Origin of the sequence: Methanococcoides burtonii DSM 6242 (assembly GCF_000013725.1) — an archaeon.
In the GTDB taxonomy this organism is placed as follows: domain Archaea; phylum Halobacteriota; class Methanosarcinia; order Methanosarcinales; family Methanosarcinaceae; genus Methanococcoides; species Methanococcoides burtonii.
Genome location: NC_007955.1, coordinates 1,667,427 through 1,782,769, shown reverse-complemented (window position 1 = coordinate 1,782,769; position 115,343 = coordinate 1,667,427). Strand labels below are relative to the sequence as shown.

Sequence of the window (115,343 nt, the reverse complement as noted above, 5' to 3'; positions counted from 1 at the left end):
TGACCACACCGATGGTGGAACTATTCTCAGTTCTTAAAGCTACAAAATTGCCGGATTCTTTTATTGAAATATCCATGATGATGTACCGTTACATCTTTGTCTTCCTTGAAGTTGCATGGGGTATCAAGTATGCACAGACTGTCAGGCTGGGTTACAAGGACTGGCGAACAGCCCTTAATTCACTTGCAATGCTCTCTACAACACTTTTCATAAGGTCGTGGGAACAGGGAGAAAAGATATTTATTTCCATGAGTGCCCGATGTTATGATGGCAAACTTATTTTCTTTGAGGAAAAAAGACCGATCAGAGCTAATGAGCTCGTCTTGACCTGCACCTATTTTGCTGTGGTATTGGTATTGTGGTATTTAACAAGAATTAATTCTATATTTTAAGGTCTGTTGAGGTTAATAATATGATATTGGAAACTAAAGGCTTGAAGTATTCCTACCACGATGGAACACAGGCTTTAAAAGGTATTGATGTAAAGATCAAAAAAGGTAAGAAAATAGCCTTTGTCGGGAAGAACGGTTCTGGCAAATCAACCCTTTTCATGCTGCTCAATGGAACCCTTAAGCCAAAAGAGGGAACTGTTCACTTTCATGGGAAACCCATGGAATATGATTCCAAATCCCTGCGTGAGATACGCAAAAGTGTTGGCATCGTTTTCCAGAACTCAGATGACCAGATATTTGCTCCCACAGTCTACCAGGATGTAGGTTTTGGACCTACCAATCTGGGTCATTCAAAAGAAGAAGTTGATGAACTTGTGGAAAAAACCCTTGAATACATAGGAATAACCGAATTCAGGAACAAGCCTCCTCATCATTTAAGTGGTGGACAGAAAAAGAGAGTGGCAATTGCAGGTGTTTGTTCAATGGAACCTGAGGTAATGATCCTTGATGAACCTCTTGCAAACCTCGATCCTGTGGGTGCGGATGAGATCCTTGATCTGTTGAATGAGTTGAATCAAAACAACACCACTATGATAATTTCCACTCATGATGTGGAACTTGCATACAGTTGGGCAGATTATGTTTATTTCATGAACGAGGGTAATATTATCGGTGAAGGTGCTCCTGAAGATGTTTTCAAAGACATGGAGCTTTTAAAGAAATCTAATTTAAGACAACCTCGTACGCTTGAAATATACAATGAACTTGAGAGACGGAACCTTGCAACGCGTAACAAGTTTCCTAAGAGTGTTCCTGAACTTGTCCATTCCCTTAAACCACCTGAACTTATGTGGATAGAAGTCTCTCCTGATGTCAAGGAAGGCGATGTTGTGAACCTTGGCATATTACATGGTGAATATGCTATCAACAGCCCCTATGAAGCAGTCAATGCAAAGGTGCTTCACATCCATCCGGAAGGGCATGCAATTGCGGAAATGACACGGCATGGTATCAAGTCCGGTGGAATATTCATCTATGATATGGACAAATATGATGCGGGTCCTTTCAAGAGGATACTGGCGGAAGAGGATATCGATACTATTGGAGCCATGGGCAAGAAGAGCAAGAGCCTTGCGGATAAACAGCTTATCGATCTTCAAATAACATCAGGTGTTATCGATAAGTCCATCCTTATGGCACTTTGTGGTAAGAGATCTATGATATTGACCTCGGGCGGGATGATCGATCATGCTGTCAAACGTATCGACGAATATGCAGAAAACAGTGGGATAGCTATACAGTTATCTCTTGTAAATTTTGAAAGGGAAGAGCTGGGGGTCTAATCCTCCTTTATTTTTAACTTTTCTCTCTTTTTTCAATAATTTGTGTTCTTCTTCCTTTTTTAATGTGTTCCATATTTGTAAGATGAGATACCTTCTTTTTATTGTAATATTCTTTTTACAAAAATAGCTTTGAAGGGGGCTTTAAGCTGTGGTTGACCATGATGGGGATGAAGATCATATTCGGAGTGAGCGGTCATTTGCAGAAATGTGTAGTGAGATGTTAATAAAAGATTTTATGACAAAGGACCTTGTAACAATTTCAGAAAATGATAGCATTGACCAGGTCCTTGATACTTTTGACAAATATCATTTTCACACATATCCGGTCGTAAATGAAGATAATGTTCTTGTGGGAACAATTGATCAGAATATTATATTGAAGATCCTTCTTGTACACAGGGCTCCCCAAATAGAGCACACTCATTTGAATGCAGTTGTTTTTCAGGGTGATACTGCAAAAACCATTATGATCCCCCACCCGGTCTCAATATCTCCGAATGAAACTCTTTGTGATACAGCGGATATGATACTCAAGCATAAGATCGATCGTTTTTGTATCGTTGAAGATGGAATACTTGTTGGGATGATCTGTAAACCCGATATTATAAAGGAAGTGTATAAATTAAGGGGCTCATATTGAATGGAGATCCTTCTTCATATTTTGCTCATACTTCTACTGGCTAAGCTTTTCGGCGAAATCTTTGAAAGGGCAGGTTTTCCTTCAATTCTTGGGGAACTGCTTTCCGGTATGGTTCTCGGGATACTTTTGATACATCAGGAATCAGAAATACTGAAGTTCCTGGCTGAAATGGGTGCTATCTTCCTTTTGTTCACAGCAGGTTACAAGGAAGTCCATATTCGTGATCTGAAAGAGTCCTCTGCGAAAGCTTCTGTTGTTACATTAGTTCAGATTCTTGTCGCTTTCTCTTTTGGAGTGGCAATTGGTGTGTATTTTCATTTAAGTGTCCTTGAAAGCATCTTTATAGGAGTTGCTTTTAGTCCGACAAGTATTGGTGTTGTCGTCAGGATTCTCATTGATATGGATTACCTTTCGAGCAAACCAGGTTCCATGATGCTGACATCAGCTATATTTGATGATATCATAGGGATCTTTCTTCTTTCCATTGTAGTGACCATGGCAACCTATGAACAATTCCCTTCCGGGGTTCAGGTTCTAATAATATTGTTGAAGATGGTTGCCTTTGTGGCGATCATGTTCTTCTTAAGAAAATGGGTCTTTTCCAGGCTCTTCGATCAGATCCATAAGATGCATGTCAAAGAATCGATTTTTGCTTTTGTGATAGTGATCGCACTTTTCTCTGCGTATCTTGCAGAAGTTTTCGGTCTTCATGCTGTGATAGGTGCATTCATTGGAGGTGTAATGCTCTCAGATGTTTCCCATGCGAAGATCGAGCACGTGCAAAGTAAGGTTACAGGGCTTGCTTATGGTTTTTTTGTTCCCATTTTCTTTGCATTTATTGGAATATCCCTTAATATTGGTACCTTACAAACAATAGGTCTCTTCTCAGTACTTGTTGTTGTACTTGCTCTTTTAGGAAAACTGCTAGGTGGCTTCCTGGGATGTCGCTTGATAGGTTTTGATAATTATGACAGTCTTATATTCGGGGTTGGGGTTATGCCGAGGGCAGGGGTGGAACTTGTATTGATCTCTATTGGAAAAGAGATGGGGATAATAGGGGATGAAGTGTTCTCAGCAATTGTCTTGATGGTGGCAGTCTCAATTTTCGTTTCGCCGTTACTCCTTAAGAAGGCTATACAGTTCAAAAACAGGGCAAATTCGAACAATACTTAAACTCATCCGTCTAATACGTTATTAAAGAAGTTGAACATTAAAATGGGGTCTATGTATGGGATCAAACATATCAAAAGAAACTGGCAACAGATCGGAAAAAAGTCCGTTGGAAAAAGTTCTTGACAGGAAAGAAATACTTGAAAGAATAATCGATCATAGTCCTGTTATTGCTTTTTTATGGACTGCAGATAACACTCCTGAGGAGAAATGGCCAGTAGAATATGTTTCTGCAAACGTGACACAGTTAGGTTACACTGTGGAGGATTTCATTTCAGGAAGGCTTCTTTATGCTGATATTGTCTATGGGGAAGATCTGGAACAGGTTGAAAGGTCTCTCGAAAAAAGTCGTGTGGAAGGTAAGAGCTTCTTTGATCAGGAATATCGTATCGTTCTGGAATCAGGTGATATCCGCTGGGTCGATGAAAGGACATATCTTCAGCGGGATGAGAATGGTATTGTGACCCATTATCAGGGTACTATTTTTGATATCACTGACCAGAAGAACAATGAAATGCTGTGTGAGAAAGCATTGAAGAAACAGAAGGACCTTGAGGATATCATCAACAATAGTTCTACGATGGTCTTCCTTTGGAGGGCGGACGAGTTCTGGCCTGCTGATTATGCTTCTCCCAATGTTTCAAGACTTGGTTATAGCGCAGAGGATTTTGTGCTTGGAAGAATTATCTATGGTGATCTGATCCACCAGGATGATTATAATACTGTTAAAGACGAGCTTGATCAGAGGTCCGAGGAGGGTTATGATGATTACACCCAGGAGTATCGTTTATTGACAAAGGCAGGAGAGCTGCTGTGGGTCAATGAGAAGACCTTTATCAAAAGAGATGTGAACGGCAATGTAACACATTTCCAGGGAATTGTGCAGGATATCACAAAACAAAAGGTGAGTGAGATCGCATTGGATGAGGCTTTGGTAAAGCAAAATGATCTCCTTTCAAGGAAACAGGCACTTGAGACTATCGTGAATCATAGTCCTGTGGTTGCTTTTCTTTGGAAGGCAGGTGAGGATGATGAAAAGGAGCTATGGCCGGTGGAGTTCGTGTCGGATAATATCACCCATTTTGGATATGATGTGGATGATTTCCTTTCGGGCGATATTCTTTATGGGAACATTATCCATGCTGATGACCTGCCGGAGGTTCAGCTTGAACTTTCGGATATATGTAATGAAGGTGGGAAGATGTTCGTAAAGGAATATCGTATATTGACCCGTTCAGGAGACATAAGGTGGGTGGAAGAGCAAACTTTCATACAGCGGAATGATGAGGGGAAAGTGACCGATTATCAGGGAGTTATCCAGGATATAACAGAACGCAAGGGAAGTGGTTGCTGATCAGACATTTCCGATATGTCTATGATCTGGTCAAAAAAAGATTGAGTGCGAAGTCAGTAATCGACTTCGTACCTGAATCCAAACTCAACGGCATAGTCAAGGAAGAAAGCTTTTGTTGGCTCTACTTTGATCATGACATTATCTGGATTATTGGGAAGTTCGGCCATAAATGGGAATTTTTCTACCATTAACTGGAATATCTGACCTAATTCTGCTTCATCTGTTACAAATGATGCTTTGCCTTCCATTTGAATACCTGTGATGTTCATTACATCAGGTCCGTCTTCATCGACTGTGAATGCGACGTTTGGGTTCTGTTCGATATTACGGAATTTCCTTGTGGTATTTCCTGTTCCGAAATAAACGATTGGGCCGGATGATGCAAAACCCATGCTGTGGACCATTGGATTTCCTTCCGGGCTGATGGTTGCAAGGTTCAGGAATGGGTGTTTTTTTAGGTATTCGCTGATTCTTTCTTTTATCTCTGGGTCACATGCCATAGTGCTTCCTCCTCAACTGTACGATGTTCCCTTAATAGTTAATGAAAATTGTCTTTACAGTTATTTAGCTTTAGCGAAATGGATATTGATGTTATGCAGTGAATTCACTTTGAAACTGATGGCAAATCAAGAAATACTATTGTAACATATTTAATTTGGAGTGTGTGTTTCATTGGGATCTGAAAATACTGATATAGAGTCTGTTTTTGCTGAAGTGGGTAGTTCCAGATCAGGTCTTTCTGAGACCGATGTGAAAAAAAGACTACAGTTATCAGGTTTTAATGAGCTTCAGGAAAAAGCGAGGATCACACCAGCAAAAGTACTGTTAAGGCAGTTCACTAATTTTATCGTCTGGGTACTTTTGGCAGCGGCTGCGATCTCTCTTATGATAGATGAGGTTGTGAACTTTGGTGTGATCATCTTTTTAGTTGCTTTTGTTATTGTTCTTGGTTTCGTTCAGGAATATAAGGCTGAAAAGGCCATGGAAGCGCTTAAGAGGATGGTGCAATCCACAACGCATGTTGTCAGGGATGGTACTGTGGCAGAGGTTCCTTCCCGTGATATCGTTGTGGGGGATGTTCTTGTTATGGAGACCGGCGATAAGGTCGCAGCGGATGCTTTTGTTTTTGAGATAATGGGGTTAAAAGTTGATGAATCCGCAATAACCGGTGAGAGTTTTTCGATTGAAAAAGGTATCGGGGGTCTTATTTTTTCGGGTACTCAGATAGTACACGGCAAGTGCAAAGCAGTTGTAACAGCCACTGGTATGCAGACCCAGCTGGGTGGCATTGCTTCCATGATACAGGAAGATGAGGTTATGACCCCTCTCCAGCAAAAGATCAACGAGCTTTCAAAGCATTTAGCCATCATTGCCCTTGTTGCTTCTGGTCTCACTTTTGTTCTGGGTTATGCTACAGGTGCACCGCTTGAGGAGATGCTTATCATTGCTCTTGCACTGGCAGTGGCTGCTGTTCCTGAAGGGCTGCCTCTTACTATGACCATAACGCTTGCCTATGGCATGCATCATATGGCAAAACATAATGCCATTGTCAGGAGGATGCTGGGGGTTGAGACTCTGGGTTCAACTACTGTTATATGTACTGACAAGACCGGAACACTGACGAAGAACGAGATGACGGTGGAAAAATTATTTGTCAACGGGCAGTTCTTTGATGTGACTGGTATCGGGTACGAGCCCGAAGGGGTTCTTTTAAAAGATGATGTGGAAGCAGATGTTAGTGAGAACAAGGCGCTTGGGACTTTGCTCAAAGGTATATCCTTATGTAACAATGCTTCATTGGTCCAAAGGCATGGGGTATGGGAAGTTTCAGGCGATCCTACCGAAGTATCACTTATTGTCGCTGCAGCGAAAGCAGGATTGTGGAAAGATGATCTTGAGGTGGAATATGAGAAGGTACATGAGATCATGTTCACTTCTGAAAGAAAGCTCATGACAACGGTCCATGAAACCCCCGGGGGCAGGTTGGCATTTTGCAAAGGGGCTCCTGAATTTGTTCTTGACAGATGTGTTTCGATAGAGAGGGATGATGGTGTTCACGATCTGAGTGCCGCGGATATCAAAGGGATACTTGATGAGAATAATGGGCTTGCCGGGTCTGCTTATCGTGTGCTTGGTGTTTCTTATCGCAAATTATCGGATGGTATGGCAGTTGAGGATTCTGAGAAGGACCTTATTTTCCTGGGTCTTGTGGCAATGATCGATCCTGTGAGGAAAGAGGCTAAGGACTCGATAGATCTGTGTAAGCGGGCAGGTATCAGGGTCGTGATGATCACAGGCGATAATGAGGAGACGGCTAAAGCCATAGGGAAAAAGATCGGGCTGGTGGCTGATTATCATGGTTCTCTGGATGGGATGGATGAAAAGCTTCGTGGTATTATCAAAGATGGTTCAATTACCGGAAGTGAACTTCTGTCCCTTGATGATGGAGAGTTTGACCGACTTGTCGAGGGCATCAGCGTTTATGCAAGGGTCATGCCTGAACAGAAGTTGAGGATAGTGAAGGCATTGCAGAATAGGGGGCATGTTGTTGCTATGACGGGAGATGGCGTTAATGATGCTCCTGCGCTTAAGAGGGCAGATATCGGTATTTCCATGGGTATAAAAGGTACGGATGTTGCTAAAGAGTCCAGTCTTATGATTTTGCAGGATGATAATTTTGGGACCATTGTGGAGGCTGTGAAACGCGGTCGTACTATCTATGAGAATATTGAAAAATTTACGACATATCTTGTTTCGAGAAATTTTACTGAGATAATTCTCATTATGCTGGGGATTACACTGCTGGGATTCGACCTTGTTCCACTTCTCGCATTGCAGATCCTGTTCATTAATATGTTTGATGAGGTTATGCCGGCAATAGCACTTGGCCTCGATCCGGTTCGAAATGAGGTGATGTATGAGGCTCCTAGAAAGCCCGGGGAGAATATTCTCAATAGGAGGAACCTGACGCTAGTGGTCAGTATAGCTGCTCTTATGGGGGTTGTTTGTTTCCTTGTGTTCTTACTTTCTGATCCGGTCAATGATCTTGAAAAAGCTCGTACGCTGACGTTTGCAACGATAGTCAGTATGATCCTTTTTATCCCGTTCGTTTTCAGGTCACTGACATCTTCTTTTTTGAGTGTGGGTGTCTTTACTAACAAACTCATGCTTCTGGGAGTGGCAAGTACGTTTTTGTTGACCATGGTTGTAATGTATGTAAGACCCCTTGGGCAGTTGTTCGACCTTGTGCCTTTGAGCTTGATGGATTGGTTCATTCCAATATCTGCTGCTTTTTTGACCATGGTTTTAGCAGAATTGGTCAAGAAGATTTTACCAGTTGATCGGCAATTCCAATGAAATTATTTCAAAATAGATACTTGAATAACATTATAATGAATTTGTTGTCTACAGGTGTCCGATATGCGGGGGTGGGCTGAACCATTGGAGATGTCCCGACCATAAAATGCAGGATATTTATTAGCTTGAACTTGTCGGTATAAATGTGTTGAATGTGGCAACGAAGATTTGTACTGACTATTCTTTTAAAAAGAGCAGCGACATCCCAGGATAGGGATGCCATCATTGTTATTTTTCGGAGTGTTCAGAATGATGTGTATACTTCTTCGTGTGGGTGTATTACAAAACCTTCTGAAGTGATGTCGTATGGGTGGAGTTTCTTACTGTGATCTGAACCACGCATCTTGAATATTTCCATAGTGCGTGTGCGAACATTATTATGCATTGCGTAATGAAGTACAAAGGTACCGTCTGTTACGAATGTTTCTATACCGAACCTTGCTGGGCTCCTTTCATCGACTATCTCACATGTCATTAGTGAGGTAAGTCCTATTACTTCCAACGTTGTGCTAAGTTTTAGTAATTCCACTCGTATCTTTGCGGGATCCTGAAGGTAGAAGCTGATGGAGGTCGTGGAATCGATGAGTGCTCTTTTAGCATTGATCTCTTCCTGCGTTGCGATGATCTGGTCCATCATTGAACGGGTGTCGAATGGTCTGACATCGACATATTTTTCTTGGGATGGAATTCCGATCTTAGTAGAACATGCATCGATGATGACAAGTTTCCCCTCGTCTTCGAGAGCTTGAAGGTCCCAGTCGAATTTCATTACGTTCTCGCGTATTTGTTCAGGTCTTTCTTCAGTTGCAACGATTATACCATTCTCTCCGTATTTTGTTATGCCGTTATATATATATTGTACTGAAAAGTTAGTTTTTCCAGCTCCGGAGGTGCCTGATACAAGGTATGAGCGGTCACGAATTATCCCGCCTCCACATAGTTCATCAAATCCGGGAATTCCGGTTTTGACCCTATTTATTTCGTCTTCCATTGAGATCTTTTCAGAATCTGAACCTTCGAACATTTATCTTTTCACTCCTCGCTTTATATAATGTACATGTCGTTTTAAAGTTGGTATACCAAATGCATATTTTATATTATTATGGGTAAATAACACATATATGATGCTAAATAGGGTTTTCTGCTTATTTATAGTATACATGATGTGCATATAAATTTATTGAAGATCGTTTTATAATGATATCCCAATTTATGGAATTATATGGGCCATGTGTAATAAATCGACAATTTACGAACCCAAATGGGCCATATTATGCCCTTTTATATCAATTTGGCATGTTTTTCTTCGACATTTACCGTATTTTGCTTCGATATTTACTAATGCCTCGCTATAAATCTCTTAAATGAGACCACAAAAGATTTAATAGGCAATTCTCTTATTAGACAAATGTAATCCAATATGACGGGATTCAGAGGGTGATGATGACCCTTTCGGCAATGAACGTATTTATGTGAATTGCTTGAAAGAATGATAATCGATAATTCGTTTATCTTGATCTAGCTCACTAACTTATATATATTAAATAATGGAGGAAAATAATGAAAGGCTTTATAGCAATCGCAATAGCTGCTTTAATGGTACTGAGCTTTGTTTCAGTAGCAAGTGCAGCAGACACAATTGAGATTCGTAGTCCAGTAATGGCAGGCAATCTCGCTGGTGAGAGAGATCTCTCCAATGTAACATTGAATTCTACAACATTTACAGATTTTGCAGCATTTTTCTACGACATTGATGACGGTATCGGTTCCGAAAAGATCGATATTATCACAGCTTCAACCACTGACAAAATTCCAGAAGGAGATTTGATCTACACTTCAAATCTTCAGACTGTAAGTTTCTCCTATGAAGGATGGGCAGACTCCCCAGTTGATAACACATTCGACAAGATCGGTTTCCTCGCAGAGGAATACGTTCCAATCGACGAGGACCCAAGTATCCTTTCCAAGCTTATTCTTGATGATGATGAGAAGTACACCATGCGTGTCGGTCAGACACTCGACCTTGGTGACGGCTTTGCAATCACACCAAAACAGATCGATGTTGACGGTAACAAGGTCTGGCTCGAGCTTACAAAGGACGGTAAGTTCCTTGACGATGATGTGTTCAACGCAGAGAACAGCCTGGACAACAGCTCCTGGGACTACGACACCACTGTTGGTGGCGAAGATGACATTGTTATCATGAGAGTACATGTTAACGAAGTATTCCAGGGTCAGGTCGACAGCCTCGCAATCATTGAGGGTATGTGGCTCATCTCCGACGAAGCAATGGAACTCGAAACTGACGATGAGTTTGGCAAGTTCGAAATAACAAGTCTTACCGCAGGCCCAGTAGGCACCGGTCAGATCGTTATGAAGACAACTGAAGACATCACATTGAGCAAGGACTCATCTATTGAGATCACTGAAGATATCATGATCAAGACTGCAGACTCCAATGATCTTCGCTTCTACTTCGCAAAAGAGATCAGCGAGCCTGGTACCTATGAGATCAGAGGTACAGTCGCAACACCTGATGCTAGTATAACTGGTATTTCAACCGAATCCTGGACAGCAGCAAGCTTTGCAGGTTTCTACTATGACATCGATGAGGACATCTCCTCAGAGACTCTTACCGCAATCGTAGAGGGTGCAACTAACAGAACAATCGCTGAAGGCAACCTTACATACGTTTCACAGCTTCAGAGTGTAAGCTACACCTATGAAGGATGGGCAGACTCCCCAGTTGATAATTCCTTCGACAAGATCGGTTTCTTCGCAGAAGAATACGTTCCAATCGACCAGGATCCAAGCATCCTTTCCAAGCTTATTCTTGATGATGATGAGAAGTACACCATGCGTGTCGGTCAGACACTCGACCTTGGTGACGGCTTTGCAATCACACCAAAACAGATCGATGTTGACGGTAACAAGGTCTGGCTCGAGCTTACAAAGGACGGTAAGTTCCTTGACGATGATGTGTTCGATACAACGGGCAATATGGTCAACAGCTCCTGGGACTACGGCACCACTGTTGGTGGCGAAGATGACATTGTTATCATGAGAGTACATGTTAACGAAGTATTCCAGGGTCAGGTCGACAGCCTCGCAATCCTTGAGGGTATGTGGCTTATCTCTGACGAAGCAATGGAGATCGAGGATGATGACGAGTTCGGTAAGCTTGAAGTGACAGGTATCACAACAGGTCCAACCGGTGCTATCACCATGGATTCAACCGAATCTATCACCCTTACTGCAGACTCAACTAAGGAAATTGCAGAAGGAATGAGCTTCAAGGTTGCAGACAGTGCAAACTCCGAAGTAAGGTTCTACCCATTCATTGAGAAGACAATCGCAGGCGCAGTAGTCGATGATGACGTAGTAGTCGATGACGACGTAGTAGTCGATGATGACGTAGTAGTCGATGACGACGTAGTAGTCGATGACGACGAAGTAGTCGATGACGACGTAGTAGTCGATGACGACGAAGTAGTCGATGACGGCGATGAAGAAGATCCTGGAGTTCCAGGCTTTGAAGCAGTCTTCGCAATTGCAGGTCTCCTTGCAGTAGCATACTTCGTAAGAAGGAACTAATTTTCTAAAATCTAAGAAGGACGAAAATCCTTCTTATCTTTTCTTTTTTTTGACATGCTTGTCGATAATTTAAAATACCAATAGTCTTATTGTAATCTCATTGTTAAACAGTGAGGTCTTTAAGATGAATATGAAACTATTAATGATCCCTTTTATTGCATTGCTTCTTGTGGCAGTGTCTGGTTGTACGGATCCGGCAGAACCAACTGGTCCTATAGTTGAAACACCTGATCTGAGCGTTGACGGAGTTATTCTGGAAACAGTCCCGGAAGGGTTCGAGTATCTTGGTGTACACGCAGTTGATCTTGATACTGTAAAAACAAGTTATGCTGATGTAGAGGGTATTGTAAATGCATCTGAAGGGATCTACAATCTCGATTCAATAGATTATTTTATTATTGCAATTGAGATGGATTCCAGTGCATCTGCAGAAGAACTTATTACCCAATTCAAGGCAACTTTCACTCCTCTTGCAGTTGGCGAAAGATTTACAGATGTGTCCTTTAACGAACATGATGCTACGCTTGTAACAAAATATATTACTGCAGGTGGAGAAGAGGTACCACGTTATCAATATATCTGGAACAACGAGAATTTTGTTTTCCTTGTAAAGGGCAATACTGATGATGCTACAGTTGTATTGGATCTTGCAGAAGCGACCGGATTTTAATCCGGTTACTTTTTTAATACCTAACAAATAAGTCACTCAATCGATATGCTTTAATATTACTATATCCATGTAGGTGCTGCAATGCCCGGGTAGCCTAGTTGGTTGGGGCGCCAGACTCATAGGGAATATTAACCGTGCGTCCAAATCTCCTGAGAAATCTGGAGGTCGCGTGTTCGAGTCACGCTCCGGGCACTTTGCATTTCTTCTTTTTTTAGATATGTGTCCATCTCTTTACCTTGATGATAAAGCATATATTATCCCTCCACATTAAGTAGTTCCATGAATTTTCAAATTCTGGATGCAGACTATTTTCGTGAGGATAATCAACCGATAATCCGAATCTTTGGGAGATCTGAAGATGGGGAAAGCGTTTGCTGTCTTGTTCCGGGGTTTGAGCCTTATTTTTATTTGAGTGCTTCAGGGGACCTACAAAAACTTGGTGAAGAGATCAAGGAGCAGTTCGAGGGTGTAAAGACCTTTGAGATCGTTGAAAGGTTTGAGCCAATAGGTTATCAGGAAACCAAAAAGCACATGCTCAAGGTAACAACCTATGATCCTGGCAATGTGCCTGAGATCAGGGATGATGTGGCATCTATGCTCGGTGTCAATGCTATATATGAAACAGACATTCTTTTCAGGAATCGATTCCTTATTGATAAGGGCTTCAAGGGGATGGACTGGGTATCCACACAAATGGAAGAATCTGTTCCGAATGGGAAAATAATATGTGACCGTACCATAAGGACCTCTCATATATCCGAGGTCCAGAAAATTGCAAACTCATCTTTGAAATATATGGCATTTGATATTGAATGCCTCCCACACGATGGTGGAATGCCAACACCCGATGTTTCACCTGTCATCATGGTAAGTTTCGCTTTTGAGCCGGCTTACAAAGGGCACAAAACCCTTGTTCTTGTAATGAAAGAAGTGGAAGGTGTTGATGAAGATGTCGAGATGTTACCGGATGAATCTGATCTCTTGAACCGCTTCTTTGAAATATTCAGGGACTACGATCCTGATGTAATTACAGGTTACAACATCAACGATTTTGATGTGCCTTACATCACAGATAGGGTAAAGCTCCTGAACGAATCCGGTTCTAATATCAATTCTGCTGTTGGAAGGGATTCAAGAGCACTTAGCTATCGCAAAGTTGTGACTCGTACGATGGTCCCCATTCCCGGAAGGGTTGTAGTTGATTCTCTTCCTCTTATCAGGCAACAGTTCAGCTTGAAAAGATATACATTACGCAATGTTTCAAAAGAATTGCTTGGCAGAGAAAAACTTGATGTCGATGCCGCTGACATGGAAGAGCACTGGAACGATTCCGGTGAAAAGATACGGAAATTCATTGATTATTCAAGGCGTGATTCAGAACTTGCTCTTGAATTGCTCCTGGACCTTAAACTTCTGGACAAGTATATCGCTCTTTCAAGGGTAAGTGGAATTCTTCTTCAGGACACGGTCAGTGGTGGGCAGACCAACATGGTCGAACATATCCTGTTGACCGAGTTTGGAAAACAGGGGCGTGTGATGTCCACAAAACCTGATGAAGAGACCTCATCTTTCAGGCGGAAGCAGAATGAAGATCTTAAAGGGGGTGCGGTTCTCGAACCGGAGAAGGGATTGCATAAGAACGTGATCGTACTTGATTATAAATCCCTTTATCCAACCATCATGATGGCGCATAACCTTTGTTATACTACTGTGGTTCCCCCTGGTAAATATCCGGAAGATAAAGTGATAAGGTCCCCTTCAAAAGGCGAGTTTGTAAAACCTGAGGTGTTCAAAGGTATCGTTCCTTCGGTTCTGGAATCGTTGCTTGATAAAAGGATCGAGACAAAGAAGCTCATGAAGCAGGCAAGTGACGAAGGTGAATATCAGGTACTTGATGCGACACAGCTTGCTTTGAAGATCCTTCTTAACAGTTTTTATGGTTATTCCGGATATGCGCGCGCCAGACTCTACAGTTTGCAGATGGCAAATTCTGTGACCAGCATTGGAAGGGGGAACATCGCCAGGACACAGGATATTGTATGTAATCGCATTGGGACGGTCATCCTCAGGGACAATAAAGCTTATCTTCGGGATGAGGTGGATGAGCTTAAGGACGACGATAAGGCTGTAAAGCTCTCGGTCGCTTATGGGGATACTGACAGTGTGTTCGTACATTGTAAGAACGATCAGGATTTGGAGTTCGAGGAAGGTGTTTTTTCACTTGAAGATTCAGCACTTGTTGGTAAAAAAGTTGCAAGTATAGTAACTGCATCTTTACCCGACCCCATGGAGCTGGAATTTGAGGCTACTGCAAAACGTGTTTTGCTAATTGCCAAGAAAAGATATGCACAATGGATCTTTGAGCCTGCGAACGGTGGCTGGACCGATTCGATCAAGGTAAAAGGGTTGGAGACCGTACGGCGAGATTGGTGTGAACTGACCTCCAAGATGCTTAACAGGGTGTTGGAACTCGTACTTAAGGAAGGGGACATTGAAGGCTCTGTGGAGCATGTGAGGACCCTTGTGGACAGGGTGAGGAATCTTGATGTAGCAAAAGATTCTGATCTTTTTGAAGATCTGGTGCTTACAAAGAATTTTTCCAAAAGTCCTTCAAGTTATAAGAATAAACAGCCACATCTGACAGTGGTCGAAAATATCCAGAGGCGTACCGGTGTTCGACCTGCCATTGGTGAGCGAATTCCTTTTGTGATAATTGCCGGAAGAGGGTTGTTCGTAGATCGCGCAGAAGACCCCGACTATGTCCGTGAGAACAATGTCCTATTGGATGTGGATTATTACATACAGAAACAGATGTTACCGCCTGTAGAACGCATCCTTAGTGTTTTCGGCGTTGATATGGCTACTCTTAATCACGATTCAAAGCAAAAAGGCCTCTTTGACTTTGACAGTTCTGTAGAGGAAAATGCTCTTACTTTAAAAAAGGTTATCAGGACAAAAGAAGCATCAACAAATGAAGATCAAAAAACGCAAAGCTCACTTTTTGATTTCTAAATTAAAAAATAAATTTTAAAAAAATGATCAGAGCTGCACATAACGTGCAGCATCTCCAAGATCTTCTTCAATTCTGAGTAACTGGTTGTATTTTGCAGTGCGTTCACTTCTTGCAGGCGCACCTGTTTTAATAAGATCTCCTCCGATAGCTACTGAGATATCAGCTATCATTGTATCTTCTGTCTCTGCAGAGCGATGGCTTACAACAACGCTGTAACCATTTCTCTGTGCCAGATTTGCAGCATCGAAAGATTCAGATATCGTACCTATCTGGTTGACTTTCAGTAAAAGTGCATTTGCCGCTTCCATCTCAATACCTTTTGCCAGACGGTTGACATTTGTAACGAACAGGTCATCTCCTACAATGATGGTGTCCCATGCCTCACTCGTAAGAGCTGCGAAGTCCTCAAACGATTCCTCATGGAATGGGTCTTCAATGGAAAGGATCGGGTATGTTTCAATAAGGTCAAGGTAGTAGTCCACAAGTTCAGCAGGAGCAAGCTTGTTTCCATCAATAAAATATTTATCCCCATCAAAGAACTCGGATGCAGCGGAATCAAGTCCGATACTGATCTCGGATTCGGTGTAACCGGCTTCTTCAATTGCACTCACGAGTGCATCCAGTGCGTCAGCAGTAGTTGAGATCGGAGGTGCATATCCGCCTTCGTATCCTACATTTGTTGCCGAAGCGCCGTATTTGTCCTCAAGGACCTTACCAAGAGCGTGGTATGTCTCAGCTCCCATTCTCAATGCATTTGAGAAAGTGTCAGCACCTTTTGGCTGTATCATAAATTCCTGGATGGAAAGGTCATTACCTGCATGCTTCCCGCCATTGATCACGTTCATTGTTGGAACAGGCAATGCAAAAGCGTTGGTACCACCAAGGTAACGATAAAGGGCAATTCCAAGGGAATCTGCTGCTGCTTTTGCAGTGGCCATGGAAATTCCCAGAATGGCGTTAGCCCCAAATGTTTTTTTGTTCTCAGTGCCGTCCAGTGCGATCATCAGCTCATCTATCTCACGCTGGTTACGTGCATCCATTCCCAAAAGCTCTTTTGAAAGGGTCTTATTAATGTTGTCTACAGCTTTCAATACTCCTTTCCCGTTGTACCGGTCAGCGTCCTTATCCCTTAGTTCAAGGGCTTCATTAGAACCTGTGGAAGCTCCGGAAGGAACACTTGCCCTTCCAAATCCGCATCCGGTGTAAATATCTACTTCTACCGTAGGGTTTCCTCTGGAGTCAAGTATCTCCCTTGCATGCACTTTTTGAATTGTGTATTTTGCTTCTTCGCTGATAGAGTTCATGTCTTCACCATTTGGTTATTCTATGCTCAAATCGTACATTACAGTATATATTGTTACCGCATTTTTGAATCTTTTTTGTTGCTTCTTTATATACTTTATTTAAGCAAAACAGATTATATACTGCATAAATATATAAACACCAAAGTAGTATTATTATTCATGGTGAGCGAAATGTCTACCTTTATAGATGAAAAGGGGTATGAGGTATCATCCCTATTGCAAAGCATTAACGTTTCGAGAATAGAAGCACTTTCGATCGCATGTCTGGTCAATGGACGTGAGTTAAGCTCACAGGAAATTGAAAATGCTACAGGCCTGAGGCAACCAGAGGTAAGTGTAGCTATGCGGCCTCTCTGTGAACGTGGATGGGTAGAGGAAAAAAATGAGAAGAGGACAAAATGCAGAGGGAGACCCGCAAAATATTACTCTCTCAATATGGATTTTACTGAGATCTTAAAAGAATATGAATCTGATATACTAAAAGAAAATGAGAAAAGGCTGGAAGTTGTAAAGAGCCTACGCAATTTAGTAGATTAACTTCCGGTTATTTTGATTAATTTTAGATCAGTTCTTTCCGAATGATATCGGAGCAAATCCCTTGGCAGCATCGAATGCACGCATAGCTTCCATGCCATTTATCTCCATGATGAAGACTTCAAGGACCATAAATGCTGCACTTTCCCCGCGCAAGCAGCCGACATTGACATTGTCGCCACGTCCGGCAGCGGTATGCAGATGTATCTTTGGTGTCCCTTCTTCCATAAATATATTTCCAACGCCTATTACTTCATATGGCTCAGTATGATTGACCCACATAGTTTCAGGTGGGATTGCATTCTCTTTGGGCCCGACAACAAGGTTCACTTTAGCGACAGCACCAAGCAAAGTAAATACTGCAGACTTGATCTCCTCTTTTGTTGCAATACCTTCAAGTTCCCGAAGCAAGTCTTCTCCGGTATCGATCCTTACAGTAAACACTCTGCCAATATTTCCTTTCGAATAATCCATATTTTCACCTGATAAATATCAATATAGACCTTAATCATCTACTATTTGTCCGTCAACAATGCGAACAATATGATGTTTTAGCGGCATGTTCTCATAACTGCCTTTTTTTTGCTATTATATGAATGGTATGCACAAACCATCATCGGTTCTATGAGCTTATAAAAAAAGAGTGAATATCCCGCTAAGGATATCATTTAAGGTCAATAGTTGGGTTCAAGCCCATCTATCTGTGAGAATGCTTTATCAATCTCCTTTTGTTCTTCAACCCTTGTTTTCTTCTCGCGTTCCTGATGGATCGCATCTACTGCAACTGAATATAGATTTTCCAGCTCTTCTGCTGCTTCAAGAGTAAGGACGACCAGCACCTGTGGAGTTTCACCTTTCCTCACAATAATACCCTTAAATACATGGCCAACTGATGACGAAAGTTTTTCGACTTCCGATGATATCTCATCGATGCTCAGGTACGATTTATCACCTTTTATGATAACCATTGCCCTGCTTCCTTCTTTGTAAACATCGGTCGAGAACAAAAGGCCGTTTGGTGATAATGCTTTCTGGATTGTGGTCTTGATGTTCATTCCTTTTTCAGCTTCATAGAAACCGATCGTAGCAAGGCCTGCTCCTCCGCTCATCACTGTTTTGAAGTCACCGAGGTCGGTCACCATCATCATTTCACTGTCAAGCGCATCAAGTAAGAAAAGTATGCGTCTTGCGATCATGTCATTGATGGTATTATATGCAGATTGTACATTTCCTCCGATCTGCTTAAGGAATTGGTTATCAGCAAGTATGATCCCATCGACACCACTGTCACGTATCTCTTTCAGGCAGAATGCGGCATTCTGGAGATAGAGTGTTCCCTCTTCTCGGAATGGAAGAACAACGACTGCATATACAGGAAAATCATGATTTTCTTTAATTTCCTTAATAAGGGGAGGGGTAAATGATGATCCTGTTCCACCTGATGCGGAAGTTATCACAAATCCGACATCGAAATTTCCTCTTTCCTCTATATTACGCATTATGTGGGATTTATTCTCTTCAAATACGCTCTTACCAAGAGTGCGGTTAGCACCAACGCCATGCAAGTGAGGGATATGCATCCTGTCCTTGGCCTTGGTGAAACTCAATTCCTTCAGATCGTTTATCGCAGTATTGATGGCGATAGTTTCGACCTTGCTTTTGTATTTTTGTTGTGAATAGAATTTCGCAAATTTGCTTTTACCACCAAAAGCCTCTTTGTTTATCGCATCAAGGATACGGTTACCACATTGACCATTTCCTACGATAAGTATATTGAGCAAATAATTCCTCCAAATTTGATGAATTTGAATATCTTCATGAAATCGTAAATGATTAGAACCTGTATTGTCTGGATCGATGGAACAGCCATCCTGCGATAGCAACAATGATCAACAACGGGATCGCAATAACATACCATGGTTGCTCGATAATTGAATCGAGGTCTCCTCTGGCTACATCGATCGTACTTGTAGTGAACTCTCCCCTCATTTCCTGAGGATCAGGGCTTACTCCATCTTCATACTGATATGAATAATCAGTTGTAATAGTATAAGTACCCAATTCTTTTGGTTTTATCAGGAACTTTATTTCCTTCTCCTGATTCAGTCCAAATGATTCCAGATAAACTTTTGGCATGCCATTGATTATCTCAATATTGGAGTTGCTGCCTTTGTATTCAATTCCTTCAGGAATGTGTATGATAAGTGCGACCCCATTTGCATAAGAATCTCCCTCGTTCTTGATGTTAATGGTCACTTCTACTTCATCGTTCCTTTTTACACTATTACTCTCGATAGATGTGGAAAACTCAAGCTCAGCAACTTTTTTTGCATTTTTACCCGTATCAGTTACAGTTATCACTGGTATGTTAGATACCGCTTCGGGAAAATCCATTTCTGCTTCATTGGAATATGACGCTCTGGTGGGCTGGAATTCAAATGTTCCAGCTTCATTTGCCTGAAGCTTGTAAAGAAAAATGGTCCTTGTCTCGTATTTGTCGATGGTCATCTGACCTGTCTCTTCAAGAAGGATCTCCTGAAGGATAAATCCTGTGGGTTTTGGATCAGAGAACCTCACCTCTGTAGCCTTCCCATCACCTTTGTTTCTGGCAGTCACTTTGATCGTGACGACCTCTCCCTGATCAACAGTGTAACTGCTAACCTCTTTTGTGATCTCCAGTGAAGGGGTTCCAGGGTATGTTGCCTTCTCATGACCTCCATCTACTTCCTGTTTCAGGTAGATGTTATCATCATCTGTAATGGTGATAGAAACAGTTGCCTGGGGTAATGTCCCTCCCCCTACGGATAACAAAGTGACCTCAATGGTCTCTCCTTCTGCATTAAAGGTGATGGTATCATCTATATTGATCAGTTTGTCGTGGTCAAGCTCTCCTTCATCATATACTTTGAAGACGCAAGACTCAGCGCTCACGAAAACTTCGGCCACATCGATAACGATGGTATTGATCTGATATCCATCTCCTTCCTGAATACTCCCATTGAAAACTATATCTTTAGCACAGGCATTGCCTGTGAAAACCAAAGATGCCAGTACCAAGGTAAGCATCAACAAACACATATTTTTGAACTGAACCATAATTCCCTCAACACAGAACTGAATCACGTTATAGCGTATAATCTTCCAGTATCAATACAATAAGAATCCAATAAATAGTTTATGACATCGATTTTAAACGATTTACACAAATTCAAGGCTGACATCTATCCATTGTGACTTATGCACCAGTGAACCTACAGAAATGACATCCACCCCGGTCTTGGCATATTCTGAGATATTTGATATGTCGATCCCGCCTGAAACTTCCAGAATAGCACTATTTCTAAGATCCTCATTTTTTAATGCTTCAACGACCTTAATGACCTGTCCTGGTGACATGTTGTCGAACATTATGATATCAACTCCCATTTTTGCAGCGAGAATGGCGTTCTCAACGGATTCAACTTCAACATCTATTTTTTGTGTAAAACCGGCAAGTTCCTTTGCTGAATTTATGGCATTTTCAAGTCCCATCATGTTAACGTGGTTATCTTTTATCATAATAGTATCAGAAAGATCAAATCTGTGGGGGTCACCGCCTCCGGCAATAATGGCAAGTTTTTCGAATTTTCGTATCCCAGGCGTTGTCTTCCTTGTACCAGCTACTTTCACATCTGAGTATTGTCTGACCGTTTCAACATATTCCCGGGTATTGGTTGCAATTCCACTCAAATGCCCCAGAAAATTGAGAACGATCCTTTCGGCACGAAGGACCGATACTGCATTACCGGATATCTCCAAAATAGTATCTCCTGATCCTAATTGATCTCCATCTTTATATTTTGCGGATGAGTCAAGTCCAAAGTAATCGAATATCCTTTTTGCAATAGGAATGCCTGCAATGATACAATCCTGTTTTACAAAAACGATTGCTTTGATCTCCTTTTCAGGAACAAGTGTGCAGGAAATGTCATTTGCTCCAAGGTCCTCTTCGATAAATCTTTCAATTTCGCTGGTCAGTATCATATTACCATATATGTCAATGCTTCAAGAGGTTTATATGCTTTTAGCGTATTTGGACCCTACGTTGTCGAGAAAATTTCTCGAACAATGTTCAGGATAATTAAGATATATTACTATTAACATTTCAATATTATAAAATAACGTTGCAGGAGTCTAGAATGCTAAAGATCGGAGTGTTCGGATGTGGGGCAATCGGTACTGAGCTTTGTAAAGCTATCGATTCAGGTCACATCGAGGTCGAATTGTATGCTGTTTATGACAGGCACGAACAGTCAATAATCAATTTGAAAGAGCAGCTCAAAAACACTGACCCAAAAGTGCTTGAGATAGTGGAAATGGTAAAGCACGTTGACCTGGTAGTGGAATGTGCGTCCCAACAGGCAGTGTATGATGTAGTTCCGACCACCCTTCACGCAAAATGTGATGTAATGGTCATTAGTGTTGGTGCTTTTGCAGACAAAAAACTTCTCGATACAACATTCGATATTGCAAAGGAATATGGCTGTAAGATATATTTCCCATCCGGTGCGATCGTTGGGTTGGATGGTCTAAAATCCGCATCCGCAGCTTCTATATACTCAGTTACCCTGACAACCCAGAAACACCCGAGAAGTTTTGAAGGTGCTCCGTACATCGTACAGAACAATATCGATCTTGACAGCATCAAAGGAAAGACCGTACTTTTCGAAGGTATGGCATCAGAAGCTGTAAAGGCTTTTCCTTCAAATGTCAATGTTGCAGCATCTTTGAGCATTGCAGGCATTGGTTTCGATAAGACAAAGGTCAAGATCATCGCAAACCCCGCACTCACAAGGAATATCCACGAGATAACCGTTGAAGGTGAATTTGGCATGTTCACAACAAGGGTGGAGAACGTACCGGCGCCGAGTAACCCCAAGACAAGTTATCTGGCAGCTCTATCTGCAATTTCCACACTGAAAAAGATAGCCGATCCTCTTCAGGTAGGGACATGATCACATACCAATAAATGTTTATCACATAACCGGATATTGTATGCCGGTCCGTTGGAGTCGTGTGTAATTATAAAAAACGGAAAAACAAGTGGTCGTATGCAGGACAGGCAATCTATTATCAACAAGATAAATTCATTGAAAAAAGAACGCAATGCTGTTATTTTGGCGCATTGCTATGCACGGGATGAAGTGCAGGATATCGCAGACTTTGTAGGCGATTCGCTGGGGCTGAGTCAGGAAGCGGTAGACCAGGATGCGGAAGTTATTGTTTTTTGTGGCGTGAGCTTCATGGCAGAGAGTGCATTCATCCTCTCCCCTGAAAAAACAGTTCTTATGCCGGATGCAGATGCCGATTGCCCTATGGCGGCAATGGTGGATGTCATATCACTTCGTAAATTAAAGGCGCAACATCCAGATGCCATGGTCGTCTGCTATGTCAATACACGAGCTGACATCAAAGCAGAATGTGATATCTGTTGTACCTCGGCAAATGCAGTGGAAGTTGTAAATTCTCTCGACTCGGACAAAGTTATTTTCGTTCCTGACAAGAACCTTGCAGCATACGTTGCAAAACATACTGACAAGACCATCATTCCATGGAATGGTTATTGCCCTACACACAATCAGATACTTGCAGAAGATGTTGATCTTGCAATGAACAAGCACCCAGGGGCGGAGCTGATGGCCCATCCTGAATGCCGTTCAGAAGTTCTGGAAAAAGCAGACCATGTGTTCAGTACTACTGGAATGCTTGATCATGTAAAAAGCTCTGACAATAACGAATTCATAGTTTCTACGGAGCAGGGTATATTGCACCAGCTTGAGACTGAAAATCCCAATAAGAAATTTTATCCTGTCTCAAAATTTACATTTTGTCCGGACATGAAAATGATAGATCTAAGTTCTGTCCTTCGCTGTCTTGAGAATATGGAGACCGTTGTGACCGTTCCAAAAGATATTCAGGTACGTGCAAAACGAGCTCTTGATCGTATGCTTGAAGTAAAACGCAACAGGTAACTATTGGGAGAATTAATGAAAACCTATCTTGAACTTATGCGCGCAGGAAATTGTGCAATGGCTGCTTTTGCTGGCTTAATTGGTGTTTTGATAGCATATAATATTCTCTCCTCTGCTTCCCCTTACGTATCGCTATCATTGTTCGATACTTCACTGATCTTTGCCATAGTTTTCCTCGTTACAGGAGCTGGCAACGGTTTGAACGATTATTTCGACATCGAAATCGATAAAGTGAACAAACCCTCAAGGCCGATACCTTCCGGCAAGATCTCCTTGAAAAGCGCCCTTTATTTTTCGCTGTTTCTATTCATAACAGGGATAACACTGGCATTTCTGGTGAATCCCCTTTGTGGCATCATAGCTCTATTCAATTCTATGGTACTGATATTGTATGCACAAAGCCTGAAACGCACTCCTTTCTTTGGGAATGCCTCGGTGGGTTATCTCACCGGCTCTACCTTCCTTTTTGGTGGTGCGGTCTTCGGCATGGCAGGGCTTCAGGCACTGGTAGTTCTTTTTCTTCTGGCGACCCTTGCGACCATTGCCCGTGAGATCGTAAAGGATGTTGAAGACATCGTGGGGGATAAAAAAGATGGTGCACGGACACTGCCGATCCTTATCGGAGCTAAAAAAGCATCATATATTGCAGCAGCATTCGGCTTTACTGCCATGCTTGCAAGTCCTGTACCTTATTTGCAATCCATATTAAATGAACAATATCTTTTCGTCGTGGCAATTGCAGACATCTTCTTCCTGATCGCGGTTTACCAGATACTCGGGAAAAAGGATGCTGCGCGCTCATCAAAACTGTTTAAGTTCGCAATGCTCTTTGCACTCATTTCTTTCATCGTAGGTGCCTGAAAAACTTACTTCTGATGAGTTCCGTCAGAAGGCGTATGTCTCAGATATTCCTTCAACATCATTGGGAACGTATTGGCAGGCACGAACCTGACCCCGAGCTGCTCTGCCCATTTCTGAATGCCGTAGTCACTTGCGACAACCGCTGCGTCCAGTTCCTTTGCAAGAAGTAATACATCGATGTCAGGGGCACTGTCAAGGATGCCATAACGAAGTGCTGAACGGTACTTGTTCCTGAACTTTCCTACAATGGGGCCAATAACCTCGCGATCGGTATTGTCCTCTACCTTGCGCGTATCCTCTATTTCCGATTCGATCGACAGGCATTGTATCGAAGCTTCCCGGATAGCTTCCTCGGCCACGGTCATACCCTTGTTGATACGTTCTCGCATATAAGATACGTATTCATGAAAAATATGTGATGGTATCTTCACCTCATGCCTATCAGGTGTTTTTTTGACAAGCCATGTATCTATCATCGCAATGATCTCATCATCGCAGCCATTATTTTTTGCAAACTCATGGAGCTCTTTGTACACTGATGGAAAAGGAACATAACAACTGATCTGTAAATGAAGCCTTGATTCAGCAATAAGGTCGAGTATTGCCCTCATTCCCTGACAAAGGTCCTCTATCTCCAGCATCTCTCGTGTCTGAAGATCGGTCAAAGCGGTCGTATCTAAAACAAATCTTTGTTTCAACGTAACTTATCCCCCTATTAATTACTATTAGTCCAACGACTTATGCCTTTTCCCTTAAGTCCTTGTTCTCATCTGCATCCGGATTCGAGAACATTCGTGCCGTTTCGTCATATCTCTTCATTTCATCCAGGGATGTCGAAGCTCTCACTCTTTTTATCGCTGTGCTAAAGTGTGATCTTTGAATGACAACGTTCTTTACAGTTTCATAGACCTCATCCTTTGTCATTCCTGGCCTGATGATCTCTCGAAGTGTCATCATTGCAGCTTCTCTGCAGATGGCTTCAATATCCGCTCCTACATACCCTTCGGTAAGTTCAGCAAGTTCTTCCAGTTTTACATCTTCTGCAATAGGCTTACCTGAAAGATGAATATCAAGTATCTTGGCACGCTCCTCTTTATCAGGGGGCCTTACATAGATAAGTCTGTCAAAACGCCCCGGTCTTAATAGGGCGGGGTCGATTATGTCCGGCCTGTTAGTGGCAGCCACTATGACTATATCCTTCAGTTCCTCAATGCCGTCTATTTCGGTCAATATCTGGCTGACAACGCGTTCTGTTGCTTGCTGGTCGGATCCCATCCCGCGCTTTGGCACCATTGAATCAAGCTCATCAAAGAAAACAACGGTTGGAGCTGCTTGCTTGGCTTTTCTAAACGTTTCCCTTACCGCTTTTTCAGATTCCCCAACATATTTACTGAGAAGTTCCGGTCCTTTGATACTAATGAAATTTGCCTCACTTTCATTTGCAACTGCTTTTGCCAAAAGGGTCTTACCTGTGCCGGGGGGTCCGAATAGAAGGATTCCCCTTGGTGGTGTGGTGTTCAGGGCAGTGAACATCTCGGGATATTTAAGAGGCCATTCAACTGCTTCTATCAGTTCCTGTTTCACTTTATTGAGGCCGCCAATATCTTCCCACCTCACGTGGGGTATCTCCACAAAGACCTCCCTTAAAGCAGAAGGTTCAATATTGCGATGCGCCTCTATGAAATCGGTTTCAGTCACCTCAAGCGTTTCCATTATTTCAGGCGGGATCTCCTCTTCGATACTTATCAGGGGGAGCATCCTGCGCAGGGCATGCATTGCGGCTTCCTTGCAAAGGGAGGCAAGGTCGGCTCCGACAAATCCGTGGGTGATGTCCGCAATGTTTTCGAGGTTAAGTCCCTGTTCTATGGGCATCCCTCGGGTGTGGACGTACAATACCTGCAACCGTCCTCCTCTGTCGGGTATCCCTATCTCTATTTCCCTGTCAAAACGCCCCCCTCGGCGCAGTGCCTGGTCAATGGAATTTGGCCTATTGGTTGCAGCAATGACTATGACCTTTCCCCGGCTCGTTAATCCATCCATCAATGTAAGCAGTTGGGCCACAACCCTCCTTTCGACTTCACCTACAACATCATCTCTTTTTGGTGCAATGGAATCTAACTCATCGATGAATATTATTGTAGGTCCTTCCTTTTCAGCTTCCTCAAAGATCTCGCGAAGCTTTTGCTCACTTTCGCCGTAATATTTTGAAATTATTTCCGGCCCGCTTATGGGTATGAAATTCGCCTCACTTTCACTTGCCACAGCTTTGGCTATCATCGTCTTTCCTGTGCCTGGCGGTCCGTAAAGCAAAACTCCTTTTGGAGGATCAACTCCAAGCTTGTCGAAAAGTTCAGGATGTCTCAGTGGCAGTTCGATCATCTCGCGCATCAGCCCGAGTTCTCGCTTCAGCCCGCCAATATCTTCATAAGATACTTCCTCTCCCATATCTGTTTCAGCAATGGGTTCAACGATCTCAATTTTGGTAGTTCGTGTGACCACTACCGGGCCATGGGGTTTGGTAGCCTTTACTACAAAAATAAGCGGGTTATTTATGTTCTCCACACGAATGCGCTGTCCTTTATCGACAGGTCTTCCCTCTAAGCTAAGATGTACGGAACGTGATATCCTTTCGTTCAGAACAGGGTGTGTTGGGGCGAGAGTTATCTTTTCAGCATCTTTCTCAAGTATCCGTTTTACAGTCACCGGGTCATCGATACCGACTCTTGCATTGCCTCGAAGATTCCCGTCGATACGTATAATATTCTTCCCTTCATCATCCAGACCTGCCGGATATACCCTTGCGTAGGTATTTTTCTTGTTCCTGATCTCGATTATATCTCCGCTTCTTGCATCGATGGTCTGCATAAGGGCATTTGGAAGTCGGGCAATACCCCTTCCCGCATCACGGTGGTTTGCTTCTGCAACACGTACTGTGATATCTTCGGACATACTGATCACCTTGCTCAATTAAAAATAGTATTGATCTAAGTAGTGACTTTAAGATATATTAGAGTAAACTTCACAGTAATAGTATAAAAAAGAAATGTTTTAAAAAAGTGTTTTTGGAAATAAAATAAAGAGATCCTTTCAGATCTCACTTCTCAATTTCTCAACGAGTTCCTGCTTAATTGAAGTGCTGCGATCTCCGCCACAGACTATTCCGCGTACGCCAACGATGGTTGGCTGGATACGCTTCAATGCTGGAATATCATCGAATTTTATGGTTCCTGCAATAGCTGTCTCAAGTCCACGGGAGTGTGCATCGTTGACGAATTCGATAAGGTCTTCCTCGGTCATGAACTCAAATGTGGAGCGCCCATCCTTGAGGCCGGTATCGACCATAACAAGGCCAACACCTGCTTTCTCACCAATTGCCGGGAGAAGTTTCGGGTTGATGGAGTTAATGCGCTCGTGATCGGAATATCCGCAAGCTACGACAGTGACGTCCATGTCTTTTACGGATTCAACGATACCGGTAAGCATTTCGTATGCCTGCTCTTCGGTAGTGATGTCATAAAGTCCTATCTTCACATAATCTGCACCAGCAGCAGCAGCTCCGTATGCTGCAAGGGCTGCGGTACCTGGCTTGTAGCTGAAGTCCCCAAGTGCGGCACTGATCGGCCTTTTACCTTCAACAGCATCTCTTATTTCTCTGATGACCCATGGATAGTTAGCACCCAGTGAACCTTCCTTTGGATTCTTTACATCGATTATATCTGCTCCTCCGTTGAGTGCAGCTACTGCTTCTTCAGTGTTGATCGGACTTACGAGTAATTTCATGTATTAGCCTCTTTTTTATAAGATGAGATAAATTATCAATTTAATATGTTTCGAACCGTCTTTGTATTTGATGTATATAACCGTAATGCTGTCCATGCGCAGGGAGGGGACCGGCAAAAATATCGTCCGGTACACGAGATCAGTAATGTCTGCACAACATCGGACCCGGTTGGTATTGTTCGGGAACTGCGTCCTGCTGAGGTCTATATCGCAGACCTTAACAGACTTCAGGGTCGGGGTGATCCAAACATAAATTTTGGTGTGATACGGGGAGTTTCAGAGCTTTCTCAAACGATGCTGGATCCCGGGATAAGTTCCTTTGAAGATGTTTCCGGGGTTTTAGGGCTTGCAGAGCATCTTGTACTGGGTACAGAGACCGCATCTTTGGATTCCATTACTAAGATATCTGCTGCATACCCTTCACAGATCAATGTGAGCATTGATAAAAAGAACGGCAACATCCTCTCGTCTGACCCTTTGATGCCGAAAGATCCCCTTGAGATAGTAAAAGTACTGAACGGTCTGGAGATAAATGACATAATATTCCTTGACATGGATATGGTGGGAACCTCATCAGGATTCGATGCACAATTTTTAAGTCTTATAGCAGATATTTCTGACCACAATGTTCTCCTTGGCGGAGGCGTAAGGGACGTGGAAGATATTAGGCAACTGGAAGCTATTGGTATCAAAGGCGCATTGGTTGCAACCGGATTGCATAATGGTTCCATTCCTATTGAGATGGTCAGGTAAATGAATAGATTTTCAATTTATATTGAATATGGGTGATCAATATGGTAGAAGAAAATAAAGTTGTAAGTGAAACGGAAGAAAATAAAGTTGTAAATGAAACGGAAGAAAATAAAGAAGTCCGTGACAGCGAAGAGTATATGGAAATAAAAATGGGTGGCGGGTGGTACCTTACAATATCTCTTGCAACAAGTGAAAAGTATGAAAATGAGTATGTAGAGGTTGCAAAGGAAAGGAGCGGCCAGAAAAGGAGCCGCTTTAACCTGAATCCAAAACACGTCCGTGAGTTCGGTGAACTTCTTGTAAAGTTCGCAGACTCCAACGATCTTTAACTTTCAATGATCGATGTGATTGCTTGCAACACATCTTTCTCTATTTCTTTTAAGTCCCTGTCCGTATCTATAACAACAAATCTTTCTGGTTCTTTTTCTGCAAGTTTAAGGTAGTTCTCTCTGACCCCTTTGAGCAGGTCTGTCTTCTCGAACTTTGTCTGTTCCCCTCTTTTGCCGCATCGCTGTACCGCAACAGCGGGATCGATGTCGAAAAGCAATGTGAGGTCAGGGATAATTGTCCAACCTCTGTGGATCATCTGTATCCACTCCATGGGCTCTTCCATTCTCTCTTTTAGGGTAACGCCCTGATAGGCGTAACGACTGTCCGAATACCTGTCCGAAATAACTATCTTTCCTTCCTCAATTGCAGGTCTTATCAGGGTTGAAATGTGGTCTGCATGGTCTGCAGTGAAAAGCATAAGCTCGGCAAGTTCATCGGTGTCCGACTGGATGGCCTTGTAAACAGCATCCCCTATCCAGCTTGTAGTGGGCTCTTTTGTAAACACTGCATTGGCAAAGGCCGGGTGTGAGTTCAGAAAGCGTGTAATGGTAGATTTCCCGGACCCATCTATTCCTTCCAGTGTTATGAGCTTTCCTTTCATGGAGATCACATGTATCCTTTAAGTTTAAATTTATGTCCTTGAGGTGCTTTCACTTCCACACTGTGGGCATTTTATGGGAATAAAGTTAGGATCTGCCTGAAAGACGAAGTCACACGCATTGCATCTGAAATATACCTTTGACTGGTCAATATCATCCATTTGATCACCTGAATATTTAAACAGTTACTTGATTGTAAAGCAAACAATATTAATATACCGCTATTCAATAACATTGCTTAAGGTATTGAACATGACAAAACTGGGAGTTATAGTACGTGGAAAATACGGTCGAAGGCTTATTGAGACCGTTAGGTTTAGGTCTGATCTGGAGGTTATCGTCGCAGAGGTCCCTGAACATTTGCCGGAGCTGATAGATGAGCCTGATGAGTTTTTTTCTGAACTTGATTTTAACGGAAAGGTTTTCGATGCTGATATAATTATCACTTATTCGCTGCACCCTGACATCACACCACAGATAGCCAAAATGGCAGGTGAGGCTGGCGTGGGGGCTTTGATAGTTCCAGGGGGTGCAGCAAAGGCACCGATTCGGGAACTGGATGATATCTCTTTAAAGTATGGTATCTTCATTGAGGTCGATGATATTTGCTGCAACATTGGTTCTGATCCCAGTATAGATGCATTTACTTCCTTTTTTGGAAACCCTGTACTCGATGTAGGGGTAAAGGACGGCAAGATCTCTAAAGTGAATGTCATTAGGGGAGCTCCCTGTGGCAGTACCTGGCGTATGGCAGATGCTCTTGTGGGGAATGCAGTTGAAGGTGCCGGCGCAAAGGCAGGTTTATTGATATCACAATATCCTTGTCGTGCGGTTCGTGGGAATATGGGCGGAATTCATGAATCATCTGAGCTGCACAAAAAAGCAATAGATGACGCAATTAAAAAACTGGCCAATACTCTGTAAATGAATAAAATGGTTGCAAGCAAACATTTTCATGTCTGCCGTTTCTATTATTTGTTCTGAAGTTTGATCCTGTTTCCAAGAATACATCTTCCGCCGTGATGCCCTCCGAGTGGATTGAACGTTGTTCCAAGGGAGTTCATACATCTTGCCATGACCGCTGCACCCCTTGCAAGACCGTCATCAACGAAAACAACGTTCTCTTCGATTCTTTCATGAAGGCCGAGCTTGTCAAGATATTTCAGTGCAAGCTTTGCCTTGTCGCCACTGATACCGGCTCTTCCGGTGATTCCGATTGTGGTTTCCGGGAAGACCAGTCCTTCTTCCTTTGCGACATTGACAAGTCGGTAGATCACCTGTGCCATTACCTCATCAATGACAGCAAAAAGCACTTTCAGACCGAATTTGTCGTATATTTCTGCACCGATGTCTGATAATTTATCGAAATCAGAACCGTTCACTCCTACATCACATCCAATAAGTACGACGTTGATCTCTTTTGCAGCGGTAGGGTTTACCGGTACACTTCCGTAACGATTCCTATTCTCAGGAACCTTTTCGATTTTGATGTACTCAAGAGCTTTCTTTGCATATTCATGTATATTTTTGCCTTTCAGAAGTAATGTGAGCTTATCTATATGTATGTCCTTGAAAACATCAAGAGCGGTTCCAACTTTCTTATCTACTGAACCGGTTCCTTTTATCATGGCATCCGGGATGGCACCTGCAAATCCACAGAAATTACCAATGGTCTTTGCATAGGGTTCATCAGGGCTGATTATCCTGCCATCAAGGGTCGTACCAAAGTCCATTGACATACAGGGGTTACGGAAATCCACATCCACCCATTTGGCACCTTCCTTGATACCGGCGGTGGCAAGTTCGCCCTCCATTTCGTTTGCAACTATCTCCACACCGGTAGCTCCGGTTGGTGGGAGTACACTGGCAACAGCACCGTCAAAGAACACTTTGTCAAGTTTGCTGTGCTTTCTAAATTTCTCGGGTATGTTGTCGATTCCCATTGGTGGTGTCATGTTCTTAGGAGGTACTCCTGCTAGAAGACAGCCATCAGCAAGCGCTTTAATGAACTCTCCTACTTCTTCGGGAGTATCGAAGCCGGCAACAACTCCGGTTGAGCGGACAACAAAATTGATATCGGTCTTGATGTCAAGGTTTGCCTTTTTAACTGCCTCTATCAATGTGTTTTTGACAAGCTCTGATACCGACTCACGTGTAAGCTCTATTCCATTGAGAGTTCTGCCAAAAATGGTCTCTTTTTCCTTTGGAGGCCTGACATCCCTTGTCATCTTCACTGTCTTGGTGACAAGATATGTCTTACCTTCATCCATATTGGTGGCTGTAAGTATACACTTCGTAGTGGTGTTACCAACTTCCACAGAAGCAACTATGAAAAATGGTTTTGAGCTTGATTTGAGGTCAAGGAGTCGGACACCGGGATTTTCTGCAATTCTTGGTTTGTGGGACATTATTTCTCTTCCGCTCACTGTATGAATTTGTTAAGGTGTTCAACGAGTTGTTCTTTCTGGAGTGCTCCTACTATCTGGGTAGCAGCGTTTCCGTTTTTAAAGACCAATATTGTTGGAATGGCTGTTATATTAAAATTCCTTGCGACCATCTGGTTCTCATCAGTGTTCAATTTCCCGAAAACTATTTTTCCCTGATATTCTTTTGCAAGGGCATCAATAATAGGAATAAGTTTTCTGCAAGGTCCACACCATTCTGCCCAACAATCAATTACAGTGATGGGGTACTTTGCTATGAACTCATTGAAATCTGCATCCGTAACATGTATGGGTGCATCCGGGAACGCTTTAGCCTCAAGGCCCTTTTTGATCTGTTCCAATCGTTGTTGTCTGATCTTCTCTAAATCATCCATAATGCTCACCTGTATCTTTTCGTGAGGACATAATTTCAATTTTATGATCGTATTGTTACTAAAGTGATCACATTAAATAATGTGTACTCTTGTGTTGGTACAGATTAATGTTACTAAAACATTTAAAGTTTTGGATGGTTTTCCATAAAATATACACAACCGGCCATTGTCATGCATTTAGTTTCTTCCAAAGGTTCTGAACACGAATCCAGAAGGGTGAATTCATGAAAGCTCACTGTGGTAAAAAAACAAGTATAAAGGACACTTCTTCAAGATGATGTGTGCAGCAAAGGGGTCTCAAAATAAAAGAAAGCTGTGAACATCGAGCCAAAATGTGAAAATATTTTTGATAAGGCTTTTGTCCACTTGATCAAAATAAAATGGTCATTTCTTGTAAATATCGATCATTTTTTGTTGCTTCAATGTCCTTGTAATGAAGAATGCTACAATTCCTATGGAAACACTTGTCAATAGTACCATTACAAGGTTACCTTCATCCGCAAAATCCAATAATGTGCTGAAAAGGTACACTGTTACGATCAATCCGATTATGACGACGTATGTGGCAGGCTTCTTGTATATTTTTTCTATCATGTTATCCCTTACGTTTGTAACTGATCGGTATTATATTTTATCGTGTCTTCAGTAGTTCCGAATGACCTTAGTTCCGATTAACTGCTCTTTTTAAAAACTGCAAAGCTTATGCTATCCAATTACAATGATTTTACCAAAAACACTTTTTCCAAAAACATGGAATTGTTGTATGTGAACAACAACAATAGCTCCATGAATTTCGAAAACACTGCCAGCTTGCTGGCCGTATCATCAGAACTGTTTAGTAAAAACGATATAATAACCTTGCCATCAAATGTAAAATTTGATTACCAAGATGTTGTCACAGTCATGTTACATGCCGCAACATCCTCTACTAACTCTCTTGAATCGGCAAGTAATGATTTAATCTCTAAAAACTCTACTCAAAAAATACTATCTGCTGATACCATTTTCGAGTATATCAAGTACAATAATGTGGAAGATATTCTTCATAAATTCAGGAATATGAGTTTTGAGATCTACAAAATGATGAAACTTGAAAACACAGTTCAAGACATTGCTATTGATTTTCATGATATTCCATATTATGGCGACAAAAATAGTGCAGGAGTGAGAGGTATAAAACCAAAAAATGGAACTTCATGGGGTCGTTCGTTTTGTACTTTAGACATCATTGGGAAGAATAAACTTACTCTGGATGTAATTGACATAAATGGATTATGCAAAAATTATTCTATCCTTATAGAATCATTGATTGAAAGAGTTGGTAAAATTGGTGTTAAGATTGGCACCGTTTTTATGGATCGAGAATTTTTCAATTTAGATGTGATCTTAGAGTTGGATAATCAAAAAGTGGATTATGTCATCGCTGCAAAATCAAACAAAAGAATCAAACGGATACTTGAAGAACACGAAAAGAAGTATGGGAAATGCTCTAATGTTCTTGAATATCTCTTTCGGAAGAGAGGGCCTACTTTCAATATTGTGGCAATGTATGGCAAAGAGAAAGGGTATGTTTTATTTGCAACAAATAAAAAAGTGTTGTCAAGTGGGGAATTTATAAAGAATGTTCCTGAGGAATATAAAAAAAGGGCATTGTTAACTAAACATAGCTAGCTCTTTATTTCTGTACTTCATCAAAAGAAGAACAGAGTACTTCAGCATTTCAAGACTCTTAGTATAACACTTTGACTTTCTTCTCAATCTTGCCAGAAAGTGCCTGAATATGCTGTTATATCCTTCAACAGTATATGTTTCAGCTTTGGATTGAGTATGAATTTTCTCTGGAAGAAACTCTGCATATGCCCTCCAGTGATCAGTCATCACTTCTCCAATCTCCTTCCCCTTTAACTTTTTCCAGAGCTTTAGTCCTGTTTCCTTCCCCCTGCTACCAAAAGAGCAGTCGATGAACCTTTTTCCATCTCTATCAACAGCAATCCAGATCCAACAATATTTTTTTTGTTCCCGATGTAAGTGTGCATTTCATCTAATTCAACGATCGATATTTCATTTTCGCTCTTTATATCCTCTAATTCACGACCAAACTTCTTTATCCATTTTTGGACAGAAACGTGGCTAACTCCTAATAAACGTCCAATTGAGCGAAATCCTAATCCTTCGAGATAGAGCTGTAAAGCCTGCCGTTTAACAGACATGGGACTAGCAGTTGATTTAATCTCTACTGAATAGCTATACCCACAATCATGGCATTTGTAGCGTTGGCGTCCATCGATTTTACCGTTCTTTTTATGACTTGAGCTCTTGCACCTGGGACAGTTCATGCACAAACATAGGCCCTGATACTATATAAACTCTACTTAAATACCAATGCCAAATAAAGATATATGTCGTTCATCATTATACTTATATAAATTAGTTATTGATGATCCAATTAGTATCTCTTTATTTGCTCCAGTTTTGGATGAAAAAGAACAATCGGAATACACATATGATTGTGCACAATCCATAGTAAACATAAAAGAATGGGTTGAAGCTGGTATTGCAACAGTTTGTCCAATTTCTACTAAATTATGGTATGATGATATTAATATAAAAACAATGATGACTGAACACCTTTCCAACAATAGGGAAGAAGGATCGTACGAGTATAGCTCAGGCACTCGATCAGACATGTATGGCAGAGGAAATTTCGAGTATGGAATATATTTATTGACGGCTATGGTGTAACTCTACTGGAATATTATAACAACCTCTACCTCACATGTGACGAAGACGGGTCCTATTGCCTTGTTTGGCAGCAGACATGATTAAATATATGTTGGTATTATATAATTTAAAAATTACTTGCAGTCTTCTAAGGAATGTTGTCAATTATTTTTAAATACCAATAACTTATAATATCCATATATAGGTCGAAGTAAGATACTATTGGAAAGAATCTAAAAGGGACGTACATGGGAAATTTAACAAAAATCATCGTGGCTTTTATAGTTTCGTATTTAATTATACTTCTAGTTACTCATCCATAACAACTTTTTACTAAAATATAAATGACAGTTAAATAAATTAATAGTCATGGATGATTTAACTGATTTTGCTCTTAACGAAGATTATAAATTTATTTATTTTTAACCATAATTTGGTAATTTGTAAAATACTAAGATATCTCCTGTGTATAAGCTAGCTTGGTATTCCATTTCGTTGTTTTCAGTTAGGGAATATACTGGAATTTCATCTATTGCAGATATTTCTCTTGATGCTAAATGTTTTTTTGTTAAATGAATTCATATTGAACAAAAAGCGTGCTTGCTATCTAAAATTTCATCACCGCAGCTAACATTGTTTAACAAAAAGTAAATATATTTTTAGCACAAACTGTGCTCAAATCAGCTTATTGTATGCCTGATTCTTGTAGTATTCAAATAGCCTCTGCCCCCAGTCAATTGCCATTTGATCAAAACTTAACAATCCATTTGTGATATCATAAATACCTCTTTCTTTTTTGTGCAGACACAAGGATAAACATTTATTAGTCACGATTAGTCCGATATCGATATCGATATTTTTATTAATTACGTTCAATTGGAAATTATCGTAATTTTTCAGTGAATTAATTTTCTCCGCGTAAGGATATTGCTTTATTCTTTCAGCAACATGCGAAGTAACAATAAGATCAATATTCGTCCCCTTACATACTTTTTGTGATACATATTCTACGTAGTCTTCAGTCACAATCGACAATATACCAAACACGTAATCAGCTTCTTGTATTATTTGAAGATTAGTTTTGTATAGGCTAAAAATATCTGTTTTTGTATCATGGATAACCTTGGAATAGTAAAGACATCCGATCTCATTTAACAGCGAAGTTGGAAACGTTTCAAGACAATGGTCTGTCCAAAAAAATTTGTGTTTGTTGATGACTCCCATCATCAGAAAAGAAGCTTCAATGTTGGATGCTACAATCTTTCCTATCTGAGTAAAGCAGTAACCATTTTTCTTTGATTCTACAAACTTATAACATTCTAATTTCCTGATTTTTGGAATTAATGCCTGGGATGTACTACCAGTAATTTCACGCAATTGAGAAAGGTTTTTGATGCCTTCATTTAATGATAAAAGTATTTCTGTCATGACAGTAGTTCCGAATGACCTTAGTTCCGATTAACTGCTCTTTTTTAAAAACTGCAAAGCTTATGCTATCCAATTACAATGATTTTATCAAAAACACTTTTTCTAAAAACATGGAATTGTTCTATGCGATAACAAAAAACAACTCCATGAATTTTGGAAACACTGCCAACTTACTAGCCGTGTCATAAGAATTGTTTAGTAAAAATGATATAATGACCTTGCCATCAAATGTAATATTTGATTGCCAAGATGTTGCCACAGTCATGCTATATGTCGCAACATCCTCTACTAACTCTCTTGAATCGGTAAGTAATGATTTAATATTTAAAAGCTCTACTCAAAAAAATACCATCCGATTATACCATTTTCGAATATATCATGTACAATAATGTGGAAGATATTCTTCATAAATTCAGGAATATGAGTTTTGAGATTTTAAAAATGATGAAATTTGAAAATACAGTTCAAGACATTGCGATTGATTTTCATGATATTCCATATTATGGCGACAAAAATAGTGCAGGAGTGAGAGGTATAAAACCAAAAAATGGAACTTCATGGGGTCGTTCGTTTTGTACTTTAGACATCATTGGGAAGAATAAACTTACTCTGGATGTAATTGACATAAATGGATTATGCAAAAATCATTCTATCCTTATAGAATCATTGATTGAAAGAGTTGGTAAAATTGGGGTTAAGATTGGCACCGTTTTTATGGATCGAGAATTTTTCAATTTAGATGTGACTTCTGAGTTGGATAATCAAAAAGTGGATTATGTCATCGCTGCAAAATCAAACAAAAGGATCAAACGGATACTTGAAGAACACGAAAAGAAGTATGGGAAATGCTCTAATGTTCTTGAATATCAATTTCGGAAGAGAGGGCCTACTTTCAATATTGTGGCAATGTATGGCAAAGAGAAAGGGTATGTTTTATTTGCAACAAATAAAAAAGTGTTGTCAAGTGGGGAATTTATAAAGAATGTTCCTGAGGAATATAAAAAAAGATGGAACATAGAAACGGGATATAGGGTGAAAAACGACTTCAAAATACGTACATGTACAGTATCGCCTGTAGCAAGAGCACTGTTCTTTGTGATTCAATGTATAATGTACAACATTTTGAATATGCTAAAATCTGTTCTAAAAATTACAGCATACGAACTAAAATCATCAATTAATGAAGAAATAATCAAAATTTTGAGATATGGATTTAAATCATTGAGTAGAGTTTCAGTTCAATTATTTTTGGATTGTTTTAAGACATATAATAGAGAGCAAAAACGAGTGCTACGTAAACGATTAATGAAAATATAACCAGAATAGAACAGGTAAAATTGAGAAAATTGGTTAGCGTAAGCTATATAAAATTAAATGCACATGTGAAAAATAAGGGCAATGTTTATGCATAATTTTGAATGGATCAGGTACATGTGAGTGGTATGTGCATTATTTTTAAAAATAAATTTGGACAAAAGGAAGAAAGGTGGATACGTTCATTCGGAACTACACCTAATCGGAACTACTGGTCTTCAACCATCAGGATGTTCTTCTATGGGACTTCTTTTGAGCACTCCGTTGATATATTCTATTTTCCGTATTCTCTCAACGGTCATAAGGTTGAATATTTGCTCGATGTCTTCAGGATATGAGTCATCTGCATACATGGGATGATATGGCTGCAGGTCCTGTTGCGCAACATAGAACATGTTATTTGCAAAAATGACGATGTATCGAAGGTCATACTTCTTGAATGTGCTAACGATGCTCTCCATTGAAATTGGAGGGTTTGCAAATTCAAGGTCCTTCTCGGTCATTTCTATGGATGCTTCGAATGTGGCATCGTTTTGCTCAGTTGTCATGACATTCTTTAAGTTATTCTTCTACGAAATCACTGTGTGGATTCAGGTCACAGCCTGTACATGGCAGGCACATTGTTTTGAAAGTGTCAGCACGGAGTCCGTATTCGTCCAGTACCTCACGAAGCAGCTTTGTAAGCTTGAGCAACCTTTCCTTTGAAGGTCTTTCTATGAACACTTCTCCCTCACGCAATGGATGTTTGCTCGCAGGTCTCAATATGGGCACAACTCCAATTGCGGTCAGTTCACGTATTCCTCTTTCGACACTTTCATCGGTTTCCCCAAGACCAATTATGAAATTCGCACAGACCTTGTTCTTGCCGAACATTTCAACAGCTTCTCTTAGTGCATCCAGTATCGGTTCAAGGTCCTGGTCTCCGCAGACCTCCCTGTAGATCGGTCTGTCCATTGTTTCGACATTATATTTTATTTCGTCCACGCCGGCAGCTTTCAATCTTTTGTTAGAATCCGGGGTCGCATAAATGGCAACACCTATGGGCACATTGTAATGCTTCACGGCATCAATGACTTCCAGTGCTCTGTCAAGTTCCTTTTCCGTGGATTCATCCACGCCGGATGTTATCGAAATAGCTTTCATTTTACCGCTGGCATTTGCTTTCCCGATAAGCTCTGTAATCTCTTCTATTGTCTTCACTTTGCCGTTAAGCTTAGGGACCGGACAGAACTTACAATCGTAGATGCACTTCTCTGTCATATTGATATATGCCTGGTCAGGGCAGTGAATAAGCTCATCTTCTATCTGGCCTCTTGCAAGCTCCTTTCCATCTTTCAATATGACTATATCATTTCCTTCTTCAGTCGCTTTGAGTGGAGACTCCTTGTTCAAAGCCAGCCTGACCCTCTGGTTGCCTGAACGGAAGAAAAAAGCGGTCTTCCCTGCTCCGGGACCGGCAGTCGGTACTGTTATCTTACCCAGAAGGGATTGTTCTATGTCAAGGCTTCCAATAGCAAGGAGTTCAGCTTTTATTTCAGGTTTCATCGTTGATCGCCATGTTCTTTTGTTTTTATGCTTCGCTGGCTATTGCCACCGGGATATATCAGTTTTTCGAAAGCTATCATCAATTGAAGCATTTCACTTTTTGTAGATGTTATACATACCTATTATGAATACAGTAATTCCTACCGCCCAGAAAAGACCTTTGATGCTCAGGGCAACAAATGTAATGGTCAAGGCAACAACTGTGATCATAAAGCCTGCCATGATTTGGGTGTGGTTGTTGTCCGTAGCACTATCTAGATCAACTTTTCCTACTTTGATAATATACGCTGTTGTAAAGAAAGCCAGTGCTGTTGCCAGATATTGCAGGCCATTGTAGTAATTATAGTCTAACAGTACCATTGCAGTCCCGATCATCGTGAACAGTGTGGCTGTAATAAGAAGTAGTATCATCATATTTTTGTTGTAATTGGTCAAGTTGAACATTTTCTCACATTAATAATGTGGTCGATGTTGGTATAAAAGAATTAGTGAAACTTTTTGATATCATATAAAAATAAAAAAAGAAGTAATGGGTGGATATAATGAATGGGGGTTGAAAAGGAAGAAAAGGCTTAGAGTAGCCTCGTCAGATCCTCTTCAACGGTTGTGTTGGGTGCAATGTTAAAGTTCTCAACGAGTACATTGAGTACATTCGGGGACACAAATGCCGGCAGTGTCGGTCCAAGTGTTATGTTCTTGACACCGAGGTGGAGCAGTGCAAGCAGGACAAGTACTGCTTTTTGTTCATACCATGCGATGTTGTATGATACTGGCAGGTCATTTATGTCCTCAAGGCCGAAAGCTTCGGCAAGCTTCTGTGCAATGACCACAAGGGAATACGAGTCATTACACTGTCCTGCATCCAGGACCCTTGGGATCCCATCGATGTCACCAAGGTTCAGTTTATTGTAACGGTATTTTGCACAACCTGCTGTCAGGATGACCGCACTCTCAGGAAGGGCTTCTGCAAATTTGGTGTAGTAATCCCTTTCCTTATGCCTTCCGTCACAGCCTGCCATGACGATAAAGCGTGTGATCTTTCCGGCCTTTACAGCTTCGATGACCTTATCAGCTACGGAGAGAACAGCAGCATGTGCGAATCCGCCAACTATTGTGCCGTCTTCAAGTTGTTTTGGGGGCTGGCATGCAATTGCCTGTTCTACTATGGCGGAGAAGTCCTTTGTGCCATCCTCTTTAGCATCGATGTGTTTGACCCCATCGAAACCGACTACGCTTGTGGTGTAGACTCTGTTGATGTAACTGTTTTTTGGAGGGACAAGACAGTTTGTTGTCATGAGTATAGGACCATTGAACGTTTCGAATTCGTTCTTCTGGTTCCACCATGAACCGCCATAGTTTCCGACAAAGTGGTCATATTTCTTGAATGCTGGATAGTAGTTTGCAGGAAGCATTTCGCCGTGGGTATAAACATCGACACCAGTGCCTTCGGTCCGTTTGAGCAACTGTTCCATGTCCTTAAGGTCATGTCCACTAATGAGGATACCCGGATTGTCCCTTGTGCCCAGGAAAACTTCCGTTGGTTCAGGATTGCCATAGGTGGACGTATTTGCCTTGTCAAGAAGCGCCATTACATTGACACCATATTTTCCACATTCGAGGACAAGTCCTACTAGATCATCAACACTCAGGCTGTCATCAAGGGTTGAAGCAAGTGCCTTTTCGGCGAACTCGGATAGTGTCTCATCGGTGTATCCAAGAACTTCTGCATGGTGTGCATATGCAGCCAGACCTTTCAAACCGTAGACCAGCAGCTCTCTGAGGGATCTGATGTCTTCGTTCTGGGTATTAAGAACTCCTACGCTTGCTGTCTTCAATGCTTCAGTATTGATTATTGCAGCTTCCGGGATGGTGAACCTTGTCTCAGGATGGCTTACTCCAAGGGTTGTTTTTACCTTTTCACCGAAGGACATGTCCTTTGTTTTTCCAAGGTTGATTTTCCTTGTTGTGAGGTTCTTTTTGATGCTCTCTCTCAGTGAGATGCCTTCATTGATGAACTTATTAAAGTCACTTGAACTGAAATTAGTGTTAGTGACAGTTGAGAATAGTGCTTTCATGAGGAAGCTATCGACATTTTTGTCTTTTATCCCATTCTCCCTTGCTTTCTGATTATAATATGCGATCCCCTTGAGGATGTATGTAAGTTGGTCCTGAAGGTCTGCAACATTCGCTGTCTTTCCGCATGCTCCGGCTTTGGTACAGGATTGTCCGTTAATAGTTTCTTCACATTGATAGCAATACATTTTTTTTCTCTCCTTTTTAGTGCATCAGTTAAGTATCATTAGGATATTAGATACATTAATGATACTGATATATATAGAGCCAGTTTCTTTGTTGATACCTGCTGTCAATGAACAATGTCCTGGCATCGATTCTTAATATTTCTCTTGTGATAATCTATTTATAGAAATGAGGGAATCTAGCCGGAAACCCCCTATACTTTATCAGGAGTTACTAAAATGATCCCAGCTGAGTTCCTTGTCATTCTCTTAGGTCTTGCTTCAGCTGCAGTATGGGGTGCAGCTGATTTCGGAGGTGGCTTTGCTTCAAAGCGTACCAATGAGTATTATGTCGTCATTCTAATGCAGGCTGTAGGTCTGATCCTGCTTCCAATACTGGCTATCGTTTTCTCCGAACAGTTTCCACAGGGTGGTGGCATCTTCTGGGGCTTTGTTGCAGGTGTGGCGGGAAGCCTTGGTCTTGTCGTTTTGTACCGTGCTCTTTCGCAGGGGAAAATGGGTGTGGTCGCTCCTGTCTCTGCAATTGTTACGGTAGCTTTGCCGGTGATATATGGTGCTCTTAAGGAAGGGTTGCCGTCGGTCTATCAGATGACAGGGTTTGTCGTAGCACTTGTGGCAATGTGGTTGATAAGCAGCAGTGATGATAATGGCGATATAAGGAGACAGGATATTGTGCTGCCTCTGTTGGCAGGGGTAGGGTTTGGCATCTTCTTTATTTCTGTTGATATGTTCAGTGAAGATGCTGTGTTCTGGCCTCTTACGGTCGCTAAGGCGTCTTCTGTCATAACTATCCTGCTGATCGCAATCCTTACTGGATCAAAGAACATCCCTGTTCGTGGAGCTCTTCCGCTGATCATCCTTGCAGGAATATTCGATGCAGGAGGAAATCTTTTCTTTGCACTTGCTTCTCAGGTCGGAAGGGTTGATATTGCCACTGTCGTTGCATCTCTTTATCCTGCAAGTACTGTGTTGCTCGCATGGATATTTCTGAAAGAAAGACTTGCTTTGAATCAATGGATGGGTGTTGTTCTGGCTCTTGTGGCTGTAGTCTTTATCTCTTTGTAAGTGGCTGATTATATTGCACAGCATATTATCTTTTCAGATAACAAAAGTTATCCTTTTACAATACTATTTATATTGAGATAGCTAACTTAGTTTTAAGGTTAGTTTGGGACTATGTGGAAACTTACGAAGTGTAAATCCATACATTCCCTGCTTTTTAGGTTTTCCTGTACTGCTTTTAAAAGCAGTGGGGATGAAATTCAGTATTTGGAGGGTAATAATATGGTTGAGAAATGTGAAAATCTTTTGAACAATGTCTTGCTGTATAGTCCACAAAAGGGAATTGATCCTGCGGTTGTCTTCTCTTCTGTAGTGAAAGAGAATGGCAGCATCAAAAGAAATCGATTATATCGCATTTATTCCGGGCATGGCTACAACCGGCCCAATTAAGGAGTATTGCAAAATGAGGAGGTTTGAAAAGATGGTGATTACATGGAAGATATGACCTTGCTATATTTACAGCCGGTCGAGAATAGTGATTCTGCACTGGCGTTTTCTATAAATGTAAGTGCAGATGGAAAAATAGACCACAGTCGTCTTTTTAAAATAGATAAGGCGCAGGACATGCTGTGATCGATATCTTATTACAGTTCATCCTGTGAATCCATCCGTTCTGGAAATTTCCGGAATGGATTTTTTTTATTTGTCCTTATTTCACAATACTGTCATGCTTTTGCTATGCGCCTGCCTTGGAGCAGATCTGTATTAAGGAGGCTTTTCTGCAGTATCCTCAACTTCCACAAAAGAAAGTTTAATGGTTCCCCATATGGAATCCACAAGTTCTAGTTTGAAGTTCGATGTTCTCATAACAAATCCCACCTTTTCTTTTCCTTCCTAATTAACAATCAGTCATTCTCCTACTTATATATTATCTAATCAATGATTTGGTGCGTATGCTCATAATATTAATTGTACTTCATGTACTCGATTTTTAAAAGATACAACATTTGATTGATCTCAAAAAAGTAACTTAAAAGGGAAAATTTGTCGGGTCAGTGATAGATAACTGTTGAAAATAGGGCATGATTATCAAATTTTCTTCCTTTCTTTTCTATTTGTGATGTCTGCCCTGACTCCAGATCATCTTTCTGGTAGATAGCCAAAGTATCATATTTTGCTATAGTTTAGCCCTAGTTTTCCCACAAGTTCAGCTATTGAATTGAGTGCTTCATAACCCTGTACACTTATCTGGTATTCGCCCCGTTCGCTACGCTGCCTGATCATCCCTCTGTTCTGCAGTTTTTCCAGATGGAAAAGAAGATTTCCTCCTCGAAGTTCTGTAAGTTTTGAAAGTTCGGTGAACGATCTTCCTTCTTCGTACAATGCTTTTAAGATTTGGACACGCACTGAGCTGCTTAACGGATCCCCTATTAAGCTGGATACATCCTCAACATGAAGGTTCTGTACCTGTGACCGTGTGTCGCTTTCGCTCTGGTAGACACCTATTGTATGCAACAGCCCTACCTGTTGATTGAAATATCCTTCAACCTGTTGCAAACAGTTGGAGCAGTTCTCGGTTCCTTCATGCTTCTTGATTTCATCAAAATTGCTGCGCATCTTTGAGATATTTTCTTCAGAGACCTGACCGTTTCTGGCATAGTTCACTAATTGCTCAAAAAAGCTAACGAACACCGGTTCACATTTCACCCATCCGGGGCATTCCTTCGCTTCGTTCCCAATGAGGCTAAAGGCGTTCTCCAAAGACCCATTAATAAAATCTACAGCAAACTGATTCCTGAATTCATTGAATAATGAATTGGTCTGGTTCCTGGTAACTTCGTTCCTGAATCGATCAAGTTCTGAACGAAGACCGGTAATTTCCTCACGCAACAAGGAAATATCTTCTGATATCACTTTTTGTTTGCTCATAATACCATGATCTCTTGGGGTTTTGATTATTTTCTGGTTATAAATGTGTATCTGAATTCATGTTTGTATACTTTTATAACAGTTTACTATATTTGCATGCACGTATTATGTATCTGCGGTGATCAAAATGGTAACACTTACAGAAGATATGAAAGCCGCATTCAACACAATACAGGTATTTCCTGTTGCTACTGCCTCTAAAGGTGGGATTCCAAACGTAGTTCCAATTGGATTCGTCTCATTGATTGATGACAGTACCATATGGATTGCAGATAATTTCATGCAAAAGACACTATTAAATATTATAGAGAATCCAAAGGTTTCCATTTATATCTGGGGACCCAAAACAAATGGCTCTTTTCAGATCAAAGGTGATGTCGAGTTAAAAACAAGTGGGCCTGAATTTGAAAAGATGCAGGAAATAGTTCATTCTAAGATGGCACAGGCTCCTGCAAAAAGTCTTTTCATCATGAAGATAACCGATGTTTATGACTGTTCACCTGGCCCGGATGCAGGGAATAAATTGCTTTAAATCTAATATCTATCTCCACAAAGGATCAGTCTTTTCATGAAATGCTATATTTTATCCATGTGGAGTTTCCTTCTTTTTTGATCTGCCTTTTACTGATTTTCACAAATCATTATTATTCATCTATTCGGCCAACCCAACATATTAATATTAAGTACTTGATTTCTATCAGTCATATTAGAATACACTATGTTTTATTATTCCAATTATCTGAGGAATTCCTTATGATCACAAAAGATGAGGTAGAACACGTAGGATGGCTTGCCCGCATCGAGATAGGTGCTGCAGAGGCAGAAGATTACGCTGTGAAGTTAAGTTCTGTATTAGATTATTTTGGTCAGCTTGACGAAGTGGACACTGAAGGTGTCGAACCTACATACCATGTGGCAGACATCATGAATGTATTCAGGGAGGATGTTGTCAAACCGTCACTTGACCAGAAAGATGTGCTGGCGAACACTGCTGAAGAAAAGGACGGCTACATAAAAGCGCCGAGGATCATTTGAGGTGGAGAATGACTAAATGGTTAAGCATTTCTGATGTTAAAGAGAAAATTGCTGCGACCTCCGCAGAAGAAGTGACCGCTTCATACCTTGAGCTCATCGATAAAAGTAGTATCAATGGATATACTTGTACCTCGGATGGTGCACTGGATACTGCAAAGATGGTCGATAAAGGTGAAGTCGCTGGTCCTCTTGCCGGGGTTCCTATTGCTATCAAGGATAACATTTCTACAAAAGGGCTTGCAACAACGTGCAGTTCGAAGATACTGGAAGGTTATGTTCCTCCTTATGATGCACATGTTATCGAGAGATTGAAAGAAGCTGGTGCGGTCATCATAGGCAAGACGAACATGGATGAGTTTGCCATGGGTACATCTACCGAGTCAAGCTGCTATGGTGTCACTCTTAATCCATGGGACCATGAGAGAGTTCCTGGGGGTTCTTCAGGTGGCAGTGCCGCAGTGGTTGCAGCAGGTGAAGCTCCTATATCACTTGGTTCCGATACTGGCGGTTCTGTAAGATGTCCGGCTGCTTTTTGTGGTGTCGTGGGTCTTAAACCGACCTATGGTGCAGTTTCTCGTTATGGTCTGATCTCGTATGCTAATTCCCTCGAACAGATAGGTCCCATGGCGACCTGTGTGGAGGATATCGCAGCCGTTATGGATGTTATTGGCGGGTATGATGCTCGTGACAGCACTTCCATTGACAAAAAGATCGATCATCAGGCTGCACTGATCGATGATGTAAAAGGTCTTAAGATCGGAGTGCCGGATGAATATTTCGGTGAAGGCGTTGACAGTGGTACTGAGAATGCTGTGTGGGATGCGATCAACAAGTATGAGGAAATGGACGCTTCCTGGGAGAAGGTCTCTATGCCGAACACGAAGTACGCCCTTGCAGCTTACTATACCATAGCAATGAGCGAAGCTTCATCAAATCTTGCACGTTTCGATGGTACTCGCTACGGTCCGAGGAACGATGGTGAGAACTGGCATGTTATGGCATCAAAGACACGAGCAGAGAACTTTGGCAAAGAGGTGCAGCGCAGGATACTTCTTGGAACGTATGCATTATCTGCCGGGTATCAGGATAAGTATTACCTTAAGGCATTGCAAGTGCGAACACTTGTAAAACAGGACTTTGACAGGGCATTTGCAAATTTCGATGTTCTAATGGCTCCAACGATGCCATTGCCTGCATTCAAGATCGGTGAGATGGTTGAGGACCCATTGTCCCAATACCTGATCGATGTGAACACTGTTCCGATGAACCTTGCCGGAGTTCCATGTATCTCGGTTCCATGTGGTTCTTCTGATGGTCTGCCTGTAGGTTTGCAGATCATAGGAAATCATTTCGATGAGGCAGCCCTTATCCGTGCAGCATATTCTTTCGAGAAAAATACCGATCATCATAAAGCACGACCGGGGGAGGTGGCTTAAATGGTATATGAAAATCCTGATGGTGTTATGGTAGGACTGGAGGTCCATGTTCAGTTGAACAATCTCAATACCAAGATGTTCTGTGGCTGTTCCACACAATATCATGATTCTGAGCCGAACACACATGTCTGTCCGGTCTGTATGGGACTTCCCGGAGCACTTCCTGTTATCAACAAGAGAGCGGTTGAATCTGCTATTAAGATAGGTATGGCCCTTAATTGTGAAGTTGTGGAACAGACCCAGTTCCACAGGAAGAACTATTATTATCCTGATCTTCCAAAAGGTTTCCAGACGACCCAGTATGATTTCCCTATCGTCGGTAATGGCAAGGTCGTTATCGAGGGCGAGGATGGGGAGCATGTGGTAAGGATCACTCGCGCACATATGGAAGAAGATCCTGGTAAGCTCGTGCATATAGGCAGTATTGATAAATCAAAGGGAACTCTAATTGATTACAATCGTTCAGGAATGGCTCTTATCGAGATAGTTTCTGAGCCGGATATGAGAAGTCCGAAGGAAGCACGCAGATACCTCGATAAGTTGAGGAATATCCTTGACTATCTTGATGTGTTCAATGGCGATCTCGAAGGTTCCATGAGAGTGGATGCCAATGTTTCCGTCATGGGTGGCCAGAGGGCAGAGGTCAAGAACATCTCATCCCACAAGGGTGCAGAGCGTGCTATCCTCTATGAGATCATGCGACAGAAGAACCTCTTAAGACGGGGTGGTGAGGTCGTTATGGAAACCCGTCACTTCGATGAGGCAAGGGGAGTTACTATCTCTATGAGGACCAAGGAAGGCGAACATGACTATCGCTATTTCCCTGAACCTGACCTCGTTCCAATGAGAGTTTCTGACTGGGCTCCTGCTATCCGTGAGGAATTGCCTGAACTGCCTGATGCAAAACGTGCCAGGCTGATCTCAGAGTACGATATTACCGAGATGCACGCAAAGGCACTGACATCTGATATTCGCGTGGCGGATTTCTATGAGGTGGTTGCAGCGGCTGTGGAGCCTCGTGTGGCAGGTACCTGGGTTGCCGATGTGCTTAAAGGTGAGCTGAATTACAGGGATCTGAGTGTTGATTCTTTCACAACTGACGATATTATTCAGATCATCAAGCTCGTGGTCGAGGATAAGGTCACAGAGCAGAGTGCAGTTGATGTCATAAGGACTATCCTTGATGATGGCGGTACTCCAATGGAGGTTGTTACTGAAAAGGGTCTGCTTAAGGTGAAAGGTGATGTCGTAACAGAGGCCGTTTCCGAAACGATCGCTGAGAACGAAGCTGCTGTTCAGGATTATCTTGGTGGGGCGGAAAAATCTCTCAATTTCCTTGTTGGGCAGGTCATGAAAAAGACGAAAGGACGTGCAGATGCACGTCAGGCACGCGAGTTACTTGTCGCGGCACTCAAAAGTTAAGACCTGATGGTCCTTTCTTTTCTTTTTTGATAGTTTTTTAATTAGTTTGTCTCAACAGTTAATAACAATGTGAAATATATTTGTACATTCTGTAAATTTGAAGTAAGTATTAATATGATGGAGTCAGACTTAGTATTACCATATCATTAGTGATATGGGGAGGCAGTAGATTAGATGGTGATATGCGCATTGGGTGTAAGATCCCATTACCATGCAAGGTATCATCGCAATCGCTTTCAGAGTGACTTTGGGGAGTCGTCTATTGGGGAAGTTGCTTTCACTCCGGTCTGCCGGAGTCTGTTCGCTGCCATTCATCTTCTTTTTTGTTCTTTGTTTGTTGCATTTAGTTGAAATCTTCTATTATTTATTTTGTGGATGTGCTTTGTCTATCCCAAAACAGTTATATGTTTTGAAATGCATGTAGCCAGCCGGTATATTGATGTATATCGCATTCTAACTAACATATTATCATACATATTCAATAATATTAATCAAGGTGAGAACATGGCAAGATTCCCAGAAGCAGAAGAAAGGATCCTTAATAAGAAGATCTGTATGAAGTGCAGTGCCCGCAATGCTGTTAGGGCAACAAGATGTAGAAAGTGCGGTTACACAAATCTACGTGTGAAAAACAAGGACGTCAGAAGAGGCTGATCCTAACAATGCAAGTGGAAGAGTACCTCAACGATATCGCAGAACGCGAAGGTACAGTTCACTTAACGCTTATCGATCCGGCATCACAATCTCCGGAAGCCGCTGCAGAAATTGCAAAAGCGGCTGTAGCTGGGGGTACGGATGCCATACTGATCGGTGGCTCTACAGGAGCCGTTGGCGTTGCATTGGATCAGACACTGATCAAAATAAAGGAACAGGTCGATGTTCCTACTATTCTTTTTCCGGGTAATGCCGGCGGCGTGAGTACTCATGCTGATGCTATCTTTTTTATGAGCCTTCTTAATTCACGTGATATCAATTATATTATAACGAATCAGGTGATGGGCGCTCCTGTTGTCTATAAGTCTGGAATAGAGCCTATCTCCATGGCCTACATAATATCCGAGCCCGGTGGTACCGTTGGCTGGGTAGGCGATGCGAAACTCATTCCACGCAACAAACCAGAGATTGCAGCTGCTTATTCTCTTGCAGGCAAATACATGGGTATGCATTACACGTATCTTGAAGCGGGTTCCGGTGCAGACCGGCCGATCACTCCTGAAACCATAGGTGCGGTAAAACACGTTCTTGGCGATAACAAACTTATCGTTGGTGGTGGTATTCGTGATGGTAAAACAGCAAAGATCTGTGCTGATGCCGGTGCTGACATGATCGTGACCGGTACTATTGTCGAAGAGACGGATGATGTCAGAAAAAAGATAGAAGAAATTGTTTCTGCTATCAAGAAATGATCTCCTGAATTCTAACGGAGTTTTCACTTATGCTCAGAGTTTCTGATATTGTAAAGGATTATGAAATTGGCGAAAACAAAATCCGTATCCTTAACGGAATAAGTTTTGATGTGGCAGATGGAGAGATCCTCGGCATAACAGGAAAGAGCGGCAGTGGAAAGACAACCCTTCTCAAGATCTTGAGGGGAGCCGAACCATTCAACAATGGTAGTATTGAGATCGATGGTTCCATCATTACTGAGCTTTCGGGTGCAGAAGGGGCGAAATTACTCGGAAGAAGTACAGCTATTCATCTTCAGCGCAATTTTGGGTTATGGGCAGGCCCTGCTATTGAAAATATAATCCGCAGGCTGAACATTCAATATGGGGGTCATGAGGGCATGCCGGAACCGGATGCACCCTTTTACGATGAACTGTATGAGAGGTCCATGGCATATCTAAGGCTGGTAGGACTTGAACATAAAGCCCTTCACTCCTCAAGTGTGCTGAGCGGAGGCGAAAAACAGCGTTTGATAATTGCCCGTCAGCTTGCAGCACAGCCTCGTCTTCTGTTACTCGATGAACCTGTTACCATGACAGGACCGGATACCAAACAGGAGATCATGGATGTTATTCTTAAGCTCAAGGACAGGCTGAACATTCCTATTATCGTAGTTTCACATCTTCCGGAAGTACATGCTTATCTTGCAGACCGGGTCATATACCTCGAGGGTGGCAAGGTCGTTGATGATGGTAATCCTGTCTCTGTACTAAAGAACTTCTTAAAGGATCTTAAACCGAAGGAAAAGCTCTCAGAATTACCTGAGAAGAACCCATGCATAAGGGCAGAGAACATATCTAAAAGATTGGTTCTGATGCGTGTCGGTGAAGTGCTTAATATTAAAGACCAATCACTTGTGATAAATAAAGGCGAGATCGTAAGTTTCATAGGTTCTTCCGGTGCAGGCAAAACCACATTTTTGAAAATAATGGAAGGTTTGAAAGAGCCAAAGGAAGGTTCAGTTTCCTATTTGCATGATGGCGAATGGGTCAACATATCCAGTTTTGCCAGACAGCGTATGGAACTTTGGAAGAAGATAAGTATAATGCATCAGGAATTCTCACTTTCCCCTCATTCTACCGTACGCCGGCAGATAGGCTTCAGACTAAGCATGAAGATGCATGGTGCACTTGAATTTGCACGTCAGAAGGCTCAGGAGCTGGGTATCTCCGATGAGATGCTTGACAAGATTTACATACTTCCAGATATGGGTGAGATCGAAAGAACGAATACATTGAACAGCATGCGTCTTTCAATGGATGTTTATTCCAAACTTTTCCCTGTTATACCAAACACCGATGTTGACAAATATGCAATTCCGGTATTTGAAGCACTTGACCTTTCACTGGACATTCTTGATAAGACCACCTATCAGATAAGTGGTGGTGAACATGTAAGGGCTTACATTGCTCTTGCTCTTGCAACAGAACCCGAGTTCCTCATGCTCGATGAGCCATTCGGAGACCTTGATCCTGTGACATTAAGGGATGTCACAAATTCCCTGAAGAGAATAAACGCACGTTTTGGAACTACCATCGTACTTGTCAGTCATCACATGGATTTTGTCAAGGAAGTGGCACACCGTGCGGTGCTTTTTGAAAATGGTTCCATTATAATGGATGGCGATGCGAGGGATGTTTGTGGCAAGTTCATTGAGATGTGTGGCGCAACCTATCTTGAGAACACCCTTGAAGGTCTTGCAGAACAATAACGTTCCTTTTATTGCTTTGAGCATCCTTTCTTCTTTTCTCTCTTTTTGTTTTTTAACTTTCAGGCGAGAAGTCCCCTTCCGTAAGGTAGGCACGTTAAATCGAAGATTTAACATGCACATTAAATCTTTGATTTGATGTGGGATGAAAGCCGTACTATTTACAAAACAACGTTGTTTTACAGAACATTGATATATTGTTAAAACATATCGTATATTGATGCTAAAAGCCTACAAATACCGTTTGTATCCTTCTGAATCTCAATCCGAGATTCTTATGAAACATATTGGTGCGTGCAGGTTTACGTATAATTGGGCTTTAGAGCAGAAGAACAAAGCGTATGAAGTCAATAAAGAACACTTGTCGAGATTCGAATTACAGCATCGACTTGTTCATGACCTGAAACCAAACAATGAATGGTTAAAAGAGGTCAATTCTCAATCGTTATTGAATACGCTTATCAATCTCGAATCTGCTTTCACTCGCTTTTTCAGGGAAAAGAAGGGATTTCCCAATTTCAAATCAAGGAAAAATTCCGTACAATCGTTCCAGATACCACAACATTATTCAGTGGATTTTGAAACTAATACAATCAAACTTCCGAAGTTGAAACAACCGATAAAAGCAAAGTTGCATCGGAAGTTTGAAGGCACACTAAAAACCGCTACTGTATCAAGAACATCTACTGGAAAATACTATCTTATTATTCTTATAGATGATGGAAAAGAATTACCTGTAAAACAGTTTTTTGAAGATAGAACAACATTAGGAATAGATGTTGGACTTACTAACTTCGCTATACTTTCCAATGGTGAAAAAATTAACAATCCCAAACACCTTAGAAATAGTATGGATAGGATGAAAATCTTACAAAAACGAATGAGTAAGAAACAAAGTGGTTCAAAGAACCGAAATAAATCCAGACATAATGTAGCAAAACTTCACGAAAAAATCCGAAACCAAAGAAATGATTTTCTGCACAAAACTACTTCTAAACTGATAAGCGAGAACCAAGCAATTGCAGTAGAATCCTTGAATGTTTCGGGTATGTTGAAAAATCATTGTCTTGCACAAGCAATCAGTGATGTTTCATGGAGTGAGTTTTTTAGACAACTCGAATATAAAGCTGATTGGTACAGAAAGACACTATTAAAGATAGGTCAATTCGAGCCATCTTCAAAATTATGCAATGTTTGTGGTTTCCACAACAATAAAATGACTTTGAAAGATAGAGATTGGTGCTGTCCTGAATGTAATACAGAACACGACAGGGACATCAATGCCGCTATCAATGTCAAGAAGTTTGCACTTCAAAATCAAAATCTACTAAATATTTGAAGCACCTTCGGAACGAGGGGAAGGGCTTGTGGAGTTGCGTTCGATGGAACGGGCTATGAAGCAGGAAGCTCCATGTGTAAGCGTGGAGTGGTTCACCAAACTATATATCATAATAAAGTTAAACTCTATACGGGAGGTTATAATTTGATGATCGATAGCATAAAGAAATTGGGCCTTTTTGGCTTAGGTATGTACGCTATAACCGAAGAGAAGGTCGATGAGCTTGTAAAGAACCTTGTTGAGGATGGGGAGTTTAACAAGGAAGAAGGTAAGAAGTTCGTAGAGGATCTGGTTGAAAAGCAAAAACAACAGCAGAAAGACTTCGAAGCTGCAGTTTCTGAAAAGGTGCAGGACGTCTTTGGCAAGGCAGATCTTGCTACAAAAGAAGAGATCGATGCTCTCCATAAGAAGATCGATGATCTTGAAACCCTGTTAAAGGAAAAGATGAAAGACGAATAAATTCGTCTTCTATCATCTAATTATTTTTTAATACATTAACAACTTCGCAGTAGGTTGCCATATAGAATTTGATCGCAGGTGATCACGAATGCCCTCTAAACTGGTACGCAGGTATTCCATGGTAAAACGCTATGGGATCATTATTGATACCCTGGTCAAATATGGGTTCGGTTATTTTGTAGACCAGATGGGCATCAGACCACTTGGTTCTTTCAGGTCGAGATTCAAAGGTCGTTTCACTTCCCCCCCTCGTCCGTCTTCCGGTCCCGAAAGAGTGCGTAAAGTATTGGAAGAACTTGGTCCTACCTATGTAAAATTCGGTCAACTCCTGAGCATGCGTCAGGACCTTATTCCTAAAGAATATGCTGAGGAATTTGCTAAACTCCAGAATGAAGTGCCGTCTTTTTGTTTTGATGAGGTTGAAAGGATAGTCGAAGAGGAATTTGGGAAAAAGATAGAGGACATTTTTCTTTCATTTGACAGTAGCTCTATTGCTGCGGCTTCCATCGGTCAGGTTCACCGTGCTAAACTTCTTGACGGAACGGAGGTCGTTGTTAAGGTCCAAAGGCCAGGCATCCGTAAGATCATAGGGTCTGACCTTGATATCCTTTACAGCATTGCAGGTTTTGCAGAAGAACATGTCGAGGAAGCAAAACTATACAGCCCTGTGGAAGTTGTGGATGAGGTCTACCACTCCATACATGCTGAGATGGACTATACGCAGGAAGCCCGGAACATTGAACGTTTCCGCAGAAATTTTGAGAATGAACCTGACATTGTAATTCCAAATGTCTATTGGGAATACAGCACTCGCCGCGTGCTCACAATGGAGTATATCGATGGTGTCAAATGTGATAATTTCAAGACCCTCGAAGAAATGGGCCTGGACCGTTACAAGATAGCGGAGAACGGAACAAAGGCTTTCATGAAACAGATCTTTGAGGATGGCTTCTTCCATGCAGACATGCATTCTGGAAATGTTCTTATACTGGAAGATGGCCGTATATGTCTTCTTGATTTTGGAATGGTAGGCAGCATATCCAATGAGGTGAAGAATCTCCTTGTAGATGCTCTTCTTGCCGTTACGAGGGAGGATGTTACACAATATCTTGAGGTGATGAGGGACTTTGGAATGGTTCCGGATGAACTGGACGTTCAGTCTTTTAAGATCGAATACGGTTACATCCTGAGCAAATATTATGGCAGATCATTAAAACAACTTGACACACCTGAAATGATCGCTGAAACGATGACCCTGCTGCGAAAATTCAGGATCCGTATACCTCCAAATATTGCTTTGCTCTTCAAAGGTTTGATGACGATCAGCGGGTTTGCATTGCAGATGGTGCCTGATTTCAATGTGACCGTTGTTGCTGAACCTTATGCAAAGGGGATCATGCACAATCGTTTAAAACCAAAGCAGATAGCAGAATCGCTCTACAGTGATCTCTGGCAGACGGCAAGGATGTTGCATAAAGCGCCATTACAGATCTCTCATATACTTGCAACAGCAGAAAAAGGCTATCTCAATCTCAAGTTCGAAACTCATGAGATGGATCGTATCGTTGCGGAAATAAGTTCCTCGAGCAATCGCCTTGCATTCAGTTTCATCATCTCCGCCATTATAGTTGGTTCCTCCCTTATTATTCAGACAGGGATGGAACCCCATATTGGGGGTGTTCCTCTTTTTGGCTTAATGGGATTTTCAGTGGCTGCTTTTATGGGCATATGGCTTATGGTTTATATACTAAAAACAGGAAAGATATAACCGGCAATAGTTACTTTTAAGTTGATGTCCGGTATATACCCTTTGCTTTTATTAAATGAGCAATGCCAATATAAATTGCTGTGACCTATAATCCATATCAGGTGCCTATAAATGACCGACCCCCAGATTGAGCGTAAATTAATTGAGATTATGCGTGTTATCAGCGAGAGCGATAAACCCATAGGCGCAAGGAATATTGCCGATGAACTTCAAAGCCGTGGTTACAATCTGGGTGAACGTGCTGTACGCTATCATTTAAGGATACTTGATGAAAGGGGATTTACTGAAAAACACGGTTATAATGGGCGTACTATCACCACTTTCGGCAGAAAGGAACTCGATGATGCTCTTATAGGCGATCGCTTAGGCTTTGTCATCACAAGGATCGAAGAGCTCATCTATAATACCAATTACGACCCCATCTCCAAAGAAGGCAATGTTATAGTCAACCTTTCTACTCTCGACAAGAACGATTTCGATAATGCTCTCGACGTCATGAAATATGCTGCATCAGGTGGTATGTGCATCAGTCCTAACATTAAGATATTTGAAGAGGATTCGGATTCAGGTGTATATGTGCCTGAAGGCAGTGTGGGTATAGCAACAGTTTGCAGTATTACATATGATGGGGTGCTTCTCAGAAACGGCATCCCTGTGAAACCGGTATATGGTGGCATACTGGAAATGGAGCATAATGATCCCGTACAATTCAGGGACCTGATCTCATACTCAGGCACTTCCATTGATCCGGTAAAGATATTCATGATCAGGCATGCAACTTCAGTTCTGGACGTGCTCGATACGGGGAATGGTCGCATTCTTGCCAATATACGCACAATTCCCTCTTCCGCAGTTGATAAAGCACAGGAGGTCTTACATCAGCTTGAGGCTTCCGGTCTCGGTAATGTGATGAACATTGGCTCTTCCGCTTATGATCTATGCGGTGCTCCGGTGGAAGAGGGTTTATCTGGTATCCTTGTAGGCGTTGGTGTGAACATGATATCTGCTGTAGAAGAGGCGGGTATTCCTGTCTCAACAAGCCCTGTCTCAACAGTTCTGGATTATAAGGTCATGTCAAAGCTATGATACTGGTCAAGCTTCACTGAGAACGATGTAAGGCACATTCTCTTCTTCCCAATTCAGTATCGAACTATATAGCTCGGTCTTCTTAAACATTGTTATATCATAGGCAAGCCGCAGGCTTCTGTCTATTATGCCTTCGTTCGTATGGTGTGCATCTGAATTGCCAAAGATCTCACGTAGCCCGAATGCCAGTATCTCCACAACATCGTGACCGGAACATATCTGCCAGGGGTCATGATCCTCATTGAGCATTTTCATGAGCTTTTTGCGTATGGCTCTTTCGTTCAGGGAATCTCCGTGTGAGTTGACCTTCACCTCTCGTATGAGATGTTTGATGTTTATCGATAGTGGCTGTACTTCCATGAAATGATCAAAATCGACATCCTTGAACCTAAGAGACAGTTTATCTTTGCCAGAGGAAGAAAGCCATCTGAAAAGCCCCAATGGCATTGCTGTGTAGAGCAAGAGTTGTCTTATGGGCATATGAAGCGCTTCAACTTTATACGGTGATGTAAATTCTTCAAGAAGACGTTCCAGCGCTTCTGATGCAATAAGCATTGTCTCAAGATCATGAGTGTCAGTGACAAGCACATCACTACTCTCGTTCCTTATCCCGTCTACCTTCCAGAAATCGGCATCTACAATGGTTAAAATCCCTTCTATCTTTGATCGTTTAAGGATTTGTACGACCTTGATAGCATTTTCCTTGCCATTGGCGGGGATGACCTTACATCTTTTATCATCCACAAATCGCTGGTAGAGCCTCATATCGGTGCTGCCTTCTATTATCAAGACACTTCCCCTGAACTGGGTTCGCATCATTCGAACGTTGTTCGCGATATCGTCAGCTGTCAAGTATCTCTTCATTATCGCGTCCTCTAAGCTCAACGGTAAGGTCCCAGCGGTCATGGATTATTTGTGGTGAGTGTGTGGCTATCAGGACATCAAAACCTGCGAGTTGGGTTATCGCCTGTAAGTCTCTCAGGAACTGTTGTTGCCATAGGACATGTAGTGATATTTCGGGTTCATCAATAAGTATCAAAGCTTCAGGTTCTACATGGAATAACAGTTCATAGAACAATACAAGCTCCTGCTGCTCTCCAGATGAGAGTTTGGTTGGTGAAAGTGGCATCTTTTCTGCCGTTGTAAAAACAAAACCATCCTTTTTGCTGATCGAGAGTTTCTTGTAAAGGAATCTGCAATTGATTATTTTTATCAAAAGGTCTATCCTTTGAGTAAGATCATTGAATACGCTGAGCTTTTGTTTGACATCTTCTATGTAAAGCTGGAGGAAATTTCTATTGCTCTCATCGATATCTGTGATCTCCTCTATGTCAAGACTGCCTTCTGAATCAATGAATCCAGCATCAATGAGTTGTTTTCTCTTGTCTTCCAATTTGACAAGTTCGACCTTTAGTTCTTTTATAGATGTATCTAAATGTTTACTATCTGTCTTTAGTAACCTTGAAGGAAATGTGCGGTCAAGGGATTGTGAAAGTGCTGCATATTCTGCAAGTTTCTTCTGCATAGAGCCTGCAAGTTCATGGGAATAACTAATAACAGAAGGTATTACAGAGGTTCTTCTTTCTGTCTCCACGGATTGGGAGAATGAAATACTTAGCAGTCGCTGTGTCTTAATGAAACAGATGTTGATGGAAGCCAGCACTTCTCTGAGCCATGCGGGTTCATCTTTCCTTTTTTGTGGGAGCTTGTCACTGAAAAGGCTCATGACCTCCTCGGATGTGAGCTTTTCCTGCGTGGTGAAATGTACCCAGGTGTTATCATCTATCTTCTCAAGCTCAGGTATCATGTGCTCAACCTTAAGTGTCGAAAAAACTTCTTCAATATCAATGGGTTTGACCGTGTAACGAACCTTTTTATGTGTGGGTTTAAGCCATTCGAATGCGAGTTCACGATAGCCACTGTTCTCAGCTTTAATGGGTTCAGTTTCGTCCAGATGTAGTTTTTTCCTTACTAAAAGTCTGCTCCGATCACTGAACTCAATTTCGAGCCGGCTGAAAGGGATGCGATAAAGCTCATAATAGTTAGAACGGAATAGCGAATTCAATATCTTAAGTAGGACCGTCTTACCAATGCCATTCGGTCCGTGAAGAATGGTGATATGTTCTTCCGTGTTCAACGGAACATCATGGTCGAACGTTCCAAATAGGTTCTTAACAACGATCCTCTTTATTTTCATGAAAGCTCCCCAAAGCATCTCTAAAAACGAATATGATACTACAACATTAGTTCCGATGATTAATAAAATCTTGTTCTTGTTGTATATAGTTTGCTTCAATATGTGGGGCTGTCAAAAACTCTAACACCAAAGTTTTTGACAGCCACAACATAACTAAGAACACTTATATTAATCTTGACTGTCAAAGTTGGGCTACAACACTTCCCCGTCCTCATCCTTTTTAGTCCTGTACATCAAATATGTGCCACCGGCGATGAGCATTATTGCCAGCGCGCCGACCAAGTACCACATTGAGATACCTTCATCGCTCTGCTTCCCTTCACCATTACTATCTTGTGTACTGGTCTGCTCCGATGTGGCAGTTGACATTGGCTCTGTGTCTGCGCCCTGTGCTACCAGATCTTCCTCCGTGCTGCCAATTATCGAGAACGGCGAGAATCCGGGTGTTTTTGCCTCAAAGTAGATGTACGTATCATCCTCCCCACTCTTATTGGTTGGGAGAGGATTCCAGACGTCATTATGATGCCTGCACAACCTGATCGTTGCTACAACAATGTCATTAGCCTCAATCCATGACTTTTCAACCTTGAACCCGACCTTCACATCAGCAATATTGTCCGATGTCGCAAATCCAGACTTCCCGACCCAGATGTTCAGATTCTGGTAAACCCTGCCCGGCGGGTCATTTTTCACCAATGCTGACTTTCCTTTGAGCACTTCGATCGTTGCTGAGATCTCGCCTGCGTTCTTGAGTGCAGTGAATTTTATTGTCTCGATGGCATTTGATTCGTCTTTGAATTCGTATGACGTTTCTTCATCCATTACGATATGTTTGTGCACGACGTCTTTTACTTCGATGTTCTCGTATTCTTCACCGGATGTGCCGCTGCCTCCACCGCCGCCTGATGAGGAGGGGGTTGGGGTGGAATTATCTTGCACAATTTTGCTTGAAGTTATGGACAATGAATAACTTCCGGTTTCAAAAGTGGTGGAACTTTGAGTTTTCATATCAATGCTTGCACTGCCAGTGTTCATTACAAGCATTTTCTCGGAAGGAGAATTGCTCACATCCCAATTCATATCAAGAGTAGACCCACTTGGAACTGTGACCTTCAAAGTCCATGTGATGGCGTCCGCATCTGCTTTCATATCGGCCGCAAGGCGCGTTACGACTTCATGGGTGCATGGAAAATATGCATCAAGTGCATCAACCGTTGGTGCAGGCGGCGCGGTGACATCGTAATCCCTGTCAAAGCCATCTGTGGCATTGTCATCAACACCAAAAATGCGCACATACGTAGCCGGTGGTGGCGGTGGAGAACTACCATCACTTGATGTAGGCAGGGCTGTGATATACATCGAAGAGGTCCATGTGGCACCGGCAACACCTGTGCACATGGCCATCAATAAAACAAACGCTACAATTAACTTCATTTTTGACATAATGTCGCCCCATTCATTCACTGTATGACGTACCTGCAAACGTGACTTGTGTGTCGTTTAAAGCAAGAATCCAGTATCCTTTGCTAATCTCGATCGTGCTCACATCATAGTATTGCTTGTTTGCAGTATTCCATGAGTACACTGGCAAAATTACATCACTGTTGCTACCAAAGAGCGTGTTAACACTTGGCGTGTCAGGTGTTAGTGGAGTGGAAACAAGGTTCCATCCTTTCTGGAGTTGCATTGTGTACAGGTTTGGATCGGTGACAGTCCACGTCCATTTGTTCTGGCTGGCTCCGTTTGCATTTTCTGCCACTATTGTGATATTATACACACCTTCATGCGCAGAAGTATTGTAGTATGCCGCTGTTGTGACTGATGTGTTGGTGTAAAGAATTATACCATCAAATATCCAAGTCACGTTGGCGACTTGGTCTATAGTTGCCGTGAAAGATCTTGAATCACCTTCAACATCAGAAACTAATGAGGGTAATGAAAGTGTAATTGATGGTGCAGGTGGTGCTGCTACAATCCAAGTCCACTTTTTCTGGTCAGTTCCATTTGTATTTTCTGCAAACACTGTAAGATTGTGCGTGCCTGTTTTTGCAGAATTGTTGTAGTATGATGCTGTTTGGATAGATGTGTTCGTTTGAATAGTATTGCCATCAAGAATCCACGTCACATTGGCAACTTGGTCTACAGTTGTTGTGAAAGTTCTCGAATCACCTTCAACATCAGAAATTGATACGGACGAGGGTGACGAATGTGTAATTGATGGTGCTGGTGGCTCTGTGACTGTCCATGTCCATTTGTTCTGATCAGTTCCATTTACATTTTCTGCAAATATTGTAAGATTATGTATTCCTACTTTTGCAGAACCATTGTAGTATGATGCTGTTTGGATAGATGTGTTCGTTTGAATAGTATTGCCATCAAGAATCCACGTCACATTGACAACTTGGTCTACAGTTGTTGTGAAAGTTCTCGAATCACCTTCAATATCAGAAATTGATGCGGACGAGGGTGACGAAAGTGTAATTGATGGTGCCGATGGCTCCGTTACAGTCCATGTCCAGTTTTTCTGGCTCGTTTTTCTATTTGTATTTTCCGCAACCACTGTTAAATTGTGGGTGCCGAGTTGTGCAGAACCATTGTAGTATGACGCTGTTGTAACAGATGTGTTGGTGTAAAGAGTAATTCCATCAAGAATCCACGTTACATCAGAAACTTGATTTACATTCATGGTAAACAATCTGGAATCACCTTCAATATCTGAAACCAAAGATGATGAAGGATTGGGTAATGTTATTGTCGGATTTGGATACGGTATGTCACTGGTATCACCAATCAATATTTCACGATTTGTTAATGGTTGGGAGAACTGATAAAATGAGTCCATTTTCATTGAATTGTCTGCTTGGGATATACTGTCAAGACGTCCTGTGAGTATTAATTGATTTTGTGAACCAACATAAGAAAAATAACTTCCGATTTCCAATACTTCATCATCAATGCGATTTCCATTCATTCTAAGTTCAAACCAAACCTTTTCACCTGATACATCAAATTGTAGTGGTACCAACGAGTAGCCTTCGTATAAGAGGATTGCAGTCCCTGCCTTTACTGTAAAACTGGCACCTAAATATGTATTTTCATTGTTATAATCATTGTCAGGAATGATAATTTGGTGTGGTTGCATCAATGGTGTTTCATCTCTAAGACCCACATCGTTTCCTGCTATATAATATGCAGAATCTCCAATACCATCATTGTTGGAATCTATACCATTATAGTCATCATAATAATTTGAATGCCATGAATTCAATCCTTTGATGTCATATGCACCGTGATTAGAAATATTTAACAGAGTGTTGTTGTAAATGCTAGATTGACTTGTGGTGCCTTGATCTATGTATATGCCATCATTACTGTTGTCAATAGTATTGTTTGCTAATGCACCACCACCAGAGTTAAACAAATACACCCCAGTATTTGTATTGTTAAAAATTAGATTGTATAACAATTTGGTGTCGATTGAATTGGACAGATAAATCCCATGGTTTGTGTTATTAGAAACTATGTTGTTTGTCAATGTGCTATCACTTGAACTGGTGAGATAGATTCCATTGTTTGTGTTATTAGAAACTACATTGTTTGTCAATGTATTGTATTTAGAATCCGATATATAGATTCCAGTATTTGTGTTATTGGAAACTACATTATACATCAGTATATTAATACCAGAATATGATAAATATATTCCATAGTTGCTATTATTAATTATAGTATTTTGAATCAGCAGATTTGATCCACGTGATGCTCCACCACTAGTTAAATGGATTCCACCACTGTTGTCAGAAACGTTGTTTTTTGTTAATGTGTTATAATTGCCTATTATATAATATCCATAATTGCTATTACTATTAGCAGTATTTTTTGTTAATTTATTATAGTCCCCTATATAAATGTAAAATCCATAGTTGGCATTATCAGAAGCCGTATTATTTGTTAATATGTTGTAATCAGATTCGATCCAAAAACCATAACCATTATTAAAAGCATTATTATCTATTAGCGTACTTCTCGTGTGAATAGTAAATCCACGGTTTGTATTGCTATAAGCAGTGTTGTTTGTCAAAGTACTGCTAGAACCAGTTGTATAAAATCCATACCTGTTACTGTAAGCAATATTGTTTGTCAAAGTACTGCTAGAACCAGTTGTATAAAATCCATACTTGTTACTGTAAGCAATATTGTTTGCCAAAGTACTGCTAGAACCAGTTGTGTATAATCCATAAATGTTACTGTAAGCAGTGTTGTTTGTAAAGATATTGCCACTGCTATCACTATAAATCCCATGGTTTGTGTTGCCATATGCAGTATTATTATCCAAATTACAGTTTTCAGAACTGCTTAAATACATACCATAGTTATTGCTTGTTGCAGAGTTATTAAAAACTGTACTGTTTCCAGAAATGTACCAGTTAATACCATAATCATTATTTTGTGCGACATTGCTTAAAACGGAAATATTATCTGAATTAGATATATATGCCCCTCGATTGGTGTTCGAACTTAGGTTGTTACTAATCAGTGAATTGTTATGAGAGTACAGTAGATAAATTCCTTCTGTATTACTGTAAACGCTATTATTTTCAATAGTATTATTCTCAGATTCAAATACATAAACCCCATAATTGTTGCTCTGAGCAATACAATTCAAAACAGTATTATCATCGGACATGATCTTAATCCCACTGTCAGCATCCCCGCCATTCCAATCCGTTCCGCTTCCAGTGACATTGAACCCATCGATTGTACAATCATCGGTGGTGATCGTCATTGCAGTTCCACTACCACTTGCATTTATGAGCGGCATCCCGATGCCCACTAATGAAAGTGTTTTGTTCACAACGACATTTTCATAATAGGTGCCGCTTTGAACTTCAATAACATCCCCCACGCTCGCATTATTGATCGCCGCCTGAATGCTCAAATAATCCGCGCCGCCGCTATCGTCCACAGTAATTGCTGCAGCACTGGCCGAACCGACAGCAAGCACTAAAATAGCAACTACAACACCAGCAAAGACCCTTAATGCCCTATTTTTCACCATCAATTTCACCTTACATTGCCAATACACATCCCCTACATATAAATTTATTTATCTATGCAATGGCGTATTATACTACGTTTAAACGTACCTTCTATTCATAACCACGGCGTACCCAAAATAACCACCATGCGCCTGAAACTGTTATACAAGAAACATTTCTGCGACATATTGATTTTACTTGAACGTGCGCCAATGTCGTTCAATGGACTTGAAAAAACTGTGGGCGTGTATCCTGACACACTCAACAAGCGGTTAAAAGAAATGCTCAAATACGATCTAATCGAACCGATCGTGGATGTTGTTGATGGAAAAAATCGGGTCAAACATCGATTGACGGCAAAAGGTCAACAACTTATACCCACACTTAAGGAATTTATTAAACTTGCCGAGGAACTTGAATCCGCAATTTTTTCACCATGATGCAAATGGTGCATGCAAAATTGTATTTTATCATCTAATATAATAAAAATCTTTAGCATTGACTCCATGTAAAAATTTATTTTTAACATCACACAAGCGTTTTTCGTCTATTTTAAAGATATCATTGCTCATCAAAGAATCAAATATTTTTTCACATTGTTCATTTCCACCGCAATGAGCAGGTTCCAAAGCAATAGTTATGACTTTACTCATCTCAAACATTTTCTTAAATAAAGCACAATTCACTTGCTTGTTGATTTCCTGAGGAGTAATTGAAATGATTTTATCAGTAATTTCAGTGAAAAAATCGAGGTCAATATCTAATATAAAATCTCTACCGCATTCACAAATATTCATTATTTCTTGATAATTAAGTATATTATCAATCAGAGAAATATCGTGTCCCTCAAAAAGATAAAAATTATGATCCATGCCATCGCATTTAAAGTTTATTTTCTGTGGTGCAAATTGATTTTCTTCAATTAATATTCCATCGTAACTACCTTCTTCGTGATGAAAAGAAATACAATCTTTGATCAAACCAGACCACATTGCATTAACAATGAATTCATCGTTCTCATCACACAGTTCTACCGTAACAAAATCATTTAGTTCTAAATTATCCATTCCTAATATTGTTTTTGATTTTTTTATGTTATCGGAGTTCATATGAAAATCAGTGTGTTTGTCCAAATGGAATAGAGTTGCATCCCTACTTATGATTCCTTCATTAAATGCTTTGATCCAAGCAATTAATGCAGCAGCATGATCTATAATGAAATACAATTTTTTGTCATGGATATTGAATTCACAATATTCTATATTTTTTGGCAGTCTCATATTAGTCCTAAATCTAATATTATATTAAAGAGAAATCCTTTTAACTTCACAATTTATATCCATTTTCACTGCGAATTTTTTTTCATCACATGCAGGAGCAAGTATATTTTTGTTCCACACATAACTACAAAATGATATCTCTGCTTCTTCATTTGGTTTCAGTTTATTAGTAGGTCCAATTAAAATGATAAGCCATTTCTCATTTTCACTTGGACTGAAACTTGAAAGTTTTTTTTCTATTTCATCTTTGTAATATTCAATTGCCTGTGGGTAACTTTGACATCCATCACCAAGCCGTGGTCTCGAAACTATTATTTTAAATTCTGCAGGGAAATACAGTAATTTATCCATCTCTTCATATATCTTTTCTAAATTGTTTTTGATTGTACTTGCTGTTTCTTCGTGTTCTAAAGTCAAAATTAATCTGCTTTTATCATGCCAAGACACATCAAACCCTCTTAACGCATATTTGGTGGATTTAGTATAGAGAATTCCGATAAACCCCTCAAACAGAAGCAATATTTATAACCTATTACAATAATTTTGTATTATGTCCTTAACAAACTTTGCTTTTAAAGAAGAGTACAAACGTCTTGAAAATCTCGGTGACAAGCTCTCTGAAATTGAATCTCTCATCGATTGGAAACCATTTCGTCCAATTATAGCAGAGATGTATATCAATAAAACAGAGTTCGGTGGCAGACCAAACGTTGATGAAATCGTCATGCTCAAAATGTTAGTATTGCAACAATGGCATGGCCTATCTGACCCTGAACTTGAAAGACAAGCTACTGATAGAATTTCCTTTAGGAAATTCTTGGGCTTTCCTGCAAAAATTCCAGATCATACTACTGTTTGGGCATTTAGAGAACGAATTTCCCAGGCAGGAAAAGAAGATGAAATCTGGAATGAAATGCAAAGACAACTTAATAAGAAAGGTCTGAAGATCAAGCAAGGTATGATTCAGGATGCAACATTTATACATGCTGATCCAGGACATGCAAATCTTGATACTCCTCGTGGAAATGAAGCAAAGACCAGAAGATGTAAGGACGGTACATGGACAAAAAAGGCATCTAAGTCACATTTTGGATATAAACTACATACCATTGAAGATACCGAATATGATCTGATAAGGAGATATAGGACAACTACTGCCTCAGTTCATGATAGTCAGGTGGATCTTTCTGAAGAAGGCGAAGTTGTTTACAGAGATAGAGGTTACTTTGGTGCAATTTCAAAAGGATATGATGCAACTATGCAAAGGGGAGTACGAGGGCACCCTATTGGTATTAGGGATAAGATGAGAAACAAAAGAATAAGCAGGAAAAGAGCAAAGGGAGAAAGACCTTATGCTGTTATCAAAAATGTGTTTACGTCAGGATTTGTAAGAGTAACAACGTTGGCAAGAGTAAATGTCAAAATGGCGATTACAGCATTCAGCTATAATCTCTATCAATTGAGGACAATAAGAAGAAAATCATTAGGATGAATAGCGGTAGCTATTCAAAAAAGTTGGAAAGTATATAAATAGATACTAGCAAACTGCTGGAAATAGAGAGAAAAGCTCAAAATTTTAGCTGGAAATATTTGCTTTGAAAAAAATCAGCAGTTAATCGCAATTCTCTATAATCCTTATCAAATATTTTCATAAATTTACTAATATTAGAATGTGTAAACGCATGTCCAATAACTTCAATTTGTTTTTGATTGCAAAGTTCTTCCCCCCATAATATAAAGCAGGTTTCTACGAAAGGAGACCAAGATTTAGGACTGCGCCACCAACCAAAATCTGAACCTCTGCACTCAAATTTATCAAAATGTTCTTCAATGAAATCAAATAATTTATTGACAATAATCTTTTCTGTTAATTCCATACTCATGGTTTTTTATTGAAATTGTTACTATATATACGGCACTAAAAACATTTTCTGGTACATACTCATTTTACTCTAATATACACAAATTTAATGAAACAATCTTGCAAAAAAGTGAGTGAGTGTCCTGCTATACTCAACACCGCTAAAAAACAACATAATAACTACCACGTAAATAGACGCACCACGCCTCCGTCAGTCCTATCGCCCTGTGATTATTGCATATAATCAATTCACTCTGGCGGGTACGCTACACCGAATTGATATATACGATACTGGACTGCCTTCGGCATGTCGCTGCAAGTATTAACTGACTGCCTACAATTAATATAATACCATATACTCGAAATGTTTAATACAGTTAACATCATATGACATAAACGATAAACATGACAAAGAGGTAATATATGATTCAAGACGAATATATTGAGACAATTAAAACTGATATGACATATGAGCAATTTATAGAAAGATACGCCGCTCTTAAATTCCAAAAAACAAAGGGATATAGCTCTTATGTAGGAAAAATGATAGGTGATATATCGCCAGATAAAAAAAATCATGTTGCATGTTCAACAGGAAAAATACATCCAACAAAAGCAATCTTCATTCTAGTCGATGGAAAAGAAATTGGTGTTCCTCAAAAGACTTTAGAGCTTTATAATGATCATAAAATCAAACCACCAAGGACAAGAGGATCAACTGCTCCATCATGGTAAAATATGAACAAATGAAATGAAAAGGGATCAACTTAATATTGAGTAGATAAATATTTGACGGGATTAACATGATGGTGCGAACCACTTATATCATGTAAATCCTGTTCATCCCGTAAATCCCGTCCATAAATTAAGGCTATACGATTGTATATTTGGTGAGCCATCTAATTTTACTTGAACGTGCGCTAATGTCGTTCAATGAACTTGAAAAAACTGTGGGCGTTTATCCTGACACCCTCAACAAGCGGTTAAAAGAAATGCTCAAATACGGTCTGATCGAACCGATCGTGGATGTTGTTGATGGAAAAAATCGGGTCAAACATCGATTGACGGCAAAAGGTCAACAACTTATACCCACACTTAAGGAATTTATTAAACTTGCCGAGGAACTTGAATCCGCAATTTTTTCACCATGATGCAAATGGTGCATGCAAACTTGGGTTTTATTGCAAATTCAGGTATTGCAATTGAACCGGCAGGTGTCCACCAAAAGCTACATCAAAGGTGGACACCTATTATATAATGTGTATATCGAGAAGCGAAAACAGGGACACAATACAAAGTACTACCTCACCCATTCCTACAAAATCAGGGGAAAAACAAGGAAGATTCGCCGCTACCTTGGCCTGAACCTGAATGAAGCGGATATCAGCACACTCAGGAAGGATGCGGAAGAATCCATTCTTAAGGAACTGGATTCCCCGAAAAACCTGCTTAAATTCTCACTTACCAGAAAGGAAATCCTGAAGCTGAACGAATACGACAGTGATATTCAGATTGCTCACCTGGACCCGCTGCAATGGAAAACGTTCACCGAAACTTTTGTTTACAACACAAACGCAATCGAAGGTTCCACGATCTCCCCCGATGAAGTTCACGACATCCTTAAAAACAATGCAAAAGCCCGTACAGACGATGAACTAGAATCAATCGGAGTTGCAGAAGCTGTAGATTACATCAGGAACACGGATGAAAAATTATCCATTTCACTTATACTGGAACTCCATGAAATGTGTTTCAGGGAAAGCAAAGATTTCGCAGGCAAACTCAGGGATGTGGAAGTTATCATACGGGACGGACGGGGAAATATTGTACATCAGGGAATCCCAAGCACTGAAATTGAAAGGGAACTCAACGAACTAACCGCCTGGTACAATGAAAACCGGGAAGAAATAAAACCACTTCTGCTTGCGGCAATACTGCATAACCAGTTTGAATACATCCATCCCTTTGAAGACGGCAACGGCAGGGTCGGAAGGCTGTTATTGAACTATGCCCTGCTGCAAAAGGACTATCCTCCGATAAACATACTTCTCGAGGACAGGAGCAAATATTATGAGTGCCTCCGGTTGTACTCACAGGAAAATAACCTGGAAAGCACGCTTGGGTTTTTGATCAGCCAGTATTCCAAATGGCCGGATGGGTGACCACCTGGTTTTTTGGGAGGGGTGGACACCTTCGTGATAACGTCTGGCTACGATTCCGATCACCAGTCCCAAAATCACATTCCAAAGGTTATATATTTCATGCACGTGCTTATTTTTGCAGTCGGACGTTGATGGGTTCAGTTTCATCCAGATGCAGTTTCTTTCTTACTAAAAGTCTGCTCCGGTCACTGAATTCGATCTCGAGCCTGCTGAAAGGAATGCGGTAAAGCTCATAATAGTTAGAACGGAACAGCGAGTTCAATATCTTAAGTAGGACAGTCTTACCAATACCGTTCGGTCCGTGAAGAATAGTGATATGTTCTTCTATGTTCAACGAAACATCATGGTCGAACGTTCCAAATAGGTTCTTAACAACGATCCTCTTTATCTTCATGAAGGCTTCCCAAAGTATCTCTCAAAACGAATATGATACTACGACATTAGTCCCGATGATTAATAATATCTCGTTTTGTTGTATATAGTTTGCTTTAATGTGGGCTTTGCCCGAAAAATCAATATGGCTGAAAAATATATTGAAACTTTCCAAGACTTTTTAATGTCGATTAAAACGATACCATAAAAATTTTATACGCATACTTCTTCTAAAGATTATGTACAAAATAAAAACTTTAGTGGCAGTTCCATTATGCCTAGAGATTATCAAATTAGTTCATAATCTTCCCATTCTAATTTGATGACATCAAGCTCATACATAATTTGCAAAATGAGGTTAAAGATACTAACTCATTTTGCAAATTTGTAGCTACAAGCAATTGATATGTAACGAAATTCATAATTGAATACAGTTTCTTACTACCATTTTTCATTCCACTGATATCGAACTTTACAGTCCATTTAATATGCTTGTGTACTCGTTCCCATTCACTCCTATGCAAATAATCTTCATCGAATCTATCATCTTCGATGTTCTTGTTTCGCAAGTGCATCCCTGCCTGTTTTTTCACTCCCATTTTTACCAATGCATCAATATGTTTCTTCAATTCAGGAGAATCGTGATAAGCACTTTTTGTATGAGTTATATAGATTGGAAGTGTTCCAATCATGGTGATGTGAACTTTGTCCATCTTACAATTATAATGCGGATTGTAATCTGCATACTTGTCATATCTTGATGCTTCAAGTGGAGTTGAATCTGTTTTCGCATCTCTTATCTTTGTATTTTTGGAGATATTCTTTCCAATTTTGAACATTACTTCATCGAATCCAGTTTCTCCAAGTCTGTATTTTACAAAATGATGCAGTGTTGCAGGGGATGGAAGATTCATAATGCCGTTATTGTTTTCTCAAATGAGGGGTTTCTATAACATTTCATAACGATGAGCTTTATCATTGACGAAACCTTATGCCTGAAGTACCAGTCCTTATCGGCATAATGGCCACTCTCAACATAAGATGCAATGTCATCGAGATCTAAGAAATACAAAAATTGGATATTGATACATTATATTGTTCAGATAGTTAGCAATTGAATCTTTGGTACAGATTCCGTCCAAAATATCGTAATAATATTTCATGGACTGGCACATTTTCTACAACCTAAATGTAATGCATAAGCTATGCTCGGGGTGGTACCAGTAGTCTTGAAAAAAGAGTTACGTTTTTAAGGCGAAAAGTTAATTTGAGAATCTCGGTTTGCTTTAATGGGCGATAAATTGGTCATGGATAAAAATAGCCAATAATTGCAGCAATGGTGGTGCCAATTGCAATCAAAAATGCAGTTTTTATCGCTGGTTTCCATTGGCGGTCTTCACTCATGAGATAGACTATCGGTATTCCCATGATGAATGTGATAAGTCCCCAGATGGGGGCATGTAAGGTTGAATATGACATACCATAAAACTGGACGCTATACATTATAAAATTATCGAAGAGTTTTGATCTGGCAAAATGTCTTCTTTTCTACCATATGATCATAAAAAACGAAATATCCCCCACGCCGATCCTGGCGTGAAGGCAAAAAAGAAAAAGTGAGATGCTAAATTACATCTCGAGCAGAATTCTTGCGATGTCGCTACCAACATCGGAGGTAGTGCTTGAGCCGCCCATGTCGTAGGTCTGGACCTTTGCTTCGAGAATGTTCTTCTCGATGGCGGATACGATGGCATCTGCTGCTTCCTTCTCACCGAGCTGTTCAATGAGCATTGAACCTGCCCATATGGTTGCGATAGGATTTACCTTGTTCAGTCCCTTGTACTTTGGTGCTGAACCGTGGATAGGCTCGAACATGCTGGTACCGTTAGGGTTGATGTTTCCGCCAGGTGCGAGTCCGAGACCGCCCTGTACCATTGCGCCCAGGTCAGTGATGATGTCACCGAACATGTTAGGTGTGACTACGATATCGAACCATTCTGGGTTCTTGACGAACCACATTGTAATAGCGTCGACATAGTTCAAGTCTGTCTTAACATCAGGGTGCTTGGCTGCGATAGTGTTGAACTCCTCTCTCCAGAATCCGTAGATGTCTGAAAGGACGTTCGCCTTGTCAACTGATGAAACGTGCTTGTCACTCTTCTCAGCAAGGTCGAAGGAGTAGTCGATGACCCTCTGGGTTCCTTCCTTTGAGATCATACCTATCTGGTATGCGATCTCTTCGCTGTCGGTCTCAATGTCGAGTCCGAACTTTGCAGAGTACAGTGTCCTTGAAACCTCGAGCAGGTCCTTGCTAGCTCCGGTCTTTGCACGTCCGCCAATGCCGATGTAGAAATCCTCAGTGTTTTCCCTTACGACAGTGAAGTCGATGTCGGCCGGGGTCTTGTCTTTAAGCGGGCACCATACACCTTCAAGAAGCTTGATAGGGCGCAGGTTGATGTACTGGTCGAAGTAGAACCTTGCAGCGAGCAGGATTCCTTTCTCAAGCACACCAGGTGCTATCCTGTCGTCACCAATGGAACCGAGGTAGATCGCATCATATGCTGAAAGTTCTTTGAGCGTATCTTCGGAGATAAGTTCTCCTGTTTCAAGGTAGTGGTCAGCTCCTTGTGGGTACTCTATCCAGTCTACATCGAATCCAAATTTCTCTCCAGCTGCATCGATTACCTTCTTACCCTCGGTAATGATCTCAGGGCCGATACCGTCACCCGGCAGGACCGGAATTTTATATTGTGCCATATTTATCCTCCTTATTGATTATGTGAAATCTATTTTTTTTATATTTTAGTCGGTCAGCAAAAGACTCAACAAAATATCAAATCAAAAACAAGGAATAGAAAGATCAGTTAATGATCTTCCTTGTGTATTCCTTTAAACCGCCGGCATCTACGATACCACGGACAAAATCAGGTAAAGGTATAGCCTGGTACTTTTCACCTTTTGTAAGGTTCTCAATAATACCAGATGCAATGTCAACGGTAAGCTCGTCTCCGTCTTCGATCTTGTCTGTCTCAGGGCATTCCAGAAGCGCAACACCGATATTGATCGCGTTCCTGAAAAATATTCTTGCGAACGACTTTGCGATGACGCAACCGATCTTTGATCCCTTAAGGGCGATAGGTGCATGTTCCCTTGAAGAGCCACAACCAAAATTGTTACCTGCAACAACGATGTCGTTTTCCTTCACATTCCCTGCAAATTCAGGGCGTACGCCAACAAAAGTATATGGGGCAAGTTCCTCTGGTGTGTTCATCACAAGGTATCTGCCCGGGATGACTGCATCAGTGTCCACGTCATCTCCGAATTTCCAAACTCTTCCTTTCATTATGATCACCGGTGATATTTTAAATATAAATGCGATATCTTATGCTCTGATTATAGCGTTTAGTTATTTAAGTACTTTCTACCGGCATAACACTGCCGGTATAAAAAGTTGATGTAGTTCCTTAAGCAAAACGCTTGACATTCAGGTCAACCCCATCGACAAAGACCTTTGGTTCAGTAATTATGCCATCAAGGTGCAGGTCAACTTTCACATCGCCTCCAAATGTGGAATTATCTCCCAATGCAATGTGTATCGTTCCTCCCACTTTTTCATCCTCGAGGATGACTCCGATAAGGCGCGCCGCAGGATTTATCCCTATGCCGAGTTCTGCAATATTGCGCCCGTCAGCCCCTACATTTTCCACCATCGCCTCAAGTTTTTCCGCACCTTCTCCTTCAAAACTAACTGCTGACCTGTTCCTGATCTCTATGACCAATGGCTTGTCCAGCAACCCGATACCTCCCATGGACCCATCAATGACGGCTTTGCCGTTCACATTCTTCGGGGCAATGTACATCTCTCCTGCCGGAAGGTTCGAGGTAGTGCCTTTCTCATGGCACATTCCTGTATCGGCCATCCACTCACAGCCTTCCACATCAAGGACAAGGTCTGTCCCCTTCTCGGTGGTGATGCGAACCTCCTTCGATCCTTTTAGTGTCTCAAGAAGTTCGTCCGCAAGTATTCCTATATCCTCATAATTTGCATTCAATCCTCCTTCCTGCATCATGGTCAGATTGATCCCCGGCATCGTAGCTGTGCGGGTACCGTTATCAGAAGCTTTCTTACGTGCCTGTGTATGGGTCAGTGACTTTGAAGCAGGGGCAAGAAGAACATCTGCGTTTTTCATAGCTTCCTCAACAAGGACAGGCGGTTCAGCACCGTGCTGATCTCTGGGTTCCATTGTGAGTAGTATGGCCTCACACCCCGCATCCACTGCGGAATCATAAAGTGCCTCTGAGATCATCTTATCAGTGCATGTATCGGTGACAATAAGCACTGTCTCTCCCTTCTTTGCACCCATACAGGTGTTAATTACCATGTCTGCGCTTTTCTTAAGTTCCATTAAATATCCCTCCGGTTCAATGCATTTGGCTCATTGCCGCCATGCCAGCTATATCTTGGTCTCACTTTTACAAGATGCGTGCTCTCTGATGTATCATCAACAACAAAAGCAATACCTCGTTCGGCTCCCATCTTCTTTATGGAATCTCCTATGTTCTCTCTCATATATGTTGGGCGCATAGCTTCCAGGGCTTCGATATCCTCTTTTGCTGTGAGCCTGTGACACATTACAAGGTCCTACTGGGAGATTATGTCTGGATGAATTGCCGCAGGTCTCTGGGTTGCAAAGATTATGGACAATCCCGGTTGCCTTCCCTGACGCACCCATTCATTGATAAGGGCCTCGGATGCAAGTTTTTCTCCTTCAGAGGGCACGAAAAGGTGTGCTTCATCGATGAACATCCAGACCATGGGCATCTCCTGCACGACTTCTCCGTCTCCCATGCTCATTCTCTCATACGTGCGCCTCTCCTGCAAGCGTCTGGCATAGATATCCCTTGAAATGATCGCCACAACAGCAGAGCGCACAATATTGTTCTTGATAGAGCTTACGTCAAGTATGGCAGTAGAGCCGCTTTCGATAAGTTCTGAAAAACCGCTTGCGTTCTTCTCAAAGATCCCCCAGGAAGCAGCTGTCCTGAAATAGTTCTCTGCTGCCATTTTAGTTATCTCATCCGACCTTTCATCCTCATTTATACTGTTGACAACATCTCCCTGGGAGAACTCATTCTCTGCTTCACGCATGTCCTCAATGGTCCTTACAAGTAGAACTCCAAGAGGGGATGTTTCTTCGATATTGAAAAGGTCGCACCAGTCATACCCCTTTAAGTGAGCAACAGGAACTGAAAAAGGTATGACGTCAATATGCCGTTTTGTGTATTCATCGACATGTCCTGTAGGCACAAACACATTTACATCGAATCCCTTTGGTTCTAATCCCCAGTCCTTGAGCAGTTCCTTTTGTGGTTCGTTGCCTTTGGCAAGGGTCCAGAATATTCCCATGGTGTCAATGACAAGAGTCGCTATGTTCTTCTTGATCTCCTGTGGAAGTAATATCATCTCTTCGATCAAGGTTCCCATGGTATAGGATTTGCCGTATCCCCGTTTGCCGCATATAAGGATTGCATGGGGCCTGAGGGCATCAATGGCAACATGTGAACCTGAAGAACGATCAAGCGCGAGATATCTTCCAATATTGAGAACTCCCTCCTCGTTATTATCTCTCCTGCCGAGTATGTATTGCTTCTTCACAACACCGGCACTAATTGCATCCTTTGGTTTTATCATTTAGTTCTAATCAATAACTAAACATATATGATTTTTCTTTGGTTAGTCCACATGTCTAAAAATTTCATATGTACTGTGCATAAGGTCCGGTCTTATTTGCCAATAAGGAAAGCAGTGCATATAAGCGGCTCTCTTTTTCCACTGATGGCTATCTATTTTGGCAAGAATGTTGCATTGGGAATGGTAAGTTCCCTTCTCCTTCTTTTTTTAGTGACAGAATTTAGCAAACCTCTGCTAACGAAATATTCTCTATTCCAGGTCCTTTGGCGTGAAAGTGAATTCAGGAGTTTTGCATTGGCTCCTTTTTTATATCTGATCTCTATCCTTTTCCTCCTGCTTCTTTCTTTTAGGCTGAACGAAAGCATTTGCTACGCATCCATAATTGTACTTACTATGGGTGATGGGCTTTCAACTATTTTTGGAGTGCATGGGAAAATGTGCTATAAAGGTTCTTCTAAAACGCTGGAAGGCACTCTTGCAGGGCTAATCGGTGCTATCATTTTTAGCTATCCACTCGTGGGGTACCTGTCTATAGTCGGTGGGCTTGTGGGAATGTATCTTGAATTAAAGTCTAAAAAGCTGGATAACATAATAGTTCCCTTCTCCGCTCTGGTTGCTATGCTCATTGTACAGGCATTGGTAAACGCTTATATATAACCGAATTAATATATTGGTAAGTTATTATAAATGGAGTTGTGAATATGGTGCCCTATCATTATCTTTTAATCATTTCGTGCCTCATTATATCTATTGGAGCTTCTGGATGTGCAGATATTGGCAATGATGTGGATGAACTTGGGGACTCTATCTCTCAGGCCAGGACTGATATTCAGTTCTTACAATGGGCAGCCAATTCCACGGGGATAATCCTTGATGATTATAGCAACATTAAGGACGCAATTTCTGAACGCAACACTGTCTTGATGGAGGGGTCTGGCAGAGCTTTGAAAGAAGATTCAGAGAAAGCTCTCATTGAACTTGACAGTTTTTCAGTTTCTCCTTCCCTTAAAGACATAATGGCTGAATACAGGGACTTTTTACAACAGTCCTATGATCTTGGGGATCTTGTAGAAACAAACTCGCAGACCTTGGATCTTGAAGCACTGGAAAAGAGCCTTGAGATGCTAAATGAAACTTCAGAGCTGTTAAGTGAGATCTCGGAGCTGGCTGAACAAACGAATTAACGACCTTATTGGGAGTACACCATTGGTTGCAATACTACTTTTTTTGTACTACCTTCTTCATCGTTCCAACGGCAAAATATAGAATATGCCATTAAGTTCCGGCCGGGTGCCGCATCAATGGCACTTATAATATTTACAAGTGATCTTATGACAAAATAAGGTCCAGCTTGCCTGTCTTGGCTCCCAATTTTATTTCCTGTGCGATCCTCTTTCCTGTGGAAAGATTTTCCTCGATCATGTCTGAGTAGGGAGAGCCTGATGTGTAGAGATTGGTACCTGCAACTATACGGGCTGAGATCTCAAAGACCTTGATCTCAAGTTTGTCGGTAAAAACGGTCTCAAGACAGAATGGTCCGATCATACCGCCAAACAGGCCGAGGGATTCCTCAACAACCTTTTCCCCCAGTGCGAATATGCGTGGCAAAAGGGATTCTCTTGCGACAAGTGGGACATTTCCTGTAACTACATATGTAGGGTGAATGCCTGCGTCTTCAAGTTCCTTCGGGGATCCGAGCCTGAATATCTCGTCAGCGTTCGATTCTACCCTGCGGTCCATGCTGAGCATCTCAAGTATTCCTTCGCTTAACTTGTATCCTTCTTCTCTTATTGGGGAGTAGAAGAAGTGGAGATAATAACGTGTACCTACAATGAATTCCTGTACTGTGTGTTTTTCGTTAGGGTCAATATATTGCTTGAACTCTTCATAGTCCTTGGCAATAAAGAATCCCCTGCCACCCTTTGCACCATGGTACTTGACCATTACCGGGCTTTCGATCTTTTCAGGATCGACGATCTTTGGCATGTGGATACCTGCGCCTTCAAGCCATTCTCTTTCCTTGTCCCTGTCTGACTCCCATTCAAGCACTTCCCTGTTACCAAAGGTTGGTACGGCTAACTCGGCGAAACTCTCTGTACCCATATATTCAACAAAAGAACCGTGAGGTATTACAATAGCATTCTTTCTGACAAGTTCTTCCGCTATCTTTGGTATGTCGGAATAGCTTTCCACGACAATATACTCGTCAGGTTTTGCTTTTGGAAATGCATCATAAAAACGTGGTGGCTGACCCACACAAATCCCTATTGTTCTTAGTCCCTCTTTTCGTGCTCCATCGAATATCTGGAGGCTTGAGTGTGAGCAAACAGTTGCAATAGCAAGATCATTTAGATCGTAGTTGCTGATTATCTCAGAGATTTGTTGTTTTGATATCATAGTTTCGCCTCAAAAATTTACAACACATTGTATTATCTGCTATTTAAGCTTACGGCATAAATAAGAGTTATGCAAAAATTCCAAGTGACAGTAATTTTTTCGGACTGTATATCTCTTATAAAGTAATTACTATTTATATCGGAACTATATTATAGTGAAAGTGCTATAAGTGACATGAGTGATTCCATGAGAGTTGCACTTAAAATCGCATACATAGGGTCGAATTTCCACGGGTCTCAGGTCCAGCTTAATGATCCGACCGTGGAAGGCGAACTTTTCAAAGTATTGAAAGAACTCGGGATCATGGAAGATCCTCGAACAGCTAATTTTATAAGTTCAGGAAGGACTGACTCAGGTGTGCATGCCATGGGGCAGGTGGTGGCCTTCGATACCGATGCACCTAACCTTGCAATGCCTCGTGTTATAAATTCCAAACTTCCAGGCACTATTTGGGCATGGGCCCATGCGATAGTTCCTGAGAATTTTGACCCTCGAAGACATGCTTTAAGTCGCAGCTATCGTTATATCCTGTATGGTGAACAGTTTGATATTTCTAAGATACGTTCCGCATCAAAGCTCCTTCTTGGTTCTCACGATTTTTCTAATTTTAGTACTTCCAGGGGGAGTAAGAAGACCGTTAGGATCGTCAAACGTATTGACATTAGGGTCAGTGGCAATCTAACTCGTATAGATGTGGAAGCTAACAGTTTCCTCTGGAACATGGTTCGCAAGATAGTGGCTGCTTTGATGATGGTGGGAAGCGGGGTCCGTGACGAAGAATGGCTTGGTCATATGTTAGATCCGGAATCATACGAGGAAGGGCTTGAACCTGCACACGGTTATGGTCTTGTTCTCATGGATGTGAATTATCCGATCCCTCTCGAATGGGTGGAAGATGGCTATGCAATACGAAGGGCACGTGAACGTGTGCACGATCATCTTGTTCGCTACCGGGTAATGGCAGATATACTCAGTCATCTGTTCCCTTCTGAATCTTCCGACGAATTACTATGAGTACGGAACATTCTATTAGTCTCAATGGGCTGGATATCCTCTATAGTCTGAACTATGGCAGGGTGAAAGCTCCAAGACTGAAATATAGTTGTGGCAAATTGGAATTATTGGTCCCTACAAATTTCAAAACACCTGAAGAGCTCCTCCATAAGCATAAGCTGTGGATATACAGGCGACATGTGGAATATACGAATGCGATTCATGGATCTTCTTCAAAGGAACTTCTGAACAGGTCAGATGAAGAGCTTAGAGAACTTGTGATGTTTCATGTCAAAAATATCTCTACCGAACTTGAGGTAATGCCTGAAAAAGTGACCTTTCGTAAGATGAAGACCAAATGGGGCAGTTGCAGTTCAAAGAAAAGGGTGAACCTCAACAGGCATTTAATGCATCTGCCCGATTCCCTCATTGAATATGTGGTCTTCCATGAGATGGCACATTTGATCGAACTAAATCACAGCCCACGTTTTTGGAATGTCATTGATTCAAGGTATGCGGACCGGAAAGAATACGATCGTCAACTTTCAGCCTACTGGCATCTGATACAAACGATTAATTGATGCTGAAACTCCAGAATATCCTATTATTTTTGCAGTACCGTTATCTTGCGTGTGAGGCTTTTGTGTACTCTCTGCAGGAATCGGTCCTTTATGGTAAAGCCTACTTTTTCCACAAGCTCAGTGACATCTATCTCTGAAACTATTATCGCCAGTTTTCCCGGTTTCAAAACCCTGAACATCTCAGCAAACGAGTGTTCGTAGAGATGATGCAATGATTCTCCCTCTATCCTTGCTGACCTTCCGTATGGCGGATCTGCTATGACCGCATCCACTGACTCATCCACAAGGGGCACTTTACAGGCATCTCCCATCATCATGGTCTGGTCCGCATTGAAGTGCCGAAGGTTCATATCTGCTCCAACAGCTATCTTGTAACGGACCTCCAGTCCGAGCACAGTAGCTCCTACAAGTCCTGCTTCTACGAGTATCCCCGCTGTTCCGCAGAACGGGTCGAATACAACATCTCCCTCTTTTATCAATGCCATGTTCACAAGAGCCCGTGCAACACGTGGACGCAAGACCCCTGGGTAAAAGAATGGCTTCTTATGTGGTGCCCGTGCTTCGTAAGCACTTCTGTCCACTGAAGCAATAACACTACCCAAAACACATTTTTCAGAAAGGATGGCTCGGAATTCAACATCAGGGTCCTTCAGGTCTGCATTGAATCCCTTCCGGTAGATGGCGCCTCCGACACGTCTTTCGATATCAACACATTTGATGGTCGTATTGTGTCTGACACGCTTTGCCCGCACCACATACTTCTGCCCTTCATTGAGGTGCTCTGAAATATCACATCCTTCCGCGACCTCAATTATGTCTTCAATTTCTGTGGGGCAAACATCTATGACCTTCAGGATGTAGTGTGTCATTGCTATCCTTTTTGCCACCTCCCTCAGCTTGTGCAATATTTCCTGTGGTTCACCTTTAATATCCGCAACAAGGCAGTGTTCAAAGTATTCACTCTCTCCATATTCTAACTCTACAAGGTCAAGACAGGCGAGAACCTCTGCGCGTGGGAGATCCTCGTGTTCTCCTGATAGTTCAAAAGCGTATAGCATGGGAATTTTTAGAACATTAGCTCAAGGGCTTCATGTCCCTTCATGCCGGGTTTAACGCCAAGTGCCTTCGCATGCCCTGTGACATCGATCACTTCAGTATGCAATACGTCTTCAAAATAATTGACACCTCTGACCTTAGCGGCAACATCGCCGAACTTTTCCGCCATCTCAGTGTCAAGGTATCCGCACATCACAAATCCCTTGTCAGCTTTTATTACAAGCAGTGGTGCGTTTCCCATATCGAACTTAATGCCAATGGCCGTACCATTTTTAAGTGGTATCTGTTCTATGATCATAATTAAAAAGACAGTTTCAATTTAGATTAATGTTTTGATAGGATAGCTGCATCAACAAGAACTGATGCATGTACATTCTAAACGTTCCTTCATACATCCCTCTTGCTAAACTCAACAGTTATCAATCCTTCAACTCCAAAACGACCGCTAAGTATTGTACGATTGTCCACAGTTTCAATAAATCGACTATTAATGCCTTCTGTATCTATTATTTCCACGCCTTCAGGCATTGTAATGGTGAAATCTGTATTTGCTTCTCCATCAAAGCTCACATTTTCTCCCATTTCAAAAAAATTCTTCTCGAACGTGTATGTGACAAAATATCTGTTATTTATGATATCGGCTTTGTCAGTGCTTCCCAGGACACTTCTGGATATTTCCGCATCCACATCAAAAGCGTGTACATTCTTTGCAGAACCATTGAACATTACATCCAGTTCCTTTTCAAGTGAACCATAAAGCCGGTTACGTACACGATGATCCAGTTTCATGAGTTCCCATGCACTGATATGTCCATCATTATTTCCAATATTTTTGTCTGCATAAGAACGGTATACTCCAACATCTTCTCCGGAATACTCCTCTTCATAGCTCCATGACATCCCATCTTCTTCTAAGACAATGGTGTTCCTCCATTCAAATGCAGATGAGGGGGATGTTACCATGGCTACGGTGAGCAACGCCAGCAACAATGTCGAAATATACCGCATTTTGATCCTATCCTTATTTGGTTGTCACTTTACAACCATCATCAGTAACGATAACCGTATGTTCTGTTTGTGATACTAGTCCGCCACCAACATCTTTGAGGACCGGGTAAGATGTGATAATGCCTGCTTTTTCAAGTTGCATTAGTGAATAATCTAACTTGTCCGACTTGAGCCACCTTCTGGCAAAAGGCAAAGTTTTGTACTGCTCCAGTTCCTTGAGAACTTTTCTGACCGCAGGCAATCGTATTGGTTTGTGTCCAATCACCTGGAATATCTCTGTCAGGGTCCCATCTGCCACTTTTCCTGCACCATCGGTGGCAAAAGGTTCTATTGCAAAGATATCTCCAGTTTTGATCGTCACTCCCTGGCCAATATGGCGATTTGGGATGCTGGGTGGTACATGTGCGAGATATTGGCCGACACCATGTCCTGTTAGGTTTGCAATAGGCTTGAAGCCATGTCCTGTGATCGTATCTTCGATGACAGCTCCTATCTCTGCAGTATTGATCCCGTTCTTGATTATATCAATGGCTGCATACAGTGCAGCTTCGGAGGCCTTCACAAGATCGGAGTTCTCATTGGTAAGATCGACAGTAATGGCCGAATCTGCAATATAACCGTCAATATGTACGCCAAGGTCAAGTTTCACCACATCCTCTGCAAAGACCGTTTCATCTCCTATCAATGGAGTGGCGTGGGCGGCCTCATCATTTCTTGAAATGTTACATGGGAATGCAGGCAATCCTCCAAGTTCGATGGTTCGTTGCTCGACAAAGTCAGCAACTTCCAAAAGGGTAGTGCCTATCTTTACCTTCTCTTTTGCCTCACTTCTCACAGTTGAGAGTATTTCTCCTGCCTGCATGTATTTGCCAATGATCTCTTCAATATCCTCGATTTTCTCATCCATATATGTGCACCAACTTTCGATAATAGGGTAAATGTTCAAACTACAAATTCTTTTTCCATTTTTGTCAGATTCTCAAAACCTTCTGAGGTTATGACTACCATATCTTCGATCCTTATCCCTCCATATTCCGGATAATAGAGTCCAGGTTCTATGGTAACTACATGGCCTTCTTCAACCTCTACTTCCTGCAAAGAAACAGAAGGTAATTCATGTATGTCCAATCCTACGCCATGTCCTGTTGAGTGGATAAAACCTACTTTCGAATCACTTCTTATAGTGTCATAGCCTCTTTTTTCGAACTCATCACAGACGGCATTATGTACATCACTATAAAGTATCCCGGGTTTTAATATTGCAAAGGCCGCTTCCTGTGCTGCATGTACTGCTTCATACATCTTCTTTAGTTCTTCCGAAGCTTCTCCTTTGAGGACTGTTCGTGTCATATCTGCAAAATAGCGATTTCTTTTGTTGCGGGGAAATATGTCAATGACTATGGGTTGATTGGCCTTGATATCTCCCTCTCCCTCCCAATGAGGATTTGCGGAATTTATACCACAGGCGACAATTGTGCTTTCTGCTTCACACCCATGGTCCAAAAGGGTGTGCTCAATGGAAGTCCGTATGGATTCAGAGGTTATGGGCACTTCATTATTGTATAGGACACCTTCTTTGACCTCAGCCTCTGCAATTATATCAATGGCAGTTTCCATTGCTTTTTCACAAGCAAATTGTGCCTCTTTTATCTTCTCGATCTGTTCTTTGTTCTTCCGTGTCCTTAGTTCCTTGAAAGGGCTTTTCGCAGGAATGATAGTAAATCCCAGTTCTTTCAGTGTCTGGGCAGTAAAAAGGGGAAAATCGCGTGGTACCATGATGTGTTTAGCGCTCATTTTCTGGAAGACGGCCGCCAGGCAATCACAGTAAGCCAGTTCGCCATCTTTCCTGTCTTTCATCTTCTCACTAAATCCATATTCCTGCATTGTTTGCACGGTCTTAACCCGGGATTCTATCTTCGCCCTGCCCAGTTCCATGCTGGAAACGATAAGGGTCTCTTCTCCACTTTTTGTCTGTATATAGGTGAATGGGTCTGCCGCCAGAAAATGTGTCGTATAATACACATCTGCATTATTTGAGTTTCCTATTATTAGGAAAGCATCAGACCCATTTTCTGTAAGCGATGAAGTTATTCCCATATTGTTCTCTTTCTGTTCCATATTATTGTGATTGTTGTGATAGTACATAAGCTTGCAGTTTTTAGAATTCATGAAGCTTATATTTTGAATACCACTTTCAGAAGCCATCATTGAAAACGATGCGTACGTCCCGCCAATATGTATGAACATACTGTACATATCAATGAACATAAATACTATTATTTATGCAACATGTGCTTTCTCCACATAATCTGGAATCTTTAAAAGAATTCAATGATTTCCTTTACGACATTAGGTATATCCTTGTATTCTACGTGCTGGGTGACTTCATAACCACAGCTAAAGCCCTTAATTATGGTGTTGAAGCGAATGGGTTTATGGCTTTGGTAATGGCAGAGTTTGGGGTGTGGACACTATTTGCTCTCAAATTAGTTTTTGTCCTTATAGTTTATTGGATATATAAGGGTGCATTTTCCTCCTCCGAAAAGCAAAAGACTGACCTCTGGCCAATGATGAAGAACTTGATCGTATTTGTCGGTATTTTTCTTGTGATCAACAATCTTCTGGTAATATGGGGGTCTTTTAGCCCTTTGCAGTTGCTTGGGATCGCTTCGTTGTGAGGTCAACGTTTTTATTTTTAGGACATATTTACATCTATTTTTGGATATGTATATACGTATATTCCGGTTATCTGTCCTACAGGGCTTGCATTTTCCTGCAACCATTTTATGGCGGTTCCATCAGAATTCGCTGCAGATATATCCCATGTGACGATATACCATATACGCTTAGAACCTTTGGCATGCTTGGTCATGTCTGCTTCTGAATAACCGGTACCCTTAATGATGGTTTCATCAGTTTGATTATTGTAATAATATTCCAATGGTTGGCTCATATATCCTGGAAGGGGTGTGATAACATCTCCTGGTTGTGTAATCTCTTCCAGAGCGAGTGCTGCGCTTCTCCAGTCATTTTTACTCATGCTGGTATAATAATTGTTCAATGGAATGAAACTGATGCTGCATACTACTAACAAAATAACTGCTATAACCGCAATTTCTCTTAGAGTATTGTTGTTGCCAGGAGTTTTGTTCTTTTGATTTTTTCCTTTTGTTGTGGAATTTGAGCTATCTATGCCCAATGACCCTATTTTTGAGATACTAACAATTCCATTTGATATCAACAGTAAATATGCTGGCAGTACGAAAAGGAGGTATCTTGGCTGAAATGGCATTGATCCTGCAAGGAAATATCCGGTTACCAATGGTAAAAATAACCATATTGAAAGCAATGTGAGTGATTTTCTAAAATCTTTCATACAGAATAAAATGCCAATTATCAACAATATGGCATATATGTATAGCAACAGGTTGGAATAGCTACTGAAAGACAAGAGTATTGTGTGGAAGAATCCCTCCTGTGACATTCCCCATGTCTTGTTTCCACTAACATACCCCAGCTCCTTTATCACCCATACTATCATTGGCAAACTCATTACAATGAATGCAAGAGTGCCGATAAGTGCAATTTTACTTTCTTCGAACGATCTGAATTTGAGGATTTTAATGTCAAATTCATTGATAAGGTAGTACAATCCCATTGCAGCAATTACAAAAAATCCAAAGAAATGTGTGTAGACCAGAACGGACGCTGAAATTGCAGTAATGGTCCAATGCAGGGTACTTTTCTTGTTGTATGCATTTATGAACAGGTAAATCGTAAGAAGTACGAGAAGCATCATCAATGCATAACTTCTTCCTTCCTGCGAATAATTGATATGGAATGTGGATACTGACAAAAGAAATGAAGCAATGATGGCTGTTTTCTTGTCTAACAATTCTTTACCTACAAGGTATATCAGTGGTATTGAAAGGCTTCCAAATATTGCAGAGGGCAACCTTAAAGCAAATTCAGACTGGCTTACCATCATGACAAAATGTAGGATTGAATAATAAAGTGGAGGGTGTGCAAAATCATTATTTCCAAATATAATATCCATAAGGCTACGGCTTGCTATGTTCACACTCGTAGCTTCATCAAGCCAGATCGATTCAGTAGCAAGGGAATATATTCTTAAAATAGTTCCGAGCAAAGTAATGGCAATTAATATGGTAAGGTATTTTTCAGAAAGCACTTTTTGTAAGGCAGGATTTTCATCTGAAGTTTGTTTTTGAGGTTTAGGAACAATCTCAGATTCCATCTTATTTTTCGGCTTCTTACTTTTGTTGACCATTCTCTACTCCGCTGTATATATTTAATCACATCATATAACTTTTTTTTTTATTCTTCAAATTTGGGTCGGGTCATTCAATTGTATTGATAAATGGGTCATCATTATTATTTATTGAATAAAATCTATTCAGGTTTTATTAGATATCATTATTGTATCTTCTTTAGATGAAATATCAATAAAAATCCAAGCTTGTTGGAAATTATTGATTCATGTCGGTACAATAAGTCTGCACATCTCCAATTGATGATCGCTAAAAATGGAGAGAATAGCAAGAATGGAGTGGCTTCAACAATATTGAATTTCCCATTTTTTTCAATAAGGTCATATAATTTGCGTTTATTGAATTTCGAAATGTGCTGGTCAGAATAATCAACGTTTCCTGCCTTGTTAAGTAAGGTTTCAAGTAATGGCCAGAGGCTGGAATAGTTTGGTGTGGTGAGAATAAGTTCTCCTCCTGGTTCCAATACTCTATATACTTCATCCAAAAAAAGAGATATTGAGTGTTCATCAATATGTTCGATGAACTCGCTGGCAATTACCATGTCAAAACTTTCGGATTTCAGTGGTAATCGGCATGCATCACCACAAATATAATGATTATTCCCTGTGCTATTATTCTGATCTGCATAAACAAGTTGTTTAAACGAAAAATCAAGGCCTGTTACGAGGTCTCCATCGATGAGAGCATCCAGAGTGCCTGCACTGCATGCAATATTGAGTATTTTTTTCTGATTATGGATCTTATCAGTAATTCTTTTGAACTTAAGGTGGTGCCATTTAGATTGAAGTCCCTTTTCGTTTTTGTAAGCTTCATCATAATATCCACACGAAATTAAGTCGTGGTCTTCAAGATTCTTTTTCACAGGAATACTCTCCAAGGTTTTCGATCATCTATTGTTACTGGTTATTTCTAAGATGTCTGTTATGCCTTTTCATGCAGTTCATGGATGTTTTGTCTTCCATGTGTATATCGAGTTTGTTAAATAGTTCCAATTGGCACCAACAAATGCTCCTACCATGGATGCAATTATCCAACTCATATGATCGATCAAGTACATGCTTACGCTGTAGTTTGCAAGTGCGCCCACAAAGCAAAGCAAATTGTATTTTAGATAGCCGGTAATAAGAGAAATATCGGTGAGGCGGTAATCTTTGAACGTCCAGATGTTGTTGTATATGTAGTTAAAAAGTATTGCGACCAATATTGCTATGGCAAGTGATATGCTATATGTATAACCAATGTTCTTATAGAAAAGTGTCAGGATCGAAAAATGTAATAAGGCACCAAAGGATCCTACGATCATATATTTTATGTACTCGGTTTCAACATGTTTCCCGAACAGTCTTTCGAGAAGGAATTCTACATACTGGAAGATTACATCATTTCCAAGTTTGCTCTCTCCGTGAAGACGGTTTGTGAAAGTATAGGGAATTTCTTTGATGCGGAGGTCGTTCTTTACTGACATTATATCCAGTAAGATCTTGAAACCCTTTCCATAGAACTTTTCCACGTTTTCCTGAACAACACTTTTCTTAAGGACAAAATATCCACTCATCGGATCAGTCACTTTATATTTGATAACCAATTGTGCTAATTTGGTCGCAACGTCACTGATGAATAATCTTGTTCTGCTCCATCCCTCTACATCCTTGGTTTCGGTATATCTGGAAGCGATCACAATATCGAGATCATTATTTTCAATTTCGTTGAGCATTTCGGTCAATAAAACAGGGTCATGTTGGAGATCGGCATCGATGACTCCAAGATATTCTCCCGTTGCTGCCAAGAATCCCTCAATCACAGCAGATGAAAGTCCGTTTCTACCAATCCTTCTTATTACCTTTACACGGCTATCTTCATGTGACATTTGTTCTACAAGATCCCAGGTTTTGTCAGGGGAATTATCATCAACAACAATGATCTCATAGTCAATGTCTTTTAAAACATTTTGAAGTTTATCTACTATGACCGGTATATTTTCCCTTTCATTGAATGATGGGACAATTATTGAAAATTTCACAAGGCAAACATGTCTGAAACTGCTATATTAATATATCGGGTAATATTTTTAATTCGCTTAAACAATTATTCATTAATTATTGTAACCAACTTTCTTTTCGGCAACTTTCACTCCGTATTCTTCAATCTCTTTTGCTAAATCAGAACCATTTAATATCAGCAATAGGTAGTATACCTAGAAGTCAATAGAAATGGTGCGATGAAATGACCGAGAAGAGATTGTTAAATTGGGATTTGTTCTTAAATAAAAAAACCATCATCTCATTCCTCGTCTCATTTTCCATACTTTTTTTCCTGCTAAAATATGTTGATATCGAAGGAGTAATTGAGGTATCCAGAAATGCGAACATAGGTATCTTCTGTTTGGCTATCATTGTACACTATGCTTCTTTTCTTGTACGCGGTTTGCGCTGGCAGAACCTTCTGCGGGGACTAAATATCAAAATTAGTATTGGTGTATCTTCTGAAATGGTGTTTCTGTCATGGTTTGCAAACAGTATTGTTCCTGCAAAAATAGGGGATGTTTACCGAAGCCACATGCTGAAAATGTATAATGGTACTCCCATATCTGTTTCAATAGGCACTCTGGTCGTTGAGCGTTTGTTTGATATTTTGTTACTAATGTTGTTACTGACAATTACCGGTTTGACCGTTTTTAAGGACAAGATGCCTGAAGAGATCATGCAATCGATTGAGATCGGTTATCTTCTTCTTGGAGTGATCGCTTTGTGTCTTGTTTTCTTCTACGTTCTCAGGCACCATATCGGACGAATCATTCCCGAAAGGTTCATGATTCACTACAGTAATCTCCATGATGGACTTTATTCCTCTCTTTCAAATCCAGCAACTCTGGTGTCGGTAGCGGTGTTCACTATATTTTCGTGGACATTTGAATCTGCCAGATTCTTATTTGTCACACGTTCATTGGGTATTGAATTAAGTCTTGCAGCCATCATATTTGTGGTTCTGGCCTCTTCCCTATTGACCGCAATTCCGTTGACACCAGCAGGACTTGGTGCGGTGGAGGTTTCCATTGTCTTCATTTTAGGTATTCTTGGCGTGGATCCTACGGTAGCAGCATCTGTCGCTTTGCTTGACAGGTTGATCAGTTACTGGAGCATCCTTGTGTCGGGCGCTGTAGTCCATATGTTAAGTGATAAATCTTGAAATTAAAATGAGCACTACTAGACAGCACAAAAAAGAACTTATGTATGCGGTCCTATTAATTATTAGTAAAAAAAGGACACTGCCGTAGTTTGATATTTATAATCGGTACAATGTTCAACTCATGGAGCTGAGATCATAAAATCAATAATTCTTGCTGGCGGGTCTGGAACTCGCTTGTGGCCGTTGAGCCGTGAATATTATCCAAAACAGTTTTTAAAATTAGGTAAAAGCTCGCTTTTCCAGGACACTTTTTTAAGATGCCTGAAACTTTCGGAGTGTTCCGATATATTTGTTGTGACAAATGAGACTCAGAAGTTTTTTGTGTTGGGTCAGATAAAAGAGCTTGGCTACGATCTTCCTGTAGAGAATGTTCTGATTGAACCCGTGGGGAAGAATACCTTGCCAGCCATTTTCTTTGGAATGCATGAGATAAATGAACGATTTGGCAAGTCCATAGTTGGGATATTTTCTTCTGACCATGTGTTGGATGCCGATTCAATGGAAACGATAGCTGACGCATCAAATCTTGCTTCTGACTACCTTGTTACGTTTGGAGTTGTTCCATCTTCACCCCATACTGGTTATGGGTATATCCATCCCGGGAATGACATTGGGTTTGGTAATGAGGTACTGGAATTCAAAGAGAAACCTGATGGTGAGATTGCTAAAATGTATGTTAAGCAGGGTTATCTCTGGAATAGTGGTATGTTCCTTTTTGATACTGATATATTTTTTGAAGAGGTTCGTAAATATGAACCTTCCATGTTTGATGCTTTTTGTGGCGATGAGGGAGTGATTCGAAATATTGTTAGTATATATAGTTCTCTTCCATCAATTTCAATAGATTATGGGATCATGGAGCGTTCTAATAAGGTCGCAGTTGTCAAACTCGAGCACAAATGGAGCGATCTTGGTAATTTCGATGCTATCTATGGAGAATCTGATAAAGATGATCATTCCAATGCTGTTTATGATTGTGATAGTAACTTTATTAGCTCAAATGGCAACCTCGTTTACTCGAAGCCGGATAAAATTGTTTCACTGATAGATATTAATGATATGGTTGTTGTGGACACTCCCGATGCATTGCTCGTTTGCCCAAGAAAAAGCAGCCAAAAAGTAAAGGATGTTGTAAATTCGTTAAGTGTTGAGGGCGATGAGCGCATTTCCCTTCATCAGACAGTTTACAGGCCGTGGGGTACATATACTATCCTTGAAAGTACTGAGAGGCATAAGATAAAGAACATAACTGTTATGCCACAGAAAAAGCTCAGTTATCAGTTACATCATCATAGGAGTGAACATTGGGTGGTTGTGGAAGGTATTGCATGTGTTCAGATCGAGGGGAAACATTTCTATCTGAGACAGGGTGAGAGCACTTTCATAAGGCCTGGGGACAAGCATCGTCTTTTAAATCCCGGAAAATTGCCTCTTGAGATAATTGAAGTGCAGCTTGGAGAAAGTGTCGATGAAGATGATATTGTTCGGTTTGATGATGAATATGGGAGGGTAAATGACTCTTCTTCAGTTGAGGATAGAATTTAACAGGTGTTTCTATGGATGTTAAAAAAGCAGTAATCCCGGCGGCTGGTCTTGGGACTCGATTTTTACCAGCAACTAAATCGATGCCTAAAGAGATGCTTCCAATAATAGATAAACCGGTTATCCATTATGTTGTTGAGGAAGCGATCGCATCAGGGATCGATGACATCATTTTTGTGACCGGACGCAGTAAAAGGGCTATTGAGGATTACTTTGATGAATCCCCAGAGCTTCAGATGCACCTGAAGGAGCATCATAAAGATTCCCTTCTTAAAATGGTGGAGGACATTTCTTCAATGGTGGATATCCATTACATCAGACAGAAGGAACCGCGTGGCTTGGGTGATGCTATTATGACTGCAAAGAAGCACATAAGTGGTGATCCGTTCGCTGTGCTTCTCGGTGATGATATTATTGTGAATGATGTGCCGTGTACGAAACAGCTTATCGAGGTTTTCCAGAAATACCGATGTTCAACTATTGCTGTTGAGGAAGTTCCCCGTGAAAAAGTAAGCAGTTACGGTATTATAAGTGGCAAACCAATTGATGATTCACTTTGTATCCTTGAAGATATCATTGAGAAACCATCTGTTGAAGAAGCGCCATCTAACATCGGAGCTATCGGCAGGTATGTTTTCACTCCGGAAATATTTGATTGTATCAACAAAACTTCCACAGGCGTTGGTGGTGAGATTCAGCTCACTGATGGCATCAGACTTCTTAATGAGCAGCAGAAGGTCTATGCTTATAGATTTGCAGGGCAAAGATATGATACTGGGGATAAACTGGGCTATGTGAAGGCTATTGTTGATTTTGCGTTGAAGAATGAGGAGATGGCTCCCAGTATAAGAGAACACATTAAAAATGTATTAGGATCGGGATTCTAACCCGATCGATTTTTCAAAATATCAGAAAGAAACTTTGCGACCGGTCTTTGCTGATTCTAGTACCGCTTCTGCCATTTTCACTGCGCGTTGACCTATAAATCCATCAGAGAGTGGTCTTTCTCTTGTCTGTATGCAATGTACAAAGTTCTTGAGCTCTTCTTTTAATGGTTCTGCATATGGTATCGGAATTATGTAATCTCCTTCGTTTTCCACACTGTATGCAGTCTTCCCATCGAAATCTGTTTCTTCAATACGAATATCGTATATATGTAATTCCTGTGGTTTCAGATAATCTATCTTCGCCGCCTTTTCAGAACCCACTACGACAAGGTCTCTTTGTTTTCCGTATGCTGGCATCAGCCAGCTTTCAAAAGCATAAGCAGTAGTGTTCTCGCCCAGTTCCATTGTTATCATTGCAGTCTCCTCAATGTCTGACTGAAGGCTACACAGAGTGGTTGCGGTAACATTTTTAGGGTATTCTACATCCAGAAGATAGCAGAACATATCTACTTCATGTATCCCAAGGGCATAGACCACGCCCATATCTTTTCTGGGTGCACCATAGGATAAGCGGTTGCTCGACATCATGCGTATGTTGCCGAATTCCCCTATATCTATACGATTTTTCAGTTCTTTAACGGCAGGATGGTGTCTGAAAATATGACCGACCATTAATATTTGACCTGTAGATTTTGCTATTTCTGTAAGCTTTTCTGCTTCAGTGTAGTCCATGGTCATGGGTTTTTCTACAAGGACATCTTTACCGGCTTCCATGAATTCCTTTGCAAGCGGGAAGTGTGTCGGTGAAGGTGTGACTATGCTTACTGCATCGATATCCGGATCTGATAATATGTCCTTATAGTCAGTAAGATATTCTATGTTGAACGCTTTGCCAAGTTCCTGTGCACGTTTTTCGTTTATGTCACAGATCTTCACATGGTCAATGATACCTTCCGCAACAAGTTCGCTGTATGTTCTGACGTGGTTCTTCCCCCAATATCCGGTTCCTATTACTGCAATTCCTGTCAATTTATCCACTCCTGTATTTTTTCAGCAACGAATTTAATCTGTTCATCTGTAAGTTGTGGGTGCATTGGAAGTGAAAGTATCCTATCTACTACCTTGTCTGTAACAGGCAGGGTTACTTTACCTGCTTCCATACATGGCTGTCTGTGAACTGGGACCGGGTAGTGTATTCCTGTGCTGATGCCGTTGTCATTGAGGTATTTGGCAAGGTCGTCACGGGCCTCGGTCTGGATAACGTATAAATGGTATGCGTGAGTTGCCCATTGAGCTTCAAATGGCGTTTCCACCACTCCTCGAAGAAGCTCGTTGTATCGGGCAGCAGCCTGTCTTCTTTTATCTGTCCAATCGCTCAGATGGCTGAGTTGTTGCCTTCCTATGGCTGCAGGGATCTCGCTGAGACGAAGGTTCAGGCCAAGGAGGTCACTGGTATATTTGTTGTTCCTTCCATGATCCCTCAACATGGCTATCTTTTCAGCAAGTTCTTCATTGTTCGTAACGGCTATTCCGCCATCTCCGGCAACGGTCATGTTCTTTGATGGGAAGAAGCTAAAAACAGCAATATCTCCAAGCGCTCCTGTCCTCTTTCCTTTGTATTTGGCAGCATGTGCCTGACATGAATCCTCGACAACAGGTATCCCATACTTTGATGCAATATCGTTTATGCTGTTCATATCGGCAGGATGTCCGTAGAGGTGGACAGCTATGATCGCTTTAGTGTTCTCAGTAATTGCTTCTTCGATTTTATTAGGATCAACAGTGTATGTGTCAGGGTCTATATCTACATATACAGGTGTTGCACCTAAGAATTTAGCAGGACTTGCACTTGCAATGAATGTATGGGAAGGTACGATTATCTCGTCACCCTTTCCAATTCCAAGTGCCATCATTGTAAGCAGTATTGCTGAAGTCCCTGAACTAACGCCAACAGCGTTTTTAGCATTACAAAAATCGGCAAATTCCTGTTCCAAAAGGCGTAATTGTTCTCCTTTGATGAAACGGCCGCTGTCCAGTACCTGTTCAACTGCTCTCTTGATGTCGTCATCGACATACATTTCGCTGAAATTTATATGCATCTGTTTCAACCTACTTTTGGTTTAATAATAAAACTATCATTCCTTTCCGAGCCATTCATAAGGTGTTTTAAAGTACCCTGCTTCACAATTCATCTCATCTATGCTGCAAATGACCTTTGCAGGATTCCCATATGCAAGAACTCTGTCAGGGATATCTTTCGTAACCACAGACCCCATTCCGATGAACGATCTTTCCCCAATGCTCACTCTTGGGCCAATGGTAACGTTACCTCCGATCTTTGCTCCTTTTTTAATATGGACACTTTTAGCACAATCTTCAAAACGGGGGCATGGGGGGTGAAGGACATTGAGTATGGTAGTTGATGGTCCTATCCATACGTCGTCGTCTATTATGACGAATTCCGGTACAAAACAGTTGGAGTGAATGCGAACATTGTTTCCGATCGTGTTCTCTCTTTCAACTATTGAATGTGTCCCTATGCTGACATCATTTCCTATCTTGTTGTTCTCTCTTAAAAGAATTCCATGCCCTGTCTGAAACTGATTTCCTATATTGTTGCCGGAATATATAACAGAGTGTGATCGAATAGTGGCATTGTCCCCAATTATGGTTTTCTGAAGTTTTTCTGGATATTTCCCAATCTCTACAAGATCCTGGATGACTGGGTTCTTTCCAATTATGGCATTGTACTCTTTCATATTAACAGATAAACTATCGTTCAATTGTATTATATTTATTGGCTTTAGATCTTTATTCTTTCAGTAGGCTCCCATACATGTACATCCCTTAACATGTTGAACAATCCAAGGAATAGATATGCCTGATAGATGAGGAAAGATGAAAGTATATTCGTACGAATACTTCCAAATGCCACTGAAAGAACGATTGCAAGCAGAATTACCATGCTGTAAATTGGGTTAACTGTAAAGAGGTATGCCATCCACAATACGATCGATAAAAATACTAGTGTGGGGACCAAAAAAAGCATCATTAATCTTAATGGGAATACTACTGTTCGAAAACGTCCACAATTTGTTGAGAGTACATTTCTGTTAAAGAATGTAGCTTCCAGAAGTCTTGTTGCCCTGCGTATTTTTTGCCTTCTTTGTTCGTGGAACTTGTCTGGCACATATTCATAGAATTTTGCAGATGGTACATATTGGCAACGGTATCCTTTTTTTATAACTGAAAGGGCCATACTAGCATCGTCTGCTCCTCTTCTTGTGTTTAATGAAGAAGATGCTTCTTTTTTAAATGCAACAACAGGTCCGTTGAAGCAGTATGTTGAATGAACATTGCTTTCCCATGTGCATATCTTTCCATAGATGGATCGGTACGCTGCTTCGGAGTTCGAAAATATGGATTCGCCTTTGGCTACTGGTACCAAATCGCCAGAAACTGCTCCGATGTCATCTGAGCTTAACAATACTCCGAGAAGGTTTGGGATTGTGTCTTTGTCGAAAAGTCCATCCGATCCGGTTATTATTACCAAATCCTGTGAAGTTTCATTTATTCCACGGTTGATGGCTTTGTTCACTCCGCTCCTATCATGGGTGAGGACCTTTCCTTCAATTGAATGCTTTTTTAGGACTGATCTTGCTATCTCTTCTGTATTGTCAACTGAACCATCGTTTGAAACGATTATTTCCATTTTATCGATGGGATATATCTCTGCAAGATTATTGATACGGTCCTCTATAACTTCTTCCTCGTTGTAAGCGGGGATTACAATGCTTATTTTTGGTAGTGATTTAAGTGGTGGGTATTGTTTTGGTTTGGAAGTAATGGCCGCTAAGATGTATGTCATATAGACCAGTACAGGGATAGCCGACAAAATGATCGTAAGAGTTAGTAACATATTCATCAGTAAAAGCTCTCATTTGTTGATAAAAAATTTAGTTAATTGATGCTCTTATTGGATTTAAACGCTTTCTTTATCTATACATCACATCTACATTTGATTAATAATATTTAGAAAATCTCTTTGGCAATTTTAACTTGGATACAATATAATATACATATAATGCAGCTTTACGCTTCAGTATCTTCTTCTTTAATTGAATGCTTATCTTTTTTTCAATGTGAGTTGCTGTATTTTTCCAATGATCCATTATCATAAGTTCTTCTTTTATCCCAATATCCTGTCTATGACTACAATTGCTGTCATGTACTCTGTATTCAGCAAGTGGTTCATCGACAAAGTCAATTGGATATTTATAAGCAATACGAAGGAACATATCATATTCTTCTGCTATCCTATATGTGTTATCGAAACACCCGACATCATCAAGCACATCCTTTTCAATCATTGCGGTCACTAGCGGGATGAAATTGTATGACATAAGCAATTTTTCAAAGACGTTTCCTCGAGCAGGAGTTTGTACGGCAAATGACCTGTTTATAATATTATGTTGTGAATCGACTATATTGCAGTCTGAGAATACCAACTTTACATTAGAGGTAGACTCAAATATTGCCATCTGTTTTTCCAGTTTCGTTGGCAACCACATGTCATCACAATCCAGAAATGCAATATATTTTCCCTGTATCTTTTCAATTGCAAGATTTCGTGCATATCCCAGAGGTACATTCTTATTCCCACAAAAATACCGCAATTTATTATCGTAACTGTTAGCAATTTCAGCACTATTGTCAGTAGAGACATTATCCCAGAAAATGATCTCCCAATCCTCATAGGTTTGTGCGTAGACGCTATCGATAGCTTCTTTCAGATATTTGGAACAATTAAAACAATTCATTATTATGCTGATCGTTGGTGAATCAATTGTGTTGGGGAGAACCATGGCACATCCTCTTCTTAATTAACTGTAGTTTTTATCTTTCTTATATCCCCAAGCATTGTTTCAACATTTCACAAATGTGATCTACATCGGAAATCTGAAGTTCGGGGTGCAATGGTAGTGTTAATATTTCTTTTGCAACTGTATCTGTACATGGAAGTTCAACTCCAGTATCGTAATAGCTCAGTTTGTGATTTGGTTTGTAATGGATCCCCGTAGGGATTCCAACATCCTCGAGCATTTTCCTTAGAGTATTACGGTCATAGTTTTTGAGCTTGATCACAAAAATATGGGGTACAATTTGGTTTGCATCCTGTTTAAGAAGTTCGATCGAATTTATATTTGCAAGGTTGCTTTGATAACGCTTCAATAGTTCCTTTCTTTTTTCTGCAAATATCGGGAACTTTTTAAATTGTTCAATACCAATAGCAGCCATCACATTGCTCATGTGATATCGCCATCCTTGCATACTCACATCAAAATCCCAGCTTCTATCTCCACTGTATCTTTTCTCAGTATCTTTTTCCACTCCAAGAAGCCGCGCATCCTTTACCCTTTGCAATACTTCTTTATCATCGGTAACAACAGCTCCGCCTTCTCCAGATGTGATATTTTTGATACCGTCAAAACTAAAACATGCAATGTCTCCGAAGCTGCCAACTTTCTTATCGTTGTAGTATGTTCCAAAAGCTTGAGCAGCATCTTCCACTACTCGCAGGTCATTATCCTGGGCAAATTCATATATCTCATCCAGTGGTCCTACACTACTGGCATAATGAACAGGCATTACAACACGAGTATGTTCTGTTATTCGTTTTTTAGCATCGTCAACATTTAGGGTTATCGTGTCGGGGTCTATGTCACAGGGCACAGGGCGTGCCCCTGTGGCAGATATTGCCTGAAAGGATGCAACGTATGTCAAAGATTGTACAAGCACCTCATCTCCGGGACCTACTCCAAGTGCCTGAAGGGCAAGATGAAGGGCAGCAGTGCCAGTATTGACGCATACAGCCTCTCTGGCAAAATAAGTGGCAAGCTCTTGTTCAAAATATAGGACATCCTGCCCCATTCCCAGATATTGCCTATCCAGTACATCAAGAACAGCTTTCTTTTCTTCTTCCCCAATAACTGATCTTGACAGGCGGATAGTATTGTCTGACATTACTTCCAAACCTTCCATGGGGCATTTTCTCTTTGCCAGAGCTCTTCCAGTACATTTCTATCCCGTACAGTATCCATGCACTGCCAGAATCCATCGTGACGGTATGACATTAATTCCCCTTTCTTTGCAATGGTCTCGAGTGGATCTTCTTCAAGAACAGTAGAATCTGATCCAATATAATCCAAAAACTCGGGTTCAAATACAAAGAACCCTCCATTTATCCATCCTTGGTTTGTCTGTGGTTTTTCTTTGAATGAAATGACTTCGTTTTTGTCAGAGATAACAAGTTCTCCAAATCTTGCAGAAGGGTGTACAGCTGTAACGGTAGCCATTTTTCCATGGGTTTTATGGAATTCTATAAGTTTTTCGATATTAACGTTGGAAACCCCATCTCCATATGTTACCATAAAAGTATCATCTTCAATGTATTCTTTTAATCGTTTTATTCTACCACCGGTCATTGAATTTAAACCCGTATCGACTAATGTGACATTCCAGTCTACAGTCTTTTTCTCAAGACAATCCACATCACCATTTCCTAGGTTTACTGTAAAATCTGATTTCAGAGAATAGTAATTTAGGAAATACTCTTTGATAACTTCCCCTTTATATCCCAATGCAACAAAGAAATCCTTGTTTCCATAATGGGCATAAAGGTTCATAATATGCCAAAGGATAGGTTGTCCTCCAATCTCTACCATTGGTTTAGGTCTGATATCGGTATATTCAGCTAAACGAGTACCCAATCCACCTGCTAAAATTACGGTTTTCATGTTCTTGATCATCCCCAATCATAATTTATATTGTTTTTGTGGGAGTCCAGATGGTCGCTCTCATTCGGATCATGTTGAATGTTTGCAATGTTTATAAGGATATTCGCATCTTTTCCCATACCTTTGAACCCCATCCATACCATTGGTGGAATTGTCAACCTCTGGTAGTTCTCTGTAGACAGCTTGATTTCCATTATTTGTCCACGAGTGTTGGATTCAAGCCTATCGTCATAGAGTACGAACATTATTTCTCCCTGTGGTACTACAATATTCAAGGTCATCTCATGATGACGTTTCCATGCTTTTATTGCTCCACAGTTGACAGTTGAAAAATATGCTTCTCCAAATCCATGATATGAATCATCTTCTGCTTTTAAAGCATGCATTACGTTGCCATTTTCACCAGTGATAATCTTTACTGGGTTTACAATAACCCCTTCAATCATTGTGTTTCACCCAACTCTGTCCTTGTTCCATAGCGAAATTAACATAATCTGATATCTGTTGACAACTTAATTCGAATATATCTGTGTCTGTTGTATAGTATGAGCGATACCAATCAACAGTAAACTTGACTGTTTTTTCAAAGTCGAGAGTTGCCTGCCATCCCAAAACATGGAGTGCTTTATCGCAACATAATTTCAGAAGGTTAGCTTCCTTTTGTTTAGATGCATTACCAGTATCTATCTGTATCTCTGCATCTTCCCAGTATTCTTGCATTTTACTTATCAATTCAGCAACGGTATAATTTTGGTTAGTGGCTGGTCCAAAATTAAATGGTTCTCCATTCAATGATTTATCTTCATTCAGTTTCTGACCCAAATAAAGGTATCCGCTAAGTGGTTCTAATACATGTTGCCATGGGCGCGTTGCATTTGGGCTTCGAATCTGTACTTTTTCTTTTACACCCCATGCTCTGATACAATCTGGAACAATACGATCCTTTGCCCAATCTCCGCCTCCAATTACATTGCCTGCTCTAACGGATGCTATCTTTACGTTACTATTAGGTTTGTCGAAAAAAGATCTTGCATATGTTTTTATGATTAGTTCTGCAGCACCTTTTGAAGCACTATATGGGTCTTCTCCACCCAATGGGTCAGTTTCCCGATATCCCCACACCCATTCAACATTATCATAACATTTATCGCTGGTTATCATTATAGCAATGCATGGATGATTCGAAAGTCGCAATGCTTCCAGGATATTCATTGTCCCAATGACATTAGTTTCAATTGTTTCAACCGGATCATTATATGAAGCACGAACTATTGGCTGGGCAGCAAGGTGGAATACGAAATCCGGTTCGATCTCGTTGATAAGTTCTCTCACATCATATAGGCAACGTATGTCGATTTCATTATGGATTATATGTTCATCCAAGGATGCAGTTTCAAAGTGGGATGGCTTGCTTGGGATATCATTTGATAATCCATACACTTTTGCACCAAGGAGGGAAAGCCAAATGCTAAGCCATGAGCCTTTAAAACCCGTGTTGCCGGTTACAATAACTTTTTTTCCGTTATAGGCATTTTTAAAAAGAACATTTTGCATATTTTCACCAAAAATTTCATTATTTCTTTTAATATTGCTGCCTGTTGTTTACAAATTGAGCGTTCTCTTTGCTTTTTCTAAAACAAACCCTGCAAAAAGTCGTGTGAAGTTAAAAGGATTATCTAAAAACTGATAAAATTTGAGATATATATATCCTTTTTTCATTAGTTTTTGAATATCTTCAGGTGTCCATTGTTCAGTTCTTATTGGGAAGCTTCTAATGAAAAGATTCTCTAGTTTGAATTCTTCTGAAAAGTAACCTTTACTTTCACAAATATCAAATATTTCACTTCCTGGATATGGAGTTGCAACAGAAATAAATGGATCGAACACTTTTATTTTTCTAGCGAATTTGTAATTATCCCACATAGCTTCTAAATTATCTCCTGGCATTCCTAGGATCAGGAAGATTCCAAAATCGATGTCTACTTTGCGACAAATATTTACAATTTCTTCCACCTTTTCCAATTTCAATGGTTTTTTAATTATATTGTTCAATGTGTTTTGATTTCCACTTTCAACAGCAATGTTAATTTTGTAACATCCAGCGTTTTTCATTTTACGTATGAGTTTTTCATTTAAAGCAAAGGCAGCAATTCCATTGGGTGTGTCCCATTTGAAATTGAATTTATTCTCTATCATCAGGTCACAAATTTTTTCTGCTCTCTTTGGATTTGCTGTGAAGTTATCGTCTTCTATCAATAATTCTTCTATATTGTATTTTTCCTTAACGTATTTCATCTCTTCAATAACGTTTTCAGGTGATCGATGTCGATATTTTCTCCCCCATACTCGATATGCTGTACAAAATGTACATTTAGCAGGACAACCTCTGGATGTGATAATTGGGTAGAACCTTTTGGAATGTCTTTTTCCATGTGACATATCAAGTCCAAAATAATGTTCTAGATTCATCAGGTGAAGTGCAGGAAATTGTAATGAATCGAGGTCTTCTATATAAGTTGTTTTAGGATTAATGATTATTTGTCCATCTATTTTGTAACCCAATCCATCAATTTTGCTATAATCATCATCTTTGTTAAGAAGACATCTCAAAAAACATTCGACTACAATTTCTCCTTCACCAAGAACTACAAAATCGAGATTTTGATCTTGTAAAGTTTCTTTCGGCATGACCGAAGGGTGTCCCCCGCCGGCTTGTGTTATAATGTTGCTATCGACTTCTTTAACAAGTCTGTATATGAGGTGAGCATTTTCATATTGTTTCGAAAATTGGTTGTTAACGCATACTAGGTCTGGTTGATAATCAGAAATTATATCTCGAATTTGATTTTCTGAAAGTCCAATTCTAATCAACCCATCTCCAATTTCTTCTCGTTGATTCCACCCTTCCATAAGACAATCTATGATTTTTACTTCAACTCCCAATTTTTCAATAACAGATGCAATATATCCTAATCCAATTGGGGGTAAAGGGTTAATATCTATATTATCTTTAGATGTGGTGGCAGGAGGCATCATTAAAAGGCATTTTTTAATTTGCTTATGCATGTGAATTTCCTTTGTAAGCTATAAATTACTTTTCTATACTTTATACTATTTATAAGATAACCCTCGGTAGTGTCCTGATTTATCGGTTCTACACGGCTTTTAAGGTCTAAATGAATCGAAGTATTTTTAGTCTATGGTTATATCATAAAAATGTATTAAAATGATCTTCAGTATTATATTTTGTAAAATACATATTGATATATGAATGGATGTCAGTTACATCAAACATTTTATCAAAATTACCATTGATTAATTGATCTTTAATAACAATTAAGTCCTTTTCATTTACATTTTCTTTCCATGAATCAAAACCAAATTTTCGAGTGATGTCATATATCTGTTCCGTATCAGCAATCGAGAACGTTTTAACTCCATGGATAATTCCTTCAAAAGCTATAGAGTTGTCATCATACAGAACCAAATCCACGATTTGAAATATTTCAATCCAACTCTTAGTGCCGGAAGCTACAAAATTGTTTGGAAGCCGATCTTTAAATGATTTCAAAATATCTTCTTCAACATAGTCGGGATGGAATTTTAATAATACAACAATTTCTGTATTTCCAAAAATATCTGTCAACATATCTATTATTTTTGTGTATTTTGTAATATCATATGAAAATGCATACACTATTTTTTTATTTATGACCTTATCAGGGCACTTTACTTCAATATCTCCATATTTTGAAAAATGCTTACTAAATCTTAATGCACCACCCACGACAATTTCAGATGGATAATTAGCTTGTTCCTGTAATAAGTTCTTAATAATAGCTCCTACAGTCACAAGTTTATCTGGGAAAACAAACAAATGTTTTTCTACTTTACTAGGGAAATAATTCAATAATTTATATGAGACTCCTGTGTGCTGATAGCCTGTGATTTTAGCATCCTGATGCAGGATATTTTTCATATATGGATATATTTTCTCCCATGTTTGATTTTCATAAGGAAGCAATATATTTCGAGGATGAAGATCGAACATTTTAATAGCAACTTCCTTTTCAATGAACACGCCCAGTCCCTTAAGTGTCAAATAGTCTTCATTAAGGAATAATTGTAGTAACTTGCTACAGTCGTGACCACGGTACTTTAAATCATCTTTCAATTCTATATTGCTTTGCAAGAAATAAATAAATGCTCTTGAAATTGTGATTATGTTTAAGAAATACTCTAATGCCACTGCATCAAAACCATATGACTTCATCTTTATAAACTTTAATAGGTCCTTGCATCTTAGCATCTTGTAGACTATTAATAATTTACTACTTTTTTTCAAGTCATTGATAAGTTCTCCAAAATACTGGTCTTTTAAATGGCCATTCTCATCAACGCTTCTATAATCAAAATATGTTCTTATGATCGAATCATATTTTTTTTCATCAATTTGTTTAAATCTGCTAACAATACTGGAAAACAAAATCGTAGAAAAGGAATGTATAAGCCTAGGTAAAAACAAAAGTTTCAATTTTAAAAAATAGTGAGTGCCTTTTCCCGTAATTCTTTGTCCATATTGTTTTTTAAGAATACTATATAGAATTTGATCCTCTTTACTGATATTAACACAAAATTCTTTATCCGAATCCAGCATTTCGCAGATTTGTATATATTTTTCTAGCAGCTCATAAAATTTAGTTTGAGCTTCCAGACGGTTTATAGTTGCGGAGGATAAATATTTCAAAGAGAAATTGTTTACCAATATAGTAGCCAATTTATCGTTATAATCACCAAGATATTCATCCAAATGTGGTTTTTTGTATTGTATACGATTACTGCTTATCGTTTTCATAGTATTTGTACTTCCTAATACCTACAGGAATATATTCAATATTTTTTAGATCCCCATTTGGAATAGTCAAATTGGATTTGTCCTTATAATAATCTTCCAATCTGTTTGATAACATTTTAGAGTTTCGTATCCTATCATGCTCAGTGTCGTAATCAAAAGAAATATTTTTATCAGTAATATTAAACCAATCAGACAATGTCTTTTTTGTAAAATTCCATCCTTTAGATGATTCTTGATACCAATCTTTATTTTTTGCAGCACTCGTAGTAACGAACATTACACCTTTGTCTTTTAAAATCCTGTTGAACTCATTTACGCTGCTAGGCATATCCTCATATATATTATGTTCAAAAGCTGAGATGGATATAAGTGCATCAATGGTTCCATCATCTAATGGTATATCATTGAATGTACCTCTTATGAATTCAATCTTTCCAAATTTTGTATGATCCTGCTTCTTCTCAGTATAGTTTATGAAATAAGAACTTATTTTTTGTTCCATCTTTTTTATAAACTTTATTATTTTAATAGGATGGAGTAAAGCTTTTGGAACTGATTTCAATGTATTAATAAGGCCATTGGAAGATTTGCCATATGTCATATATTCCATATATTCGCTTGTGTATGATCCCAGATCATTTTTAATTATTTCAATATCAAATATCCCTTTAGCCTTTTCCGGTAGATTCCTTTTTGTAAAATCCATACTAATTACATTATATCCACGGGATGCCAAAATAAATTGTGTCATTCCATAGCCAGCACCTGTATCCAAAATTGTTGCACCTGGCAAAATCCCATTGCTTTCTAATTGTTTAACGATCCAGATGATATCCAGGTCATAATGCCAACCATTTATCCAGTTAAACACTTTTAACCAATGATCTATTTCTTTCAGTATGTTCTTTTCTTCTAATAAATCTATATCAAGTAACTCGATTCCATCATTCATCATTGGCTCCCATATCAAATTCATTAAAAGTGCTGATATACTCATTCATGTGTGCTAACTCTTTGCAATTATATCCAAAAAATAAGATGCTGTTCTTCTTAGCAGCTTCATGATCATTAATTGAATCACCAATAAGGCAAGTCTCCTCTTTTTTATATTTATATGTAGTCAATATAGTATCTATTATTTCACTTTTAATTATTGGAGAACCATTAATGGTCATGAAATATTTGCTGATTTCCAAACCATTACAGATATATATCAAATCTTTTTCATCTGCACCAGATGCAATGTGCATATTATATCTGCTGTGATTACACTTAATAAAATTGAAAGTATCTTGTATCAAATAATTAGGGTCAGTCAACTCATTCCTTGTTAAACTTGAATATTTCTGAGCATACTCTAAGATCTCTTTTTCGGAGATGTCAATTCCCAATAGCTGCTTGTGAAAATAATCAATTTTCCTATATCTGGAAACTCCACCGTTTTTGAGGTGATATTCAATAAAATCATCAACCACATTTTTAGGATAGCTTGAGAACAGATCCCTGAATGCTTTTGTCTTGATTGCCATGGAGTTTAGTATCACTCCATCAAAATCGAAAATAATATTTTTAATTTTCATCTAAGACCTCTGCAAAAACAGTACATGGCAAGCCATCACATTGCGAAATTCTTAATGGGGATACGATAACTTTATTAATTCTAGTACTTTTGTTGATTTGTCTCAAATCCATATCTTCTAATAAAAGGATTGGAGCAGATGGGTCTAAAAATCGTGCATGTGCTTCCCTTCCTACAATTCTGTTGACAAAACTTGATACTGAAATTGAATCAAAACCAAATATCCTTATATTTGGAAAATACTTTTTGAGATAATCTGCAATCTCTGGGGAAAACCCCTTATTCTCTTCCCAATATTTTTGTTCTTTGCGAATATTACATGCACCTGTTTTGACTATCAACATCTCATATTTTTCTTTATTCTCCACTTCTTCCAATATTTCCAGAATCTCATTTTTAATGATTATATCTTCTGTTTCTATTTCAAAAAATAATATATAATTAAATATCCAGAAATTTGGATCGAAATCTATGACCGTTTGACCATTTTCATAAAAATGATATGGCATATCTAGATGAGTACCCACATGTGCAGTTGTGTGAATTGAACTATTGTTTGCAATATCACCATTCTTGATACTTGATCTTTTTTCAATCCAAAATTTCGATATGTTTCCGTAAGTGGGAGTATCTTCTTCCAAAATATAAGACAAAAATATCATTTATCCCCAACTTCTCTCTCATAAATGCTTTTTATAGTCTCTAAAATACCTTGTCCAATGTCTATATATGGATTTGGTATCAGTTTTTTACTTATTCGCGGAGTAAATGAATATGGGGTAGTTTTATAATGATGTTCATAGCCGTTATCATTTAATTCAATTTCGAGCTTATTTCCAAGAATATCATTTATCATTTCAAAAAGCTCTTTTCGTTTCATTCTTTCCATGCCAGTTAATATGATATGTTCATTCTCAAATTGATTTGATTCGATTATCTCTACGGAAAGTTGTGCCACATCACTTGCATGAATATACTCTCTAATTTCTTCTCCATCCCCAAAATGTTTAATTTTTCCAGATATAATCGCATTTTTTAGTAGGTTATATATATAATTGTTTTCAGAGATTCTTTCACTATAAACAGAACCATACCTAATGATAGTATACTTCAAGTCGTATTTTGCGTTATATTCTTCTATCAATTTTTCAGAAGTCAATTTGCTGATGCCATAAAAGGAACCTTTATCGCTCATGGAATATGCACTGCTTGCGTACACGAATCTTTCAACACCAGATTGCATGCAAGCATCCAGAATATTAAGATTTCCTATCACATTTAACTCGATAGTCCCACAAGGGTCTTCCACAGCTTTATCTAAATTGGCCATGCCTGCGAAATTGTACACTATATCAGCATTTTTAACCAATTCTGCTACTTTTATTTTGTCCAAAATATTACATTCAACAAATATATCTTTATTGATGTATTTTGATAGGTTTAGGTCTGCAACTGTAACCTCATACTTTTTCATGCAAAGCCGTTCGACTAAATAACTACCTAGGAATCCACATCCACCAAAAACCAGTACTTTTTTACTCATTTGCAAACACCTCATTTTTTAGTGGGCGTTCATTTTTGAATCGGATTACTTCCTCTACTGCCTGTGTTTCCATCTCTGTCCTGCTATTTATTGTACTAGCACCCACATGACAGGTCAAAACACAATTACCCAATTCTGTCAATTTACCCTTATAAGGCTCTTCCTCAAAAACATCGATTCCAGCCCCTGAGATCATGCTGTTCTTCAATGCTTCATAAAGATCGGATTCGTTTACAATACCACCTCTGGCAGTATTAATGAGGATCGCATTAGATCTCATCTTTTTTATTTCATTTAAAGTTATAAAATCATAGGTATCCTTTTTTAGTGGTATGTTTATGGAAATAATATCACTTTTTTCCAAAACGTCATTTTTTGATACAAACTCAATATTGTACAAACGTCCAAAAGAGAAGTCGGGAGTAATGTCATTGACCAAGAATTTTACATTGAAAGAAGACAACAAATGAACCAAGCTTTTTCCAATCCGTCCCATTCCAAAAATTCCAACCGTCTTGCCATAAAGTAGGTTTCCCATATACCTATCCCATACACCTTTTCTTACATTTCTATCTGTGTATGATATTTTTCGAGACAGGTCCAGAATGATACCTACGCATAACTCTGCCACGGCCATAGTAGGTGCATCAGGAGTGTAAGTAACCTTTATGCCATATTTATTGCAAAGCTCAAAATTCACTCCATCCAAACCAACTCCAACACGAGATATCAATTTAAGATTTGGTGCATTTTTTATTACTTCCTCTGTAATTCTTTCAGTGCCGGCTATTAATACATCTGAGTTCCCTATATCAGATGCCAGCTCTCGTGTAGTTATTTTTCTTTCGTGTGAATTTAATATGACATCGATTTCATTTGATTTTAGAAGTTCCAAGGGAGTTTGAGATGTTGAGGAAAATGGATGTGTAGATACAAATACTTTCATTTCTGAATCCCTTCCTTGATTATTTTCATGCCTTCTCGTGCACTATCCCCTAAGAAGAAAAAATCTAAACTGTATGCCAGAAAAGTACATCCTTGTTCAATTCTTTGAATTAGATTGTGTGGATCTGATTCAATAACATGGAATCCTGATGGAAAATTGTGCCTTTTACAACTTTCCAACACATCATTAATCGCATTTTCAACGTCCTTCCGGTAGAACTCACCAGGATGTCCCATAGACCCTGACAGATCATAAGGACCTATGATAACTCCATCAATTCCGTCTGTAGTTATGATCTCTTCAATGTTTTTCACTGCTTCAATATGTTCTATCTGGGCAATGATGACAAGTTCTTCTTCAACCCACTTTTTGTATTCTTCAAAGCTGGTTCCATATTTCTGAGCCCTATATAGCCCTACACCCCGTTTGCCTACTGGAGGATATTTCGAATAATCGATTGCTTTTAAAGCATCGGCACGACATTTTATCATGGGAACTACAATCCCGTCTGCACCGGAATCCAACACTTTTTTGATTATGACCTCTTCATTCTTGCTGACCCTTACTAATGCTTTAATACCACTTGCTTGGATTGTGGATATCAAACTTTGGACAGTAGTAAGATCAATAGAAGTGTGTTCTATATCGATTACTAACCATTCAAATCCTGCACTTGCCATAATCTCTACTACATTTGGGTGGCCTATTGTTATCCAAGAACCTATTGTTAATTTATTATCACTTAACTTTGTCTTTAGATTCATAGCAAACATCTTCTTTTTTTGTATAATAATTCTGCCAATTCAAAGTCTTCAGGTTCGTCTATATCTATAGCTTCTAATTTGTTTACTTCGAACATTTGAGGATGTGAACCTATCCGTTTGTTACCGGCTTTTTTGAAAGATTCCTTTGAGAATATGTATATATTAGAATTTTCTTCATAAAGAGGTTCCAGATCCTGTGTTCTGATAAGTTCATCTGGATTATGGTTTACTGCTTCCCCATTTTCATCATACAACCGTGTTTGAAGCTTAGTAACTGAAAATAGGGAATCATAAGTGGCCAAACTCTTTATATATTTTATAATTGCTTCATCAATTGTTTGTGCTTTAAGTAATGGATTGGTTGAATGCGTTTGTATAAAATATTGATAATCAACTTGATCTATGTCGTATTTGATCAGTTCGTTCATAGACACAAAGTCCCCACATAATTCGTTTGGCCTATTTATAACAATTACAGAATCATAATAATTTTTAGAAACATCGTTTTTTATTGTTTCGCTATCAGTATTGACAACGATTTTAGAAATATATTTACTCTCAAGTAGTTCATCTAAAATTGCATGGTACAGTGGATTACCTGCAAATAGCTTCATATTTTTATTTGGTACTCTTTGTGAATTTCCCTTCATTGGAAGCAAAGCTAATATCTTTAATTTTTGGTATTTTTGAGAATTTAATCCAGAGTTTGTCATTGTTATCCAATTGTATTGCGATATATATATAAATACGTACAGTCATGGCTTTTAGCCTAACTCGGATAGTGCAATATTTTTATTCAAGTTCAGCACTCAGTTACCATCTTTTAAATGTGAGTACTCATGATTTTTAGGGGTATCAAACAGGGTTATCATCAAATCTTTTAATGTTTTCCATATCAATACTTTGAATATAAATCTTGATTCACAACCATTTTGGCCACATTATACCCATTCCTTCCACAATGTCACGCAATTCACTACATATCTTCCGGTCAAGTTTCAGCACTACCACACCATATAGTCCCCCTCCGATGACAACCACTGGAAGTGTGACCCATAAATTAGAAAGTGGTATAAGTAAACGATAACCGCCAACTATCAATCCCATTACTACCGAAGCTGTGATGATATTCAACAGACTTTGAGACTCCAATCGTATTGTGATAAATTGGGACAATGCACGTCTTGCAAGTAATCCATTTAAAGTCATAGTTATCAGTGTTGCGATAGCAGCGCCACTAATGCCGATAAGTGGAATTAGAATGAAATTAAGTGCGATGTTTGCAGCAACGCCAATGAAAGTGACCTTAAATGATTCTTTAGGATGATCAATGGCATTCAGGTACATCGTGAAAAAATACTGAAACACATTAACAATCTGTACAGCTAGAAGTATCACCAATAACAGGTAGCTGTCTGCAAATTCGCTACCGTAAAAAAGAAACAATAATTTATCCCCTAGCATAACTCCCCCTATTAAAATTGGTGCTGCCAGTATCAAAGAGTAGCTAATTGCGCGAGATAACGATTCTTCTACCAACCCGAGATCACCACTCTTGCTCCAATGGCTGATTCTGGGCCATAGTGTATTACGAAGTGCATACGTGGTGAAAGTAGCAACAGTTGTGAACTGAAGCACTACTCTATATACGCCAACGTCAGCGTTCTCCATGAAATATCCGATCATAACCGTGTCTGCTTGTGAAAACACTAATGATCCACCCGCTGTTAAAAATATCCAGAAAGAAAATACTGACAAACTTTTGAGATGATGCCACTTGAAACGCTTAAGATGCAGATCAAAAAAGCGATACTCAATAATAACTGACAGAAGTATTCCAGCTACAGCGCCGCCGGCAAGGCCTGCTGCTTCGTAACCAAAATATATCGCTAGAACCTGCAATATAACACGTGAAATATTACCCATGGCAGCACATGTAAGTCGAATTCCCATTTTACCTGTGCCAGCGATCCCTGTAGAAATAGGACCTTCAAAGAGTGATACTAAAAGTGCTATTATCAGCCAGATGAACATGCCTGAGGTATTGAGGTCTACAAAATAGTCTCTAAAAACCAGTAAAGCAATTACAATTACAATTGTAAACACAAGTCGCAATACAAAGGATGCACTAAAGTATGCATCTGGTTCTTCTCCTTCACTTATGCGTTTAATTGCAGCAGCTCCGAATCCTCCATCAGCAACCATGCTAAAAATACTGGTGTATGCCATAAAAAGAAAATATGCACCTAAAATTGCAGCTCCTACCGTATGTGCAAAATACATTGTACTTAAAAACCCGATGCCTGTAAATGCTATTTGCCAGAATAATGCTATGAGACTCTGGCGTTTAACAGGATTTATACTAAGAACACGGTTGATTAATTTTGTATGAGGGTACATAGTGATTTCTTTTAAAAAACAGCATGTTTTAAGCATATTATCATTATAATCTAAATAATATCTAATCGATATTCAAACTTTATTAGATGTGCTCGTCGATAAAATATGCGCTTTATGATTTATTTGTATCATTATATTCCCTGATATGGTCAGCAAATATCTGCCAGAATTTTGATATTTGGGTATTGGATCTCTTGATATAATCGTTCTCGTATTTCAAATAAGCATTTTCGTTTACTGAAAGTTCCTTCTCCCAATTGATTGATAACGGTTCATTTAAATTGAGAGGGGATTTTCCAAATCTTGATGCCAATGACTCTATATCTAATCCCATCCATCCTCGATCCAACTCATCCGTTGTTACAAAAATTATTGGTTTGCGGAACAGCACAGCGAGATTTATTGCAGTACTATTGTGAGTGATCACAAATTTTGATCTTCTGACCAGTTCAACTGTTTTCCCTCTAATTAGGGGCATTTCTCCAAAATAATTAGGGTGATCCTCATATCTTGATCTTGGATGAGCTGCGATCACCATATGAGTATCAAGGGTACTCTCAATGCGATTAAAAAAATCATGAAGTAGGGGATAGTATTCATCAGCTGTTGCAGGCGAAGGTGACCCTGTGCGAATAAAATCTGGGTGAAAAGGTAAGTATGAATCTAAAAAAACACCTGGTTCACTAGTATCTTCAACTGGATTGCTTAACTCATCCAAATAAAGATCATAATCTAATGCATGCAACCAAAGTATTTCTGTAGTTTCATCAATTGGATACGTATTATTGGTCAGTGATACAGCTCCACCTGCTAAAACCAAATTGGCAGGTTTTATGCCAAACCATTTAAAAGGAATACGATTAAATGCAAAGTCAATCTTTTGGTGAAAATTTGAATTTTTAATCCGATATAATAGACTTGGTCTTTTGTGTTCTGCAGATGGAAGTGCATTATTCATCGCTACACAATATGCCAGTTTTGTTTTTGATAGCACATTATATACAGAAAATGACTTTAAACGATATGCAATTAAACAAATGATATAATAATTCGAATCTAAATTTGACACCGTAACTTTAAGATCATCTAAACTTGTAAACAAGATACAGTCTTCCAAACAGATGGGCTCATTCAATTTAGTCTCATAATCTTCAGGGCATACAATAGGAGTAACATCCCAAAATTGAATTTCATATCCATTTTGTTGGAGAATTTCTATACCGAACCTTTTATAGTCCCTCTCGTTCATGGGAGTTTCTAATAAATAAATAAGTTTCTTAATTTCACTCATGCTGTTACATCCGATATATTTGAAACTTGCAATTGTTTACTCTAAAAATTATCGAATTGACCTTCAACCAAGATGTATTATTCTAATGAACACACCATCAATCAAAAACATCAAATGTCATCTGCCGATATATTATTTGAAAATGCTGAATTAAGGAGATCTTTGATCTCTAATTGAGTGAAAACTTTCACATTATCAGATGAATATACCTTCTGCTTAGCTTTTTCTATACCTTCCAAAAAGTAATCTGAATAAATTGTTTTATTAAGTACTATGTACATATCCTCTGTTTTATATGCATACAATGCTTCTTCTAAATTCATCAGATGTTCATACATTTTTTCCCCGTTGCGAATACCAATATTAGTGATCTGGATATCTTCGGGTTTGTAACCATATTTGGGAGCTAGTTTTTCGATCATAACCTGAGCTAGATCACCAAGTTTTACGACAGGCATTTTGAAAATAAATATCTCTCCACCCCTCGCGATTTTTGTTGCTTTGAAAACTAGATTAACTGCCTGAGGAATGCTCATCATAAACCTTGTCATTTCTGAATCTGTTACGGTGACAGGACCGCCATTTTTGATCTGTTTAGCAAATAATGGAATTACTGAGCCACGAGAACCCATTACATTACCGAACCTCACACACGAAAACACTGTTTTCCGAGGTCCTTTATAAAAATTGGCGTCTAATATCAACTTTTCTGCAAGAAGTTTCGTTGCACCCATTGTGTTGATAGGACTTGCAGCTTTGTCTGTGCTTATCGCAATTACTTTTTCAATGTCATTGTCAAGAGCTGCATCAATTACATTTTGCGTTCCCATGACATTAGTTTTAACCGCCTCAAAGGGATTATACTCACAGGCCGGCACATGCTTCATTGCAGCTGCATGGAAAACAATATCAATACCCTCAAAAGCACGTTGTAATCGACTTTTGTCCCTTATGTCTCCTATCAAGAATCTGACATTATCAAGGTGCCCAATTTCTTGTTCCAGTTCAAATTGTTTAGATTCATCTCTACTAAGTATACGTACGACTTTTGGATTGTATCTTAGGACAAGGCGGACAATTTCACTTCCAATGGAGCCAGTCCCACCTGTTACCAATATGTTCTTGTTTTTGAATATGTCTTTCATAGATGTCACTTCAATTTATACAAAAATTTCTGGGGAACTTTTGAGCACAAAATATACTCTTTTATCGTTTGCTTGTCCATGTTACTATGAAATAGTAGTGCAATGGCTGAGTCAAACCTCTTCACACACCTAAAATCACCTTTTTTGCAACCAAACAATTGCATGTAGAACGCTAATATCTGTGTAAATCCGTTATGAAACTAACTACATATTCTTTAAGTATCTTCATTACTTTATTTCTATTTAATCTTCACTTGCCTGAACACATCAAAATAAATTAATCTATAGCTCTTGAAGATGATCTTACGTTGTAATTCCATCACTTCAGTAAGTCGTATTCCTTTTTAACCTTGGATTTTTTTCAATACTAAACAAGATTAAAATCAAAATTTGATTACTGGTAACGTTTTTCAATCTTTTTTTGTAGCATGTATAATGGAAGCCCGTTTGCTAATTGGTGTTATATCGTAGTAAAATTGTGCATCTTCAAGAATCTTTAAAAAATCGTTTTTGTTTTCCCTATTAAATAAATGCAATTCCATTTCTATTCTTCTTACTCCTGACAACTCTGATGATCTGATGGACCATTCCCCACCTTCACAATCTATTTTTAGGAAATCTATTTTTCCACCAACCTCTTTTTTAATAGATTCCAATGAAACACATTCTACAGATTTCTCTAAATTTTCATATTGAAGATCTTTATAGCCACTGCCTAAGCCTTTAGGAATAATGGTGTAGTTGGTAATTCCATTTAATTTAAAATTATTTTCGAGTTGTTTGTTAAAAAGAGGTTCTACTGCATATACGTGCTTACATTTGTTTGCAACGCGTACTGAAAATCCACCGATGTTAGCTCCAATATCTACTACGATATCATCTTTCTTTATGTCACTATAATTGTACGCTTCGTTGATTGTGTCAGCTTCATGCATACAGCGAGTAACGTAGAAACGATATCCATCAATTTTATACGTGCAGTCTCTCAGATATTTTTCATCAATTAAAAAATGATTTTCCTTTGGGATATATCGCGTATTAATATAATCCTGAAATGATTTTGAGTTTAAACGTGCGTATTCAAATAGAGCCTCAATTGTCCTTTTCAACAGATTTACCATTTCCTTAACCTCCGTTTATTATTGGTTTCTCTTCATGAATGTTGTTGATTTCCCATATCATTCAATGAAGATAGCAGTTTTATAGATGCCTATATCTCAAATTTTCAAATCGATTGTTAAAATTGGGCTCTGCAGAAACCCCTCTCAAGATCCAAATCTCTGGACTAGAATTGAAATTATGATCCAATATCGTGCAACACATTCAATAATATTATTTGATTTGATTATTGTCCGAACATTGAGGATTTCTACAAAGCCTAAAATTGCATAACTAATTTATACGTTCCTTTCAAGAAAATGACGACCACTATATGTACAATTTCTTGGCTAAGTTTAATTATTTAGATTCTCCTCTGTTAAATAACCGATAAGTCTGTCTTGTTCCCATAGATGTCACTTCAATTTTTATATATTTCCAGTGCATCCTTGAGCACAGAACATACTTCTTCTATAGTTTGCTCGTCGATGTTACCATAAAATGGTAGTGCAATAGTTGATTCGCAAACTCTTTCACATATCGGGAAATCGCCTTCTTTATATCCAAATGTTTCCTTATAGAATGGCTGCAGATGTATCGGAGTAAAATATGGCCTACAGCTAACGTCATGTTCTCTTAGGTATTTCATAACTTCATTCCGATCTATTTCCTGGCTCACTTGAACAACATATACGAACCAGCTCATTTTCACATCCTGGGATAGGTACTGCGTAACAATACCATCAACCCCATTAAGCTTCTTTGTATATTTTTCTGCAACCCTTGATCTTTTACCAAGTAATTCATCGATCCGATCAAGTTGACCTATTCCTAAAGCACAGCTCATTTCATCAAGTCGGTAATTGTATCCGAGCATAATGTGGTTCAACCATTCTGCATCTTCTGAGCGACCTTGATTCCGCATGCTTTTGCACAATTTGGCAATGTGATCATCATCTGTCACGATCATTGCTCCTTCACCGGTAGTGATCTGCTTGTTAGGATAAAATGCAAATACAGATGCATTACCAAATGTTCCGGCTTTCTTACCTTTATATTCTGCTCCAATTGCTTCACAAGCGTCTTCTACTACAGCCAAATCGTGCTCTTCTGCTATATCCATAATTGCATCCATTTCACAAGGATGGCCAAAAACATGGACAGGTAATATTGCCTTCGTATTTTCGGTTATTGCATCCTCGATCTGTTTTGCATCCAAGTTAAGTGTATCGGGATCAATATCCACGAACACTGGTGTTCCGCCTTCGAACATGATGCAGTTGCTGGAAGCTATGAAACTGAAAGGCGAGGTTATAACTTCATCACCTTTGCTTATATTCAATGATTTTATGCAAAGATGTAATCCACTTGTCCCGCTATTAATTGCAATTGCATGTTTGGTGCCCATGTATTTGGCAAACAATTTCTCAAATTCTATTACCTTTGGACCCATGCTAAGCCAGCCTGACCTCAACACTTCGTTAACAAGTCGTATCTCTTCTTCTCCGATGTCGGGTTGTGCAAGTGGAATCATTTTCTCATCTCGTTATTTATTTTTTGTATTTAATAATTTTTGCAGGCACGCCTGCAACGACTGCATTATCAGTCACATCTTTGGTAACCACGGCTCCAGCCCCTACGGTTACGTTTTGACCTATTATAATTCCATTAATTATTGAAGCACCAATCCCAATGTGGGAATACTTGCCGACAGACACATTCCCGGCAAGATTTGCCCCAGGGGAAATATGTACATGATCTGCGATGCAATTGTCATGATCAATTATGGCACCTGTATTAATTATACAATTCTCTCCAATTTCAGCACTTGGATTTATGACAGCATTAGCAGCAACAATAGTTCCATTGCCTATTTTTGCGGTTCTGGCAATGACTGCATCTGGATGGATAGCAGTGATGGGCTGAAGTCCAACATCTTGCATTTTTTTGAAAAATTCAGC

At 40.0% G+C, this 115,343-nt stretch carries 112 protein-coding genes, 1 tRNA gene and 3 pseudogenes (2 of these 116 cut by a window edge); 47 read left to right on the top strand and 69 right to left on the bottom strand.

The window, feature by feature from the left end; translation table 11 throughout:
- The 5 genes from cbiQ to MBUR_RS13525 form a co-directional block, all read left to right on the top strand.
- On the top strand, window positions 1-392 hold the 3' portion of the coding sequence (cbiQ, locus tag MBUR_RS08755) for a cobalt ECF transporter T component CbiQ (protein ID WP_011499735.1). It extends 391 nt beyond the left edge of the window; only the last 392 of its 783 coding nucleotides appear in the window; the start codon falls outside the window, past its left edge; its stop codon occupies window positions 390-392.
- Window positions 393-412: 20 nt separating this feature from the next.
- A complete protein-coding gene (locus MBUR_RS08750) occupies window positions 413-1,735 on the top strand; it encodes an energy-coupling factor ABC transporter ATP-binding protein (RefSeq protein ID WP_011499734.1) in 1,323 nt (440 codons plus the stop codon).
- Window positions 1,736-1,883: 148 nt separating this feature from the next.
- Window positions 1,884-2,375, top strand: coding sequence for a CBS domain-containing protein (locus tag MBUR_RS08745; RefSeq protein WP_011499733.1), 492 nt, complete (start codon window positions 1,884-1,886; stop codon window positions 2,373-2,375).
- Window positions 2,376-3,548, top strand: coding sequence for a cation:proton antiporter (locus tag MBUR_RS08740; RefSeq protein WP_011499732.1), 1,173 nt, complete (start codon window positions 2,376-2,378; stop codon window positions 3,546-3,548).
- Between the two features lie 55 nt (window positions 3,549-3,603).
- Entirely contained in the window at window positions 3,604-4,899 is a 1,296-nt protein-coding gene (locus tag MBUR_RS13525) for a PAS domain-containing protein (protein WP_011499731.1), read from the top strand.
- A 53-nt stretch (window positions 4,900-4,952) separates the two neighbouring features.
- Here the strand turns inward: MBUR_RS13525 and MBUR_RS08730 are convergent, their stop codons facing one another.
- Window positions 4,953-5,399: a pyridoxamine 5'-phosphate oxidase family protein gene (locus MBUR_RS08730; RefSeq protein ID WP_011499730.1), complete on the bottom strand. Its 447-nt coding sequence runs from the start codon at window positions 5,397-5,399 to the stop codon at window positions 4,953-4,955.
- Between the two features lie 172 nt (window positions 5,400-5,571).
- Between MBUR_RS08730 and MBUR_RS08725 the strand changes: the two genes are divergently transcribed.
- A complete protein-coding gene (locus MBUR_RS08725; RefSeq protein WP_011499729.1) occupies window positions 5,572-8,256 on the top strand; it encodes a cation-translocating P-type ATPase in 2,685 nt (894 codons plus the stop codon).
- Window positions 8,257-8,500: 244 nt separating this feature from the next.
- Here MBUR_RS08725 and MBUR_RS08720 read toward each other — a convergent pair whose 3' ends face one another.
- Window positions 8,501-9,280, bottom strand: coding sequence for an ATPase domain-containing protein (locus MBUR_RS08720; protein WP_011499728.1), 780 nt, complete (start codon window positions 9,278-9,280; stop codon window positions 8,501-8,503).
- A gap of 536 nt (window positions 9,281-9,816) precedes the next feature.
- Here MBUR_RS08720 and MBUR_RS08715 point away from each other — a divergent pair.
- The 4 genes from MBUR_RS08715 to MBUR_RS08700 all read left to right on the top strand — a co-directional run bounded on the left by MBUR_RS08715 (window position 9,817) and on the right by MBUR_RS08700 (window position 15,532).
- Entirely contained in the window at window positions 9,817-11,850 is a 2,034-nt protein-coding gene (locus MBUR_RS08715; RefSeq protein ID WP_011499727.1) for an S-layer protein domain-containing protein, read from the top strand.
- 124 nt (window positions 11,851-11,974) lie between these two features.
- A complete protein-coding gene (locus MBUR_RS08710) occupies window positions 11,975-12,520 on the top strand; it encodes a hypothetical protein (protein WP_011499726.1) in 546 nt (181 codons plus the stop codon).
- 83 nt (window positions 12,521-12,603) lie between these two features.
- Window positions 12,604-12,712: transfer RNA gene (locus tag MBUR_RS08705), tRNA-Met, on the top strand.
- Between the two features lie 87 nt (window positions 12,713-12,799).
- Complete coding sequence (locus MBUR_RS08700) at window positions 12,800-15,532, top strand: DNA-directed DNA polymerase (protein ID WP_011499725.1); 2,733 nt, start codon at window positions 12,800-12,802, stop codon at window positions 15,530-15,532.
- Between the two features lie 27 nt (window positions 15,533-15,559).
- Here the strand turns inward: MBUR_RS08700 and eno are convergent, their stop codons facing one another.
- Window positions 15,560-16,837 (bottom strand): phosphopyruvate hydratase, encoded by a 1,278-nt coding sequence (eno, locus tag MBUR_RS08695; RefSeq protein WP_011499724.1) that lies wholly within the window; start codon window positions 16,835-16,837, stop codon window positions 15,560-15,562.
- 171 nt (window positions 16,838-17,008) lie between these two features.
- Between eno and MBUR_RS08690 the strand changes: the two genes are divergently transcribed.
- Window positions 17,009-17,374: a transcriptional regulator gene (locus MBUR_RS08690; RefSeq protein ID WP_011499723.1), complete on the top strand. Its 366-nt coding sequence runs from the start codon at window positions 17,009-17,011 to the stop codon at window positions 17,372-17,374.
- A 27-nt stretch (window positions 17,375-17,401) separates the two neighbouring features.
- Here MBUR_RS08690 and MBUR_RS08685 read toward each other — a convergent pair whose 3' ends face one another.
- The 4 genes from MBUR_RS08685 to nadC all read right to left on the bottom strand — a co-directional run bounded on the left by MBUR_RS08685 (window position 17,402) and on the right by nadC (window position 21,394).
- Window positions 17,402-17,845: a PPC domain-containing DNA-binding protein gene (locus MBUR_RS08685; RefSeq protein WP_011499722.1), complete on the bottom strand. Its 444-nt coding sequence runs from the start codon at window positions 17,843-17,845 to the stop codon at window positions 17,402-17,404.
- Between the two features lie 200 nt (window positions 17,846-18,045).
- Window positions 18,046-19,152, bottom strand: coding sequence for a cell division protein FtsZ (locus tag MBUR_RS08680; protein WP_011499721.1), 1,107 nt, complete (start codon window positions 19,150-19,152; stop codon window positions 18,046-18,048).
- Between the two features lie 52 nt (window positions 19,153-19,204).
- Entirely contained in the window at window positions 19,205-20,437 is a 1,233-nt protein-coding gene (locus tag MBUR_RS08675) for a BatD family protein (RefSeq protein WP_198003732.1), read from the bottom strand.
- 132 nt (window positions 20,438-20,569) lie between these two features.
- Window positions 20,570-21,394 (bottom strand): carboxylating nicotinate-nucleotide diphosphorylase, encoded by an 825-nt coding sequence (gene nadC, locus MBUR_RS08670; RefSeq protein ID WP_011499719.1) that lies wholly within the window; start codon window positions 21,392-21,394, stop codon window positions 20,570-20,572.
- Between the two features lie 155 nt (window positions 21,395-21,549).
- Between nadC and MBUR_RS08665 the strand changes: the two genes are divergently transcribed.
- The 3 genes from MBUR_RS08665 to MBUR_RS08655 all read left to right on the top strand — a co-directional run bounded on the left by MBUR_RS08665 (window position 21,550) and on the right by MBUR_RS08655 (window position 24,243).
- A complete protein-coding gene (locus MBUR_RS08665; protein WP_011499718.1) occupies window positions 21,550-22,365 on the top strand; it encodes an aspartate dehydrogenase in 816 nt (271 codons plus the stop codon).
- Between the two features lie 96 nt (window positions 22,366-22,461).
- Window positions 22,462-23,382: a quinolinate synthase NadA gene (gene nadA / locus MBUR_RS08660; protein ID WP_011499717.1), complete on the top strand. Its 921-nt coding sequence runs from the start codon at window positions 22,462-22,464 to the stop codon at window positions 23,380-23,382.
- A 15-nt stretch (window positions 23,383-23,397) separates the two neighbouring features.
- Window positions 23,398-24,243 carry a geranylgeranylglycerol-phosphate geranylgeranyltransferase gene (locus MBUR_RS08655; protein ID WP_011499716.1) on the top strand — a complete coding sequence of 282 codons (846 nt, stop codon included), beginning with the start codon at window positions 23,398-23,400 and terminating at the stop codon, window positions 24,241-24,243.
- A 5-nt stretch (window positions 24,244-24,248) separates the two neighbouring features.
- Here the strand turns inward: MBUR_RS08655 and MBUR_RS08650 are convergent, their stop codons facing one another.
- The 3 genes from MBUR_RS08650 to MBUR_RS08640 form a co-directional block, all read right to left on the bottom strand.
- On the bottom strand, window positions 24,249-24,884 hold the full coding sequence (locus MBUR_RS08650) for an RNA ligase partner protein (RefSeq protein WP_048063614.1): 636 nt from the start codon (window positions 24,882-24,884) through the stop codon (window positions 24,249-24,251).
- Between the two features lie 97 nt (window positions 24,885-24,981).
- Window positions 24,982-27,192, bottom strand: coding sequence for a CDC48 family AAA ATPase (locus MBUR_RS08645; RefSeq protein WP_011499714.1), 2,211 nt, complete (start codon window positions 27,190-27,192; stop codon window positions 24,982-24,984).
- A 138-nt stretch (window positions 27,193-27,330) separates the two neighbouring features.
- Window positions 27,331-28,023 (bottom strand): (5-formylfuran-3-yl)methyl phosphate synthase, encoded by a 693-nt coding sequence (locus MBUR_RS08640; RefSeq protein ID WP_011499713.1) that lies wholly within the window; start codon window positions 28,021-28,023, stop codon window positions 27,331-27,333.
- Window positions 28,024-28,068: 45 nt separating this feature from the next.
- On the opposite strand from MBUR_RS08640, the gene MBUR_RS08635 reads away from it, so the two are divergent.
- Complete coding sequence (locus MBUR_RS08635; RefSeq protein WP_011499712.1) at window positions 28,069-28,776, top strand: HisA/HisF-related TIM barrel protein; 708 nt, start codon at window positions 28,069-28,071, stop codon at window positions 28,774-28,776.
- A gap of 41 nt (window positions 28,777-28,817) precedes the next feature.
- A complete protein-coding gene (locus MBUR_RS08630) occupies window positions 28,818-29,105 on the top strand; it encodes a hypothetical protein (protein WP_011499711.1) in 288 nt (95 codons plus the stop codon).
- On the opposite strand, the gene tmk is transcribed toward MBUR_RS08630, so the two are convergent.
- Window positions 29,102-29,707 (bottom strand): dTMP kinase, encoded by a 606-nt coding sequence (gene tmk / locus MBUR_RS08625; RefSeq protein WP_011499710.1) that lies wholly within the window; start codon window positions 29,705-29,707, stop codon window positions 29,102-29,104. The genes MBUR_RS08630 and tmk overlap by 4 nt on opposite strands.
- Window positions 29,708-29,957: 250 nt before the next feature.
- Between tmk and MBUR_RS08620 the strand changes: the two genes are divergently transcribed.
- Complete coding sequence (locus tag MBUR_RS08620) at window positions 29,958-30,629, top strand: DUF166 domain-containing protein (protein WP_011499709.1); 672 nt, start codon at window positions 29,958-29,960, stop codon at window positions 30,627-30,629.
- 47 nt (window positions 30,630-30,676) lie between these two features.
- Here MBUR_RS08620 and MBUR_RS08615 read toward each other — a convergent pair whose 3' ends face one another.
- The 3 genes from MBUR_RS08615 to MBUR_RS08605 form a co-directional block, all read right to left on the bottom strand.
- Window positions 30,677-32,113 (bottom strand): methanogenesis marker 14 protein, encoded by a 1,437-nt coding sequence (locus MBUR_RS08615; RefSeq protein WP_011499708.1) that lies wholly within the window; start codon window positions 32,111-32,113, stop codon window positions 30,677-30,679.
- Window positions 32,114-32,127: 14 nt separating this feature from the next.
- Complete coding sequence (trxA, locus tag MBUR_RS08610; RefSeq protein WP_011499707.1) at window positions 32,128-32,523, bottom strand: thioredoxin; 396 nt, start codon at window positions 32,521-32,523, stop codon at window positions 32,128-32,130.
- Between the two features lie 384 nt (window positions 32,524-32,907).
- Window positions 32,908-33,117 carry a hypothetical protein gene (locus MBUR_RS08605; RefSeq protein WP_048063334.1) on the bottom strand — a complete coding sequence of 70 codons (210 nt, stop codon included), beginning with the start codon at window positions 33,115-33,117 and terminating at the stop codon, window positions 32,908-32,910.
- A 156-nt stretch (window positions 33,118-33,273) separates the two neighbouring features.
- Between MBUR_RS08605 and MBUR_RS13050 the strand changes: the two are divergent.
- Window positions 33,274-34,170, top strand: a pseudogene (locus MBUR_RS13050) (transposase); the annotation flags it as partial.
- Between the two features lie 6 nt (window positions 34,171-34,176).
- Here MBUR_RS13050 and MBUR_RS13520 read toward each other — a convergent pair.
- Window positions 34,177-34,859 (bottom strand): IS1 family transposase gene (locus MBUR_RS13520; protein ID WP_157196689.1). Its coding sequence is split into 2 segments (ribosomal slippage): window positions 34,177-34,536 and window positions 34,539-34,859, totalling 681 coding nucleotides; the frame shifts between segments, so codons are not numbered across the junction.
- Window positions 34,860-34,905: 46 nt separating this feature from the next.
- Here MBUR_RS13520 and MBUR_RS08585 point away from each other — a divergent pair.
- Entirely contained in the window at window positions 34,906-35,265 is a 360-nt protein-coding gene (locus MBUR_RS08585; RefSeq protein ID WP_157196688.1) for a hypothetical protein, read from the top strand.
- 654 nt (window positions 35,266-35,919) lie between these two features.
- Here the strand turns inward: MBUR_RS08585 and MBUR_RS08580 are convergent.
- A complete protein-coding gene (locus tag MBUR_RS08580; RefSeq protein ID WP_083754964.1) occupies window positions 35,920-36,672 on the bottom strand; it encodes a helix-turn-helix transcriptional regulator in 753 nt (250 codons plus the stop codon).
- 110 nt (window positions 36,673-36,782) lie between these two features.
- Here MBUR_RS08580 and MBUR_RS13515 point away from each other — a divergent pair.
- A pseudogene (locus tag MBUR_RS13515) lies at window positions 36,783-37,989 on the top strand (ISH3 family transposase).
- Between the two features lie 215 nt (window positions 37,990-38,204).
- Here the strand turns inward: MBUR_RS13515 and MBUR_RS08570 are convergent.
- From MBUR_RS08570 to hcp, 4 genes are all read right to left on the bottom strand, one after another.
- Window positions 38,205-38,534, bottom strand: coding sequence for a hypothetical protein (locus tag MBUR_RS08570; protein WP_011499706.1), 330 nt, complete (start codon window positions 38,532-38,534; stop codon window positions 38,205-38,207).
- 13 nt (window positions 38,535-38,547) lie between these two features.
- Window positions 38,548-39,531 (bottom strand): radical SAM protein, encoded by a 984-nt coding sequence (locus tag MBUR_RS08565; RefSeq protein ID WP_011499705.1) that lies wholly within the window; start codon window positions 39,529-39,531, stop codon window positions 38,548-38,550.
- Window positions 39,532-39,624: 93 nt separating this feature from the next.
- The gene (locus tag MBUR_RS08560) at window positions 39,625-39,945 is read right to left on the bottom strand and encodes a hypothetical protein (protein ID WP_157196687.1); all 321 of its coding nucleotides are present in this window, start codon (window positions 39,943-39,945) and stop codon (window positions 39,625-39,627) included.
- Between the two features lie 158 nt (window positions 39,946-40,103).
- Complete coding sequence (gene hcp, locus MBUR_RS08555) at window positions 40,104-41,792, bottom strand: hydroxylamine reductase (RefSeq protein WP_011499703.1); 1,689 nt, start codon at window positions 41,790-41,792, stop codon at window positions 40,104-40,106.
- A gap of 216 nt (window positions 41,793-42,008) precedes the next feature.
- On the opposite strand from hcp, the gene MBUR_RS08550 reads away from it, so the two are divergent.
- From MBUR_RS08550 to MBUR_RS14160, 3 genes are all read left to right on the top strand, one after another.
- Entirely contained in the window at window positions 42,009-42,854 is an 846-nt protein-coding gene (locus MBUR_RS08550) for a DMT family transporter (protein WP_011499702.1), read from the top strand.
- A 319-nt stretch (window positions 42,855-43,173) separates the two neighbouring features.
- Window positions 43,174-43,296: a hypothetical protein gene (locus tag MBUR_RS14575; RefSeq protein ID WP_269479022.1), complete on the top strand. Its 123-nt coding sequence runs from the start codon at window positions 43,174-43,176 to the stop codon at window positions 43,294-43,296.
- Window positions 43,284-43,424, top strand: coding sequence for a hypothetical protein (locus MBUR_RS14160; protein WP_198003729.1), 141 nt, complete (start codon window positions 43,284-43,286; stop codon window positions 43,422-43,424). The genes MBUR_RS14575 and MBUR_RS14160 overlap by 13 nt, the downstream gene beginning before the upstream one ends.
- Before the next feature lie 534 nt (window positions 43,425-43,958).
- Here MBUR_RS14160 and MBUR_RS08540 read toward each other — a convergent pair.
- Window positions 43,959-44,720 (bottom strand): winged helix-turn-helix domain-containing protein, encoded by a 762-nt coding sequence (locus MBUR_RS08540; protein WP_011499701.1) that lies wholly within the window; start codon window positions 44,718-44,720, stop codon window positions 43,959-43,961.
- Window positions 44,721-44,847: 127 nt separating this feature from the next.
- Here MBUR_RS08540 and MBUR_RS08535 point away from each other — a divergent pair, with 127 nt between their 5' ends.
- From MBUR_RS08535 to MBUR_RS08485, 11 genes are all read left to right on the top strand, one after another.
- Entirely contained in the window at window positions 44,848-45,252 is a 405-nt protein-coding gene (locus tag MBUR_RS08535) for a pyridoxamine 5'-phosphate oxidase family protein (RefSeq protein WP_011499700.1), read from the top strand.
- 221 nt (window positions 45,253-45,473) lie between these two features.
- Window positions 45,474-45,755 carry an Asp-tRNA(Asn)/Glu-tRNA(Gln) amidotransferase subunit GatC gene (gatC, locus tag MBUR_RS08530; RefSeq protein WP_011499699.1) on the top strand — a complete coding sequence of 94 codons (282 nt, stop codon included), beginning with the start codon at window positions 45,474-45,476 and terminating at the stop codon, window positions 45,753-45,755.
- Window positions 45,756-45,763: 8 nt separating this feature from the next.
- A complete protein-coding gene (gene gatA / locus MBUR_RS08525) occupies window positions 45,764-47,191 on the top strand; it encodes an Asp-tRNA(Asn)/Glu-tRNA(Gln) amidotransferase subunit GatA (RefSeq protein ID WP_011499698.1) in 1,428 nt (475 codons plus the stop codon).
- A complete protein-coding gene (gatB, locus tag MBUR_RS08520) occupies window positions 47,192-48,613 on the top strand; it encodes an Asp-tRNA(Asn)/Glu-tRNA(Gln) amidotransferase subunit GatB (RefSeq protein WP_011499697.1) in 1,422 nt (473 codons plus the stop codon).
- Window positions 48,614-49,117: 504 nt separating this feature from the next.
- A complete protein-coding gene (locus MBUR_RS08515) occupies window positions 49,118-49,267 on the top strand; it encodes a 50S ribosomal protein L40e (protein WP_011499696.1) in 150 nt (49 codons plus the stop codon).
- Between the two features lie 8 nt (window positions 49,268-49,275).
- Window positions 49,276-50,019, top strand: a complete 744-nt coding sequence (locus MBUR_RS08510) for a geranylgeranylglyceryl/heptaprenylglyceryl phosphate synthase (protein WP_011499695.1) — start codon at window positions 49,276-49,278, stop codon at window positions 50,017-50,019.
- A 29-nt stretch (window positions 50,020-50,048) separates the two neighbouring features.
- Complete coding sequence (locus MBUR_RS08505; RefSeq protein WP_011499694.1) at window positions 50,049-51,770, top strand: ATP-binding cassette domain-containing protein; 1,722 nt, start codon at window positions 50,049-50,051, stop codon at window positions 51,768-51,770.
- A gap of 217 nt (window positions 51,771-51,987) precedes the next feature.
- Window positions 51,988-53,106: an IS200/IS605 family element RNA-guided endonuclease TnpB gene (gene tnpB / locus MBUR_RS08500; protein ID WP_011499693.1), complete on the top strand. Its 1,119-nt coding sequence runs from the start codon at window positions 51,988-51,990 to the stop codon at window positions 53,104-53,106.
- Between the two features lie 147 nt (window positions 53,107-53,253).
- Window positions 53,254-53,565, top strand: a complete 312-nt coding sequence (locus MBUR_RS08495; protein WP_048063329.1) for a phasin family protein — start codon at window positions 53,254-53,256, stop codon at window positions 53,563-53,565.
- Between the two features lie 88 nt (window positions 53,566-53,653).
- Window positions 53,654-55,333: an ABC1 kinase family protein gene (locus MBUR_RS08490; RefSeq protein ID WP_011499691.1), complete on the top strand. Its 1,680-nt coding sequence runs from the start codon at window positions 53,654-53,656 to the stop codon at window positions 55,331-55,333.
- A gap of 111 nt (window positions 55,334-55,444) precedes the next feature.
- A complete protein-coding gene (locus MBUR_RS08485; protein WP_011499690.1) occupies window positions 55,445-56,419 on the top strand; it encodes a DUF128 domain-containing protein in 975 nt (324 codons plus the stop codon).
- A 6-nt stretch (window positions 56,420-56,425) separates the two neighbouring features.
- Here the strand turns inward: MBUR_RS08485 and MBUR_RS08480 are convergent, their stop codons facing one another.
- The 4 genes from MBUR_RS08480 to MBUR_RS08465 form a co-directional block, all read right to left on the bottom strand.
- Window positions 56,426-57,283 (bottom strand): DUF4435 domain-containing protein, encoded by an 858-nt coding sequence (locus MBUR_RS08480; RefSeq protein ID WP_011499689.1) that lies wholly within the window; start codon window positions 57,281-57,283, stop codon window positions 56,426-56,428.
- On the bottom strand, window positions 57,261-58,616 hold the full coding sequence (locus tag MBUR_RS08475) for an AAA family ATPase (protein WP_011499688.1): 1,356 nt from the start codon (window positions 58,614-58,616) through the stop codon (window positions 57,261-57,263). Before MBUR_RS08475 ends, MBUR_RS08480 begins: the two co-directional genes overlap by 23 nt.
- 192 nt (window positions 58,617-58,808) lie before the next feature.
- On the bottom strand, window positions 58,809-60,059 hold the full coding sequence (locus MBUR_RS13045) for a PGF-pre-PGF domain-containing protein (RefSeq protein WP_011499687.1): 1,251 nt from the start codon (window positions 60,057-60,059) through the stop codon (window positions 58,809-58,811).
- Window positions 60,060-60,072: 13 nt separating this feature from the next.
- On the bottom strand, window positions 60,073-63,675 hold the full coding sequence (locus tag MBUR_RS08465; protein ID WP_011499686.1) for a NosD domain-containing protein: 3,603 nt from the start codon (window positions 63,673-63,675) through the stop codon (window positions 60,073-60,075).
- A 54-nt stretch (window positions 63,676-63,729) separates the two neighbouring features.
- Here MBUR_RS08465 and MBUR_RS08460 point away from each other — a divergent pair, with 54 nt between their 5' ends.
- Window positions 63,730-64,095: a winged helix-turn-helix transcriptional regulator gene (locus MBUR_RS08460; protein WP_011499685.1), complete on the top strand. Its 366-nt coding sequence runs from the start codon at window positions 63,730-63,732 to the stop codon at window positions 64,093-64,095.
- Between the two features lie 30 nt (window positions 64,096-64,125).
- Here the strand turns inward: MBUR_RS08460 and MBUR_RS08455 are convergent, their stop codons facing one another.
- Together MBUR_RS08455 and MBUR_RS08450 are read right to left on the bottom strand one after the other, a co-directional pair.
- The gene (locus tag MBUR_RS08455; RefSeq protein WP_011499684.1) at window positions 64,126-64,935 is read right to left on the bottom strand and encodes a UPF0489 family protein; all 810 of its coding nucleotides are present in this window, start codon (window positions 64,933-64,935) and stop codon (window positions 64,126-64,128) included.
- A 24-nt stretch (window positions 64,936-64,959) separates the two neighbouring features.
- Window positions 64,960-65,454, bottom strand: coding sequence for a hypothetical protein (locus tag MBUR_RS08450; protein ID WP_157196686.1), 495 nt, complete (start codon window positions 65,452-65,454; stop codon window positions 64,960-64,962).
- Between the two features lie 31 nt (window positions 65,455-65,485).
- On the opposite strand from MBUR_RS08450, the gene MBUR_RS08445 reads away from it, so the two are divergent.
- Window positions 65,486-66,427: an IS5-like element ISMbu1 family transposase gene (locus tag MBUR_RS08445; protein ID WP_011498312.1), complete on the top strand. Its 942-nt coding sequence runs from the start codon at window positions 65,486-65,488 to the stop codon at window positions 66,425-66,427.
- Window positions 66,428-66,503: 76 nt separating this feature from the next.
- On the opposite strand, the gene MBUR_RS08440 is transcribed toward MBUR_RS08445, so the two are convergent.
- Complete coding sequence (locus tag MBUR_RS08440; protein ID WP_048063326.1) at window positions 66,504-66,818, bottom strand: hypothetical protein; 315 nt, start codon at window positions 66,816-66,818, stop codon at window positions 66,504-66,506.
- 401 nt (window positions 66,819-67,219) lie between these two features.
- On the opposite strand from MBUR_RS08440, the gene MBUR_RS08435 reads away from it, so the two are divergent.
- The 3 genes from MBUR_RS08435 (at window position 67,220) to MBUR_RS08425 (ending at window position 68,958) form a co-directional block, all read left to right on the top strand.
- Window positions 67,220-67,531, top strand: a complete 312-nt coding sequence (locus MBUR_RS08435) for a hypothetical protein (protein ID WP_011499683.1) — start codon at window positions 67,220-67,222, stop codon at window positions 67,529-67,531.
- A gap of 188 nt (window positions 67,532-67,719) precedes the next feature.
- Window positions 67,720-67,947 carry a winged helix-turn-helix transcriptional regulator gene (locus tag MBUR_RS08430; protein WP_011499682.1) on the top strand — a complete coding sequence of 76 codons (228 nt, stop codon included), beginning with the start codon at window positions 67,720-67,722 and terminating at the stop codon, window positions 67,945-67,947.
- A 63-nt stretch (window positions 67,948-68,010) separates the two neighbouring features.
- Window positions 68,011-68,958, top strand: a complete 948-nt coding sequence (locus MBUR_RS08425) for a Fic family protein (protein WP_232221890.1) — start codon at window positions 68,011-68,013, stop codon at window positions 68,956-68,958.
- A gap of 109 nt (window positions 68,959-69,067) precedes the next feature.
- Here the strand turns inward: MBUR_RS08425 and MBUR_RS08420 are convergent, their stop codons facing one another.
- From MBUR_RS08420 to MBUR_RS08395, 8 genes and pseudogenes are all read right to left on the bottom strand, one after another.
- On the bottom strand, window positions 69,068-69,352 hold the full coding sequence (locus MBUR_RS08420) for an AAA family ATPase (RefSeq protein ID WP_011499680.1): 285 nt from the start codon (window positions 69,350-69,352) through the stop codon (window positions 69,068-69,070).
- Between the two features lie 292 nt (window positions 69,353-69,644).
- Window positions 69,645-70,505, bottom strand: a pseudogene (locus MBUR_RS08415) (ISNCY family transposase).
- 130 nt (window positions 70,506-70,635) lie between these two features.
- Window positions 70,636-70,809: a hypothetical protein gene (locus MBUR_RS13865; protein WP_157196684.1), complete on the bottom strand. Its 174-nt coding sequence runs from the start codon at window positions 70,807-70,809 to the stop codon at window positions 70,636-70,638.
- 150 nt (window positions 70,810-70,959) lie between these two features.
- Entirely contained in the window at window positions 70,960-72,087 is a 1,128-nt protein-coding gene (locus MBUR_RS08410; RefSeq protein ID WP_011499679.1) for an isocitrate/isopropylmalate dehydrogenase family protein, read from the bottom strand.
- Between the two features lie 103 nt (window positions 72,088-72,190).
- Window positions 72,191-72,673 carry a 3-isopropylmalate dehydratase small subunit gene (locus tag MBUR_RS08405; RefSeq protein ID WP_011499678.1) on the bottom strand — a complete coding sequence of 161 codons (483 nt, stop codon included), beginning with the start codon at window positions 72,671-72,673 and terminating at the stop codon, window positions 72,191-72,193.
- A gap of 121 nt (window positions 72,674-72,794) precedes the next feature.
- Window positions 72,795-73,736 (bottom strand): aminopeptidase, encoded by a 942-nt coding sequence (locus MBUR_RS08400; protein WP_011499677.1) that lies wholly within the window; start codon window positions 73,734-73,736, stop codon window positions 72,795-72,797.
- Window positions 73,736-73,963 (bottom strand): hypothetical protein, encoded by a 228-nt coding sequence (locus tag MBUR_RS14420; RefSeq protein ID WP_232221889.1) that lies wholly within the window; start codon window positions 73,961-73,963, stop codon window positions 73,736-73,738. The genes MBUR_RS08400 and MBUR_RS14420 overlap by 1 nt, the downstream gene beginning before the upstream one ends.
- Before the next feature lie 9 nt (window positions 73,964-73,972).
- A complete protein-coding gene (locus MBUR_RS08395; RefSeq protein ID WP_232221888.1) occupies window positions 73,973-75,022 on the bottom strand; it encodes an ATP-binding protein in 1,050 nt (349 codons plus the stop codon).
- Between the two features lie 51 nt (window positions 75,023-75,073).
- On the opposite strand from MBUR_RS08395, the gene MBUR_RS08390 reads away from it, so the two are divergent.
- Both MBUR_RS08390 and MBUR_RS08385 read left to right on the top strand, forming a co-directional pair.
- Complete coding sequence (locus MBUR_RS08390; protein WP_157196683.1) at window positions 75,074-75,679, top strand: hypothetical protein; 606 nt, start codon at window positions 75,074-75,076, stop codon at window positions 75,677-75,679.
- A 44-nt stretch (window positions 75,680-75,723) separates the two neighbouring features.
- Complete coding sequence (locus tag MBUR_RS08385) at window positions 75,724-76,206, top strand: hypothetical protein (RefSeq protein ID WP_011499675.1); 483 nt, start codon at window positions 75,724-75,726, stop codon at window positions 76,204-76,206.
- A gap of 145 nt (window positions 76,207-76,351) precedes the next feature.
- On the opposite strand, the gene MBUR_RS08380 is transcribed toward MBUR_RS08385, so the two are convergent.
- On the bottom strand, window positions 76,352-77,419 hold the full coding sequence (locus MBUR_RS08380; protein ID WP_011499674.1) for a formate--phosphoribosylaminoimidazolecarboxamide ligase: 1,068 nt from the start codon (window positions 77,417-77,419) through the stop codon (window positions 76,352-76,354).
- Between the two features lie 186 nt (window positions 77,420-77,605).
- Here MBUR_RS08380 and truA point away from each other — a divergent pair, with 186 nt between their 5' ends.
- Together truA and MBUR_RS08370 are read left to right on the top strand one after the other, a co-directional pair.
- Window positions 77,606-78,433: a tRNA pseudouridine(38-40) synthase TruA gene (gene truA, locus MBUR_RS08375; RefSeq protein ID WP_011499673.1), complete on the top strand. Its 828-nt coding sequence runs from the start codon at window positions 77,606-77,608 to the stop codon at window positions 78,431-78,433.
- On the top strand, window positions 78,430-78,993 hold the full coding sequence (locus MBUR_RS08370) for a M48 metallopeptidase family protein (protein ID WP_011499672.1): 564 nt from the start codon (window positions 78,430-78,432) through the stop codon (window positions 78,991-78,993). Before truA ends, MBUR_RS08370 begins: the two co-directional genes overlap by 4 nt.
- A gap of 23 nt (window positions 78,994-79,016) precedes the next feature.
- Here MBUR_RS08370 and MBUR_RS08365 read toward each other — a convergent pair whose 3' ends face one another.
- From MBUR_RS08365 to MBUR_RS08345, 5 genes are all read right to left on the bottom strand, one after another.
- On the bottom strand, window positions 79,017-80,051 hold the full coding sequence (locus tag MBUR_RS08365; protein ID WP_011499671.1) for a TRM11 family SAM-dependent methyltransferase: 1,035 nt from the start codon (window positions 80,049-80,051) through the stop codon (window positions 79,017-79,019).
- 8 nt (window positions 80,052-80,059) lie between these two features.
- Window positions 80,060-80,347 (bottom strand): YunC family protein, encoded by a 288-nt coding sequence (locus MBUR_RS08360; protein ID WP_011499670.1) that lies wholly within the window; start codon window positions 80,345-80,347, stop codon window positions 80,060-80,062.
- Between the two features lie 89 nt (window positions 80,348-80,436).
- Window positions 80,437-81,057: a hypothetical protein gene (locus MBUR_RS08355; protein ID WP_011499669.1), complete on the bottom strand. Its 621-nt coding sequence runs from the start codon at window positions 81,055-81,057 to the stop codon at window positions 80,437-80,439.
- Between the two features lie 13 nt (window positions 81,058-81,070).
- Entirely contained in the window at window positions 81,071-81,964 is an 894-nt protein-coding gene (gene map / locus MBUR_RS08350) for a type II methionyl aminopeptidase (protein ID WP_011499668.1), read from the bottom strand.
- Window positions 81,965-81,999: 35 nt separating this feature from the next.
- The gene (locus MBUR_RS08345) at window positions 82,000-83,175 is read right to left on the bottom strand and encodes a M24 family metallopeptidase (RefSeq protein ID WP_232221887.1); all 1,176 of its coding nucleotides are present in this window, start codon (window positions 83,173-83,175) and stop codon (window positions 82,000-82,002) included.
- A 164-nt stretch (window positions 83,176-83,339) separates the two neighbouring features.
- Between MBUR_RS08345 and MBUR_RS08340 the strand changes: the two genes are divergently transcribed.
- Entirely contained in the window at window positions 83,340-83,735 is a 396-nt protein-coding gene (locus tag MBUR_RS08340; protein WP_011499666.1) for a DUF5658 family protein, read from the top strand.
- 17 nt (window positions 83,736-83,752) lie between these two features.
- On the opposite strand, the gene MBUR_RS08335 is transcribed toward MBUR_RS08340, so the two are convergent.
- From MBUR_RS08335 to MBUR_RS08325, 3 genes are all read right to left on the bottom strand, one after another.
- Entirely contained in the window at window positions 83,753-85,348 is a 1,596-nt protein-coding gene (locus MBUR_RS08335) for a glycosyltransferase family 39 protein (RefSeq protein ID WP_011499665.1), read from the bottom strand.
- Between the two features lie 146 nt (window positions 85,349-85,494).
- Entirely contained in the window at window positions 85,495-86,211 is a 717-nt protein-coding gene (locus tag MBUR_RS08330) for a class I SAM-dependent methyltransferase (RefSeq protein ID WP_011499664.1), read from the bottom strand.
- Window positions 86,212-86,289: 78 nt separating this feature from the next.
- Window positions 86,290-87,369, bottom strand: coding sequence for a glycosyltransferase family 2 protein (locus MBUR_RS08325; protein WP_011499663.1), 1,080 nt, complete (start codon window positions 87,367-87,369; stop codon window positions 86,290-86,292).
- Between the two features lie 203 nt (window positions 87,370-87,572).
- On the opposite strand from MBUR_RS08325, the gene MBUR_RS08320 reads away from it, so the two are divergent.
- From MBUR_RS08320 to galU, 3 genes are all read left to right on the top strand, one after another.
- A complete protein-coding gene (locus MBUR_RS08320; RefSeq protein WP_011499662.1) occupies window positions 87,573-88,535 on the top strand; it encodes a lysylphosphatidylglycerol synthase transmembrane domain-containing protein in 963 nt (320 codons plus the stop codon).
- Between the two features lie 174 nt (window positions 88,536-88,709).
- Window positions 88,710-90,080: a mannose-1-phosphate guanylyltransferase/mannose-6-phosphate isomerase gene (locus MBUR_RS08315; protein WP_011499661.1), complete on the top strand. Its 1,371-nt coding sequence runs from the start codon at window positions 88,710-88,712 to the stop codon at window positions 90,078-90,080.
- Between the two features lie 11 nt (window positions 90,081-90,091).
- Complete coding sequence (galU, locus tag MBUR_RS08310) at window positions 90,092-90,964, top strand: UTP--glucose-1-phosphate uridylyltransferase GalU (RefSeq protein ID WP_011499660.1); 873 nt, start codon at window positions 90,092-90,094, stop codon at window positions 90,962-90,964.
- Window positions 90,965-90,985: 21 nt separating this feature from the next.
- Here the strand turns inward: galU and MBUR_RS08305 are convergent, their stop codons facing one another.
- The 24 genes from MBUR_RS08305 to MBUR_RS08190 all read right to left on the bottom strand — a co-directional run.
- Complete coding sequence (locus MBUR_RS08305; protein ID WP_083754961.1) at window positions 90,986-92,002, bottom strand: Gfo/Idh/MocA family protein; 1,017 nt, start codon at window positions 92,000-92,002, stop codon at window positions 90,986-90,988.
- Entirely contained in the window at window positions 91,990-93,042 is a 1,053-nt protein-coding gene (locus MBUR_RS08300; RefSeq protein WP_198003726.1) for a DegT/DnrJ/EryC1/StrS family aminotransferase, read from the bottom strand. The genes MBUR_RS08305 and MBUR_RS08300 overlap by 13 nt, the downstream gene beginning before the upstream one ends.
- 57 nt (window positions 93,043-93,099) lie before the next feature.
- Window positions 93,100-93,747, bottom strand: a complete 648-nt coding sequence (locus MBUR_RS08295; protein ID WP_198003725.1) for an acyltransferase — start codon at window positions 93,745-93,747, stop codon at window positions 93,100-93,102.
- A gap of 20 nt (window positions 93,748-93,767) precedes the next feature.
- The gene (locus MBUR_RS08290) at window positions 93,768-94,889 is read right to left on the bottom strand and encodes a glycosyltransferase family 2 protein (RefSeq protein WP_011499656.1); all 1,122 of its coding nucleotides are present in this window, start codon (window positions 94,887-94,889) and stop codon (window positions 93,768-93,770) included.
- A 97-nt stretch (window positions 94,890-94,986) separates the two neighbouring features.
- Window positions 94,987-95,829, bottom strand: coding sequence for a glycosyltransferase family 2 protein (locus tag MBUR_RS08285; RefSeq protein ID WP_011499655.1), 843 nt, complete (start codon window positions 95,827-95,829; stop codon window positions 94,987-94,989).
- A gap of 40 nt (window positions 95,830-95,869) precedes the next feature.
- The gene (locus MBUR_RS08280; protein WP_198003724.1) at window positions 95,870-97,006 is read right to left on the bottom strand and encodes a DegT/DnrJ/EryC1/StrS family aminotransferase; all 1,137 of its coding nucleotides are present in this window, start codon (window positions 97,004-97,006) and stop codon (window positions 95,870-95,872) included.
- Complete coding sequence (rfbF, locus tag MBUR_RS08275; RefSeq protein WP_011499653.1) at window positions 96,988-97,761, bottom strand: glucose-1-phosphate cytidylyltransferase; 774 nt, start codon at window positions 97,759-97,761, stop codon at window positions 96,988-96,990. The genes MBUR_RS08280 and rfbF overlap by 19 nt, the downstream gene beginning before the upstream one ends.
- Window positions 97,762-97,769: 8 nt before the next feature.
- Complete coding sequence (locus MBUR_RS08270; RefSeq protein WP_011499652.1) at window positions 97,770-98,207, bottom strand: dTDP-4-dehydrorhamnose 3,5-epimerase family protein; 438 nt, start codon at window positions 98,205-98,207, stop codon at window positions 97,770-97,772.
- Window positions 98,200-99,315, bottom strand: a complete 1,116-nt coding sequence (gene rfbG / locus MBUR_RS08265) for a CDP-glucose 4,6-dehydratase (protein ID WP_011499651.1) — start codon at window positions 99,313-99,315, stop codon at window positions 98,200-98,202. Before rfbG ends, MBUR_RS08270 begins: the two co-directional genes overlap by 8 nt.
- Window positions 99,316-99,363: 48 nt before the next feature.
- Complete coding sequence (locus tag MBUR_RS08260; RefSeq protein WP_198003723.1) at window positions 99,364-100,797, bottom strand: B12-binding domain-containing radical SAM protein; 1,434 nt, start codon at window positions 100,795-100,797, stop codon at window positions 99,364-99,366.
- Window positions 100,798-100,969: 172 nt separating this feature from the next.
- Window positions 100,970-102,616, bottom strand: a complete 1,647-nt coding sequence (locus MBUR_RS08255; protein ID WP_011499649.1) for a hypothetical protein — start codon at window positions 102,614-102,616, stop codon at window positions 100,970-100,972.
- Complete coding sequence (locus MBUR_RS08250; protein ID WP_198003722.1) at window positions 102,597-103,571, bottom strand: class I SAM-dependent methyltransferase; 975 nt, start codon at window positions 103,569-103,571, stop codon at window positions 102,597-102,599. Before MBUR_RS08250 ends, MBUR_RS08255 begins: the two co-directional genes overlap by 20 nt.
- Window positions 103,561-104,196, bottom strand: coding sequence for an HAD family hydrolase (locus MBUR_RS08245; protein ID WP_011499647.1), 636 nt, complete (start codon window positions 104,194-104,196; stop codon window positions 103,561-103,563). The genes MBUR_RS08250 and MBUR_RS08245 overlap by 11 nt, the downstream gene beginning before the upstream one ends.
- Complete coding sequence (locus MBUR_RS08240; RefSeq protein ID WP_198003721.1) at window positions 104,186-104,836, bottom strand: cyclase family protein; 651 nt, start codon at window positions 104,834-104,836, stop codon at window positions 104,186-104,188. The genes MBUR_RS08245 and MBUR_RS08240 overlap by 11 nt, the downstream gene beginning before the upstream one ends.
- 17 nt (window positions 104,837-104,853) lie before the next feature.
- Window positions 104,854-105,738, bottom strand: a complete 885-nt coding sequence (locus MBUR_RS08235) for an NAD-dependent epimerase/dehydratase family protein (protein ID WP_011499645.1) — start codon at window positions 105,736-105,738, stop codon at window positions 104,854-104,856.
- Window positions 105,731-106,684, bottom strand: coding sequence for a phosphoglycerate dehydrogenase (locus MBUR_RS08230; RefSeq protein WP_011499644.1), 954 nt, complete (start codon window positions 106,682-106,684; stop codon window positions 105,731-105,733). The genes MBUR_RS08235 and MBUR_RS08230 overlap by 8 nt, the downstream gene beginning before the upstream one ends.
- Window positions 106,681-107,448 (bottom strand): HpcH/HpaI aldolase family protein, encoded by a 768-nt coding sequence (locus MBUR_RS08225; RefSeq protein WP_011499643.1) that lies wholly within the window; start codon window positions 107,446-107,448, stop codon window positions 106,681-106,683. Before MBUR_RS08225 ends, MBUR_RS08230 begins: the two co-directional genes overlap by 4 nt.
- On the bottom strand, window positions 107,445-108,161 hold the full coding sequence (locus tag MBUR_RS08220) for a cytidylyltransferase domain-containing protein (RefSeq protein ID WP_011499642.1): 717 nt from the start codon (window positions 108,159-108,161) through the stop codon (window positions 107,445-107,447). Before MBUR_RS08220 ends, MBUR_RS08225 begins: the two co-directional genes overlap by 4 nt.
- Window positions 108,162-108,369: 208 nt before the next feature.
- Complete coding sequence (locus tag MBUR_RS08215) at window positions 108,370-109,848, bottom strand: flippase (protein WP_048063322.1); 1,479 nt, start codon at window positions 109,846-109,848, stop codon at window positions 108,370-108,372.
- Between the two features lie 112 nt (window positions 109,849-109,960).
- Entirely contained in the window at window positions 109,961-111,139 is a 1,179-nt protein-coding gene (locus MBUR_RS08210; protein ID WP_011499640.1) for a hypothetical protein, read from the bottom strand.
- 110 nt (window positions 111,140-111,249) lie between these two features.
- The gene (locus MBUR_RS08205) at window positions 111,250-112,284 is read right to left on the bottom strand and encodes a UDP-N-acetylglucosamine 4,6-dehydratase family protein (protein WP_011499639.1); all 1,035 of its coding nucleotides are present in this window, start codon (window positions 112,282-112,284) and stop codon (window positions 111,250-111,252) included.
- 410 nt (window positions 112,285-112,694) lie between these two features.
- A complete protein-coding gene (locus MBUR_RS13040) occupies window positions 112,695-113,405 on the bottom strand; it encodes an FkbM family methyltransferase (protein ID WP_011499638.1) in 711 nt (236 codons plus the stop codon).
- 398 nt (window positions 113,406-113,803) lie between these two features.
- Window positions 113,804-114,916, bottom strand: coding sequence for a DegT/DnrJ/EryC1/StrS family aminotransferase (locus tag MBUR_RS08195; RefSeq protein ID WP_011499637.1), 1,113 nt, complete (start codon window positions 114,914-114,916; stop codon window positions 113,804-113,806).
- A 16-nt stretch (window positions 114,917-114,932) separates the two neighbouring features.
- On the bottom strand, window positions 114,933-115,343 hold the 3' portion of the coding sequence (locus tag MBUR_RS08190; RefSeq protein WP_011499636.1) for an acetyltransferase. It continues 228 nt past the right edge of the window; only the last 411 of its 639 coding nucleotides appear in the window; its start codon lies off the right edge, out of view; its stop codon occupies window positions 114,933-114,935.

What these genes read in the sequence shown, in the direction of transcription:
- MBUR_RS08750 (WP_011499734.1), top strand. Translation starts at nt 413, where the DNA reads ATGATATTGGAAACTAAAGGCTTGAAGTATTCCTACCACGATGGAACA.
- MBUR_RS08740 (WP_011499732.1), top strand. Translation starts at nt 2,376, where the DNA reads ATGGAGATCCTTCTTCATATTTTGCTCATACTTCTACTGGCTAAGCTT.
- MBUR_RS13525 (WP_011499731.1), top strand. Translation starts at nt 3,604, where the DNA reads ATGGGATCAAACATATCAAAAGAAACTGGCAACAGATCGGAAAAAAGT.
- MBUR_RS08730 (WP_011499730.1), bottom strand. Translation starts at nt 5,399, where the DNA reads ATGGCATGTGACCCAGAGATAAAAGAAAGAATCAGCGAATACCTAAAA.
- MBUR_RS08720 (WP_011499728.1), bottom strand. Translation starts at nt 9,280, where the DNA reads ATGTTCGAAGGTTCAGATTCTGAAAAGATCTCAATGGAAGACGAAATA.
- MBUR_RS08715 (WP_011499727.1), top strand. Translation starts at nt 9,817, where the DNA reads ATGAAAGGCTTTATAGCAATCGCAATAGCTGCTTTAATGGTACTGAGC.
- MBUR_RS08710 (WP_011499726.1), top strand. Translation starts at nt 11,975, where the DNA reads ATGAATATGAAACTATTAATGATCCCTTTTATTGCATTGCTTCTTGTG.
- MBUR_RS08700 (WP_011499725.1), top strand. Translation starts at nt 12,800, where the DNA reads ATGAATTTTCAAATTCTGGATGCAGACTATTTTCGTGAGGATAATCAA.
- eno (WP_011499724.1), bottom strand. Translation starts at nt 16,837, where the DNA reads ATGAACTCTATCAGCGAAGAAGCAAAATACACAATTCAAAAAGTGCAT.
- MBUR_RS08690 (WP_011499723.1), top strand. Translation starts at nt 17,009, where the DNA reads ATGTCTACCTTTATAGATGAAAAGGGGTATGAGGTATCATCCCTATTG.
- MBUR_RS08685 (WP_011499722.1), bottom strand. Translation starts at nt 17,845, where the DNA reads ATGGATTATTCGAAAGGAAATATTGGCAGAGTGTTTACTGTAAGGATC.
- MBUR_RS08675 (WP_198003732.1), bottom strand. Translation starts at nt 20,437, where the DNA reads ATGCTTACCTTGGTACTGGCATCTTTGGTTTTCACAGGCAATGCCTGT.
- nadC (WP_011499719.1), bottom strand. Translation starts at nt 21,394, where the DNA reads ATGATACTGACCAGCGAAATTGAAAGATTTATCGAAGAGGACCTTGGA.
- MBUR_RS08665 (WP_011499718.1), top strand. Translation starts at nt 21,550, where the DNA reads ATGCTAAAGATCGGAGTGTTCGGATGTGGGGCAATCGGTACTGAGCTT.
- nadA (WP_011499717.1), top strand. Translation starts at nt 22,462, where the DNA reads ATGCAGGACAGGCAATCTATTATCAACAAGATAAATTCATTGAAAAAA.
- MBUR_RS08655 (WP_011499716.1), top strand. Translation starts at nt 23,398, where the DNA reads ATGAAAACCTATCTTGAACTTATGCGCGCAGGAAATTGTGCAATGGCT.
- MBUR_RS08650 (WP_048063614.1), bottom strand. Translation starts at nt 24,884, where the DNA reads ATGCTGGAGATAGAGGACCTTTGTCAGGGAATGAGGGCAATACTCGAC.
- MBUR_RS08645 (WP_011499714.1), bottom strand. Translation starts at nt 27,192, where the DNA reads ATGTCCGAAGATATCACAGTACGTGTTGCAGAAGCAAACCACCGTGAT.
- MBUR_RS08640 (WP_011499713.1), bottom strand. Translation starts at nt 28,023, where the DNA reads ATGAAATTACTCGTAAGTCCGATCAACACTGAAGAAGCAGTAGCTGCA.
- MBUR_RS08635 (WP_011499712.1), top strand. Translation starts at nt 28,069, where the DNA reads ATGTTTCGAACCGTCTTTGTATTTGATGTATATAACCGTAATGCTGTC.
- MBUR_RS08630 (WP_011499711.1), top strand. Translation starts at nt 28,818, where the DNA reads ATGGTAGAAGAAAATAAAGTTGTAAGTGAAACGGAAGAAAATAAAGTT.
- tmk (WP_011499710.1), bottom strand. Translation starts at nt 29,707, where the DNA reads ATGAAAGGAAAGCTCATAACACTGGAAGGAATAGATGGGTCCGGGAAA.
- MBUR_RS08620 (WP_011499709.1), top strand. Translation starts at nt 29,958, where the DNA reads ATGACAAAACTGGGAGTTATAGTACGTGGAAAATACGGTCGAAGGCTT.
- MBUR_RS08615 (WP_011499708.1), bottom strand. Translation starts at nt 32,113, where the DNA reads ATGTCCCACAAACCAAGAATTGCAGAAAATCCCGGTGTCCGACTCCTT.
- trxA (WP_011499707.1), bottom strand. Translation starts at nt 32,523, where the DNA reads ATGGATGATTTAGAGAAGATCAGACAACAACGATTGGAACAGATCAAA.
- MBUR_RS08605 (WP_048063334.1), bottom strand. Translation starts at nt 33,117, where the DNA reads ATGATAGAAAAAATATACAAGAAGCCTGCCACATACGTCGTCATAATC.
- MBUR_RS08585 (WP_157196688.1), top strand. Translation starts at nt 34,906, where the DNA reads ATGCCAAATAAAGATATATGTCGTTCATCATTATACTTATATAAATTA.
- MBUR_RS08580 (WP_083754964.1), bottom strand. Translation starts at nt 36,672, where the DNA reads ATGACAGAAATACTTTTATCATTAAATGAAGGCATCAAAAACCTTTCT.
- MBUR_RS08570 (WP_011499706.1), bottom strand. Translation starts at nt 38,534, where the DNA reads ATGACAACTGAGCAAAACGATGCCACATTCGAAGCATCCATAGAAATG.
- MBUR_RS08565 (WP_011499705.1), bottom strand. Translation starts at nt 39,531, where the DNA reads ATGAAACCTGAAATAAAAGCTGAACTCCTTGCTATTGGAAGCCTTGAC.
- MBUR_RS08560 (WP_157196687.1), bottom strand. Translation starts at nt 39,945, where the DNA reads ATGATGATACTACTTCTTATTACAGCCACACTGTTCACGATGATCGGG.
- hcp (WP_011499703.1), bottom strand. Translation starts at nt 41,792, where the DNA reads ATGTATTGCTATCAATGTGAAGAAACTATTAACGGACAATCCTGTACC.
- MBUR_RS08550 (WP_011499702.1), top strand. Translation starts at nt 42,009, where the DNA reads ATGATCCCAGCTGAGTTCCTTGTCATTCTCTTAGGTCTTGCTTCAGCT.
- MBUR_RS14575 (WP_269479022.1), top strand. Translation starts at nt 43,174, where the DNA reads ATGGCAGCATCAAAAGAAATCGATTATATCGCATTTATTCCGGGCATG.
- MBUR_RS14160 (WP_198003729.1), top strand. Translation starts at nt 43,284, where the DNA reads ATGGAAGATATGACCTTGCTATATTTACAGCCGGTCGAGAATAGTGAT.
- MBUR_RS08540 (WP_011499701.1), bottom strand. Translation starts at nt 44,720, where the DNA reads ATGAGCAAACAAAAAGTGATATCAGAAGATATTTCCTTGTTGCGTGAG.
- MBUR_RS08535 (WP_011499700.1), top strand. Translation starts at nt 44,848, where the DNA reads ATGGTAACACTTACAGAAGATATGAAAGCCGCATTCAACACAATACAG.
- gatC (WP_011499699.1), top strand. Translation starts at nt 45,474, where the DNA reads ATGATCACAAAAGATGAGGTAGAACACGTAGGATGGCTTGCCCGCATC.
- gatA (WP_011499698.1), top strand. Translation starts at nt 45,764, where the DNA reads ATGACTAAATGGTTAAGCATTTCTGATGTTAAAGAGAAAATTGCTGCG.
- gatB (WP_011499697.1), top strand. Translation starts at nt 47,192, where the DNA reads ATGGTATATGAAAATCCTGATGGTGTTATGGTAGGACTGGAGGTCCAT.
- MBUR_RS08515 (WP_011499696.1), top strand. Translation starts at nt 49,118, where the DNA reads ATGGCAAGATTCCCAGAAGCAGAAGAAAGGATCCTTAATAAGAAGATC.
- MBUR_RS08510 (WP_011499695.1), top strand. Translation starts at nt 49,276, where the DNA reads ATGCAAGTGGAAGAGTACCTCAACGATATCGCAGAACGCGAAGGTACA.
- MBUR_RS08505 (WP_011499694.1), top strand. Translation starts at nt 50,049, where the DNA reads ATGCTCAGAGTTTCTGATATTGTAAAGGATTATGAAATTGGCGAAAAC.
- tnpB (WP_011499693.1), top strand. Translation starts at nt 51,988, where the DNA reads ATGCTAAAAGCCTACAAATACCGTTTGTATCCTTCTGAATCTCAATCC.
- MBUR_RS08495 (WP_048063329.1), top strand. Translation starts at nt 53,254, where the DNA reads ATGATCGATAGCATAAAGAAATTGGGCCTTTTTGGCTTAGGTATGTAC.
- MBUR_RS08490 (WP_011499691.1), top strand. Translation starts at nt 53,654, where the DNA reads ATGCCCTCTAAACTGGTACGCAGGTATTCCATGGTAAAACGCTATGGG.
- MBUR_RS08485 (WP_011499690.1), top strand. Translation starts at nt 55,445, where the DNA reads ATGACCGACCCCCAGATTGAGCGTAAATTAATTGAGATTATGCGTGTT.
- MBUR_RS08480 (WP_011499689.1), bottom strand. Translation starts at nt 57,283, where the DNA reads ATGAAGAGATACTTGACAGCTGACGATATCGCGAACAACGTTCGAATG.
- MBUR_RS08475 (WP_011499688.1), bottom strand. Translation starts at nt 58,616, where the DNA reads ATGAAAATAAAGAGGATCGTTGTTAAGAACCTATTTGGAACGTTCGAC.
- MBUR_RS13045 (WP_011499687.1), bottom strand. Translation starts at nt 60,059, where the DNA reads ATGTCAAAAATGAAGTTAATTGTAGCGTTTGTTTTATTGATGGCCATG.
- MBUR_RS08465 (WP_011499686.1), bottom strand. Translation starts at nt 63,675, where the DNA reads ATGGTGAAAAATAGGGCATTAAGGGTCTTTGCTGGTGTTGTAGTTGCT.
- MBUR_RS08460 (WP_011499685.1), top strand. Translation starts at nt 63,730, where the DNA reads ATGCAATGGCGTATTATACTACGTTTAAACGTACCTTCTATTCATAAC.
- MBUR_RS08455 (WP_011499684.1), bottom strand. Translation starts at nt 64,935, where the DNA reads ATGAGACTGCCAAAAAATATAGAATATTGTGAATTCAATATCCATGAC.
- MBUR_RS08445 (WP_011498312.1), top strand. Translation starts at nt 65,486, where the DNA reads ATGTCCTTAACAAACTTTGCTTTTAAAGAAGAGTACAAACGTCTTGAA.
- MBUR_RS08440 (WP_048063326.1), bottom strand. Translation starts at nt 66,818, where the DNA reads ATGAGTATGGAATTAACAGAAAAGATTATTGTCAATAAATTATTTGAT.
- MBUR_RS08435 (WP_011499683.1), top strand. Translation starts at nt 67,220, where the DNA reads ATGATTCAAGACGAATATATTGAGACAATTAAAACTGATATGACATAT.
- MBUR_RS08430 (WP_011499682.1), top strand. Translation starts at nt 67,720, where the DNA reads ATGTCGTTCAATGAACTTGAAAAAACTGTGGGCGTTTATCCTGACACC.
- MBUR_RS08420 (WP_011499680.1), bottom strand. Translation starts at nt 69,352, where the DNA reads ATGAAGATAAAGAGGATCGTTGTTAAGAACCTATTTGGAACGTTCGAC.
- MBUR_RS13865 (WP_157196684.1), bottom strand. Translation starts at nt 70,809, where the DNA reads ATGTCATATTCAACCTTACATGCCCCCATCTGGGGACTTATCACATTC.
- MBUR_RS08410 (WP_011499679.1), bottom strand. Translation starts at nt 72,087, where the DNA reads ATGGCACAATATAAAATTCCGGTCCTGCCGGGTGACGGTATCGGCCCT.
- MBUR_RS08405 (WP_011499678.1), bottom strand. Translation starts at nt 72,673, where the DNA reads ATGAAAGGAAGAGTTTGGAAATTCGGAGATGACGTGGACACTGATGCA.
- MBUR_RS08400 (WP_011499677.1), bottom strand. Translation starts at nt 73,736, where the DNA reads ATGGAACTTAAGAAAAGCGCAGACATGGTAATTAACACCTGTATGGGT.
- MBUR_RS14420 (WP_232221889.1), bottom strand. Translation starts at nt 73,963, where the DNA reads ATGTGTCACAGGCTCACAGCAAAAGAGGATATCGAAGCCCTGGAAGCT.
- MBUR_RS08395 (WP_232221888.1), bottom strand. Translation starts at nt 75,022, where the DNA reads ATGATAAAACCAAAGGATGCAATTAGTGCCGGTGTTGTGAAGAAGCAA.
- MBUR_RS08390 (WP_157196683.1), top strand. Translation starts at nt 75,074, where the DNA reads ATGTCTAAAAATTTCATATGTACTGTGCATAAGGTCCGGTCTTATTTG.
- MBUR_RS08385 (WP_011499675.1), top strand. Translation starts at nt 75,724, where the DNA reads ATGGTGCCCTATCATTATCTTTTAATCATTTCGTGCCTCATTATATCT.
- MBUR_RS08380 (WP_011499674.1), bottom strand. Translation starts at nt 77,419, where the DNA reads ATGATATCAAAACAACAAATCTCTGAGATAATCAGCAACTACGATCTA.
- truA (WP_011499673.1), top strand. Translation starts at nt 77,606, where the DNA reads ATGAGAGTTGCACTTAAAATCGCATACATAGGGTCGAATTTCCACGGG.
- MBUR_RS08370 (WP_011499672.1), top strand. Translation starts at nt 78,430, where the DNA reads ATGAGTACGGAACATTCTATTAGTCTCAATGGGCTGGATATCCTCTAT.
- MBUR_RS08365 (WP_011499671.1), bottom strand. Translation starts at nt 80,051, where the DNA reads ATGCTATACGCTTTTGAACTATCAGGAGAACACGAGGATCTCCCACGC.
- MBUR_RS08360 (WP_011499670.1), bottom strand. Translation starts at nt 80,347, where the DNA reads ATGATCATAGAACAGATACCACTTAAAAATGGTACGGCCATTGGCATT.
- MBUR_RS08355 (WP_011499669.1), bottom strand. Translation starts at nt 81,057, where the DNA reads ATGCGGTATATTTCGACATTGTTGCTGGCGTTGCTCACCGTAGCCATG.
- map (WP_011499668.1), bottom strand. Translation starts at nt 81,964, where the DNA reads ATGGATGAGAAAATCGAGGATATTGAAGAGATCATTGGCAAATACATG.
- MBUR_RS08345 (WP_232221887.1), bottom strand. Translation starts at nt 83,175, where the DNA reads ATGGAACAGAAAGAGAACAATATGGGAATAACTTCATCGCTTACAGAA.
- MBUR_RS08340 (WP_011499666.1), top strand. Translation starts at nt 83,340, where the DNA reads ATGCAACATGTGCTTTCTCCACATAATCTGGAATCTTTAAAAGAATTC.
- MBUR_RS08335 (WP_011499665.1), bottom strand. Translation starts at nt 85,348, where the DNA reads ATGGTCAACAAAAGTAAGAAGCCGAAAAATAAGATGGAATCTGAGATT.
- MBUR_RS08320 (WP_011499662.1), top strand. Translation starts at nt 87,573, where the DNA reads ATGACCGAGAAGAGATTGTTAAATTGGGATTTGTTCTTAAATAAAAAA.
- galU (WP_011499660.1), top strand. Translation starts at nt 90,092, where the DNA reads ATGGATGTTAAAAAAGCAGTAATCCCGGCGGCTGGTCTTGGGACTCGA.
- MBUR_RS08300 (WP_198003726.1), bottom strand. Translation starts at nt 93,042, where the DNA reads ATGTATGTCGATGACGACATCAAGAGAGCAGTTGAACAGGTACTGGAC.
- MBUR_RS08290 (WP_011499656.1), bottom strand. Translation starts at nt 94,889, where the DNA reads ATGAATATGTTACTAACTCTTACGATCATTTTGTCGGCTATCCCTGTA.
- MBUR_RS08285 (WP_011499655.1), bottom strand. Translation starts at nt 95,829, where the DNA reads ATGGTTCTCCCCAACACAATTGATTCACCAACGATCAGCATAATAATG.
- MBUR_RS08280 (WP_198003724.1), bottom strand. Translation starts at nt 97,006, where the DNA reads ATGGAAGGTTTGGAAGTAATGTCAGACAATACTATCCGCCTGTCAAGA.
- rfbF (WP_011499653.1), bottom strand. Translation starts at nt 97,761, where the DNA reads ATGAAAACCGTAATTTTAGCAGGTGGATTGGGTACTCGTTTAGCTGAA.
- MBUR_RS08270 (WP_011499652.1), bottom strand. Translation starts at nt 98,207, where the DNA reads ATGATTGAAGGGGTTATTGTAAACCCAGTAAAGATTATCACTGGTGAA.
- rfbG (WP_011499651.1), bottom strand. Translation starts at nt 99,315, where the DNA reads ATGCAAAATGTTCTTTTTAAAAATGCCTATAACGGAAAAAAAGTTATT.
- MBUR_RS08260 (WP_198003723.1), bottom strand. Translation starts at nt 100,797, where the DNA reads ATGATGCCTCCTGCCACCACATCTAAAGATAATATAGATATTAACCCT.
- MBUR_RS08255 (WP_011499649.1), bottom strand. Translation starts at nt 102,616, where the DNA reads ATGAAAACGATAAGCAGTAATCGTATACAATACAAAAAACCACATTTG.
- MBUR_RS08250 (WP_198003722.1), bottom strand. Translation starts at nt 103,571, where the DNA reads ATGATGAATGATGGAATCGAGTTACTTGATATAGATTTATTAGAAGAA.
- MBUR_RS08245 (WP_011499647.1), bottom strand. Translation starts at nt 104,196, where the DNA reads ATGAAAATTAAAAATATTATTTTCGATTTTGATGGAGTGATACTAAAC.
- MBUR_RS08235 (WP_011499645.1), bottom strand. Translation starts at nt 105,738, where the DNA reads ATGAGTAAAAAAGTACTGGTTTTTGGTGGATGTGGATTCCTAGGTAGT.
- MBUR_RS08230 (WP_011499644.1), bottom strand. Translation starts at nt 106,684, where the DNA reads ATGAAAGTATTTGTATCTACACATCCATTTTCCTCAACATCTCAAACT.
- MBUR_RS08225 (WP_011499643.1), bottom strand. Translation starts at nt 107,448, where the DNA reads ATGAATCTAAAGACAAAGTTAAGTGATAATAAATTAACAATAGGTTCT.
- MBUR_RS08220 (WP_011499642.1), bottom strand. Translation starts at nt 108,161, where the DNA reads ATGACAAACTCTGGATTAAATTCTCAAAAATACCAAAAATTAAAGATA.
- MBUR_RS08215 (WP_048063322.1), bottom strand. Translation starts at nt 109,848, where the DNA reads ATGTACCCTCATACAAAATTAATCAACCGTGTTCTTAGTATAAATCCT.
- MBUR_RS08210 (WP_011499640.1), bottom strand. Translation starts at nt 111,139, where the DNA reads ATGAGTGAAATTAAGAAACTTATTTATTTATTAGAAACTCCCATGAAC.
- MBUR_RS08205 (WP_011499639.1), bottom strand. Translation starts at nt 112,284, where the DNA reads ATGAAAGACATATTCAAAAACAAGAACATATTGGTAACAGGTGGGACT.
- MBUR_RS13040 (WP_011499638.1), bottom strand. Translation starts at nt 113,405, where the DNA reads ATGGTAAATCTGTTGAAAAGGACAATTGAGGCTCTATTTGAATACGCA.
- MBUR_RS08195 (WP_011499637.1), bottom strand. Translation starts at nt 114,916, where the DNA reads ATGATTCCACTTGCACAACCCGACATCGGAGAAGAAGAGATACGACTT.